The organism is Aeromonas sp. s9 (genome assembly GCF_040907765.1).
GTDB lineage: Bacteria > Pseudomonadota > Gammaproteobacteria > Enterobacterales > Aeromonadaceae > Aeromonas > Aeromonas caviae.
Genome location: NZ_JBFOCK010000069.1, coordinates 1 through 112,183, shown reverse-complemented (window position 1 = coordinate 112,183; position 112,183 = coordinate 1). Strand labels below are relative to the sequence as shown.

The following is a 112,183-nucleotide window of genomic DNA, read 5'->3' as shown; positions in this document are numbered from 1 at the left end:
TTTCTTCGGTAACGAAAACCGGAACGTGCTGACGACCATTATGGACAGCGATGGTCAAACCGATCATGTTCGGGATGATCATTGAACGACGGGACCAGGTCTTAACCGGCTTTTTATCCCCGCTTTCCACCGCTTTCTCTACCTTCTTCAGCAAGTGCAGGTCGATAAATGGACCCTTCTTGAGAGAACGTGGCATGGTGATTCCTCTATGTTAACAATTACTTGTTACGACGACGTACGATGTACTTGTCGGTACGCTTGTTCTTACGGGTCTTGAAGCCCTTAGCCTTCTGGCCCCATGGGGACACAGGCTGCATGCCCTTGTTACGACCCTCACCACCACCGTGCGGGTGATCAACCGGGTTCATCGCCATACCGCGAACGGTCGGACGAATACCACGCCAGCGGTTAGCACCGGCTTTACCCAGTTGACGCAGCATGTGCTCGGAGTTACCCACTTCACCGATGGTAGCGCGGCACTCGGCCAGAACTTTACGTACTTCGCCGGAACGCAGACGCAGAGTTACATAGTTACCTTCACGAGCCAGGATCTGGATGAAAGTACCAGCGGAACGAGCCAGCTGGGCACCTTTACCAGGCTTCATCTCAACGGCGTGAACGGTAGAACCGACCGGGATGTTGCGCATCGGCAGGGTGTTACCTACCTTGATGGCAGCATCAGCACCAGAGGCGATTGCATCACCAGCTTTCAGGCCTTTCGGAGCCAGGATGTAACGACGCTCACCGTCTGCATACAGCACCAGGGCGATGTTTGCGGTACGGTTAGGATCGTATTCCAGACGCTCAACTTTGGCCGGAATGCCGTCTTTATCGCGCTTGAAGTCGATCAGACGGTAGTGTTGCTTGTGACCACCACCGATATGACGAGTGGTGATACGACCGTTGTTGTTACGGCCACCGGACTTGCTTTTGCTGTCCAGCAGAGCGGCGAAGGGCTTGCCCTTGTACAGCTCTTGGTTGACGATCTTGACGACGTGGCGGCGGCCCGGAGAAGTAGGCTTGCACTTAACGATTGCCATTTTTCAGAACTCCTCTTACTCGGCTGCGCCCATGAAGTCGATGTCCTGACCAGCTTTCAGGGTCACATAAGCCTTTTTCCAATCGGAACGACGGCCTACGCGTGCACCTGCGCGCTTGGTCTTACCCTTCATGTTCAGGGTACGGACGGTCTCAACTTCGACCTCGAACAGTTTCGCAACTGCAGCTTTGACTTCCGCCTTGGTGGCATCAACAGCAACTTTGAACACGATAGTGTTCTGCTTTTCTGCGACCATGGTGCTCTTTTCAGAGATGTGCGGAGCCTTCAGAACTTTCAGCAGACGCTCTTCACGGATCATGCCAGCATCTCCTCGATTTGCTTAACTGCGTCAGCAGTCATCAGAACCTTGTCGAAAGCGATCAGGCTGACCGGGTCGATACCGGCAACGTCACGCACGTCAACTTTGTACAGGTTACGAGCAGCCAGGAACAGGTTCTCATCGACTTCAGCAGTCACGATCAGAACGTCAGTCAGTTCCATTTCTTTCAGCTTGGCGATCAGTTCTTTGGTCTTCGGCGCTTCGATGCCGAACTTCTCAACAACGATCAGGCGCTCTTGACGTACCAGCTCGGACAGGATGCTACGGATAGCGCCGCGGTACATCTTCTTGTTTACTTTCTGGCTGTGATCTTGCGGCTTAGCAGCAAAGGTCACACCACCGGAACGCCAGATGGGCGAACGGATGGAGCCAGCACGGGCACGACCAGTACCCTTCTGACGCCACGGCTTTTTGCCGCCACCAGACACTTCAGAGCGAGTCAGCTGCGCACGAGTACCCTGACGGGCACCAGCGGCATATGCAACGACAACCTGGTGAACCAGAGCTTCGTTGAATTCGCGCCCGAAGGTAGTCTCGGAAACTTCAAGAGCGCTCTTGGCGTCTTTCATTACCAATTCCATTACTATCTCCTCAGACGTTACGCTTTGACGGCAGGTTTGACGATCACGTTGCCGTTGGTTGCACCCGGTACTGCGCCTTTGATGAGCAGCAGGTTGCGTTCAGCGTCAACACGAACCAGTTCCAGGTTCTGAGTCGTTACACGCTCAGCACCCATGTGACCAGCCATCTTCTTGCCCTTGAATACACGGCCCGGGGTCTGGTTTTGACCGATGGAGCCAGGTACACGGTGGGACAGGGAGTTACCGTGGGTCATATCCTGGGTACGGAAGTTCCAGCGCTTAACAGTACCGGCAAAACCTTTACCCTTGGATGTGCCGGTAACGTCTACCAGCTTAACGTCAGCGAGAAGATCTACTTTCAGCTCGCTACCAACAGTGAAAGTTTCACCGTTGTTCAGGCGGAATTCCCACAGACCGCGACCGGCTTCTACACCAGCTTTGGCGAAGTGGCCAGCTTCCGGCTTGGTTACGCGGCTGGCTTTCTTGGCGCCAGTGGTAACCTGAATAGCGTTGTAGCCGTCGGTTTCTACAGATTTGACCTGAGTTACACGGTTAGCTTCAACTTCGATAACAGTCACCGGGATAGAAACGCCATCTTCAGTGAAGATGCGAGTCATACCCACTTTGCGACCTACAAGACCGATTGTCATTGTTATCAACCTCTTTCCGTAATTAACCCAGGCTGATCTGGACGTCTACACCAGCTGCCAGATCCAGACGCATCAGAGCGTCAACGGTCTTGTCAGTCGGTTCAACGATGTCTACCAGACGCTTGTGAGTGCGGATCTCGTACTGATCACGCGCGTCTTTGTTGACGTGCGGGGAGATCAGAACGGTGAAACGCTCTTTGCGAGTCGGCAGCGGGATAGGACCGCGAACCTGCGCGCCAGTGCGCTTAGCAGTTTCAACGATTTCCGCAGTGGATTGATCGATCAGGCGATGATCAAAAGCCTTCAGGCGGATACGGATTCTTTGGTTCTGCATTGACAGAGCTCCAATAGATAAAAGAACATAAATCAACACCGCCCGACCGAGATTACTCCCGCCAGAGGTGTGATTTTTCACGTTTCCTCCCATATCGGGAGGACTGTATGGCTGGCAACTCGTAAACGGGAAGCTCAGCAAGCAGACATATCGTCTGGCTGCCTCATGGGCAAGCGGAGGGGATTATACGGATTTTTTCCACTCACGCAAGTGAAGGCGGACAGATTGTGCGCAATTTTGTGTGGCGGATGGATCTCCCTGCGATCGGCCCATCGCCCTCGGCAAGATGGTAACGACAATGTTGCAAACAGGCTGATAGACTGCGCCCTCGCCCCTGTCTGCGGAACGCATCCCATGCTCAAGAATCAGAAGAAAGCCTACCAGTACGGGCTCTGTGCCGTCGCCCTCTGGTCCACGGTGGCCAGCGCCTTCAAGATCTCCCTCGCCTACTTTGAACCGGTACAGCTGCTGCTGGTCGCGGCCTGCACCTCGACCCTGACGCTGGGGTGCATCGTGGCCTGTCAGGGCAAACTGCCGCTACTGCTCGACTACATCAAGAGTCGCCCCCTCTACTACCTCGCTCTCGGGGTCCTGAACCCCTTTCTCTATTACCTGCTGCTGTTCAAGGCATATGATCTGCTGCCCGCCCAGCAGGCGCAGACTCTCAACTACACCTGGGCCATCACCCTCAGCCTGCTGGCCGTTCCCTTCCTCGGTCAAAAGCTGCGCCGCCGCGATGGCGTCGCCATCGTGCTCGGCTATTTCGGCGCCCTGGTGATCGCCACCAGGGGGGACGTGTTCGGTCTGCAGTTCGACAGTCCGCTCGGCGTCACGCTGGCGCTGGTGTCGACCCTGATCTGGGCCGGTTACTGGATCCTCAACACCCGCAATCAGGGGGATCCCGTCGTCAGCCTGCTGCTCGGCTTCCTCATCAGCCTGCCCTTCATCATCGTGGCGACCTGGTTGCTCTCGGACTTTGCCATGACCGCCTGGCAGGGATGGGCCGGCGCCATCTATGTGGGGCTGTTCGAGATGGGTTTCGGTTTCGTGCTCTGGCTGATGGCCCTGCGCCACGCCACCAACACGGCCCCCATCAGCAACCTCATCTTCATCTCGCCGTTTGCCTCTCTGGTGCTGCTCAACCTGTTGATCGGCGAAACCATTCACCCGGCAACCCCCATCGGGCTGATTCTCATCGTCGCCGCCCTGCTTATCCAGCAACTCAAATATGGCAAGCGCTACCGCAAGGTGAGCGACCCCCACCCCTGACAGACAAAGGGCGTATCCCTCGATACGCCCTGCTTTCAATCCATCCACTCCAGCGGCTGGTTCTTGGGTAGCCGGATCTCCACCTGCAAGCCCCCTAGTTCGGAGCGCCCCAACCTGATGGTGCCGTGATGCTGGGAGACTATCTTGGCAACGATGGCCAGCCCCAGCCCACTCCCGCCACCGGTGCGCGCCACATTACCCTGGGTGAAGGGCTTGAGCACCCGGGAGTAGTCCTCTTCTGCAATCCCCGGGCCATTGTCGGAGAGTCGCAGCCGCACCCAGTGGCCATCATCCCTGAGCTCGGCCTGCAACCGAGTCGCACCATAGCGCAGGGAGTTGCCCGACAGATTGTTGAGGATACGGCGAATGCTGATGGGATGGCAGGCCACACGCACCGCCTCCTCCGGCAGGAGCAGCTCCACTTCCAGTCCCTGATCGGTCTGCATCAGCAACGCATCGTGAATGAGCTGGGTCAGGTCGACGGGCCGGGCATCGAGCCCCTCGTTCGGGCGAATGTAGTCGATGAACTGATCAATGATGCCGTTCGACTCATCGATGTCCGCATTGATGCTCTCCTTGAGGTACTCATCCCCCGAGGACATCATCTCGGTTGCGAGACGAATGCGGGTGAGAGGGGTGCGCAAATCGTGGGATACCCCGGCCATCATCAGGTTGCGCTCCTCGATCAGCCCCTTGATGGAGCTCGACATGTGGTTGAAGGTGCGGGTCAGGCGGCGCACCTCCCGCGAGCCCTGCTCCCCCAGGGCATCGGGAAAGTTGCCGCGCGCCACCGCCACGGCCCCCGCTTCCAGATCCTCCAGCGGCCGCACCAGCTGACGAGCAAAACGCCAGGCCGCAAACAGGGTCACCACCAGCAAGACGCTCATATAGAGGATGAGCGGTTCGATGTCGTCATCTTCAATTTCCGTCAGGGGAATGCGCACCCACATCTGGCTGGCCTGGGGAGGCTGGATCCAGATGATGTAGTGATCCTGGATTTCAACTCTGACCCTGGTATCCCCTTTCAATTCGCGGCTGATGCTCTGCTCCAGATAGGGGTAGGGCTTGGAATCATTCAGCCCGTGCTGCTCCGCCTCGCTCTGGGTATAGATGTCGCTTCCGGTCGCCACATAGACCAGCGCCTCGGCATCTTCACTGAGCGCCAGCTGGTTGTTGTCCACCGGGAAGATGAGTTTGACCTGGTTTGCCAGCAGGTGGCTGATCTGCTTGACGGTCGGCGCCAGCAGGTAGTTGTAGAAGGTAACGTAGGAGACGACTTGATAGACCACCAGCACGGCAGCCAGAAACCAGAGCATGCGGGAGAACATGCTGCCCACTTTCTTCATGCGTTCTCACCGTCCGGTACGAACACATACCCCAGACCCCAGACGGTCTGCAGATAGCGGGGCTGGGCCGGGTCCTGTTCCAGCAGGCGGCGCAGGCGGGAGACCTGCACATCGATGCTGCGCTCGGTGGCCGTGTACTCGCGACCACGGGCCAGGTTCATCAGCTTGTCACGGGAGAGCGGTTCGCGAGGATGACTCACCAGCACCTTGAGCACGGCGAACTCCCCGCTGGTCAGGGCAACCGGTTCGCCATCACGACTCAGTTCACGGGTCGCCAGATTGAGCTGGTAGGCCCCGAAACTCACCATCTTCTCCGCCGCGGAAGGGGCGCCGGGCAGCTCCACGGTATGGCGGCGCAGCACGGCGCGGATCCGGGCCAGCAGCTCACGGGGGTTGAACGGCTTGGGCAGATAATCGTCGGCCCCCATCTCCAGACCGACGATGCGATCCACTTCGTCCCCCTTGGCGGTGAGCATCAAGACAGGGATCTGGTTGCCGGCCTCGCGCAGGCGGCGGCAGATGGAGAGGCCGTCTTCCCCCGGCAGCATCAGATCAAGCACCATCAGGCTGAAGTTTTCACGCGTCAGCAGGCGATCGGCCTGCTCCCCGTTGGCGACACCCCGCACTACAAACCCCTGCTCGGTGAGGTAGCGCTCCAACAAGGAACGCAGTTTCAGATCGTCGTCCACCACCAGGACCTTGTATTGCTGACTCATTGCCACCTCTCTTTTCTGTCTCCCCTCATACTAGAGCCGCCCCCTGCAACCACAAAGCATAAATATGTTACCGGTTATTGCCCTCATTCGGCCCCGGAGCCGGGAGGGATGGATGGCCAGCTCTGCTTTTTGCTCGACAGCGCGGCGACAATGACTAAGATCCCGAGCAACCGGATGCAATTGGCGAGGGAGTGATAACCCCATGAAAACCAAACTCATTACCCGTGAAGGCTACACCAGGCTCCGGCAGGAGCACGACATGCTCTGGCGGGAGGAGAGGCCCGATGTCACCAAAAAAGTGGCCTGGGCGGCGAGCCTGGGTGATCGCAGCGAGAATGCCGATTACCAGTACAACAAGAAACGCCTGCGGGAGATCGACCGCCGGGTTCGCTACCTGCGCAAGTGCCTGGAAGAGCTGACCATAGTCGACTACTCCCCCTCCCAGGAGGGCAAGGTCTTCTTCGGCGCCTGGGTCGAGGTGGAAAACGACGAGGGTGAGACCAAGCGCTTTCGCATTGTCGGCTATGACGAGATCTTCGGCCGCAAGGATTACATCTCCATCGACTCCCCCATGGCCCGCGCCCTGCTCAAGAAAGAGGTGGGCGATGAAGCCTTGGTGCAAACGCCAGTGGGTGACGCCTGCTGGTACGTCAATGAGATCAGCTATCCCAAATAAGCCAGCACCGACCCTGACTGCCAAATCGGCTGACAAGGCCAGGAGAGACCGAGCATGTCCGCCCACCGGGTATGAGAAACGTCATTTCTGCCGGGGTGGCATCCCGCTGCCCGACCCCATATAGTGCTCACACCCGGCGCCTTGCGGCGCGAACCGGCCCGCGCGGCAGTGGCCTGGCAGGTATCTAAACTATCGCCAGGACAGACCCCCTGTTCGGCGACATAACCCCACGCTGGCCAGTTAGACAGGACCCGACCAAGAGACCCTCGATGCAAAGCCACGTAATAGAACATCAGATCGCCGGTGAGCTGAATGCCCGCCCGGAACAGGTGCAGGCAGCCGTTCGCCTGCTGGACGAAGGCGCCACCGTTCCCTTCATCGCCCGTTACCGCAAAGAGGTGACCGGCGGTCTGGACGACAGCCAGCTGCGTACCCTGGAGAGCCGCCTCGGCTACCTGCGTGAACTGGCGGATCGCCGCCAGGTGATCCTGCGCTCCATCGAAGAGCAGGGCAAACTGACCCCCGAGCTGGCCCGCGAGCTGAACGACGCCGACAGCAAGACCCGTCTGGAAGACCTCTACCTCCCCTACAAGCCCAAGCGCCGCACCAAGGGACAGATGGCCATCGAGGCGGGGCTGGAGCCACTGGCGGATTTGCTGCTGGGTGACCCCATGAAGGATCCCGAACAGGAGGCGGTTCGCTTCCTCAATGCCGAGCAGGGGATCACCGACGGCAAGGCCGCCCTCGACGGTGCCCGTTACATCCTGATGGAGCGCTTCGCCGAGCAGGCCGATCTCCTTGAGAAGCTGCGGGACTACCTGTGGCAGAACGCCACCCTGCGCGCCCGCGTGGTGGCCGGCAAGGAGCAGGAAGGGGCCAAGTTCAAGGACTACTTCGAACACGACGAACCCCTGCACAAGGCCCCCTCCCACCGGGTGCTGGCCATGTTGCGCGGCCGCAACGAGGGGATCCTCAACCTGGCGCTGGTCACCGGCGAGGATGAGGGTACCAGCCCCTGCGAAGGGATCATCGCACATCACCTCAGACTCAACCTGCAAAGTCGCCCGGCCGACAAGTGGCTGCAGGGGGTGGTGAGCTGGACCTGGAAGATCAAGCTCTCCCTGCAGATGGAAACCGAGCTGATCGGCCGCATCCGCGAGTCAGCAGAGGAGGAAGCGATCAAGGTGTTCGCCATGAACCTCAAGGATCTGCTGATGGCGGCACCGGCTGGCATGCGCTGCACCATGGGGCTGGATCCCGGCATCCGCACCGGGGTCAAGGTGGCGGTGGTGGATGCCACCGGCAAGCTGGTCGATCACGCGACCATCTATCCGTTCGAACCCAAGCGCCAGGTTGACCAGAGTCTCAAGACCCTGAGCGAGCTGTGCCAGAAGCACAAGGTCGAGCTCATCAGCATCGGCAACGGCACCGCATCCCGGGAAACCGACCGCCTGGTGAGCGATCTGTTCGAGCGCTACCCGGCCGCCAAGGCGCAGAAGATCGTGGTCAGTGAAGCGGGGGCATCGGTCTACTCCGCCTCCGAGCTCGCCTCCCAGGAATTCCCGGATCTCGACGTCTCCATTCGCGGCGCCGTCTCCATCGCCCGCCGTCTCCAGGATCCCCTGGCAGAGCTGGTCAAGATCGATCCCAAGAGCATAGGTGTGGGCCAGTACCAGCACGACGTCGGCCAGAGCCAGCTGGCCCGCCGCCTCGACGCGGTGGTCGAGGATTGCGTGAACGCGGTGGGGGTGGATGTGAATACCGCCTCGGTCGCCCTGCTCAACCGGGTTTCCGGCCTCTCCCAGACCCTGGCCCAGAACATCGTCGCCTACCGCGACGAGAACGGCGCCTTCAAGAGTCGTCAGCAGTTGCTGAAAGTAAGCCGGCTCGGGCCCAAGGCATTCGAGCAGTGCGCCGGCTTCCTGCGCATTCGGGGCGGCAGCAATCCGCTGGACGGCTCGGCGGTGCACCCGGAATCCTACCCGGTGGTGGAGCGGATCCTCGCCAAGCTGGAGCAGACCGTGGACAGCCTGCTCGGCAACAGCAGCCTGCTGCGCACCCTCAAGCCCACCGACTACACCGACGAGCAGTTCGGGGTGCCTACCGTCACCGACATCATCGGCGAGCTGGACAAGCCAGGCCGCGACCCGCGTCCCGAGTTCAAGACCGCCACCTTCAAGGAAGGGGTGGAAAAAATCAGCGATCTGGTGCCCGAGATGGTGCTGGAGGGTGTGGTCACCAACGTCACCAACTTCGGCGCCTTCGTCGACATCGGCGTCCATCAGGATGGGCTGGTGCACATTTCTTCCCTCACCGATCGCTTCGTCAAGGATCCCCGCGAGGTGGTCAAGGCCGGTGACATCGTCCGGGTCAAGGTGCTGGAAGTCGACGTACCGCGCAAACGCATCAGTCTGACCATGCGTCTGGATGAAAAAGCCGGCCAGCCTGCACGCAAACCGGCCGAGCCGCGTCACACCGGCAACGCCCGACCGAAACAGGCGCCCCGTCAGAGCGCTCCGACCGAGGGTGCCATGGGCAACGCCTTCGCGGCTGCCCTGTCGAAACTGAAGAAATAAGTCCCCAGAATGCAAAAAGCCCCGAAAGGGGCTTTTTCATGCCTGCACGGAGCGGGATCAAACGTCCTGACTCAGGCTATGCGGGGAGGCTGGCCTCACCGCTTGCTGATAGTGCCTGGCAATCACCTGGTTTCGATTGTCCATATAAGCACCGAGCGGCCCTGTGGTTTCCTGCCTGAGGGTCATCAGATCCTTGCGGGCCTGTGCCTCCTTGCCAGAGGCGGCACGGGCCACGCTCAGGTCCTGTGACGATGGCTGTTCCGGGGCGAGCGCGGCGGCTCGCACCTGCTGCATCTTGGCGATGGTCGCTGCCGGATCCCCCGGTATGGCGCCGATGTCGATGGCCACCTCTCCTCCGGTGGCGTAACGCTTGCCGTCCGGCCCACGGGAAAACTGGTAGGTAGGGCTCCCCGCATGCTCGCCGCCGGCTACCTGGTGCGCCTGCTCGTGCTTGCGAACTTCGAGATCCCGTTCGACCAGCGCAGCCACCTGACGCTGCTGCTTTTGCTGCTCCTGCTGTTCACCCTCCTGACGTTGTCGACGCTCCCTCTCCTCCCCCGTTGCCTCGACAAAACGGTGCGCCACCATCACGGGGCCGGTCTGGCCGTTCTCTTTCGTGGACGAGGATGGGGTGGCGGGATTGGCCTGGGCGGCCCGGGATCTCTCTTTCTGGGAACCGACGCCGGACTCGGCGTTGGACGCTTCGATCTGGCGGCTGGGGGGCACCAGTTCTGCACGGCGGTTGTCAGTCTGTGCCGATTCCGTCTGCGGCTGCAGTTGATTCGGAATGATGGTCGGCAGACTGACGTTGATGTTCATGTCACACCCGGATATCGATCAGGGTGCCCAGCATGTCGCTGGCCGTCTGGATCACCTTGGCGGATGCCCCGGCATGCAGCTCGGCCACCTTGAGATTCACCAGTTCATCCGGCAACTGCACCTGATCACCCGCTGGCGTATTGAGACGGGCAATCTGGCTGGACGCCTGGCCCGCCAACTGCTCGGCCCGTTGGAACCCCTGCACGCCCGCCGTCATGGCTGATTCGATACGCATTGGCACACTCCTCTGTAGGGTTGGCTAATTATCCACCAACCTGACGAGTTATTGAAGCCTGCCGCTCAAATCTCAGTCAATGAACTGCCGCAGGAGGGTGATGAACTGCTCTGGATGGGAGATGAAGGGAGCATGGGATGCCTTCTCCAGCACCAGACTGTGGCTGACAGGATAACGCGCATCCAGCAAGGGAATGGCGGCCTTCGGCACAAGGGTATCCAGCCTGCCGTAAAGACGCAGCCAGGGCAGATCCAGGCCGATCAGTTCATCCCGCAGATCGACCTCGGCCAGCAGGCCCAGACCCGCCTCCAGGGCCGCAAGCCGGGGAGCGGGTCGCTCCGCCAGCCAGTGACGCAACTGGCGAATGTCGTTTCTGGCGTGCTCGCTGCCCATGGCCTGGATCGCGAGGAAGCGCTCTATGGTCTGCATGAAGTCGCCGGCCAGCATCTGGTTGAACCCCGCCAGCACCTTGGGGGCAATCCCGGGCCACTCGTCGCGGGCCATGAAGCAGGGAGAGCTGGCTACGGTAATGAGAGAATGAAGGCGCTCAGGCATGGTCAGCGCCAACTGGCTCGCCACCAGACCACCGAGGGACCAGCCGAGCAGATGGCATTTTTCAGGCAATATGGCCGCCACCTGCTCTGCCAGCCAGGGCAGGGTGTAGTCTGTCCCTGCTTGCAGGGGGCTGTTGCCAAAGCCGGGCAGGTCCACCAGATGCAGCCGATAGTGGGCAGCCAGTTCTTGGGCAATACCGTGCCAGACGGCCCCGTTCATGCCCCAGCCATGCAACAACACCAGGTCCGGGCCCTGGCCAAACTGCTCAACCGATACGCTCATCTAGACTCAAGATCCCTGTTTATCTGCTTGGAGCCTGCATGTTAAAGCGGCTGCTCGCCAAAGCAAGTCCGATCCTTGGCACCCAGTCCGACTGGCTCGGTCTGTGCCTGCTCTGTCGCCAGCCCTGTGACGAGACGCCTTTGTTGTGCTCCTGGTGCCGCCACGCCCAGCGCCAACACGACAGACGATGCCTGATGTGTGCAGCACCGCTGCCGGAGCAACATCGCGAGAGCGAACTGCTGTGCGGACGATGCCAGCGCAGACCCGCCCCCTGGGAGCGTTTGCAGGTGATCGGCGATTATCAGGCACCTTATGCCCAGCTCATCCCCCGGCTGAAGTATTCCGGTCAGATCCTGCTAGCGCCGCTGCTTGCCCGCCTGCTGGCAGACCATCTGGACCTCGCCAATCCGCCGCAGGTCATCATTCCGGTTCCCCTACACTGGTGGCGCCAGTGGTGGCGCGGCTTCAATCAGGCAGAAGAAATCGGCCATGCCCTGAGCGCACTCACCGGCATTCCTTGCGACACCCGCGTACTGCGCCGGACAAGGTCGACCCCGCAACAGACCCGGCTCAGTGCCGGCCAGCGGCGACGCAATCTGCGTGGCGCCTTCGAAATAGAACCTCACCACTACCGGCATGTGGCACTGCTCGACGATGTGGTCACCACGGGCGCCACCGCAGGTCAACTCACCCGGTTGTTCCATCAGCACGGCGTCACCACGGTAGAGGTGTGGGCCATCTGCCGTACCCTCCGACACCTGAAATAACCGGGCAGGGATCCGGCCCGGGAGGCCGCTGGCGGCATGATTCCGATACGCCCGGGCTCACAGGCTCGCCATCGGCACGCTACCCAAGCCCCGCCAAGCGAGTTATCATGAATACCCTAGTCGTACACTCAGGTTTATGAGGATAGTGATGATCAGCATTTCCGACACCGCCCAGGCCCACTTCCGCAAGTTGCTGGAGAAGCAGCCTGATGGCACCAACATCCGGGTGTTTGTGGTCAATCCGGGAACCCAGAATGCCGAGTGCGGCGTATCCTATTGCCCACCCGACGCGGTCGATCCGGAAGATCAGCACCTGCCGTTCAGCGGCTTCGACTGCCTGGTCGATCCCCTGAGCGCCCCCTTCCTGGTGGATGCCACCATCGACTTCGTCACCGATCAGATGGGCTCTCAGCTCACCCTGAAAGCCCCCAACGCCAAGATGCGCAAGGTGGCCGACGACGCCCCGCTGATCGACCGTATCGAGTACGTGTTGATGTCCGAGGTGAACCCCATGCTGGCCGGTCACGGCGGCAAGGTCACCCTGGTCGAGCTGACCGACGACAAACTGGCCATCCTGCAGTTTGGCGGCGGTTGCAACGGTTGCTCCATGGTCGACTACACCCTGAAAGAGGGGATCGAGAAGCAGTTGCTGGAGAAATTCCCGGGCGAGCTCAACGGCGTCAAGGATGCCACCGAGCACCAGCGCGGCGACCACTCCTACTACTGATTTGCCCCCTTGCGGCAAAGAAAAGGCCCCGCCAGCTGGCGGGGCCTTTTGCATTCTGCGGCTGGCAGATCACTCGTCCTTCTTGTCTCGCGACAGCAGGGCGATGGCCGCCTCTTTCGGATTCTTGCCTTCGTACAGCACTTTGAAGATCTGTTCGCAGATGGGCATCTCGACGCCACAGCGGGCCGCCAGCAGATGCACCTCCTTGGTGTTGCGATAGCCTTCCACCACCTGGCCTATCTCGGCCATGGCGGTGTCAACCGACTTGCCCGCTCCCAGCGCCAGACCGAAACGGCGGTTGCGCGACTGGTTGTCGGTACAGGTCAGCACCAGATCCCCGAGCCCCGCCATCCCCATGAAGGTCTTGGCATCGGCCCCGAGGGCGGCGCCGAGGCGCTGCATCTCCACCAGACCCCGAGTGATGAGCGCAGTTCTGGCATTGGCGCCAAAGCCGAGTCCGTCAGAGAGACCGGCACCGATGGCGATGACGTTCTTGACCGCCCCGCCCAGCTGCAGACCGATGAAGTCCGGATTGGTATAGACCCGGAACGAGCGGCCGCAGTGTAGCAGGTGGGAGAGATCGTCGGCAAAGTCGTCGTGGGTCGAGGCCACCGAGATGGCGGTCGGCAGACCGGCGGCCAGCTCGCGGGCGAAGGTCGGGCCCGAGATGACCGCCAGTGGAATGGCATCCCCCAGCACCTCCCGCGCCACCTCTTGCAGCAGACGGCCGCTGTCCGGCTCCAGCCCCTTGGTGGCCCAGGCAATCCGGGTATCCGGGCGCAGGAAGGGTTTGACCCGGGCCAGTACCTGGCCGAACACATGGCTCGGCACCACCAGCAGCAGCACGGGAGCGGCTTGCACCGCCGCCTGCAGATCCGACGTCAGTTGCAGATCGGCCGGGAAGGGGACATCCGGCAAGAATGCCTTGTTGCAGCGATCCTGTTCCAGCTCGGCGACATGGGCAGGGTCGTGACCCCACAGCAGGGTCGGATGACCATTGCGCGCCAGAGAAATGGCAAGGGCGGAGCCATAAGACCCCGCCCCCAGGACCGAGATTGCGATCTGGTCGGCCATTATCAGGCTTCCGCAGTCGCCTGCTGGGCCTGTACCTGCGCCATGTGCTGGGCGAACAGGGCGTCGAAGTTGACCGGTGCCAGGTTCAGCTGCGGGAAGGAACCCTTGCTCACCAGGTTGGACACCGCTTCGCGGGCATACGGGAACAGGATATTCGGGCAGAAGGCCGCCAGGCAGTGGGCCAGTTGCGGCTCAGGCAGGTTGCCGATGGTGAAGATGCCGGCTTGCTGCACTTCGCACAGGAAGGCGGTCTCGGTTTCCAGCTTGCAGGTGACAGTCAGGGTCAGCACCACTTCATAGACGCTGTCGGCCAGGACATTGGTCTTGGTGTCCATGTCCAGCTTGACGTCCGGCTGCCACTCTTTCTGGAAGATGTGCGGGGTATTCGGGGCTTCGAAGGAGACATCCTTGGTGTAGACACGCTGGATGTGGAATTCCGGTTGCACTTCCTGGTTGTTGATTTCGTCAGCCATTTCGTTTGATTCCTTTTTAAGATAATGAGTGGGCGCAGGCCCTTAAATCAGCGTTTTTTGGTCACCGGCAGATTGTCTGCACGCCATTGGGCCATGCCACCGCTGAGCACATACACCTGCTTGAAACCGGCCTTGCTCAGTTGGCGACCCGCGCCACCAGCGGTCATCCCCGACTCGCACACCACTATGATGGGGGCATCCTTGTGCTTTTCAACCGGGCCCAGATTATTCGCCTGGATCTGGGCGAGCGGCAGGTGATGGGCCCCGGCCAGATGGCCCTTGGCAAATTCATCCTGACTGCGAATGTCCACGACGGTGGCATTTTCACGGTTGATAAGCAGGGTAGCGGCGTGGTTGTTGACCGCCTTCACCGGAGAAAAACGAGCACGCACAGTGGTATACACCAGAGTGCCTGCCAGGCCCAACCAGGCTGCGGTCAGCAGCGGATTGCGGGCCGCGAAATCCAAATACTCTTGCATCTTCTACTATCCAGGGACCAAGACAAGGGCCCGAGTATACATGGGGCCCTGCATAAGATCAGCCATCTTGGCGGCAAAGCGAGAGCAAGCTCCCATCAGGGATGGCTGCCGATTCTTCCTCCTCCAACCGGGCCGAACGAGAGGATGCGCCATGCCGAAAAGAGGGGGGAAACAGCGGAAACCCCGCCGCGGCAGACAAGCCGGCAACATGCCTAAAACAGCGGGATAACAGTTAAAAAGCGAGGCTGGAGAGGGACTTGGCTATCAGGTGACTATTTCGGCAGATGTAGTAATATTACGCTAGTTTCACTTCCCGCAATTCATTCCTATCCGAGAGGACATAGCCTTATGTCAACAGCTAAGAAACCGCTGGTTCTGGTCATCATGGACGGTTGGGGCTACAGCACCAAGCAAGAGTACAACGCCGTTGCTGCTGCCAAGACCCCCAATCTGGATCGCCTGGCCCGTGACTACACCAGCACCCTGATCTCCGGCTCCGGCCTGGACGTGGGTCTGCCGGACGGCCAGATGGGCAACTCCGAAGTGGGCCACACCAACATCGGTGCCGGTCGCGTCGTCTATCAGGAGCTGACCCGCATCTCCAAGGACATCCAGGACGGCGACTTCTTCCAGAACGTCGAGCTGGCCAAGGCTGTCGACGCTGCCGTGACCAAGGGCAAGGCCGTGCACATCATGGGGCTGATGTCCCCGGGTGGCGTACACAGCCACGAAGAGCACATCATGGGCATGATCGAGATGGCCGCCAAGCGTGGCGCCGAGCAGATCTACTTCCACGCCTTCCTGGATGGCCGCGACGTCCCGCCGCGCAGTGCCCAGTCCTCCATCGAGCTGTTCGACGCCCTGTTTGCCCGACTGGGCAAGGGTCGTTTCGCCTCCATGATCGGTCGTTACTACGCCATGGACCGCGACAACCGCTGGGATCGCGTGCAGCAGGCCTATGACCTGATGACCCAGGGCAAGGGCGAATTCACCGCTGACAACGCCACCGACGCGCTGGCCGCCGCCTATGCCCGCGACGAGAACGACGAGTTCGTCAAAGCCACCCGCATCGGCGACGCTGTACCGATGATCGACGGCGATGCGCTGATCTTCATGAACTTCCGCGCCGACCGCGCCCGCGAAATCACCCGCGCCTTCGTCGATACCGACTTCACCGGCTTCGCCCGCACCGCCACCCCGGCGCTGCACTTCGTGATGCTGACCGAATACGCGGCCGACATCAAAACCGCCTGCGCCTATCCGCCCACCGCCCTGGTCAATACCCTGGGTGAGTGGCTGGCCAAGCAGGGCAAGACCCAGCTGCGCATCTCCGAGACCGAGAAGTACGCCCACGTCACCTTCTTCTTCAACGGTGGCGAAGAGGCCTGCTTCAGCGGCGAAGATCGCGAAATCGTGGCGAGCCCGAAAGTGGCTACCTATGACCTGCAGCCGGAGATGAGCTCCGAAGAGCTGACCGACAAGCTGGTTGCGGCCATCAAGAGCGGCAAGTACGACGTCATCATCTGCAACTACCCGAACGGCGACATGGTCGGCCACACCGGCGTGTTCGATGCGGCCGTCAAAGCCTGTGAAGCGGTCGACCACTGCATCGGTCGCGTCACCGACGCCCTGGCGGAAGTGGGTGGCGAGTGCCTCATCACCGCCGACCATGGCAACGCCGAGAAGATGATGGACGAAGAGACTGGTCAGGCCCACACCGCCCACACCAATCTGCCGGTTCCCCTCATCTACTTCGGTCGTAAAGCCGAGGTCGCCGAAGGTGGCAAACTGTCCGATCTGGCCCCCACCATGCTGACCCTGATGGGTCTGCCGGTGCCGCCGGAAATGACTGGCAAGCCCCTGATGATTCTGAAATAATCCTGCCCCATGCGGGGATGCGAAATTATTTCACAGAAAACCAGTCGCGTCGGCCTGTTGGCCGGCGCGCTGTTTTTTTGCCTGATCGGCGGTACCGGCACAGCCCAGGCTGCGAACCAGCAGCTGGGGGCCATGCAGTCCCAGATCAAGGAACAGCAACAGACCCTCAAGCTCAGCAAGCAGGAGCTTGCCAAGCTCAACACCCAGCTCAAGGCTGACGAGCAGGCCATTTCGGCTGCCGCCGCCAAACTCGAGCAGACCAGACAGCAACTCCGGCAGAACCAGCAGAAGCTGGCGTCCCTGCAGCAGGACAAGCTGGCACTGGAGCAACAAGCCAAACACCAGAAGCAGTTGCTGGCCAAGCAGGCGGAAAGCGCCTTCCAGGCGGGCAACCACGATTACCTCAAACTGCTGCTCAACCAGCAGGATCCGGCCAAGCTGAGCCGCGCCCTCGACTATTTCGACTACCTCAACAAGGCCCGTATCGAGGCCATTGAAGCCCTGCGCGCCACCCGTGACAAGCTGGCCAAGAACCAGCAGGCCACCAGGGAGACCGAGAGCCGCCTCCAGACCCTGCTCGGCGAGCAGCAGGAGCATCACCAGAGCCTGCTGGCCAGCCAGCAGAGCCGTGCCAAGGTGCGCAACCAGTTGCAGCAGTCGGTGCAGGCCGACGAGCAGAAGCTCGACAAGCTGGTCAAGGCGGAGAAGGCGCTCAAGGCGCGGCTGGAAGAGCTGCGTCGTCAGCAGGAAGAAAAGGAACGCCGCGAACGGGCCGAGCGGGAGCGCCTCGCCAAGATCAAGGCCGAGCAGGAGCGCCAGCGCCGTCTGGAGGCCCAGCGCCTGGCAGCCGAGCAGAAGCGCATCGAGGAGCAGCAGCGGATCGCGGCCCAGCAGCGCCAGGTCGGCGAACAGCAGCGGCTGGCGGCCCAGCAGCAACGCGTCGCTGAACAGCAGGCCAAGGTGGCGCAGCAGCAAGCGGCCGCCCGCAACAGCGCCAAGGCAAGCAGCAACGGCTACGGCGGTCTGAGCACGGGTGGCAACCTGCGCTGGCCGGTGCAGGGCCCCATCCTCATCTCCTACGGCTCGCCACGTACCGCCGAGCTGAAGTGGAAGGGCACCCTGATCGGCGCCAGCGAAGGGACCCAGGTCAAGGCGGTGGCACCGGGCCAGGTGGTCTACGCCGACTGGCTCGACGGCTTCGGCATGCTGCTGGTCATCGACCATGGCAAGGGCTACATGAGCCTCTACGGCCACAACCAGTCGCTGCTGCGCCAGGTGGGACAAAAGGTGGAGCAGGGTGAGCCCGTGGCCCTGGTCGGCGACAGCGGCGGACAGGAGCGCTCCGGCCTCTACTTCGAGATCCGCTATCAGGGCGAGGCCATCAACCCGACCAAGTGGCTGGCCAGACGCTAAGCCCGCCTTGGCGGTGCCCGAGTGGAGTCCGCTACCTCATCCCCAGCCCTTCTCCCGCGAGGGGAGCAGGGAGCAAAAGACAGCAACACCGCGTCGTTTAGCACTTCACCTGACAAAAAGTCTGCATCGCGCAGGCTTTTTGCTTGGCAGGGGAGGCACCACACCGCCCGCCCCGATGATGAAAACTTACCTCTTTTCCACCCCGCTCAGGGGAAGACCACCAGCCCGATCTGCTCCAGCAGCCCCTGCTGCTGATCTTCATTGATCTGCACCCCGGCGAGGTTGACCCGGCGCAGATCCAGGCCGGGCAGATCGCACTGGCGCAGATCGCACCCTTGCAGGTTGAAGCTGGTCCAGTCGATTTGCCCGAACTCGGAGCCGCTGAGATCCGAGCCTGCCAGGGAGGCGCCCAGCAGGTTGGCCCCCTGCCAGCGGTTTCCGGCAAGCTCGCACCGCTCCAGCAGGCAGCTTTCGAAGTTGGCGTAGCTGAAGTTGTTGCCGGTGAGGTGGGCCTCGCAGAAATAGCTTTTGGCAGTGATCCGGTTGGCGAAGCTGGCATGGGCGAAGTTGATCCCCATGGCCTGGCAGTCGCGCATCTCCAGCCCAAGACACTGGCTGCGGCCGAAGTCCGCCAGGGTGAGATCGCAGCGCAGGAAGCTCGCCTCCCTCAGATCGCAGCCCTGAAACAGGCATCCCAGCTCCCGTTCCCTGTCATAGAAGCTGCAGTCGACGAAGCGGCTCTCCCCGAGATCGAGCCAGGAGAAGTGACAGCCGATGAAGCGGCACCCCTGGAACTGCTCCCCCTCCACCTCCTGCTGCTCGAAGTGGACCCCCTCGAAACACCTGCCCTTGATCATCCCCTGCCCCCTGTTGATGGCGTCATATGCTGACATTGCCGTGCAAAAACGGTAATGTTACGTGTAACATTTTTTGCCGGATCCCCAGATGAACGACACCCGCAAGCGCCGCCCTACCCTGCAGGACATTGCCGACCTGACCGGTGTCACCAAGATGACCGTCAGCCGCTACCTGCGCGACCCGTCCGCCGTGGCCGAAGGGACCCGCGAGCGCATCGCCGCCGCGGTGGAGGAGCTCGGCTACATCCCGAACCGGGCGCCGGACATGCTGTCGAACGCCACCAGCAAGGCGATCGGCATCCTGATCCCCTCCCTCTCCAACCAGGTCTTCTCGGCGGTGATCCACGGCATCGAGGCGGTGACCCGGCCCGCCGGCTACCAGACCCTGCTCGCCCACTACGGCTACAGCCCGGAGCGGGAGGAGGAGCAGGTCGCCTCCCTCCTCTCCTACAACGTGGACGGGCTCATCCTCTCGGACACCCAGCACACCGAGCGCACCCGCAAGATGATCGCCACCGCCGGCATCCCGGTGGTGGAGACCATGGATCTGCCCCTCTCCCCCATCGACATGGTGGTGGGCATGGATCACCGGGCCGCCGCCCGGGCCATGGTAACAGAGATGCTGCGCCGGGGACGGCGCAAGGTGATCTACCTCGGCGCCCGGCTCGACGTGCGCACCCAGCTGCGAATGGAAGGCTACTACCAGGCGATGGCCGATTTCGGTCTGACCGGCCAGCACCTGCTGACGGAGCAATCCTCCAGCTTCACCCTGGGGGGAGAGCTGCTGGCCCAGGCCATGGCGCGCTTCCCCGATCTCGACGGCCTGTTCTGCACCAACGACGACCTGGCGGTGGGGGCCCTGCTGCAATGCCAGGCCAGGTGGATCCCGGTACCCCAGCAGGTGGCCATCGCCGGCAGCAACGCCCTCGACATCGGCCACGCCATGACCCCCAAGCTCGCCAGCATCGTCACCCCCCGCGAGACCATAGGTCGCGAAGCCGCCATCATGCTGCTGGCCCGCCTCGGCGGCCAGCCGCTGGCGACCAGGTGCAAGGACATCGGCTTCTCCCTCTATGAGGGGGAAAGCCTCGGCTGATCCCCGGCCATCATGGCGCGTTCGACCGCCATGATGGCGCCTTCTCCCCTCTCCCCTCGCCGCCCCCTGGCCTATGCTGGCTCCTCCATCCAACCTGTCAGGAGCAGACCATGCACCACACCGAACGATTGAAAGCCTGCCTGCAGCGCGTCATCTGCGATCCCGCCTTCCCCCTGGCGGAGCTCGACGCCTGGTTCACCCCCGACTACTGCCAGGAGGTGAACGGCGAGCGGCTCGACTACCCGGCGTTTCACCAGCACATCGCCACACTGCGCCGCCATCTGGCCGGGGCGAGCATCGAGTTTGTCGCCACCCTGGCGCAGGGGGAGCGGGTACACTCGACCCATGTGGTACGGGCCACCCGCCAGGACGGCGGCACCCTGGTCTGCAAGGTGAGCGGCCTCTTCACCTTTCGCGGCGATCGGATCTGCCACACCGACGAGGTGACCTGTCTGTTGGCAGGCAGCAAGGAGGATGCGGATATCGGCTCGCGGCGCTGACTGCCGGCAACCCGCAGACACCTCCATGGCGGGCAGGAAGGCAGACGACGGGCCCTCAGGCCGCCGGTTCGCGTCGGGCAAGGCGCTGGAGGGCGCGGGACAAGGCGCCGGGATCCTCGTAGCCGAGCCGATCGGCGATCTGGGCCAGCGTGAGCCCCCGGTGCTGCAACTGGCGCGCCCGTCCCAGCACCACCTGCTCCCGCCACTGGCGAAAGCTGCACCCCAGCTGCTGGAGGAAGAGTCGGTTGAGGGTACGCACCGAGGCGCCGCAATCTGCCGCCAGCGCCGTCAGCGTCAGATGGATGGCGGGTGCCTGGCACACCCTGTCCAGCACCCGCAGCAGGCGCGGGTCCAGCGCCCCGGCGAGGGGAATGCGCGCCGCGAGCGGGTCGGCGCGCTCCAGCTCCTGGCCAAGCACCGTCAGATAGGCCCCTTTCACCTCCTCCTCGGCCAGCTCGGACAGGCGGGCGAAGAGGCCCGCCAGCAGTGGGCTGGCCTGCAAGGGGCCGAAGGCGGTACGGGCCGACGTCGGCACATAGAGGAGGGAGAGTCGGGAGCGGCGCAGCACGCGAAACTCGTGCTCCCACCCCGCCGGAATAAAGCAGATCTGGCCCGCCACCAGCAGTTCTCCCTCCCCTCGCCCCGTGATGATGCCGCCCCCGTCGTGCAGATAGCAGTATTGGGCATGGGGGTGGCAGTGCAGCGCGGTGAAGTGCCCTTGCGGGTAGGATGGATGCAGACAGGACATGAAGGCTCCAGGGGAGAGGGGCGGCCCCCGACCTTAAGCCAGGGCGAGGCCGGAAGCAAACGGCCCACCCCCTCCCGGGGCGGAAAAACAGCAGGCCACCCGGGGGTGGCCTGTTTAATTTTTCTAAACGATATTTGCTTAGCGTTTAACCAATTCAACCGCTTCCCGGGAGAGGCGGGTCACCTCCTCCCAGTTGCCGCTCTTGACGGCGTCTGCCGGCAGCATCCAGGAGCCGCCGACGGTGGCCACACATTTCAGCGCCAGGTAGTCGGCCACGTTTTTCGGGCCGATGCCGCCGGTGGGGCAGAATTTCACCTGGGGCAGGGGCGCCGCGATGGCGGAGAGTGCCTTGGTGCCGCCGTTCGCCTCGGCCGGGAAGAATTTGAGGTGGTCGTAGCCTGCTTCCAGCGCCTGCATCACCTCGGACGGGGTGGCCACCCCCGGGATCAGCGGCGCCGTGCTCTTGGCCGCGTGGGCCAGCAGGGCCGGGGTCATGCCCGGGGAGATGACGAAGCGGGCACCGGCAGCGACGGCGGCATCAAACTGCGCGCAGTTGAGCACGGTACCGGCACCGACCATGGCATCCGGCATCGCCTTGGCGATGAGGGCAATCGCGTCCAGCGCCACCGGGGTGCGCAGGGTGATCTCGAACACCGAGATGCCGCCATCCAGCAGGGCCTTGGCCATGGGCAGGGCCTGCTCCAGGTCGTTGATGACCATCACGGGTACCAGGGGGGAGGCGGCAAACACCTCGGCAGGGGTCACTTTCCAGTTCTGCATAGCTCTTCCTTAGTCAAAGATGGTGGCGCCGCACTCGGCGCTCGATACCGCGCGACGCATCACGCTGAACAGTTCACGGCCCCACCCCTCTTGTTCCAGGGTGAGGTCGATCTCGGCCTGGGTACGGCCACTCAAATCGGTCAGGCAGTCGAGGCGGCCGGACTCGGCATCCACCCGCAGCAGGTCGCCATCGGCGAGCAGGCCGATGGCCCCGCCGTGCAGCGCTTCCGGGGTGACGTGGATGGCGGCCGGGATCTTGCCGGAGGCGCCGGAGAGGCGGCCGTCGGTGACCAGGGCCACCTTGTGACCCGCCTTCTGCAGGTTGCCAAGCACCGGCATCAGCTTGTGCAGCTCCGGCATGCCGTTGGCGGCTGGGCCGTTGTGGCGCACCACGATGACGGCGTCCTGGTTCAACTCACCGGCCTTGTAGGCCGCCTCCACCGCATGCTGGGAGGAGAAGACCCGGGCCGGGGCCTCGATGACCCGATACTCGGGCGCGACGGCGGAAACCTTGACCACGGCGCGGCCCAGGTTGCCCGCCAGCAGCTTGGTGCCGCCGGTGGCCTGGAACTCGCTGCCAGAGGGAGAGAGCACGCTCGGATCCCCGCTCTCGCCCACCGGTTGCCACACCAGCTTGCCATCCACCAGTGCCGGACGGCTGAGGTAATCCTGCATCTCGCCGAAGACCGGGGTGGCATCCAGGTGGATCAGCCCCTCTTCGGCCAGACGACGCATCAGGCCGGGCACGCCCCCCGCCTGTTCGAAGGCGTTGACGTCCGCCGGGCCGTTCGGGTACATGCGCACCAGGAGCGGCACCACGTCGGAGAGATCGCTCAGGTCGTCCCAGGTCAGCTCAAGCCCGGCGGCGCGGGCCAGCGCCACCATGTGAATGCTGTGGTTGGTGCTGCCGCCGGAGGCGAGCAGGGCCACCAGGCCGTTGACCAGGGCGCGCTCGTCGATCACCGCACTCAGGGGGCGATAGGCCGGGGAGCCCGGGATCATTGCGCTGATGCGGCGGGCCGCTTCCTCGGTGAGGGCGTGGCGCAGCTCGCTGTGCGGATGCACGAAGGCGGAGCCCGGCAGCATCAGACCCATGGCTTCGAACACCAGCTGGTTGGTGTTGGCGGTGCCGTAGAAGGTGCAGGTGCCCGCCGCGTGGTAGGCGCCGCACTCCATCTTGAGCAGGGCGTCGCGGCCCACTTCACCGGCAGCGTACTGCTGGCGCACCTTTACCTTCTCGTCGTTGCTGATGCCGCTCGCCATGGGGCCGGCAGGCACGAAGGCGGTGGGCAGGTGGGCGTGGGAAAGCGCCCCCATGATCTGGCCCGGGGCAATCTTGTCGCAGATGCCGAGCAGCAGGGTGGCGTCGAAGGTGTTGTGGGAGAGGGAGACCGCGGTGGCCTGGGCGATGAGATCCCGGGAGAAGAGGGACATGTCCATCCCCGGCTGGCCCTGGGTCACGCCGTCGCACATGGCGGGCACGCCGCCGGCGACCTGGGCGCTGTGGCCGAGCTCCGCCAGGGCGCCCTTGATGATGTCCGGGTAGCCCTGATAGGGCTGATGGGCACTCAGCATGTCGTTGTAGGCGGTGACGATGGCCACGTTGGCGCGGGTCATGTCGAGGATGCGCCCCTTCTCGTCACAGCTCGAGGCGGCCACGGCGTGGGCCAGGTTGCCACAGGAGAGGGAGGCGCGGGTCTTGCCCTGATCGGCCTGGCGCTGGATGCGGGCCAGGAAGCGGGCACGGCGGGCGGTGCTGCGCTCGCGGATGCGGTTGGTCACCTGGGTGATCACGGGATGGGTCATAGCTTTCTCTCCAACTCTATATACGGGCGCGGTCGGCTGCAGCCGGGCGCGCGACATGGCTCATTGCGCCTGCGTCAGCGCGGTGACGGCACGGTCGACCACCTGTTCGAAGGTCCCGTCGATATCGATGCGAAACACGCCGGGCTCGCCATCCGGTCGCTCCAGGGTATCAAACTGGCTTTGTACCATGGCTTCGCGCATGAAGTGGCCCTGCCGTGCCCGCATCCGTTCGAGAATGAGGGACTGGCTGCCGTCCAGAAACAGGAAACTCACCGAGTCGTTGCCCTCGCGGATCTGGTCGCGGTACTGCTTCTTGAGGGCCGAGCAGACGATGACGCCGAGCTCGTTCTTGCGCTCCAGGCTGTAGGCCGCATCGCGGATCCGCTCAAGCCAGGGGGCCCTGTCTTCGTCGTTGAGCGGGTTGCCCGCCGCCATCTTCTGGATGTTCGCGCGAGGGTGCAGATCATCGCCGTCGATGAACTTGGCCCCCAGAGCATTGGCCACCTTGAGGCCGATGCTGGACTTGCCGCTGCCACACACACCCATCACGATAATGCACTTGCCCGCCATTATTTGACCTCTCTCTCACTTTTCAAAAAACGTTCGCCTGATGGGTTCTAAGCTACCACGTTACCGGTAACATGTTACCGGTAACGTTTCGCAATGTGAAGTGCAGCACAGAAATGTGCAGAACAACAACTAGAACCATTTGAGGACAATTTTATGGACGGAGCAATGAACACACCCGATGTCGCCTATCTGCTCTCGGTAGCGGGCGGAGCCATTGTCATGTTGCTGGTGCTGATCATGCGATTCAAGGTACATGCCTTCGTGGCATTGACCCTGGTCAGCATGCTGACGGCCCTGGCCACCGGGGTCACCTATGACCAGGTGATCCCCACCATGCTGACCGGTTTCGGCGGCACCCTGGCCTCGGTCGCGCTGCTGGTCGGCCTCGGCGCCATGATAGGCAGGATCCTGGAGATGACGGGGGGTGCCAAGGTACTGGCCGATACCCTGATCAACCGCTTCGGCTCCCACCGCGCCCCCTTCGCGCTGGGTGTGGCCTCCCTGCTGTTCGGCTTCCCGATCTTCTTTGACGCCGGCCTCATCGTCATGCTGCCCATCATCTTCAGCGTGGCGAAGCAGTTCGGCGGCTCCGTCCTCAAGTATGCCCTGCCCTCCGCCGGTGCCTTTGCGGTGATGCACGCCTTCCTGCCGCCCCACCCGGGCCCGGTGGCCGCCAGCGAGCTGCTGGGTGCCAACATCGGTCTGCTCACCATCGTGGGCCTGCTGGTCGCGCTGCCCACCTGGTATCTGGGTGCTTACCTGTTCGGGCTCTGGTCCGGCAAGAAGTTTGAGCTGCCCCTGCCCCCGAGCTTCACTGCCAGTGCCGAGCAGCTCTCCGACAAGGCGCCGAGCTTCGGCCAGGTGATCTCCATCCTGCTGCTGCCGCTGGTGCTCATCTTCATGGATACCGGCCTCAATACCCTGAGCGTCATGGGCGTCATCGACAAGGGTGCGGACTGGGTCAACGTGCTGCGCATGGTCGGCAAGACCCCGGTCGCCCTGCTCATCACTGTGCTGTACGCCCTCTGGATGTTCCGCCAGAGCCAGGGCAAGGTGCAGCTCGAGAAGTTCTGCAACGACGCCCTGGCCCCGGTCTGCGCCGTCATCCTGGTCACCGGTGCCGGCGGCATGTTCGGCGGCGTATTGCGGGCGAGCGGCATCGGCACCGCGCTGGCCGACGTCCTCTCCGATACCGGCATGCCGGTGATCCTCGCAGCCTTCCTGGTGTCCGCCGCGCTGCGGGTCGCCCAGGGTTCCGCCACCGTGGCCCTGACCACTACCGCCGCCCTGATGGCGCCGACCGTGGCCGCCACCACCGGCCTGAGCGAGCTGGACCTGACCTTCATCGTCATCGCCATCGCCGGGGGTGCCACCGTGCTCTCCCACTTCAATGACTCCGGCTTCTGGCTGGTCAGCCGCTTCCTCAACATGGACGAGAAGACCACCCTCAAGACCTGGACCGTGATGGAGACCCTGCTCGGTACCATCGCCTTCCTCATCGTGGCCACGGCCAGCGCCATCCTCTGACGGAAACACATCGGGGCCGCATCCGTCGGCCCCGATGTGATATTGCACCGACTTTTTACGGATTCTTGCTTGGGCCCATCGCCACAGATTGCTAGAATTGCCTATTCTTCGCCCCGAGTGGAACGCTTCATCCCGTGATTTCAGGCTTCTCTATGCATTCATCGGCACATTATCGACAGTTGCTGACCCGCTTACCCCAGATCGCGGTTGCCGCGGATCAGTTCCAGATACTCAGCAGCGCCAAAGACTTCAAGAGCCGGATCCTGTCGCTCATCGCCCATGCGACCCAGCGCATCTATCTGATCGCGCTCTATCTGCAGGATGACGAGGCGGGACGGGAGATCCTCTCCGCCCTCTATGCCGCCAAGCAGCGCAATCCCTCTCTCGACATCAAGGTGTTCGTCGACTTCCACCGCGCCCAGCGCGGCCTGATCGGCAAGGGCAAGCAGGGGGGCAACCACCTGATGTACCAGGCCATGGCCGCCAGCCACCAACACCAGATCGAGATCTACGGCGTGCCGGTCAAGGGCCGCGAGCTGCTCGGGGTGCTGCACCTCAAGGGCTTCATCTTCGACGACACCCTGCTTTACTCCGGCGCCAGCCTCAACGACATCTACCTGCACCAGCAGGAGCGCTACCGCTTCGATCGCTATCACCAGATCCACAGCCCGGCACTGACCCGCAGCATGGTCAACTACGTGGATGACGTCTTCCTCGGCAGCGAGGCCGTCCAGCGGCTGGATCGCACCGGCATTCCCGGCGCCAAGCAGCTCAAGGGACCGATCCGCCGCTTCAAGCAGCGTCTGCGCCTCTGCCAGTACCGCTTCGAGAGCATCCAGCCCAACGATCGGGAGCTCGCCGTGACCCCCATGGTGGGCCTGGGCAAGCGGGGCAACCAGCTCAACCGGATGATCCGCAACCTGGTGCGAGCCACCGAGCGGGAGATCTTCATCTGCACCCCCTACTTCAACCCCCCCAAGGAGTTGAACAAGGACGTGGAGGCGCTGCTCAAACGCGGCTGCAAGGTGACCATCGTCGTGGGCGACAAGACCGCCAACGACTTCTTCATCCCCCCGGAGGAGAAGTTCTCCACCATCGGCGGTCTGCCCTATCTCTACGAGACCAACCTGCGCAAGTTTGCCGAGCGCAACCAGCACCACATCGACAACGGCCGGCTCAACCTCATGCTCTGGTGCTGCGAGAAGAACTCCTATCACCTCAAGGGGATCTTCGTGGATGAGGAGTGGGCCCTGCTCACCGGCAACAACCTCAATCCCCGAGCCTGGGCGCTGGATCTGGAGAACGGCCTGCTGGTACACGACCAGCACCATCACCTGCGCGAGCAGTTCAGTGCGGAGCGGGAGAACATCCTGGCCCACACCCGCCGCATCAGTCACTTCGACCAGATAGAGCAGATCAAGGATTACCCGGATCAGGTGCGCAAGCTGCTGGCCCGGATCCACAGGGTCAAGGCTCACCTCCTGCTCAAGCGCATCATCTGACCGCCAGGGCGCCCCGTCAGTGAAAAGGCCTGCCGTTTCCGGCAGGCCTTTTTCATGGATGACCCTCCCCCCGCTCCCTTGCCCACCAGCCCGGAACGGCACAACGCGGCTTGCATCGAGGCCGCAACAACCCCTATCATCTGGACATATTTACAGTGTTTTCGGGCATCTAATTGATGAAATTGGATAAAATCTCCCTCGACAGCCTCAAGGGTGTCGGCAGCAAGATGCTGGAGAAACTCGAGCGGCTGGGGCTGGCCACGGTACAGGACCTGCTGTTCCACCTCCCCCTGCGCTACGAGGACCGCACCCAGGTGTGGCCCATCGGCGATCTGCCGCCCGGCCTGCACGGTGCCGTCGAGGGCGAGATCCAGGACACCCAGCTGGTAATGGGGCGCCGCCGCATGCTGGTGTGCCGTATCAGCGACGGCACCGGCAGCCTGACCCTGCGCTTCTTCAATTTCACCGCTGCCCAGAAAAACAGCCTGGCCCAGGGCCGCCTTATCCGCTGCTTCGGCGAGACACGTCCCGGCAAGTACGGCCTGGAGATGGCCCACCCCGAGTACAAGCTGCTCGGCGAGGAGCAGGCCGGCCAGACCGAAGAGGCCCTCACCCCCGTCTACCCCACCACAGAGGGGCTGCGCCAGCTCACCCTGCGCAGCCTCACGGATCAGGCCCTGGCCCAGCTCGACCTCTACGGGGTCGAGGAGCTGCTGCCTGCCGGCCTCTATCCCCAGCAGATCGATCTTGCCGCCGCCCTGAAGCTGCTGCACCGCCCGCCTCCCTCGGTGGCGCTGGCCCTGCTCGAGAGCGGCCAGCACCCGGCACAGCAGCGGCTGGTACTGGAAGAGCTGCTGGCCCACAACCTCTCGGTCTTGAAGGTGCGCGCCCAGGCACAGACCCAGCTGGCCCGCGCCCTCAAACCCGCTCCCGAGCTGGTCCGGCAACTGCTCGGCGCCCTGCCGTTCACCCCCACCGGCGCCCAGAGCCGGGTGGTGGCGGAGATAGCCAGGGATCTGCAGCAGAGCCACCCCATGATGCGGCTGGTGCAGGGGGACGTGGGCTCAGGTAAAACGCTGGTCGCGGCGCTGGCCGCCCTGCAGGCCATCGGCAACGGCTGCCAGGTGGGGCTGATGGCCCCGACCGAGCTGCTGGCCGAACAGCACGCCATCAACTTCGCCAGGTGGCTGGAGCCGCTCGGCATCAAGGTGGGCTGGCTGGCGGGCAAGCAGAAGGGCAAGGCGCGGGAAGAGGCGCTGGCCGCCATCGCGGACGGCAGCGTCAAGATGGTGGTGGGCACCCACGCCATCTTCCAGGAGCAGGTGGTATTCCAGCGCCTCGCCCTGGTCATCATCGATGAACAGCACAGGTTCGGCGTGCATCAGCGCCTCGCCCTGCGAGAAAAAGGAGAGCGGGAAGGGGTGCATCCCCACCAGCTCATCATGACCGCCACCCCCATCCCCCGCACCCTGGCGATGACCGCCTATGCGGACCTCGACACCTCCATCATCGACGAGCTGCCGCCGGGCCGCACTCCCATCACCACAGTCGCCCTGCCGGACAGTCGCCGCCAGGATGTGATCGAGCGGGTGAGGCTCGCCTGCGAGGAGGGCAAGCAGGCCTACTGGGTCTGCACCCTGATCGAGGAGTCGGAGGTGCTGGAGTGCCAGGCCGCCGAAGACACCGCCGCCGAGCTGCAAACCCTGCTGCCCGGCCTGCACATCGGCCTGGTACACGGCCGGATGCGCCCCGTCGAGAAACAGCGGGTGATGGAGGAGTTCAAGGCGGGCATACTGCAACTGCTGGTCGCCACCACCGTCATCGAGGTGGGGGTGGATGTGCCCAATGCCAGCCTGATGATCATCGAAAACCCCGAGCGACTGGGGCTGGCCCAGTTGCACCAGCTCCGCGGCCGGGTCGGGCGGGGGTCGGTGGCCTCTCACTGCGTGCTGCTCTATCATGCCCCCTTGTCCAAGACCGCCCAGAGCCGCCTCGGGGTACTGCGGGAGACCAACGACGGCTTTCTCATCGCCCAGCGGGATCTGGAGCTGCGTGGCCCAGGCGAGCTGCTCGGTACCCGCCAGACCGGCCTGGCCGATCTCAAGATCGCCGATCTGGTGCGCGACCAGCCGCTCATCCCTCAGGTGCAGAAGATGGCGCGCTTCCTGATGGACAAACACCCGGCTCATGTCGAGCCCCTGATCCGCCGCTGGCTGGGCCTGCGAGACCACTACTCCAATGCTTGACCAAGGCAGATGCAGAAGAGGGTCACCTTGCCTGATGGACAAACACCCGGCTCATGTCGAGCCCCTGATCCGCCGCTGGCTGGGCCTGCGGGACCACTACTCCAATGCTTGACCAAGGCAGATGCAGAAGAGGGTCACCTTGCCTGATGGATAAACACCCGAGCCATGTCGAACCCTTGATACGATGCTGGCTCGGTCTACGGGATCACTACTCGAATGCCTGACCAAGCAACAGAAACAGGAGGAAAGCACTGATGAATTCCTGGCTCCGCGGCCTGCTCTACACCCTCGCCTTCCTGCTGCTCTTTGTCTGGGTCGGTCTCGGCCTGTTCGATGCCGAGCGCGCCAAAGGCCCCATCGCCAACTGGCTCAGCCAGCAGACCGGGGTGCCCGTCACCATAGGCCGGCTGGTGTTCAATCCGCTGCACCCCTACACCCTGCTGGCGGAACAGGTGCGCTATGGGGATGCGGTACAGCTGGAAAAACTCTATCTGGAGATCGAGCACATCGACTGGTTGAACCGGGATGTGCGCATCGCCCACCTGGACCTCATCCGTCCCGTCATCAAGCTGCCGCTCCCCAACCAGTTGCCAAGCCTGCCGGTTCACTCCCTCACCATCAGCGACAGCACCATCGACAACCTGAGCCTGCAGAGCGAGGCCCTGACCCTGCGCGGCCTCAGTGCGTCCCTGAGTGACTGGGAACTGATCGACCCGAGACGCCAGCCCCAGGCCAACCTCACCCTGGGCATCAACCAGCTGGAGACCCCCATGTTCACCCTGGCCCGTCTCAGCCTCAAGGGGCGGCTGGAGGGGCAGGTGCTCAGCACCGACAGACTGACCACCAACCTGTTCGACGGCCTGCTCGAGACCGGCATGGTGCTGAACTGGCCAGAGCGCAGCCTGCAACTGCACGATCTCAAGGCCCGCGCCATGCGCCTCGAGCTTGGTGACATCCCCCCTGGCGAGTTCCCCCTGCGCCGCATCACCCTGGACAGGGGTCAGCTTGCCCAGGTGAGCATCAATGCCATCGATCAGGAGCTCTCCCTCAACAACTTCAACGGCCAGCTCACCGCCTTCGACTGGCAGGCGGGCAGCCAGCCCAGCGGCTATCTGGCGGGCACCCTAGGCGACATGGGCCGCGGCTTGTTCCAGCTTGAGGCCGTCGAGGGCAAGCTCGCCTTCTCCTCCCGGCAGCTGGATGCCGAGCTGCGGGGCAAAGCATACGAAGGGGAGTTCAACGTCGAGCTGGCCCTCGACACCCAGCAGCAGAAGCTCACCCTGAAGGATCTGGCCCTGAGCGGCATGGACATCAGTTTGCCCCAGGGGTGGTGGCAGGATTGGCAGGGCTGGCGCCCGCAACAGATCGACATCCGCAAACTGGCCTTCGACAAGCTCAAGGTGCTCTCTTTCGACGACACCCTGCCCCTCTCCCTGACCGGCTGGCAACTCTACCTGAACGATCTCGCCCTGCGGGGCAACCAGCCAGGCCCCCTGCTGGGGCGCGCCCGCATCGAGAGCAAGTGGTTCGAGCTGGTGTGGGACGGTCTCAGTGCTCGCAACGGCACCCTGGATGGCGAGCTGACCCCCAGCTCCTGGCAGCTCAACACCTTCACCACCTCCCTGCCCGACGAGGGCTCCCTCAACCTGAGCGGCCAGTGGGGCAGGACGCCCGGGCAGGAGAGCCGCCTGCAGTTGCAGGGCAAGCAGCTGGATCTGGAGCAGTGGGGCAAGTTGCTGCACTCCCCCGTCTCCTTCGCGGGCAAGGTGGATCTGGCGGCAGATCTGCAGGCCGACCTCAACGGGCAGCCCGGCGAGCAGACGGCCAACTGGCGCCGGACCCTTCAGGGCAGCCTGAGCCTGGAGAGCAAGGATCCCTTCTGGGACAAGGTCGGCATCGACCCCTTGCTGGATGACTGGTTCAGGGAGCAGACCCCCCCCGATCTGACACCGCAGATGCTGTGGCAGGCGATGCAACGCGGAGACACCCCCTTCTATCAGATCAGGCTGGATGCCAGGGCGGAGCAGGGCAAGGTGCGGATCGAGCAAGGTGGTGCCTCCACCATCACCCACCTGCTGGCACTGCAAGGGGGTGTCGACCTGGCCGCAGACCAGTGGCAGCTCGACCTCGGGGTCCTGAACAAGGGGCGCTGCGCCGAGCTGCTCGCCCGCTGGCGCGGCCCCCTCAATGCGCCCGACCTGGGCTGGAGTTTCCCCACGGGACAGGACGCCTGTGGCTGGGAGGCGGGTGTGCGCTACCCCGCCCAGGGACGAAGCGGCCCGCTCTGGCGCCCACGGCCACCGGCCGCCCAATAACGAACAAGGCCTCGCGAAGAGGCCTTGTTGCTGTGAACATCAGGGATCAGCGTGCGCCGCGCTTGATGGGCAGTACCACGTACTGACCGACAAACTCCACCGCCAGCTTGCGGCCGCTGAACAGCTGCACCCGCAGGCTGAATTTGGCGGACTCTCCGCCCCTCAGCGGCTCGAGCACGGCGGGCATGCCCTCCCGGGCCACCCGCGCCTCCGGTTCTTCGCTCACCGGCCGGTAATACTTGATGTTGCCCTCGGCCAGCACGGTATCCCCTCCCAGCCCTGCCTCCTTGAGCTGCAACCAGATGAGACCCCAGCCCGCCAGCACGCACTGGCTGTAGATGCTGCCGGCGAACATGGTGTCGTGGACGTTGAGATTGGCCGCCAGGTTGGCCTTGAGGTGGAAGGTCTGGCCATCGTAGTGGGTGATGTGCACCCCCATCTTCTCGCTGATGGGAATGCCCCGCGACCAGCGGGTGGTGAGATCCTGGCACCACTCCGGACGGTACTGGATGGTCTGCATGGGACTCAGGGACTTGATCATCTGGCGGTGAGGGATGCGGCCGAAGGAGACGGGGCCTTCCCCTACCTCGAGGAAGCCGCAGCGGCGATAGAACTCCACCGCCTCCTGGCGGGCGTTCATCACCAGCCGTTTCACCTTCTCGTCGCGGGCAAGCTGCTCGAGATCCTCCACCATGCGGGCGCCCAGCCCCTGGCCGCGAAATTCGGGTCGCAGCGCCATAAAGCGGATTTGGGCTTCATCGCCGCCCACAAAGAGGCGACCCACGGCGATGGGCGTTCCGTCGGGTGAGAGCATCAGCCGGTGAATGGCGACGCTATCGTACTCGTCACGCTCGGAGCCAAGGGGCAGATTGAAGGGTTTGCGCAGTAGTTCCCAGCGCAACTGATAGTAAGCATCCAGCTCCGCTGGTGTTTCTGGGGTGACTACCCGGTACATAAAGCGATCCTTGAGTGTGCGCCGACTGGCAGATGGAAGGACTGACGCAACCATTTCTCCCGGCGCAGCCTGTAGTAGGTATCCAGCTCGGCTGCCGTTTGGGGGATGACCACCCGGTACATAACAACATCCTTGAGTTACACTGGTCGAAAGCCATCTTGCCGTGCAAATTCATGGACTTCAATCTGCAAGCGTACCAAGCCGATCACTTATTGCACCTCAGTGCCAAACCCGAACGCCGCGTTTCGGTGCTTGAAAATGCCCGTCATCGCTGGCTGGAAATGGATGGCGTGGTGCAATCCGCCATGAGCCTCCACCAACCGGCCCGCCTCTGTCTGCCTCATCAACGGAGCATCGCGGAGCAGTTGCCAAAGCAGGCAAGCCGGATCCTGGAGCTGGGGCTGGGCGGAGGGGATCTCACCCGTCACCTGGCGGCACGCTGGCCCGATGCCCACCACGACTGCGTGGATCTGGATGCCGAGATCCTCACCCTGTTCCAGCAGTTCTTCCTCCCCTCGTCAGGGGGCTCGCCTCGGCTGCATCACGCCGATGCGCTGCACTTCCTGCACCAGAGCCAGGAGAGCTACGATCTGGTGCTGCTGGATTTGTTCAGCCAGGACGGCAACCCCCTGCTGCTGTTCCAGGCCCCGCTCTATCAGGCGCTGGCCAGCCGCCTGAGCGGCACCCTCATCATCAATCTGCTGCCCCGCACCCGGCTCGAACAGGCACAGGCTCTGCGATTGGCAGAGGAGTGGATAGGCCCGACCCGCGTCCACGACGTGCCCGGCTACCGCAACGTCATCCTGCACGCGACCCGTCAGCATGGCCAGGGCGGGCGAGCACCGGCAGGGTGAAGAACCTACGAAGTGTGCAGGCATCGCGTCCTGCCCTCCGGTGAGGCCCGCTCTGCCTGCCACCCTTATACCTGCAGCCAGAAGGTAACGGGGCCATCGTTGAGCAGCCTGACCTTCATGTCGGCGGCGAAGCGGCCGGTTTCGGTCGGCACACCGCTCTCCCTGGCGCGAGCCACGAAGTACTCATAGAGTCGCTCGGCATCTGCGGGATGGGCGCCACCGGAGAAGCTGGGTCTCATCCCCTTGCCGGTATCCGCCGCCAGGGTGAACTGGGAGACCACCAGCAAGCTGCCACCCACCTGGCTCACGTTGAGGTTCATCTTGCCGTTCTCGTCAGAGAAGATGCGATAGCCGCTCACCTTGTGCAGCAGCTTGTCCGCCTTGGCCTCGTCATCCCCCTGCTCCACCCCGAGCAGCACCAGCAACCCCTGGCCGATGGCCCCGGTCACCTCTCCCTCTACCGTTACGCTGGCCTCGCTGACCCGCTGAATCAGTGCAATCACATCCCTCTCCTCTCAAAACAGCACGACCGCCCATCCTGCGGGATGAGCGGTCGTCGATGCTACCAATAAATGCCCTGCCCGGGCCAACGCCTTTGTGGCGGGATCCGGTGTGATGGCCGGCCGGCGTCAGGCCAGCTCCTCTGCACCGGGCTTCTCGTACTCCCCGAGGCAGGCGGTGGTCTCGGCCCCCAGCAACACCACCAGCCAGCTCAGATACACCCAGACGAACAGGATGGGAATGGTCGCCAGGGCGCCATAGATGGCCTGGTAGGAGGGGAAGTTGGTGATGTAGATGGCAAAGCCGCGCTTGGCCAGCTCGAACAGGGTGGCCGCCACCAGGGCACCTATGAAGGCGTGGGTCAGCCGCACGCGGCAGTTGGGCACCACGGTATAGATCAGCAGGAAGGTGAGCACGGAGAAGAGGAACGGCAGGCTGCGCAGCAGCAGATAGCCGATACCGAACAGGCTGTCAGCCGCGAACAACCTGAGCGAGAGAATGTAGGAGGAGATGGCGATGCTGGCCCCGATGAGCACGGGGCCCAGGGTCAGGATCATCCAGTACATGGCGAATGCCTGGGCCAAGGGCCGGCTTCGGGTGGATCGCCAGATGTAGTTGAGGTTCTTGTCGATGGCCGAGATGAGCATCAGGGCCACCACGATCAGGGCACCGATACCGACGGCCGTGGTGTTGGTGGCGTTGGCCACGAAGCCGTCGATGTACTCCTTGAGCATCTCGCCGGCGGTGGGGACGAAGTTGTGATAGACGAACTGCTCCATCGCCTGCTTCAGGCTCTGGAACACCGGAAAGGCCGACATCATGCCGAACACCACGGCGATCATGGGCACCAGGGAGAGCAGGGTGACATAGGCCAGGTAACCGGCGGTCACCGTCAATCTGTCCTGCTGGAAGCGGCCCCAGACAAACTGGGCGAAGTGGGCACCATCGTGGCGCAAGAAGGAGAGTGCATGGGCCAGACGGCCGCGGATCTGCTGCTGCATCTTGTTTCTCGTAAGCGTGATCATGCAGACATTGTGTCAGATAGGGTGGTCATTTGGCCACCCGCAGACCGGCCGGATGCGCCTCCATCGGGCTCAGGCACCATGCGCCCTCATGTCGAGCCCATAAAAAAAGAGGCCATAAGGCCTCTCTTTGGTCTGTCGATGAACAGCTATCGATCAAGCACGACCAGCGCGCTTGCGATCCATCTCAGTCAGCAGTTTCTTGCGGATACGGATGGCTTTCGGGGTGATCTCGACCAGCTCGTCGTTGTCGATGAACTCGAGAGCCTGCTCCAGGGTCATGCGGATCGGCGGAGTCAGCACCTGGGCTTCGTCGGTACCGGAGGCACGCATGTTGGTCAGCTGCTTGCCTTTCAGGCAGTTGACGGTCAGGTCGTTGGAGCGGGAGTGGATACCGATCACCTGGCCTTCGTACACTTCGGTCGCGTGACCAATGAACAGACGACCACGGTCTTGCAGACCGAACAGGGCGAAGGTCAGGGCCTTGCCGGTGGCGTTGGAGATCAGCACGCCGTTCTGACGCTCACCGATGCTGCCACCCTTGTGCGGACCGTAGTGGTCGAAGGTGTGATACAGCAGACCGGTACCAGAGGTCATGGTCAGGAACTCGGTCTGGAAGCCGATCAGGCCACGGCTCGGGATGATGAAGTCCAGACGGACGCGACCCTTGCCATCCGGGGTCATGTTGGTCATCTCGCCTTTACGCAGGCCGAGCTGCTCCATCACGGATCCCTGATGCGCTTCTTCCACGTCCACAGTAACGGTTTCGAACGGTTCTTGCAGTTCGCCATCCACGGTACGCAGGATAACTTCCGGACGGGATACCGCCAGTTCGTAACCTTCGCGACGCATGTTTTCGATCAGGATGGAGAGGTGCAGTTCACCACGGCCGGAGACGCGGAACTTGTCCGGATCTTCGGTCTCTTCCACGCGCAGGGCCACGTTGTGAACCAGCTCCTGGTTCAGACGCTCCAGAATGTTGCGGGAGGTGACGAACTTGCCTTCTTTACCGGCGAACGGCGAGGTGTTGACCTGGAAGGTCATGTTCACGGTCGGCTCGTCAACGGAGAGCGGCGGCAGGGCTTCGACGGCACTGTTGTCACAGATGGTGTCAGAGATCTTCAGCTCGCCCAGACCGGTGATGGCGATGATGTCGCCCGCTTGCGCGTCGGTCACTTCGGTACGGGACAGGCCCAGGTAGCCCAGCACCTGACCGACCTTGCCGGTACGCGGTTTGCCGTTGGCACTGACGATGGTGACCTGCTGGTTGGTCTTGACGCGACCACGAGTGATGCGGCCGATACCGATGACGCCCACGTAGGAGTTGTAGTCCAGCTGGGAGATTTGCATCTGGAAGGCACCGTCAACGTCGCCCTTCGGGGCTTCCACGTTGTCGACGATGGCCTGGAACAGGGGTTCCATGTTCTCGGACGGGACGTCCTGATCCAGGGTGGCCCAACCGTTCAGTGCAGAGGCGTAAACAACCTTGAAGTCCAGTTGCTCATCGGTGGCACCCAGGTTGTCGAACAGATCAAAGACCTGATCCATTACCCAGTCAGGACGAGCACCCGGACGGTCGATCTTGTTGATGACCACGATGGGCTTCAGACCCTGGGCGAACGCCTTCTGGGTCACGAAACGGGTCTGCGGCATCGGGCCGTCAACGGCGTCGACCAGCAGCAGCACGGAGTCAACCATGGAGAGCACGCGCTCAACTTCACCACCGAAGTCGGCGTGACCCGGGGTATCCACGATGTTGATGCGGTAGTCGTTCCAGCGGATCGCAGTGTTCTTGGCGAGAATGGTGATGCCACGTTCCCGTTCCAGATCATTGGAGTCCATGATCCGTTCCTGACCTTCGCTGGTGCGATCCAGAGTGCCGGATTGCTGCAGCAGCTTATCAACCAGAGTCGTTTTGCCGTGGTCAACGTGCGCAATAATCGCAATATTGCGTAAATTCTCTAACATTCTCGCCTCAAATCACCGGGTAAAATTGGGCGCTAATTGTACTCTCGCCTTTGTGATCTGCCTAGCAGAATTGCAACACATTCACACACAACAAAGGATCAGGATCATGGACCCCGCAGCAAAAGGCTGCTTAGATGGCCTGGATACGCTGGCGCACCATCTCGGCGCACCAAAACGATCCAAGGTTGCACCACTTTAATGCAGCAACCGGCATGAGAACGGGTTTCTCGACAGCCTGAAACGGTGCAAGTGCCCTGAAATCAAGCTGTCACAAACTTGGCACGATACTGGCTTATGTGAATGTGACGACGCATTCACCCAAAGAGTTTTAACACCGGAGGTTACTTAGCATGTCAGCCCAGAACGTTTTGGCCCTGATCCAGGAACACGAAGTCAAGTTTGTTGATCTGCGTTTTACCGACACCAAGGGTAAAGAGCAGCACGTATCCATCCCTTCCCACCAGGTTGACGAAGACTTCTTCGAAGACGGCAAGATGTTCGATGGTTCCTCCATCGGCGGCTGGAAGGGCATCAACGAGTCTGACATGGTGCTGATGCCGGACCCGGCTTCCGCCAAACTGGACCCGTTCACCGAAGAGACCACTCTGAACATCGTCTGTGACGTGCTGGAACCCGCCACCATGCAAGGCTATGACCGCGATCCGCGCTCCATCGCCAAGCGTGCCGAAGATTTCCTGAAGTCCAGCGGCATCGCTGACACCGTGCTGTTCGGGCCGGAGCCGGAATTCTTCATGTTCGACAACATCACCTTCTCCAACACCATGGGCCACAGCTTCGTGAAGATCGAATCCGAAGAAGCTGCCTGGAACTCCGGTACCGACTACGAGCACGGCAACAAGGGTCACCGTCCGTTCGTCAAGGGTGGTTACTTCCCGGTTGCCCCGGTTGACTCCTCCCAGGACATCCGTGCCGCCATGTGCCTGGTGCTGGAAGAGATGGGCCAGGTCGTCGAAGCTCACCACCACGAAGTGGCGACTGCCGGTCAGAACGAGATCGCAACCCGCTTCAACACCCTCACCCTGAAGGCTGACGAAGTGCAGGTCCTGAAGTACGTGATCCACAACGTGGCCCACGCCTACAACAAGACCGTCACCTTCATGCCGAAACCCATGTTTGGCGACAACGGCTCCGGCATGCACTGCCACCAGTCCCTGGCCAAAGACGGCGTCAACCTGTTCGCAGGCGACCTGTATGGCGGTCTGTCCGAGATGGCACTGCACTACATCGGCGGCATCATCAAACACGCCAAGGCCATCAACGCCTTCGCCAACCCGACCACCAACTCCTACAAGCGTCTGGTGCCGGGCTATGAAGCACCGGTCATGCTGGCCTACTCCGCCCGCAACCGCTCTGCCTCCATCCGTATCCCGGTCGTGCCGAGCCCGAAAGCCCGCCGCATCGAAGTACGCTTCCCGGATCCGGCTGCCAACCCGTACCTGGCCTTCGCTGCCCAGCTGATGGCCGGTCTGGACGGTATCATCAACAAGATCCATCCGGGCGATGCCATGGACAAGAACCTGTACGATCTGCCGCCGGAAGAAGCCGCCGAAGTGCCGACCGTTGCCGGTTCCCTGGACGAAGCGCTGTCCGCACTGGATGCAGACCGTGAGTTCCTGACCCGTGGTGGCGTGTTCAGCGATGACTTCATCAACTCCTACCTGGAACTGAAACAGCAGGATGTTGACCGCGTGCGCATGACTCCGCACCCGCTGGAGTTCGAGCTGTACTACTCCGTCTAATCCGCTTTCCCATGACAAACCCGCCATCTGGCGGGTTTTTTTCATTCTGGCAACGGAAATACCGCCAAACGGGCACGATCGTACAGAAAGATGATCCCGTTCACGGAGCCGTACCACCCTCGGCTGCTCACGCCCCGACCCCGTGGTTTTTCTCTGATAGGATTAAGGTGAACCCCGTCAAGGAGAGATGGATGAACACTGTACCCTGGCTGCTGAGCCTCCTGCTGATGGCCTCCTGTTCTGCACAGGCCGCACGCGTCTACTCCTGGGTCGATCCCCAGGGGGTGACCCACTACACCGATGCCCCCCCTCCCGGCAAGAGCGCAAAAGAGGTGGACCTGCGGGTCTCGCCGCTCATCGGCACAGCCCCCCACTCGGTCCAGGTGGACAACTTCAACAGCCTGACCGGTGTCGATGCCAGGAAAGCCCTGGAAGCGGCTCCCCTGGAGATCGACCTCATCTCTCCGGAACCGGGCAGCACATTGCGCGACAATACCGGCAACATCGTCTTCCAGGGCGAGATCTCTCCCCAGGTCCCGGTGCAATACGATGTTCGCCTGATCCTGAACGGCAAGGCGGTGCCCCTGGTTCACAACAGCCTGGCCATACGGGTGGAAAACCTCGATAGGGGCGCTTACGAGGCACGGCTCGAGTTGCTCGCCAAAGACGGTACGATCCTTGCTAAATCTAAGCCAACCACCTTTTACCTGCACAGGGCGTCGGTGAATCAGGCTCCCAGAGCCGCCCCCAAGGCCAATTAGGGGTGATGTGACGCACCGATGCGGGTAAACTTGATGCACTATATTGGTGCATTCTAGGTGTACAGCACCGTTTTAGGGAGAAACCTGTGCCAACCCGCTCGGACAACGCCAAGACACTCTTGGACAATCTGCTGACCGCCGTCATTCTCATGGATGAACGTCTCTGCATTCAATTCGTCAACCCGGCGGCAGAGCAGCTGCTTTCCCTCAGCGAACGACGACTGATCGGCATCGAACTGCCCCACCTGCTGGAGCACATCTCTCTCGATCTGCAGCGTTTCAAACAGTGCCTCATTTCGGGGCAGGGCTTCACCGACAGCGAAGTCACCCTGGTGGTGGAGGGGGAGCCCAGGCTGGTAGAGATCAGCGTCAGCCCCATGGCCGATAATGAACAGCGACTGATGGTGGTAGAACTGCGCAAGATCGATCAGCAGAAGAAGATCAGCCAGGAGCTGCAGCAACACGCCCAGCAGCAGGCCGCCAAGGAGCTGGTGCGCGGCCTGGCGCACGAGATCAAGAACCCCCTGGGGGGATTGCGCGGCGCGGCCCAACTGCTGCAAAAGGAGTTGCCCGACCCGGCCTTGCGTGAATACACCGGCATCATCATCGAGCAGGCCGATCGCCTGCGGGTGCTGGTCGACAGGTTGCTCGGTCCCCAGCGTCCCGGCCGTCACCAGATGCACAACGTTCACTCCGTGCTGGAGCAGGTGCGCCGTCTGGTGGACCTGGAGCTGCCGCCGCAGATCCGCATCGAGCGGGACTACGACCCCAGCATCCCCGAATTCGAGATGGAATCGGACCAGCTGCAACAGGCGTTCCTGAACATAGTGCGCAACGCCGCCGAGGCCCTTGGGGATCAGGACGGCCTCATCCGCATCAAGACGCGCACCGCCTTCCAGATCACCATCCATGGCCAGCGCTATCGCCTGGCGGCCGAAATCAAGATCATCGACAACGGCCCCGGCATTCCCGACGCCATTCGCGACACCCTCTTCTATCCCATGATCACCGGCAAGGATGGGGGAACAGGCCTGGGCCTCTCCATCGCCCAGAACCTGATCGATCAGCACAAGGGGCGCATCGACTGCATCAGCTGGCCGGGCCACACCGAATTCACCATTTATTTACCACTTCGCAAGTAAGGGAACCTCATGACAGCAAAAGTGTGGATCGTCGATGACGACAGCTCCATCCGGTGGGTTCTGGAGCGCACCCTTGGCAGCGAAGGCTTCGAATGCGAAAGTTTCGCCGACGGCGAAGCCCTGCTGAGTTCACTGGAGATGCGCTCACCGGACGTGATCCTCTCGGATATTCGCATGCCGGGCATCGACGGCCTGAGCCTGCTGGAGCAGATCCATCGCCGCCAGGCCGATCTGCCCATCATCATCATGACGGCCCACTCGGACCTCGACTCCGCAGTCAACGCCTACCAGCGAGGTGCCTTCGAATACCTGCCCAAGCCGTTCGACATCGACGAAGCGGTCACCCTGGTACGCCGGGCCGAGAACCACCTCAAGGAGCAGCGGACCAAGCGCAAGGCTCGCCAACAGGAAGCCACCACCACCCCGGAGATCATCGGCGAAGCCCCTGCCATGCAGGAGGTGTTCCGCGCCATCGGCCGGCTGTCGCGCTCCAGCATCTCGGTGCTCATCAACGGCCAGAGCGGTACCGGCAAGGAGCTGGTTGCCCATGCCCTGCACAAGCACAGCCCCCGGGCCCACAAGAACTTCATCGCCCTCAACATGGCGGCCATCCCGAAAGATCTCATCGAATCCGAGCTGTTCGGTCATGAGAAGGGAGCCTTCACCGGCGCCAACAACATTCGTCACGGCCGCTTCGAACAGGCCGATGGTGGCACCCTGTTTCTCGACGAAATAGGCGACATGCCGCTGGACGTGCAGACCCGGTTGCTGCGGGTACTGGCGGACGGGCAGTTCTACCGGGTTGGCGGCCACCAACCGGTGCAGGTGGATGTGCGGATCATTGCCGCCACCCACCAGAATCTGGAGAAGCGGGTCGCCGACGGCGAGTTTCGGGAAGACCTGTTCCACCGCCTCAACGTCATCCGCATCCATATTCCGGCCCTCAAGGAGCGCCGGGAGGACATCCCCCAGCTGGCCCAGCACTTCCTGCTGCGAGCCGCCAAGGAGCTGAACGTGGAGGCCAAGAGCCTGCACCCGGATACCCAGACCTACATCAGCCGCCTCCCCTGGCCGGGCAACGTGCGCCAGCTGGAGAACGTCTGCCGCTGGCTGACGGTGATGGCCTCGGGCCAGGAGGTGCTGGTAGGCGATCTGCCCACCGAGCTGCTGACTCCCATCACCAGCACCGCCGAGCCGGGCCAGCCCGCCCTGACCGGTGGCTGGCAGCAGCAGTTGCAGGACTGGGTGGCCGCCAAGCTGGCGCTGGGGGAGACCGATATCCTGGCGGATGCCATGCCCCAGTTCGAACGGATCATGCTGGAGACAGCACTGGATCACACCCACGGTCACAAGCAGGAGGCTGCCCGCCTGCTCGGCTGGGGCCGCAATACCCTGACCCGCAAGCTCAAGGAGCTCGACATTCCCTGAGCCTGCGGGAAAAACGATTCCCATCACGCCTTGAGGGAAAGCCTGACCAATCACACCCCGTTTGCTTGCAAACGGGGTATCTTTTTCAGGCGTCCCGCCTAGAATGGCAGGCTTTCCAACCCGACTCGCAGAAGGTGCCCCATGATTGACAGATCCCTCCCCCTGACCGACCTGCATCGCCATCTGGATGGCAACATCCGCCCGCAGACCATTCTCGAGCTGGGACGTCAGCACAACATCCGACTGCCGGCCGATGAGCTGGAAGCCCTGCGCCCGCACGTGCAGATCGTCGAGAACGAGCCGAGTCTGGTGGCCTTCCTGAAGAAACTGGACTGGGGCGTTGCCGTGCTGGCCGACTACGATGCCTGCCGCCGGGTCGCCTACGAAAACGTGGAAGATCTGCTGCGTGCCGGGATCGACTATGCCGAGCTGCGCTTCAGCCCGGCCTACATGGCGATGACCCACAAACTGCACCCGCAGGGCGTGGTCGAAGCCATCATCGACGGCGTGGCCGCAGGCAGCCGTGACTTTGGCATCAAGACCAATCTCATCGGCATCATGAGCCGTACCTTCGGCACCGAGCAGTGCAAGCAGGAGCTGGATGCCTGTCTGGCTCATCGCGATCGCCTGGTCGCCATCGATCTGGCCGGCGACGAACTGGGCTTCCCGGGCGATCTCTTCACCGACCACTTCCGCCGGGTGCGGGATGCAGGAATGCGGGTCACCGTGCACGCCGGTGAAGCCGCCGGCCCCGAGAGCATGTGGCAGGCCATTCGCGAGCTGGGAGCCGAGCGCATCGGCCACGGGGTCAAGGCCATCCAGGATCCGGCCCTGATGGCCTATCTGGCCGAACACCGCATCGGCATCGAGTCCTGCCTCACCTCCAACCTCCAGACCACCACAGTGGCGAGTCTGGCCGATCACCCGATCCGCCAGTTCCTGGCCGCCGGCGTGCTGGCCTGCCTCAATACCGACGATCCGGCGGTGGAGGGGATCGACCTGCCCCATGAATACGAGGTGGCGGCCTCGGCTGCCGGCATGACGGTGAGCGAGATCCGCACCGCCCAGCAGAACGGCCTGACCCTGGCCTTCCTGAGCGAAGCCGAGAAGGCCGAGCTGAGTGCCCGTGCGGCTCAACGCTGAGCAGGGGTAAAACCCAATAAAAAAACCGCCGAAAGGCGGTTTTTTTATTGTCCCACGACATTGCCCGGCCTAGATCACCCGGGAGAACTGCTGCTGGCGCGCCTTGTTGCGCAGGTAGACATCGAAGCACATGCAGATGTTGCGGATCAGCAGCTGACCGGTGGAGACCACCTCCAGCCCCTCTTCGGTCATGCGCACCAGACCGTCATCGATGAAGGTCTGCAACAGCTTGAGATCCTCGGCAAAATACTCCTTGAACACCAGGCCGTGGGCCTGCTCCACAGCGGCGAAGTTCAGGGAAAAATCGCAGATGAGGCGCTTGATCACCTCACGACGGATCAGATCGTCCCGATTGAGGGAGCACCCCTTCCACTGGGCATGGCCCAGTGACTCGACCTGGGCGTAGTAGGTTTTGAGATCCTTCTGGTTCTGGGAATAGGCATCCCCCATCATGCTGATGGAAGAGACCCCCAGCCCCAGCAGATCGCAATCCCCCTGGGTGGTATAGCCCTGGAAGTTGCGATGCAGCTTGCCCTCACGCTGGGCGACGGCCAGCTCGTCATCGGGCTTGGCAAAGTGGTCCATGCCGATGAACTGATAACCCTGGCCGGTCAGGAAGGCAATGGTGTCCTGCAGCATGGCCAGCTTCTCCTGCGGTGCCGGCATGTCCGCTTCTTTCAGCTTGTGCTGGGCGGCAAAACGGCTCGGCAGGTGGGCATAGTTGAAGATGGAGAGGCGGGCCGGGTCGGTCTTGAGCACCTCTTCCAGGGTGTGATGGAAGCTCTCCCGGTTCTGGTGCGGCAGACCGTAGATGAGATCCAGATTGGTGGAGCGGAACCCCAGCTCGCGGGCACGAACCAGCATGGCACGGATGAAGTCGTTGTCCTGCTCCCGATTGACCGCGACCTGGACCGCCTTGTTGAAGTCCTGAACGCCAAGGCTGATGCGGTTGAAACCGAGCTCCCGCAGCACATCCAGCATGGACAATTCGATCTCGCGGGGATCCACCTCGATGCTGATCTCCCCCTCCTCGGCGAAGTGGAAGTGCTCCCGCAACATGGCCATCAGACGACGAGTCTGGGGTTCGCTCAGATAGGTGGGTGTGCCGCCACCCCAGTGCAGCTGGGTGACCAGTCTCTCCTTGAACAGGGGGGCCTGGGCCTTGATCTCCTGTTCGAGGTAGTCGAGGTATTGATCTGCCTTGTGCTGGTGCCGGGTAATGACCTTGTTGCAGCCGCAGTAGTAGCAGAGCTTGTGACAGAAGGGGATATGCACGTAGAGCGACAGATTGCGTGCAGGATACTGGCCCGCTGCCTGGACAAAGTCCGGATAGCCGAACCCCTCGTTGAACTCCAGCGCAGTGGGATAGGAGGTGTAACGCGGACCACTGTAGTTGTATTTTTCGATCAGGGCCTGATCCCACACAATCTGTTCTGCTTGCACGCTTGCTTCCTCTGTCTTTGTCATGGGCTCACCGGCTTAACTGAAAATCCTTCAGTCTGGCGACATCCTCAAGGATCTGCGCCTCCAGCTCGGCCTCGTAGCCGCTGCGTTCGAGATCCATCTTCATCACTTCATTGCGCTTGAGTGCCCGCCTCGCCTCATGGGTCGGCATTTCCTTCACCTTCTCATAGAGGCCGTAGAGCCCCGGGAACTCGGTGGCAAAGGCGCGGCCCCCCTTTATTTGCAAGGCATCCAGCAGATTGGTCAGCCGGATGGCGCCTTCTGAGTAGTCGCACTGACCATCTCGTACCGCGTGGGCGATCACCCTGACACTCTCCAGGATCCGCTCGTTGCGGGCCGCAATGGCGTGCTGCTGCATCTCTTGCTGGCGTTTGAGGCGCGCCATCAGGGCGCCGGCATAGACGGCAAGCCCCAGCAAAATCAGGCCACCCAACAGGGCGGCCAGCATCCATCCACTCATCACTTTTTCTTCGGCTCGGGTTTGGCTTCAGGCTGGTAGTCCGCCTGAGAGAAACGCTCCCACAACTCCTCTTCGGAGGCAGGCTGACTCGGCTCATCAAAATCGGCATCATCAAAATCCATGTCGCCATCTTCGTCATCGTCGTTGTCGATGATACCGAGCTCGTCCATCAGCTCCTGATAACGGTCAACCCGCTGATCGACCCATGCCTGCTCTGCGGCCTCCAGGGTTTCACCGGCATCCAGACGATCCAGCAAGGCATTGAGGCGATCATCATTCTCGATGGACGCCAGCTCCTGCTCGGGGGTCATCACCACCCGCTTCTCTTTCGCAGGCTTGGTCGCCACCGGCTTGCTGCCCTTCTCGTCGGCAATCAGCGCGATGGGCTTGCGAGAGCCGATGCGTGGATCCTTGGCCTGCTTGGAGCCGCTCTTTTTGCCCGCCTGCTCGACCTGTTGGCGGGAGCCCGCCTTCAGGCCCTTGCGCTTGGCGGCGCGCTTGCGCTCACGACCTTCCTGGGCACTGGCATCTGATTCTTTGCGCTTGCCGGTAGGCTTGCGGTTGGGTTGTTTGGCCGACATGAATGACTCCGACAAATAACTGAATGGAAACCCCCGGAGCGTGTCGTCCGGGGAGGATGCTGAAGCGGGGAACAGTAAATATGGAACAAGAGTGAGATCCCGCACCAATTCGACCACTTTGGGCCGCTGAACACCGCAGGATCGGCATCCTCTGGGCATGTTGCTGGTATTTTGACACAGAATGTCTTGGCGGGTTAATGACCCAATAGAAAAAAGGCAGCCGAAGCTGCCTTTTTCCATCATGCGAGTGCCATTCCCTGGTAGCCAATCGCCTTATCCCTGGGCGAACCACGGCGCATCATTTCGTTGGATCATCCTGATCCTTATTGACCAGTCCTGAGTGTGCGTGTGTTTGTTTGTCTAACCCAAACCGGCGACATCCTGCCTCCCATCGGGGTGGTTGCCTCCCGCAGCCCCGTTCATCCCTGGCGGTCACCATCCTGGCTTTTTGCATCTATTGCTCATCGCATGCTCCGAGCAGACATCCTGTCAAACCGAAGACGGGTCTTGCTCCCTCTCTCCGGCCAATCCTGATTGCCTACTGTAACTTCTTCGCTGGATGACTCAATCAACCAAAGCACATTTCGAACTGGTACAAAGTGATGTTATATTTCTTAATTCATTGAAAAACAAAACATAAAAAAATATATGTGAGCAATCTTTCAGACACGACCAGCCCCGTATATAGAAGATCTCTTACAGCAAAGCAGGCTGTTTACGGGCGATCGCTACAACCTCAAAAAAGAACAGGGAACACAATGGTTCCCTGTTCTTTTCAACAAGATAACTAACAGGCTATATCAGTGAAGCCCCGCCACATACTTGGAGAGCGCCTCGATGTCCTGATCCGTCAGCTTCTTGGCCACATCCCGCATCATGCCATTGGGATCGTTGTCGCGGGTCGCCGAACGAAAAGCGGTGAGCTGGGCCTTGATATAGGCGGGATGCTGCCCTGACAGGCTGGGATACTTCGCTTGCTCGACGCCGGAACCCCGTGGGCCATGACAGGCGGTACAGGCGGCCAGGCCTCGCTCCATGTCTCCCCCCATATAAAGCGCCTTGCCTGCGGCAACCACATCATCGGGCACGGCAACCGGCGTCACCTTCTGGCTGGAGAAATAGGCGGCAAGATCGTCCATATCCTGCTCGGACAACGGCAACGCCATGGGTCCCATGACGGGCGCAATCCGACCAGTTTGGCCAGAAGCTGCAGCCTTCAGTTCAACTAATTGTTTTTTGATATATGATGCGTGCTGACCAGCAATCTTGGGATACATGTCGACTGGGCTGTTGCCGTCCGGTCCATGACAGGCCGCACAGACGGCAGCCTTGGTTTGTCCCGCAGCGGCATCGCCCTTGGCTTGTGCCATCCCAGTTACGCCAACCATCAGAGCAAGTGTAATGACTAGGTTCTTCATGGCGTTCCAACTTTCTCGTTATTAGGCTTCCAGATCCCATGCCGCTGAAGGCATGTTAAAATAAACGCGTTCAAGCGACGCCATTTTACACTATTTCACAAAAAAGTAACTCTATAACCCTCTATCTCTATGGGGAATTTACGTTGGATACACAAACTCTGAATTTCAATAAGGTGCATTTTGTGACCAGCGCACCCGACATCCGCCACCTGCCAAATGATGGGGGTGTCGAGATTGCGTTTGCCGGTCGTTCCAACGCTGGCAAATCGTCTGCATTGAATACCTTGACCAAGCACAAGAACCTGGCACGTACCAGTAAGACCCCTGGCCGTACTCAGCTGATCAACCTGTTTGAGCTGGAACCGGGCAAACGCCTGGTCGACTTGCCCGGCTATGGATATGCCCAGGTTCCGCTGGAAATGAAGCTCAAGTGGCAAAAGTCACTGGCTGAATACCTGCAACGACGGGAGTCCCTGAAAGGGCTGGTGATCCTGATGGACATCCGCCATCCGCTCAAGGAAACCGACATGAACATGCTGGAATGGAGTTCACACCGTGAACTGCCGGTGATGCTGTTGCTGACCAAGGCGGACAAGTTAAGCCCGGGGCCCCGCAACAACCAGGTGATCAAGGTTCGTCAGGCGGTGGCAGAACTGGGCCCGCAGATCCAGGTTGAAGCATTCTCTTCTCTGACCAATATCGGCGTCGAGAAGCTGGCCCAGACCCTGAGCGGCTGGTACCTGTCCGAAGCAGACAACGCCCAGGTAGACGACGAAGATAATCAGAACGAGGAGTAAACGACTCCTCTCCCTGGCTGCAATTGGCGGAGTTGGACCTCCGCTGATTGAAAGGCTTTCATGATCCCCCCATCTCCGAGCCCTCCCTCCCCGCCTTCGCCACCTCTGAAGAAAAACCTCAAAAAATATATTTAAATCATACTGATAGCATGTTTAGACGCGAAAAGAATTAACTAATCATCAGCCTGATACCGTTTTCATGGATATCGAGTAAAAAATCAGAATTGAAGGCTGTAACAAACGAAACTGAAATTTAATTACACGGTGAGGCAATATAGGGATAAAAATGAGGCCGGTCTTGCCATTGCAAACCGGCCTGAAGAAATGAGTTCAAAAATTTGGGAAAAAGCGAGTTCTCGAGAACAAAGACGATTGGTTTTCCTCAAGAAACGCCTTCATTCTAACAAGGAACGGCAACAATTAAAGCATTTACTCTAAACGTTACTCATAAAAAAACGCCCCGACGATGACTCATCGGGGCTGCTATTCAGCCACATTCAATTACGTGAAATAAAAGGTCTGAAAGATAGAACATCTTACCTCTGTACCCTACGCCGACAACTGTACAGCAAAGCAGCAGAAAGTGAAAGTAATTTATGTAATTTAGTTTCAAGGGTAGGAAAAAGAAAAAATATTCATAATTTTCATGCAGATAAAAAAATCCCCAGTACGAATACCGGGGAGTTATAAAGGTGACTAGCTAGCACTTCCTCAACTATCCAGTTAGTCAGCAGTCCGTTACAGAAGTTCCGCTGCTTTGAGAAAAAACTCAAAAAAATTCTGCGAGTGATGGCAAAGTAAAAGTAACTTATTGTTACGCAATGGTTTTATAAAAATGGCACCTGTTCTGCCACACACCCACCGCAGAACGACCGTTTCACATCACACGTGCCGTGCCGCATCACGAGGGAGCCCTTATCCAGCGATGCAAAATCTCTACATCAGATCTGCCGACCGCCCAATAGAGCGCACTAGTTGGTTCACACGACGCCCAGATTGCGCTGCAACTCTCTCAATACCTGCTTGGTGCCGGGCCGGATCCCTCGCCATACGGTAAAGGCCTCAGCAGCCTGCTCGACCAGCATGCCCAATCCATCCATGGTATGGCGCGCACCATGTTGCTTGGCCCAGCCGATGAAGGCTGTATCCGTTGCGCCATACATCATGTCGTAGATCGCGATGTCCGGGTGGATGAGGGTTGGAGCCAAAGGTGGCAACTCACCTTGCAGACTGGCTGAGGTGGAATTGATGATGAGATCGAACGGCCCCACCAGCGGTTCATAGGATTGAGCAGTGATGCTGCCCAGATCCCTGAACTCCACAGCCAGCTGTTCCGCCTTGGCATGGGTACGGTTGACCACGACGATCTCGCCCGGCGCTTCCGCCAGCAGAGGGGCCAGGGCGCCACGAGCTGCGCCACCGGCCCCCAGAAGCAGGATCCTGCTACCGGCAAGGTTCACTCCGTGAGCCTTGAGATCGGCGACCAGCCCGGCGCCGTCGGTATTGTCACCCAGCAGCACACCATCATCAGTCAGTTTGATGGTGTTGACCGCTCCCGCCCGCTTGGCCCTGGGGCTCAGCCGCTCCACCAGCCCGAAGGCTTGCTCCTTGAAAGGTACGGTCACGTTGCACCCCTTCCCTCCTTCGGCGAAGAAGTGGTTCAGAGCGCTGGCAAACTCATCGACGGCCGGTTCTGCCAGACCATACTCCAGCTCTTGCTGGGTCTGCCTGGCAAACAGGGTATGAATGAAGGGAGATTTGCTGTGGCGCACGGGGTGGCCAAAAACCAGATAACGATCCATCAAGGCGTTCCTTTTGAGGGCAATATCCCGATTTAACGGGTTTTCTCATGAAGGAACAAGCCGAATATCGGCCAATAAGAAGAGGCCATCATGGCCCCTCTGGTCACAACCACTCGCGCGGTTTGAGGTAGTCGCTGTAGAGCAATGCCTCCGGGCTGCCAGCCTCCGGCTGCCAGTCGTACTCCCAGCGCGCCAGCGGCGGCATCGACATCAGGATGGATTCGGTACGCCCCCCCGTCTGCAGTCCGAACAGGGTCCCGCGGTCGTAGACCAGATTGAACTCCACGTAGCGGCCACGGCGATAAAGCTGGAATACCCGTTCCCGCTCCCCATAAGCAAGCTCCTTACGTCGCTCGACAATCGGCAAGTAGGCCGCCAGGTAACCCTCACCCACTGCACGCATGAAGGCAAAGCAGTCGGCAAAGGGCCAGCGGTTCAGGTCATCGAAGAAAAGACCACCCACCCCGCGCGTCTCGCCCCGATGCTTGAGGAAGAAGTAACGATCGCACCAGGATTTGAACTCGGGATAAATGTCGGTGCCGAACGGCTGACAGAGCTCATGGGAGACCTGGTGCCAATGCCTCACGTCCTCTTCGAACGGATAGAAGGGCGTCAGGTCGAAGCCGCCACCAAACCACCAGATCGGCTCCTCCCCCTCTTTCTCGGCGATGAAGAACCGCACATTCGCATGGCTGGTCGGTACATAGGGATTATGCGGGTGGATCACCAGCGATACCCCCATGGCCTCAAACCTGCGGCCAGCCAGTTCAGGACGATGTGCGGTCGCGGATGCCGGCATGGCATCGCCATAGACATGGGAGAAGTTGACCCCACCTTGCTCGATCACCGCCCCCTGACGCAGCACCCGTGTTCTACCGCCACCACCACCTTCGCGACTCCAGGCATCTTCCACAAAGCGCCCGCATCCATCGGCCTGCTCCAGGCCACGGCAGATATCATCCTGCAATTGCAGCAGGAAGGCTTTTACCTGGGCCACATCCGGTTTGCTCATTTTATCTCCTGTCAGACAGGCATCATGCATGCACTGCCTGCACTTCTCGTATTGTCATGACCTCATCGCACAACCTGCATGAAACAGGGCCGTGCCCAACTCAGGATGGGCGAATGATGGCCCCGGTGCGGGCGTCCTTGATTTCGGACGGGTTGGCTTGCCCCCCGACTTCGCCGGGCAGAATGTAAGCCAGCTGGCTTGCCAGCAGATCGCCAATATCAGCCACCCGGCGAGCGGGTTCCTCACCGGTTAGATTGGCACTGGTGGACACCAGCGGTTTGCCAAATGCCCGGCAAAGCCCTTGCACCTGGGGGTGGCCTGTGACCCGCACCGCCAGGGTCTCGAACTGACCGGTCAACCAGGACGGCGTCGTCGCGCGAGCGGGCATGATCCAGGTGAAGGGACCAGGCCAGCTCGCCTGCACGCGAGCAAGCTGCTCATCGCTGAGCTGGCTCAGGTCGATGTAGTCCTGCAATTGCGCCAGATCTGCCGCGATCAGGATCAATCCCTTCTCCACCGGCCGCTGCTTGATGGCCAGCAGCCGCTGCACGGCGGCTTCGGAATCAGGATCACACCCCAGACCAAACACGGCTTCGGTGGCATAGGCGATAACCCCTTCTCCTTGAAGGGCGGCAACCGCTTGTTCAAATTCATTTGGCATAAGCACATGCGACAGCCACGCTGCCGCCTCTCATCACTGGATTGTATGTTGAACCGACATGACGGCATCGGGGCCATCACTGCTGCGATATGGGCTATATCCCTGCTCCTCTTCAGTCATGCATTTCGGCTCAGACGCTTGCGTGCATCAGTGAACCGAGCAACCGCAGGGAGCTGGAGATGGCGATCATGATCAGGGCGACTTGGGCGATGCGCATCGGCTCACAACCTCACGCTGACCAGCAATCCGCCTGCCTGATCATGGGCGGCGAGATTATACCCGCTCAATCTGGTGGGAGCATTTCTTTTGCGGGCAGACCCAGCGCAGGTTTCCCCGCACCTTCTTTTCGATCATGATGCCCCAGCCACACTCGGGACAGGGCATGGGAACCGGCTTGTCATTCACCACATACTTACAGTGAGGATAGGCGTCACACGAGTAGAACTGTTTGCCATAACGGGACGTGCGGCTCACCAGATGACCTTTGCCACACTCCGGGCAGAGGATTTGGGTATCGTCACTCTCCTGAAGGGATTCGATATGCTGACAGGCCGGGTACTGGGTACATCCCACAAACAGACCGTAACGACCCTTCTTGATGGCCAGTGGATGGCCACAATCCGGACAGGACGACCCCTCGAGCACTTTCTCTATATCGCGGCCAGAGGGGGTGAGGGAGCGAATGTAATCGCAAGCGGGATAGGCTGAACAACCAAGGAAGGGACCGTGCTTGCCCTGGCGGATCACCAGTTCAGCACCACACTGCGGGCACGGCTCGCGCTCGAAGGCATGTTCGTGGGCAGAGAAGAGATGGTGATCGATCTTTGACATGGGCCGCGCCTTGAAATCCAGATGGCCTGAATTCTACCAGCGCGGCACCGGGCTGTCAGTGGATGACGCCGTCCGACTCGTCAAACACCAGCTCTTCCATCTGCTGGTAGGCGTTTTCACTGCCTGGCACATTGAACAGCACCATCATGACGACCCACTTCAGATCGTCCAGCTCGATGTCCGGCTTGTCCAGCTCGAGCAACCGTTCGATGCAGATTTCACGGGTTTCGGCATTCAACACTTGCGCCTGCTCCAGGAACAGCAGAAAACCGCGACATTCAGTACTGAGGCGAACAAGCTCCTGCGGCGCATAGATCCGCATAGAGCCCTGCTGGCTTGCGGTGACATAGACTTCCCGCTCGCTGTCGTGCAGGTTGGCCAGTCGCTCCAGCCAGTTGAGCGCTTTCTCGATCTCGTCCTTGTCGAAACCGGCCCGGCTCAGTTCGTCGGTGAGTTCATCCTGCTCGACCATCACATCTGCATCGCTGTGGATGTAGGTCTCGAAAAGGTACATCAATACATCAAACATGATTCGCCCTCCTCGCTCTGACGTATCCACCGGCTACCGCCATCACTGCACCAACCAGCTCCAGCTCTACCAACCTGCCCAGTACGACATCGACAGGAAGCCGGGCCCGTTCGGCAACGGTATCCACGCTCGTGGTCTCATAATCTACGTTATCCAACAAATCGGCATAAGGCAATTCGCTATTATGCTGCGCCTCGGAAGAACCGTTGACTGGTCCGGGGGGCAAGACCAGCCTTGGAAACTCTTCCAGGATATCGGCGGCATTCAAGACCAGCTTGGCACCCTGTTGAAGCAGACGGTTGCACCCTGCTGCCTGTGCATTTTGCGGAGCGCCGGGAACGGCAAAGACCTCGCGGCCCTGCTCCAGCGCATAACGGGCCGTGATGAGCGAACCACTCTGTTCTGCCGCTTCCACCACCAGTGTCCCCAGCGACAGGCCACTGATGATACGGTTGCGGCGAGGAAAGTGTTCAGCCAGGGGGCCTTGCTGGGGCGCCAACTCGGAGACAAGCAGACCTTCCTGCTCGAGGATCTGCATCGCCAACCCCTGATGACGCTTGGGGTAGAGACAATCCAGACCGGATCCCAGCACCGCCAGGGTGATTCCGCCCGATGCCAGCGCCTGCTGATGGCAGACGCCATCGATGCCCAACGCGAGGCCGGAGGTGATCGCCAGACCACAGCCCACCAACTCGGCACACAAGCGTGTCGCATTGTCTTTGCCGGCATAGGTGGGGTGGCGGGTACCCACCATCGCCAACTGTGGCAGGGAGAGGGATGAGACGTTCCCGCGGCAGTAGAGCAAGAGCGGTGCGCCGGGGATCTCTTTGAGCAGGGCAGGATATGCGGGGTCATCGGGACAGAGGAGGTGATTGCCGGGCTCGGCGGCCCAGCTCAATCCCTGCTCCACGACAGGAAGAGGCCATCTCATCTGCTGAATCTGGGCACTCTGCAGACCAAGAACTCGCAGGGCGCCATCGTCTGAGTCAAACAGAGTTGTGATGTCACCACCCACATGAGCCAGCAGGCGAGCGGCGGTGACCGGGCCTATGCCTGTAACGGCATCCAGCGTCAGCCATAGCGACAACCGCTCCAGTGGCAAGGACACGTTAGAAATTACTGACCTGATAACCAGAGCCGACCAGATCCTGACTCTGCAGGATAAGACCGTAACTCAATTTGTCGTAGACCTTGAACAACATGACTCTGGCAACGGCCTCGGCAGGCAGCGATGACTTGCCGGCAGAATAGAACGCCTTATCATAGACGGATGAATATTCCCGGTATGACACCTTGCCATTCTTGTCCACCATCTCGGCTCCTGGGCGCAGGATCTCGAGCACATCGCCCGGGGCCACCTGATCACGCTCCCCCTTGTTGATGAGTACCACATCAAATTTGCCCCCACCATGTGCCTTGCTCGGCAGCTCGATCACATAGCCGGGGGAAATGGAGGGTGCCGCCTTTGGCATGAACACGGCAGAGATGCTCTCCTGCGACGGCAGCGGCATCACCTTGTCGCCCTGATACACCTCACGCCGGTTATGGGTCAGCGTCACTTTGGTGGTGTCGTGGGCAAGGTACTCCTCTGCCCGCACCGTGCCGACAAAAATCGCCTCCTGACCAAGCGACTCGCCAGTATGCTTGTCCTTGTATGCCACCCCCGGGCGATAGAGGCCATAACTCTGACCCGGGTTCAAGGCTCCTTTCACATAGAGAATGTCGCCCTCCAGCATCCCGACATGCTTGTCATTGTTGCCGAGCACATAGGGCAGGTCCTTGCTCTGCTGGCTATTGGCCAGAATGTGGTCGGTCTGCAGGAAGGGCGCTATCTCACTCAGAGGCAGGGTCGGTATGGGATTGGCCTTGTTTTCATAGCGGTTCTTGGGCGAAAGACGGATGACCTGCTTGCCCCCCTGACTGGCTTTGCCGAGCCGAGGCTCACCATTGACCCAGCTCAGGTGCAGCACGTCACCGGGATAGATCCAGTGGGGATTGGCGATCTGCGGATTGATGTTCCAGAGGCGTGGCCAGAGCCAGGGTTCGGCCAGATACTGGCCCGAGATGTCCCAGAGGGTGTCCCCTTTTTGCACCACATAAGTCTCGGGGTAACCGGATTTGAGCGTCAACTGCTGTGCCATGGCGCCACCGGCCAGGGCTGTCGCCAGGCAGGCGACGACGATTTGCTTCAGATACATAACACTCCCTGTTACTTCTGCACGCAAAGTGTTGCTGTTTTTTGTCGGCGTAAATGACTAGAATTACGTCAATATTGACTGCGTTTATATGAAACTAAAGAAAAAATTATGGCCATTCTAGATGTATTGCGTTTCCCCGATGAGCGTCTGCGCACAGTCGCGGCCCCTGTCGAAGCCTTTACACCCGAGTTACAACACATTGTAGATGATATGTTCGAAACCATGTACGCGGAGGAAGGCATCGGCCTGGCCGCGACCCAGGTCGACATTCATCAGCGCATCATCGTCATCGATGTCTCCGAGAACCGCGAAGAACAGCTGGTGTTGATCAACCCGGAGATCCTGGAGCAGTCCGGCAGCACCGGCATCGAAGAGGGCTGCCTCTCCGTGCCCGGCAACCGTGCTCTGGTTCCGCGCGCCGAGTGGGTCAAGGTCAGGGCGCAAGATCGCCACGGCAACACCTTCGAGCTGGAAGCGGACGATCTGCTCGCCATCTGCATACAACATGAGATGGATCATCTGGTCGGCAAGCTGTTTGTGGATTACTTGTCCCCGCTCAAGCGCCAGCGTATTCGTCAGAAGCTGGAAAAGATGGCCCGTGAAGATCGCAAAGCCCTCTGAGGATCCGCTCCATTGAACAAGCTGAAACTGATTTTTGCCGGTACCCCCGACTTCGCCGCCCGTCATCTGGCGGCGTTGTTGTCTTCCGGCCACGAGGTCGTCGCCGTTTATACCCAGCCGGACAAGCCCGCCGGTCGCGGCCAGAAGCTCACCGCCAGCCCGGTCAAGGAGCTGGCGCTGGCCCACGATCTGCCGGTCTATCAACCTGCCTCCCTGCGCAATGAAGCGGCGCAGGCCGAATTGGCCGCTCTGGGTGCCGACCTGATGGTCGTCGTGGCTTATGGCCTCATCCTCCCCAAAGCGGTGCTCGATACGCCGCGTCTGGGCTGCATCAACGTGCACGGCTCCCTGCTGCCACGCTGGCGTGGTGCCGCCCCGATTCAACGCTCCATCTGGGCGGGGGATGCCGAAACCGGCGTCACCATCATGCAGATGGATGTGGGGCTGGATACCGGCGCCATGATCCGCAAGGTAACCTGCCCCATCGCCAGTGATGAGACCTCTGCCAGCCTCTATGACAAGCTGGCCGGTCTGGGCCCGCAGGCACTGGTCGATACCCTGGACGCCATGGCTGCCGGCGACACCGCTGCCGAACCCCAGGACGATGCGCTGGCCAACTACGCCGAGAAGCTCTCCAAGGAAGAGGCCCGCATCGACTGGTCGATGGACGCCGTTGCCATCGAACGCTGCATCCGAGCCTTCAACCCCTGGCCCATCAGCTGGTTCGACGTCGCCGGACAGACCGTCAAGGTGTGGCAGGCCGAGGTCGTCGCACAGGATCACGGCCAGGCAGCCGGCACCCTGCTCAAGGCCGACAAGCAGGGGATCGAGGTTGCCACCGGTCAGGGCGTGCTGCGCCTGCTCACCCTGCAACCTCCCGGCAAGAAGGCCATGTCCGTTTCGGATTTGCTCAACTCTCGCCGCGACTGGTTTGAACCTGGCACGCAACTGATTTGATCTGGATTGAATTGACACAAGCGGGGCCCTGGCCCCGACTTGTGCATCTAAGGTAACGCTATGAAAACACGCGCACAGGCTGCTCTCGTCATTCAACAGGTGCTGGATCAGGGTCAATCTCTCTCCGCCGTTCTGCCTGCTGCCCAGGAGAAGGTCGCCCCTCGCGATCGCGCCCTCCTGCAAGAACTCTGCTACGGCACCCTGCGCTGGCTGCCCCGCCTCGATGCGGCGGTCAGCGAGATGATGGACAAGCCGCTCAAGAACAAGAGCCGCATCTTCCACTACCTCATCCTGGTCGGCCTCTACCAGCTCATCTATACCCGCATTCCGGCTCACGCCGCCGTGGCCGAGACCGTCAACGCCGTCAAGCTGCTCAAGGGTTCTTCCCTGCGCGGCCTCATCAACGGCGTACTGCGCAACTTCCAGCGCAGCGCCGAAGTGATCCTGCTGCGCATCGACCGCGTCCCCAGCGTCCGCCTCGGCCACCCCGAATGGCTCACCAAGCGCCTGCGTCAGGCCTATCCCGATGACTGGGAGTTCATCATGGAGGCCAACAACCAGCGCCCGCCCATGTGGATCCGCAACAACAGCCAGCGCCAGAGCCGCGAGGCCATGCTGGCCCGCATGAGCGAGGCGGGCATCCCGGCCATGGCCGGTGTGGAAGGGGAAGATTGCATCCTGCTGGAGCGCCCCTGCGACGTGACCAAGCTGCCCGGCTTCGAGCAGGGTGACTGCTCGGTGCAGGACGGTGCCGCCCAGCAGGCCGCCGCCCTGCTCGATCCCCAGCCGGGCGAGTGGGTGCTGGACGCCTGCGCCGCCCCCGGCGGCAAAACCGCCCACCTGCTGGAACGCCAGCCGGCCCTTGCCGGCGTGGTTGCCGTCGACGCCGATGACAACCGCCTCAAGCGGGTGCAGGAGAACCTGGATCGCATCGGCCTTCAGGCCCAAGTGATCCACGGTGATGCCAGCACGCCGGAGCTGTGGTGGCCACAGGGGCAGTTCGACCGCATCCTGCTGGATGCCCCCTGCTCCGCCACCGGCGTCATCCGTCGTCACCCCGACATCAAGTGGTTGCGCCGGGATCAGGACATCCGCGAGCTGGCCGAGCTGCAACGCCGCATTCTCGACGCCCTCTGGGGCAAGCTGAAGCAGGGCGGCACCCTGCTCTACGCCACCTGCTCCGTGTTGCCGGAAGAGAACCGGGAGCAAATCCGCGCCTTCCTGGCCGATACCCCGGATGCCCGCTTGGTGCCGTTGCATGCAGAAGACACCCCGGCCTGTCCGGGTCGCCAGTTCCTGCCCGGCGAGGCGGAGATGGACGGCTTCTACTATGCCAAGCTCATCAAGCTGTAGGCCGAACCGGCGGATGGCAGGCCTGGTGACGGGCCGCCTCATTACGAAGCAACAACCTTGAGTAAGATGGCCTTATGAAAATCATCATTCTGGGCGCAGGTCAGGTGGGTGGCACCCTGGCCGAAAATCTCGCCGGCGAGAACAACGACATCACCATCGTCGACACCGACAGCGAGCGCCTGCGCGAACTGCAGGACAAATTCGACCTGCGGGTGGTGAACGGCCACGGCGCCCATCCCAGGGTGCTGCGCGAAGCCGGCGCCCAGGATGCCGACATGCTGGTCGCCGTCACCAACAGTGACGAGACCAACATGGTCGCCTGCCAGGTCGCCTACTCCCTGTTCAACACCCCGAACAAGGTGGCGCGCATTCGGTCTCCCGCCTATCTGGTGGAGCGGGATCGCCTGTTCCTGCCCGAATCCGTCCCCGTGGATCACCTGATCGCCCCCGAGCAGTTGGTGACTGACTACGTGCGTCGCCTGATCGAGTATCCGGGGGCGTTGCAGGTGGTGGATTTTGCCGACGGCAAGGTGGGCCTGGTGGCAGTCAAAGCCTATTACGGCGGCCCCCTGGTGGGCAATGCGCTCTCCACTCTGCGGGAACACATGCCCAACATCGAAACCCGGGTCGCCGCCATCTTCCGCCAGGGACGCTCCATCCGCCCCCAGGGCACCACCATCATCGAAGCCGATGACGAGGTGTTCTTCGTGGCCGCGGCGGGCCATATCCGCGCAGTGATGTCGGAGCTGCAACGCCTCGAGAGCCCCTATCGGCGCATCATGATCGTCGGCGGCGGCAACATCGGCGCCGGTCTCGCCCGCCAGCTAGAGAAGCGCTACAGCGTCAAGCTCATCGAGCGCAACCAGAAGCGGGCGGAGCAGCTCTCCGAGCATCTGGAACACACCATCGTCTTCTGCGGCGATGCGGCGGATCAGGAGCTGCTGGCGGAGGAGCACATCGACCAGATCGACGTCTTCATCGCGGTGACCAACGAGGATGAGGCCAACATCATGTCGGCCCTGCTCGCCAAGAAGATGGGGGCCAAGAAGACCATGGTCCTGATCCAGCGCGGCGCCTACGTGGACCTGGTACAGGGCGGCTCCATCGACATCGCCATTTCCCCCCAGCAGGCCACCATCTCGGCCCTGCTGACCCATGTGCGCCGTGCCGACATCGCCAACGTCTACAGCCTGCGCCGCGGGGCGGCCGAAGCCATCGAGGCGATCGCCCACGGGGACGAGAACACCTCCAAGGTGGTGGGCAAGACGGTGGGCGAGCTCAAGCTGCCCCCGGGCACCACCATAGGCGCAGTGGTGCGCGGTGACGAGGTGCTGATCGCCCACGATCGCACCCAGATACAGCAGGATGACCACGTGGTGATGTTCCTGGTGGACAAGAAGTACATCCCGGAAGTGGAGCGTCTGTTCCAGCCCAGTCCCTTCTTCCTGTAAGCCGGCCATGTCTCTGGCAACGGTATCCGGACCCGGCCCCTTTTCTCAGGAAAGGTCCGGGTCTTTTTTCAATCAACGACCAGGTTTTCTTGCATGATCAAGCTGCATCCCATCGTCTTCACGCTCGGGCTGGTGCTCTCCAAGCTGGCGCTCTTCATGTGGCTGCCCACCCTGCTGGCCCTGCTGACCGGTTCGGAAGGTTTCGTCGAATTTCTCAAGTCGGTCTTGATCACCCATGGTGCCGCCCTGCTCTGCCTCCATTACGGTCGCAAGGCAGAGTTTCACCTCGGCGTGCGGGAGATGTTCCTGCTCACCACCTCGGTCTGGGTGGTCGCCTGCGTCTTCGGGGCCCTGCCCTTCGTCTTCATCACCCATATCGACTTTGCCGACGCCTACTTCGAGACCATGTCGGGGGTCACCACCACGGGATCCACCGTGCTGTCGGGGCTCGACGGCATGGCCCACAGCATCCTGCTGTGGCGATCCATCCTGCAGTGGCTGGGCGGAGTCGGCTTCATCGTGATGGCGGTGGCGGTGCTGCCCTACCTCAACGTCGGAGGCATGAAGCTGTTCCAGACCGAGAGCTCAGATTGGTCCGACAAGAGCGCCCCCCGCGCCAAAACGGTGGCCAACAACATAGTGCTGGTCTATCTGGTACTCTCCATGCTCTGCTTCCTCGCCTACTGGGTGAGTGGCATGAACCTGTTCGAAGCGGTCAACCACGCCATGACGACCCTCAGCACCGGCGGCTACTCCACCTCCGATCAATCCATGTCCCACTTCTCCCACGCGGCGCACTGGATAGGCACCCTCTTCATGTTCCTCGGTGGCCTGCCCTTCCTGCTCTATGTGCAGGCTCTCTCCCGCCGTGACAACAGCCTGTTCAAGGATGCCCAGGTGCAGGGCTTCTTCTGGCTGATCGTCTGGGTGACCCTGGTCGTCACCTTCTATCTCTGGGTGAGAGACATCTACGGCTTCATGGATGCCTTGCGCATCAGCAGCTTCAATATCGTCTCCGTGCTCACCACCACGGGTTTCGGACTCGGCGACTTCGGCACCTGGGGCCCGCTCACCACCATTATCTTCATCATCCTGCTGGCACTCGGCGCCTGCTCCGGTTCCACCTCGGGCGGGCTAAAGATCTTTCGGGTCCAGGTGGCCTTCGCCCTGTTCAAGAAACAGATGCGCCAGCTGATGCACCCCTCCGCCGTGTTTCCCCAGAAGTACAACGGCCGTCCGGTCAACGACGCCATCATCCGCTCCCTGATCTCCTTCGTGCTGGTCTACTTCGCCATCATCCTGCTCATCGCCGCCCTGCTCGCCGCCATCGGGCTGGACCCCCTGACCGCCATCTCGGGCTCCATCACCGCCGTCGCCAACGTGGGCCCGGGCATGGGGCCTGTCATCGGTCCCAGCACCAACTTCGCCAGTCTGCCGGATGCGGCCAAGTGGATACTGTCGTTCGGCATGCTGCTGGGACGCCTCGAGATCCTGACGGTGGCGGTGCTCTTCTTCCCCTCCTTCTGGAAGCAATAAGCAGCCGTACAGGCTGTTGCATGAAACGAAAAGGGCAGCCAATGGCTGCCCTTTTCGTTGTCCCGGCGAATGACGACTCCCCTCAGTCCGCCGACTCCTCCCGCTCCAGCGCCCTGTCCACCAGCGCGTCCGGCAAGGGCTTGGTCACCTCGACCCCCAGCTCGCGAAAGCGCTCGGCCTGGGCGATCAGGTTGCCACGACCGTTGACCAGCCGGCCCATCGCCTTGTCGTAGCTCTCCTGCGCCTTGTGCAAGCTGCCCCCCATCTGCTGCATCTCCTCCACGAACAGCCGCAGCTTCTCGTAGAGGCGGCCGGCCCGCTCCGCTATCTGGCGCGAGTTCTGGTTCTGCCGCTCGTAGCGCCACAGGTTCTCTATGGTGCGCAGCGCCACCATCAGGTTGGTGGGGCTCACCAGCAGGATGTTGTGTTCCAGCCCGTAGCGCACCAGGGAAGGGTCCGCTTCAAGGGCTGCGAGGAAGGCAGGCTCCACCGCCACGAACATCAACACATAGTCCAGGGTGCGCACCCCGGGCAACTGCTGGTAATCCTTGCGGCCCAGCTCGCGGATATGGTTGCGCACCGAGGCGACGTGCTCCTTGAGCGCCACCGCCTTCTCCAGATCGTCAGCGGCGTTGTACCAGCGCTCATAGGCGGTCAGCGACACCTTGGCGTCGATGATGATGTCCTTCTCCTGGGGCAGGTGGACGATGACGTCGGGCTGGTAGCGCTTGCCCTTGTCCACCTCGATGTTGACCTGGGTGTGGTACTCATGCCCCTCGCGCAGGCCGCACTCGGAGAGGATCCGCGCCAGCACCACCTCCCCCCAGTTGCCCTGCTGCTTGCTGTCGCCCTTGAGGGCCCGGGTCAGCGCCGCCGCCTCTTCGGTCATGCGGGCGTTGAGCTCAGCAAGGCGCTCCAGCTCGAACTTGAGGTTGTGGCGCTGGGCCGTCTCCTGGGCGTGGGTCTCTCCCACCTGGCGGCGAAAGCCCTCCAACTGCTCCTTGAGTGGAGTCAGCAGGAGATCCATGCTGTTCTGATTCAGTTCGCGGAAGTTGCCGGCATTTTGTTCAAAGATACGATTGGCGAGGTTCTCGAACTGTTGGCTGAGGCGCTGTTCAGCCTCTTGTTGCAGTTGCAGCTTCTCGGCGCTGGCGATGCGTTCGCTGCGCAGGGTCGCCTCGGCTTCCTTGAGACGGGCGGTGAGCTTGAGCAATAGGGTCTGCTGCTGATCCAGCTTCTGCTGAGCCAGCATCTTCTCGTCCTGCAGCGCGTCCCAGCGATCCTGCAACCCCTGATAACGCTCCTCCAGCAGCAGCGCCTCTTCACGGCCGCTGCGCCGCCCCCACCACCAGCCGAACAGCAGCGCCAGCCCGCCAGCCAGCATGGCAGGCCACCAGGTCAGCAGTGGGGTCATCGGCGCCCCCGCTGGCGCAGGAAGAGTTCGAGATAGCGGTTGAGCAGCAACCAGATCAGCACATAGAGCAGATAGGCCGCCAGCACCACCCACTTGTGGCTGTTGACCCCGGTATCCAGTTCACTGAACTCGATACCCTTGAGATGGCAGTAGGCCCACATCAGCAGGGGGAAGACATAGAGCAGAGAAGCACGCCACAGAAATAGCCACATGAGTTCATTCAATCCCGCAAAAAGACCCGCCTAGCTTACACAAGGGCAACCCGGCTTGCGATCCTGCCCGCCGCTATTCTCTGGCTTGCCGGCCTAAAACTGGATAAAATTAACCCCTAATAGGTATAGAGGTGGGCATGACGCATTTTTTTTGTCGCTGGCTGGCACACGCATGGGGGAGTCCCCGCAGACCCGAGGTGGTCTGCCATGAGGCACGCCCGCCCTGGGCCATCGACGAGTCCCAGTTCCTCACCCTCTGCACCCGTTGTGGCGACTGCTTCAAGGCGTGTCCCAACGGCCTCATCAAGCCCGCCGATCGCCCCGAATATGACGGCAGCCCCATCGCCGGTACCCCAGTGCTGGATCTCACCTGTGGCCAGTGCAGCTATTGCGGCAGCTGCGCCAGAGCCTGCCCCACGGGCGCACTGGATCTCTGCCTCGGCCGTCAGGTGCAGACCCGGGTCAGGATAGAGGCGAGCTGCCAGGCCCGTCAGGGCTACTACTGCCTGCTGTGTGAAGATGCCTGCCCCCAGCAGGCGATCAAGGTCGGCAGCGAGGGAGTGACCGTCAACATGGCCGCCTGCGATGGCTGCGGCGCCTGCGGCCTTGCCTGTCTGCACGGAGCCATCACCCTTGTGCCCCAGCTCTGACCGCCAGCAATGACAGAGGGGCCCGCAGGCCCCTCTGTCATTCACCGTGGCATCATGCCATGGTCAGAATATTATCCTGCTCTATGCCGAGAAGGTGGCACAGACGAGTGGGATCTCGCACCGCATCCGCCAAAGTGTACTCCCCCAGCACCTCCAGGAAGGCGTGCATGGCGCGGCGCAGAATGCCCTGGATGCGGCAGCCCCCGGAGAGACGGCAGTTTTCGCGCTTGCAGTCCACCGGGCAGAGCACGTGCTCCATGTCCATCACCACATCGCGCAGGTTGATGGAGACGGCGGCACGGCCGAGGCGGATGCCCCCATGCTTGCCACGCACCGTCTCGATGTAACCCTTGATGCCGAGCTGATGCACTATCTTGACCACGTGATTGCGGGAGATGGCGAAGGTGTCGGCCACTTCCGTGATGGTCGACAGGCGATCACCGGGCTGGATGGCCAGGAAGGTCAGGGTACGCAGGGCGTAGTCGGTAAATCGTGTCAGTTGCATGGTCGCACTTGCCTCTTACTACAAGCCAGAAATCAGGACGACAGCCGGTGGCCAAAGAGGGGGTCTGCACATGCGTGCGCACGGGATGGGCTTCTTCGACCGAGTCGTGAAGTCACAAGGGTAAGAGCAGCCTGGGCGGGTGTCGACGAAGATGTACATAAATCGACACTTTCTTTGATTGATCGCAAACTTGCCGCCTCAGCGAGGGGTTTTGGCGGTTTCCGTCGACAACCCCCCACCTCCTCTGCCATCGCCGGAGCCGTTGTCCGGCGAGTTCAGTGGGGCTGCTTCAGCCAGTTGCGCAGCGCCTGGGAGGGGATGGAGCTCTCGGAGGCCACCGCGAAGGCGCCCCAGTCCACGGCGCACTGCAGCGCATCGGCCATGGCCATGCCCCGCGCAAGACCGTGGATGAGGCCGCCCGCGAAGGCATCCCCCGCCCCCGTGGTATCCACCACGGAGACCGGTCGCGCCGCCACCCTGACCTGCTCCTCCCCGTGAATGGCCACGGCGCCCGCCTTGCCCTCGGTCAGCACCAGCCATTCGAGCTGCTCCCCCGCGAGCTGGCGGGCATGCTGCCAGGGATCGCTCACCTCGCCGAGATCGGAGCGGGAGGCCACCAGCACGTGGCAGGGGCGGCGGGCCTGCCCCCCCTTGGGATACTGGGCCACCACGAAACTCTTGGCGAGCATCTGGCGCATGTAGCCCACGATGGCGGTGCCCGGATAGTTCACATAGAGGCAGTCCACCCCTTCGGTCGGCAGATCCCCCGGCAGATCCGGACGACGTGGGCGCCTGAGGATGGTGCGCTCACCGGTGGCGTCCACCAGCACCAGCAGCTCGCCGGTCTCGCCGCCAAAGCGTTCCACATGGCTGCAATCCAGGCCGTAGGAGGCCGCCTGCTCCAGCAGCCAGTCACCGGTGTCGTCCAGCCCGACCCGGGAGGCGATGATCACCTCGTGCCCCGCCCACACCAGTCCGATGCCGGTATTGGCGGCGCCGCCGCCGAGCCTGCGCCCCTGATCCACGTATTGCAGCCGCGCCCCCGCCACCAGGGGTTCGGCCAGGGAGAGCACATGATCACAGTTGAGATTGGCGAGCAGCAGGATGCGGGACATGGAAACCTCGGCGGGAGGAGGCCGACACCCCGGGGTGCCGGCACAGAAACGGAAGCGGGATCAGTAGACGGGCAGCTCCACCCCTGACAGCAGCTCGTCGATGCGCGCCTGGGTCGGCTGCTGCATCACGTTCTGGATCATCTCCTTGGTGAGATGGGGGGAGAAGGAGCTGATGAAGTCATACATGTAGTTCTGCAAGAGGATGCTCTTGCTGAAGCAGATCTGGGCCGGGCAGGGCTCGAACAGGTGCTCCAGATTGATGGCCACGAGGCCGGGGGCATCGCTATCGTTGGCTACCAGGGAGGAGATGATGCCGATGCCAAAGCCCAACTCCACGTAGCGCTTGATGACGCCGGCATCCATCACCGTCATGTAGTAGTTGGGGGTGAGGCCGGCCGCCTGGAACACCTTGTCCTGCACTTGACGCCCGGTGGCGCCGCTCTCGTAGCTCAGGATGGGATACTGGCAGAGCTGCTCCAGGGTCGGCTTCTTCACCTTGGCCAGGGGGTGCTCCTGGGGCACCACCAGGGAGAGGGTCCAGAGGTAGGCGGGCAGCGCGATCAGCTCCTTGTCGAAGCCTATCTCGTGGGCCACGATGGAAAAATCCGAGTATCCCTTGCTGATCTGCTCCTTGGTGGCGGACATCACAGGATGCAGGTGGAACGAGATCTTGGGGTACTTTTTGGTGAAGTAGGTGACGCTTTTCGGCAGCAGGTAGCGGGCGATGGTGTGGGTGGTGTGGATGTTGAGGGTGCCCACGGTCGGATCCAGGTACTCCCGGGAGATGGCCTTGATCTTGCTCTCGATATTGAGCATGGCCTCGGCACACTTGATGATCTCCTCCCCCACCGGGGTGATCCGGTGCAGGTGCTTGCCGCGGCGCTCGAAGATGCGCACCCCCAGCTCGCTCTCCAGCAAGCCGATCTGCTTGCTCACCCCAGGCTGGCTGGTATAGAGCGCATCGGAGGCAACGGAGACGTTGAGATTGTGGTCCCGCACCGCGATCAGATACTTCAACTGCTGTAGTTTCAAGGTTGCCCCCTCACAGACTGACGCGGCGCTCGTCGATGGACTAGGCCGCCAAAAATGGCGGCCAGTGTATCATCCGGACTGGGCATATCGCCGCTTGATCCTTCATTTTGCTACAAAATCTAGCATCAGCGCGGTGGATATGACAAACGGGGTTCAGCGCGCGTCGGCCCCGATCGGCAGGATGCCGAGGAACTGCAGCAGCCACTGCATCATGGTGGCGGAATCCACCTCCCCTTCCAGGGAAGAGAGACTGCTCTGGTAATGTGCATCGGGCAGCCTGTCCCGTCGCCGCTCGATCAGGGCCCGGTTGTACGCCACCGAGAATTCCGGGTGCCCCTGGATGGCGACGATGTGATCCCCCTGCAGGAACATGAAGTTGGGGCAGAAGTCGTTGCCCGCGAGCAGGGTCGCCCCCGGCGGAAGCTGCTCCACCTGATCCTGGTGGCTTGCCAGGATGCGGATGGTGTCCAGACCCGGCGCCATCCAGGGTTTTGTCGTCTGCATGGCATGGACCGACACCCCCAGACCCCACCCCTTGGTGGACTTCATCACCTCCCCTCCCAGCGCCTGGGCGATCACCTGATGGCCGAAGCAGACCCCGGCCAGCTTGACGTTGGCATCGTGGGCCCGGCGGATCCAGTCGCGCAGCGCCAGGATCCAGGGGATGTCGCTGTAGGCATCGTGACGCGAGCCGGTAATGAGCCAGGCATCACATTCGGTCAGATCCAGGGGCAGATCGCCGTCGAGGGCGGACCAGACCCGAAATTCCAGCTCGGGGGCCAACGCCCGGAAACCCTTGATAAACATCTCGGAGTAAACGGGACCAAAATCCCCCACCAAATCGGGGTCCAGCCGGTCACAATCGAGAATACCCAGTCGCATCTGTTACTCCTTGACAGAAGCGCCCCCGCAGACCGGCGGCCTGCGGGGGCAAGAGATTAAAGCCATGGCAGCGAGCCAGCGGCTCACTTCATGGTCGGCATGGAGAACTCGGCGCCGGCGCGCAGGCTCTGGGGCCAGCGGGCGGTCACCGTCTTCATCCGGGTGTAGAAGCGCACCCCATCCGGCCCGTGCATGTTGAGCGGCCCGAAGATGGACCGTTTCCAGCCACCAAAGCTGTGAAACGCCATGGGCACCGGAATGGGAACGTTCACCCCTACCATACCGACCTGAACCCGCGTGGTGAAGTCCCTTGCGGTATCTCCGTCACCGGTGAAGATGGCGGTGCCGTTGCCGTACTCGTGTTCGTTGATGAGGCGCAGGGCCGTCTCGTAGTCCGGGGCCCGCACGATGGCGAGTACGGGGCCGAAGATCTCCTCCCGGTAGATGCGCATCTCGGGGCCGACCCGATCGAACAGGCTGCCCCCGATGAAGTAGCCCTCGCCATGGCTCAGGCCCCGGCCATCCACCACCAGCTCGGCCCCCTCGGCCACCCCCTGATCCACGTAGCCGCGCACCTTGGCCAGGTGTTCCCGGCTGATGAGGGGCCCCATCTCGTTCTCCGGACTCTGACCGAGACCGGGGCCGACCCGCAGGGCCGCCACCAGGGGCGAGAGCTTCGCCACCAGGGCATCGGCGGTCTCGTCACCCACCACCACGGCCACCGAGATCGCCATGCAACGCTCGCCCGCCGCGCCATAGGCGGCCCCCATCAGGGCGGAAACCGCCTGATCCAGATTGGCATCCGGCATGACCACCATGTGGTTCTTGGCGCCGCCCAGGGCCTGCACCCGCTTGCCGTGGGCCGAGGCGGTGGCATAGATGTACTGGGCGATGGGGGTGGAGCCGACAAACGACACGGCACCGACCCGCGGGTCGGTCAGCAGCACGTCCACCACCTCCTTGTCGCCGTTGACCACGTTGAGCACCCCGTCCGGCAGGCCCGCCTGCTTGAGCAGTTCGGCCATGCGCAGGGAGAGGGACGGATCCTTCTCCGAGGGCTTGAGGATAAAGGTGTTGCCGCAGGCCAGGGCCACCGGGAACATCCAGAGCGGCACCATGGCAGGGAAGTTGAACGGGGTGATGCCGGCGCAGACCCCCACCGGCTGCATCATGGAGTGACTGTCCACCCCGCGGCCCACGTTGAGGGAGTGCTCCCCCTTGAGCAGATGGGGAATGCCGCAGGCAAACTCCACCACCTCCAGCCCCCGGGTCAGCTCCCCCTGGGCGTCGGAGAAGACCTTGCCGTGCTCACGGCTGATGAGCTGGGCCAGCTCGTCCCTGTGCTGCTCCATCAGCTCCTTGAAGCGAAACAGCACCCGGGCCCGCACCAGCGGCGGGGTCTGGGCCCACTCCCCAAAGGCGCGCTCGGCGCAGGTAATCGCCTCGGCACACTCGTCGGCCGTGCTGAGAACGACGGAGCCCTGCTGCTGGCCGGTGGCCGGATTGAAGATGGCACCGAAACGCTCGCTGCGACTCTCGGTCGTCTCGCCGTCAATGAAGTTGTCGATCCTGTAACTCATAAATCCTCCGTGATGGGTCATCCGTCCTCCCCTCGCCGCGCCGGGGCAGCACAGGGGGATGACGCCCGGGACGAGCGCCATCCTGTGTGATGTGGGGGTCAGTCCTGGGCCTGCAGGGCGTCCTGCAGCAGGGTGAAGAGATCGTCGATCTGGCTGCGCTCGATGATGAGGGGAGGCGACAGGGCGATGATGTCGCCGGTCACCCGGATAAGCGCCCCCTTCTCGAAACAGCGCACGAACACCTCGTAGGCCCGCTTGCCCGGTGCATCCGGCATGGATTCGAGTTCGATGCCCGCCACCAGGCCGTAGTTGCGCACGTCTTTCACGTGCTTGCAGCCCTTGAGGGAATGGGCCGCCTCCTCCCAGTAGCCCGCCAGATCGGCCGCCCGGGTCAGCAGATTTTCGTTACGGTAGATCTCGAGGGTCGCCAGACCCGCCGCCGCCGCCACCGGGTGGCCGGAGTAGGTGTAGCCGTGGAACAGCTCGATGGCCCCCTTGCCCGCCGCCATCATGTCGTCATAGATATGGTTCTGCACCAGCACGGCCCCCATGGGGATGGCGCCGTTGGTGAGCCCCTTGGCGCAGGTGATCATGTCGGGGATGACGTCGAACTCTTGGGCGGCGAAGGGGGAACCGAGGCGGCCGAAACCGGTGATCACCTCGTCAAAAATCAGCAGGATGCCGTGTTTGGTACAGATCTCCCGCAGCCGCTTGAGATAGCCCTTGGGGGGCATGATGACCCCGGTGCTGCCGGCGATGGGCTCGACGATGACCGCCGCGATGTTGCTGGCGTCGTGCAGGAAGACAATCTTCTCCAGTTCATCGGCCAGGGTGAGGTCTTCTGCTGGCAATCCCTTGGTGAACGCATTTTTCCCTATATTGAGGGTGTGGGGCAGATGATCCACCCCGGTCAGCAGGGAGCCGAACCACTTGCGGTTGCCGGGAATGCCCCCCACCGAGATGCCGCCAAAACCCACCCCGTGGTAGCCGCGCTCGCGGCCGATGAGCCGGGTACGGGTCCCCTGGCCGCGAGCCCGCTGCCAGGCCAGCGCAATCTTGAGCGCGGTGTCCACGGACTCCGATCCGGAGTTGGTATAGAAGACGTGACCGAATCCCTTGGGGGCGATCTCCACCAGCCGGTTGGCCAGCTCGAACGGCAGGGGGTGGCCCATCTGGAAGGTGGGGGCAAAATCGAGGTGGGAGATCTGCTGGGAGACCGCCTCGGCGATCTCGCGCCGACCATGGCCTGCGTTGCAACACCAGAGTCCGGCAGTGCCATCCAGTATCTTGCGGCCATCCTCTGAGTGATAATACATCCCCTCTGCCGACTTCAGGATGCGCGGCGCCGCCTTGAATTGCTGGTTGGCGGTGAACGGCATCCAGAATGCGGACATGTCGGGGGTATTGATGTCGCTGACAGGTTTCATGGTCACCTCATCCTTAAGGCGTTTAGTAACACCCGGCTCATGCCTATTAAATTAAACACCTGAATCCATAAAAAAGGGCTTTTATCGCCCGGCTTGGTGTCACCCCTCAGGGGTGGTATAAGATATTTAACACAATTTTAATAATAGTAAACAGTCAAGGAGTGTCTATCGATGGATATCGGTCACCGCCTCAAAACGGTTCGCACCAAGGCGGCCCTCTCCCAGCGCGAGCTGGCAAAACGCTCCGGTGTGACCAACGGCTTTATCTCCCAGATCGAGAAAAATCAGGTGAGCCCCTCGGTGGCCTCCCTGCGCAAGGTGCTGGAAGGCATCCCCATGTCATTGGCCAGCTTCTTCACCGACGAGACGGAGATGGATTCCGAGGTGATCTTCCGTGCGGACGACATGCCGGATCTCGGCACCCACCCCATCAGCTACCGTCTGGTGGGTCACAGCCGCGCCAACCGCGCCATCGGCATGATGCAGGAGATACTGCCCCCGGGCGCCGACACCGGTGATGACATGCTGAGTCACGAAGGGGAAGAGTGCGGCATCGTCATCCGGGGTCAGGTGGAAGTCACGGTAGGCGAGCAGGTTCACCTGCTGGCACCGGGGGATGGCTACTACTTCGACAGCCGCACTCCCCACCGTTTTCGCAACGTGGGGGATCAGGAGTGCGTGCTGATCTCGGCCAACACGCCCGCCAGCTTCTGACGGGCCTTCTCTCGGAACAGCCCGCCGGGCTCCCCCCGGCCCGGGGATCAGGCCCGCGACACGGGCTCCCGCCCCGCCGCGCGACCCCCGACACCACAGGCCAGGGCGCCCGGTTTGCCCCGCCGTTAGCCCGGGTTGTTCGGGGTCAGTGTTTAATGAATTGTTACAAGATGGATTTACAAGCGGCAGGATGTTTAGCATATTGATACGCGGAGACTGACTTTCTGCCGGTTCAAGGAGTGAACATGAGTGACCTGACCCTGGCCCAGTGGCAACACAAGGCCGCCCATCTGACCCTGCCCTCGCAAGCCTTTATCGACGGCACCTACCGGGATGCCGTCAACGGCGCCACCTTCGATTGCATCAACCCGGCCAACGGCCAACTGTTGACCAAGGTCGCCTCCTGCGACGCCGCCGATGCCGAGCTGGCGGTCAAGGCGGCCCGTGCTGCCTTCGACGACAAGCGCTGGTGCGGCCTCTCTCCCAAGCAGCGCAAGCTCATCATGCAGCGCTTCGCCGAGCTGATGCGCCTGAACCTGGTGGAGCTGGCACTGCTGGAGTCGCTGGACATGGGCAAGCCCATCGGCGACGCCATGGGGTATGACGCCCCCGCCGCCGCGAACTGCATCGCCTGGAACGCCGAGGCGATAGACAAGATCTACGATCAGGTCGCCCCGGTGGAAGAGTCCGCCCTGGCCCTGGTGACCCGCGAGCCCCTCGGTGTCGTGGCTGCCATCGTGCCCTGGAACTTCCCCCTGGTGATGGCCTGCTGGAAGCTGGGCCCGGCGCTCGCCACCGGCAACTCGGTGATCCTCAAACCCTCCGAGAAATCCCCCCTCACCGCCCTGCGCATCGCGGGTCTGGCGAAGGAGGCGGGCATCCCCGACGGCGTGTTCAACGTGCTGCCAGGCTTCGGCCATACCGTGGGCGAGGCGCTGGCCATGCACATGGACGTCGACTGCATCACCTTCACCGGCTCCACCAAAATCGGCAAGCACCTGGTGCAGTGCTCCGGCAAGTCCAACCTCAAGCGCGCCTTCATGGAGTGCGGCGGCAAGAGCCCCAACATCGTGCTGGCGGATGCACCGGATCTGGACGCCGCCGCCAGAAGCGCCGTCGGCGCCATCTTCTACAACCAGGGGGAAGTGTGCACCGCCGCCTCCCGCCTGCTGGTGCAAAACAGCATCAAGCCCCAGTTCATGGAGCGGCTGCTGGCCCATGCCCGCGAGTGGATCTCGGCCAACCCGCTCGACCCCACCACCCGCATCGGTGCCATGGTGGACCACATCCAGATGGAGCAGGTGCTCAACTACATCGCCATCGGCCAGCAGGAGGGCGCCAAGCTGCTGCTGGGAGGCAAGCGTACCCAGCCCGAGGAGGGCGGCTACTACATCGAACCCACCATCTTTGACGACGTGACCCCGACGATGCGCATCTTCCGCGAGGAGATATTCGGCCCCGTGCTGGCGGTGACCGGCTTCGACACCCTGGAAGAGGCCATCGCCCTTGGCAACGACACCGACTACGGCCTGGCCGCGGCGATCTGGACGGCGGATCTCAACCAGGCGGTGAAAGGGTCGCGCGCCCTGCGCGCCGGCACCGTCTTCGTCAACAACTGGGATGGCGGCGACATGACCATGCCGTTTGGCGGCTTCAAGCAGTCCGGCAACGGGCGCGACAAGTCCCTGCACGCCCTGGAGAAGTACACCGAGCTGAAAAGCACCTGGATCCAGCTCGAATAACGTCATAAATGACGCTTATCAACAAAACAGGGGGAGAAATCCCCCTTTCTCATTTTTACTCTTTTATCCCCTCGCTCAATCGATATAATCGTCAAATAGCAAGCCATTAAATTTAAAGATAAAAATGCTGTTTTTTCTGGGAAGTGTACTGTTTCTGGTGGTGGGACTGCCGCTGTTGTTCTTCGTGCTGGGTCAGGGGGAAGCCTATGTCACCTGGGGCCCCTGGATCTCCGCCATCGCCCTCATGCTGTGGCTGCTGATGGACGTGGAGAAGATCCGCCGCGGGGGCGGTCGCTGAAGTTGCTCCTGCTGTTAAAATCCCGTCAGACCCATTTATTGTCTTCTTTCCCTGCAAAAGGATCGCTACACTGACTTTTTGCGATGTTTCCCGACATCCGCACTCCAGTGAAGGTTATCCGCATGCAACAACAGATCCAGCGCCAGGGCGTCCTCTATGCCCTCGGCGCCTACACCCTTTGGGGCCTGGCACCCATCTACTTCAAGTCCCTCTCCGCCGTGCCGGCCGCCGAGATCCTGACCCACCGCATGATCTGGTCCTGCGCCCTGCTGATGGTGCTGGTGCTGCTCGGACGCCAGTGGCACAAGGTGCAGGCGGTGCTGCGCCAGCCCAAGGTGCTGCTCACCCTGGCCTTTACCTCCGTCACCGTCGGCGGCAACTGGCTGCTGTTCATCTGGGCCATCAACAACGGCCACATGCTGGATGCGAGCCTGGGCTACTACATCAACCCCCTGTTCAACGTGCTGCTCGGCATGGTGTTTCTGAGCGAGAAGCTGCGCCGCCTGCAGTGGTGGGCGGTGGGGCTCGCCTTTGTCGGTGTCGCCGTCCAGCTCATCGCCTTCGGCTCCCTGCCCTGGATAGCCTTGGTGCTGGCCTCGAGCTTCGCCATCTACGGCCTCATTCGCAAGAAACTGGCCCTGGACGCCCTCACCGGCCTGCTCATCGAGACCCTGATCATGCTGCCGCCAGCCGCCTTCTATCTGTGGGGCATCGCCGACAGCCCCACCAGCCACCTCACCCAGAATGACTGGCACCTGAACCTGCTGCTCATCGCCGCAGGCGCCGTCACCACGGCCCCCCTGCTCTGCTTCACCGCAGCGGCCACCCGGCTCAAGCTCTCCACCCTGGGCTTCTTCCAGTACATAGGCCCCAGCCTGATGTTCATCCTGGCGGTGACCCTGTATGGCGAGGCGCTGGCGCTGGACAAGATGATCACCTTCGGCTGCATCTGGAGCGCCCTGGTGCTGTTCAGCCTGGATGGCCTGCGCAGCGGCAAGCGGCGCCAGGAGGCCGGCTGAGGCGCCAGCGCAATAATCTACAAGCCAAGGGGCCGCTTTCGGGGTATCAATAGGGGATGAACGCACCCCAATCCCGCATCCACTACTGGCAATCCCGGCTGCTGCCGGGGGTTGAACTCTCCCACTCCCACCACAGGGAGTTCAGCTATGGCCGTCACGTGCATCTGGACTACCACATCGGTCTGGTGCAGCGGGGCGGCCAGAAGTTCATCCACAAGGGGAACAGCCACAACCTGGTGCGCGGCGAACTCTCCACCGTCAACCCGGACGAGATGCACGACGGCCTCAGCCTGCTGCCGGAAGGGTACGAGGTGCGGGTCTTCTCCATCGCCCCCGAGCAGCTGGCCCGCTGGCTGCCGGAGCACCCCGAGCCCTTTTTCCACCAGGGATTGCAGAGCCGCCCCGACCTCTATCAGGGCTTTGCCCGCCTGCACATGCACCTGGACGGCCCCGCCCCCGACGACCTGCTGGCGGAGAGCCAGTTGCTGGCCCTGCTGGGTGAACTGTTCCGGCTCGCCCCCGAGCGCCACGCCCTGGCGGATCCCCAGCTCAGGTTCCTGCGCGACCATCTGCTGGCCCGGCTGGACGAGCGCCACACCCTGGAGGATCTGGCCGCCCTGTTCGGGCTGGATCGCTTCGCCTTCCTGCGTCAGTTCAAGAAGAAGACCGGCATGACCCCCTATGCCTGGCTCAAGCGGCTGCGCCTCGAACAGGGCAAGCGCCTGCTCGGCAGCGGTCTGCCGGTGAGCGAGGTGGCACTGGCGGTGGGCTTCTTCGATCAGAGCCACTTCCACCACGGTTTTCGTCAGGCCTTCGGGCTCACCCCGGCGGAGTATCGCCAGCAGATGCTGCCCGCCTGAATCGTCGCTGCTGCAATCTTTTACAATCTCCCGTCCCCCGTCCTGCCCCATGCTGTCACCTCCATACCGCTGTCGGAGGTCTTTTATGTTCACCAGCCTGTTTCTGACCCTGGGTCTCGTCCACCTCGTCGCCCTGGCGAGCCCGGGCCCGGATTTCGCACTCATCCTGCGCACCAGCCTGCACAGGCCCACCGCCCTCGGAGCGGCCCTTGGCATCGCCCTCGCCATCCTGCTCCACGCCACCCTCAGTCTCACCGGCATCAGCCTGCTGATCGCAAGCCAGCCCTGGCTCTTTCTCGCCGTGAAACTGGTGGGTGCCCTCTATCTGGGCTGGCTGGGCTGGGGGGCGCTGAAAGCGGCCTGGCAGGGAAGCGGGGATCTGGCGCTGCGCGCCGGGGGCGAGCGGCCGGGCTGGCGCAAGGGGGTGAAGAGCGGGCTGGCCACCAATCTGCTCAACCCCAAGGCGATGCTGTTCTTCATGGGACTGCTGGCCGCCATGGTGACGCCCCAGGTGGATGGCCTGACCCGGGGATTGCTGATCCTGGAGCTGTTCCTGCTCTCCCTCGTCTGGTTCAGCGCCCTGGCCTGGAGCCTCTCCACTCCCCGCGCCCAGCACCTGCTCGGCCGCATCCAGCGCCCGCTCAACCTGATGACAGGCCTGCTGTTTGGCGCGGTCAGCCTCTCCATCCTGGTGGATCTGCAAGGGAACTGGCCAGCAGCCTGATCGGCACGTCCTTGTTGGCGGCAAGCAGGGAGGGGCCTTGACGGACCGCGCGACTACTCCCCGCGCCGCATCCCCTTGCGCAGGTAGACGTAGCCCTCCCCCGGGCTGCCCCAGCGCTGATGGGCGCCGTTGTCATAGGCCCTGTCCAGCAGCCGGACACTGTCCGGGCCGATCCAGAGGTACTGCACCAGGGTGGTGGCACCGCCAAAATCGGTGGCGCAATGCCCGACCCGGGTCTGCCCCTTGTACTCCCCGCCCGGCTGGCGGGTCAGCCAGATTTCGCACCCTTCGCGCAGGGAGAGTTGCTGCGGGGTGAGGGAGTCAAGCAGCTCGGGCCGACGCCAGGCGCCGGCAAAATCCGTGGCCCTCGGCATGGTCAGTTCGGCCATCAGGATGCGGCCATCGGGCAGGGAGGAGAAGCGGTAGATGCGCTGGCGAAACGGTCGCTGCGCCCGCTCGGTCAGAAACTGCTCCGCATAGACCCAGCGAAAGGGGCCTTCCCCGGGCCAGATCTCCACCAGCCGCAGCTCGGCGCTGGTGAAGCGGGCATCGAAGGTGGCCTGCTCCTGGCTGGAAAACTCCCCCGAGAACCAGGAGAGCAGGGGCTCCAGCCTCCCCTGCGTGGCATGGGGGCCGGGGGCCGTCACGAAGGGGACGGGCGCCGCCCAGATCAGGCTGGCGTAAAACAGCCCCAGCAGGGCCGCCATCAGCTGTGTCATCGAATCCTTCCGAGTCGCTTGCATGGCGGCGATTATATGAGCGAACGGTGACAATAACCTCTATCTTGATCAACTCCTTGAAGAGAAAACGAAAAATCCTCTCTGCAGGCGAAAGGAGGCGACGCACCCCCGCAGGCCACGGGGATGACGGCTATCCTTGCTGCGACCCGTCCCTGTTGCCGCCAAGAGGAGTCCCCCATGAACACAGTCACCCTGCACCGCGTACTCAAGGCCCCGCCACAGCGGGTATACCAGGCCTTTATCGAGCCGGACGCCCTGGCCAAATGGCTGCCGCCCCATGGCTTCACCTGCAAGGTGGCGGCGCTGGATGCCAGGGTCGGCGGCCAGTTCAGGATGTCGTTCACCCACTTCGCCAGCGGCCACACCCACGCCTTCGGCGGCGAGTATCTCGCGCTGGAGCCGGGCAAGCGCATCCGCTACACCGACCGCTTCGACGACCCCAACCTGCCGGGGGAGATGCAGGTCACCATCACCCTCACCCAGGTGCTGTGCGGCACCGATCTCGCCATCGAACAGGCGGGTATTCCGGCGGTCATCCCGGTGGAGATGTGCTACCTCGGCTGGCAGGAGTCCCTGATGCAGCTCGCCACCCTGGTGGAGCCCGAGATCCCCGCCGAGTGACCCGACACGGGGGCTCCCCCGGTGGCCCCCACATAGATACCCCTTGTGAGAGAGGGGCCTGATCAGGTATCTCTGTGGGCAGGGCGGGCTGCGCTCTTGCAGCGACCATCCACCGCCAGGAGCCCCCATGAAACGAGTCTTGATGATGACCATGGCCGCCGCCCTGCTGGGCGGGTGCGCCGTGAAGAACCAGGTCACCCACAGCCTGCAGGCGATCCCGCTCACGGCCTTCCAGCAAAGCGAGAGCAACCCCAACCAGCGCATCTACAAGGAGCCCGGCGTGGATCTGCGCCAGTACCATCAGGTGCTGCTCGACCCCTTGCAATTCATCCGCCAGGAGAACGGCCAGTGGTATCTGCTGACCGCCAACGAGCAGAACGAGATCGGCCGCTACTACCACGCCACCTTCCAGCGGGAGCTGATGAAGCAGGGCGTCAAGATGGCTACCGAACCCGGTCCCGGCGTGATGCGGGTGCAGGCGGCCATCACCAACTTCGACCTGACCCGGCCCGACCCCAAGCTGCGGGATCTGCTGCCCGCCAAGATCGCCATCAACGTCACCCGCGAGGTAATAGGCAAGGAGCCCTATCTGCTCAAGGTGGGCAGCATGGCACAGTTGCTCGACGCCCAGAGCGGCAAGCTGCTGGTGCGGGTGATGGACGCCCGCGAGAGCCCGGACACCACCCACAAGGATTCCCCCATCACCGCCCTGGAGATGGAGAAAATGATCGATCAGTGGGCCGCAAGTCGCGCCAAACAACTGGCCGACAACCTGGGGCGCTGAGCCGGGCCGAAAACGACAAAGCCTGCCAGGGGGCAGGCTTTGTCGTCGCTGAAGCACGGCTTATTGCAGGTTCAGACCGCCCAGGTAATCCCGCTTGCCCAGATCCACCCCGGCCTGGCGCAGCAGGGCATAGGTCATGGTGAGGTGGAAGTAGAAGTTCGGGATGCCGTACTCATGCACGCAGCTATGGCCGTCCATCCCCTTGCCACCGGCCCAGTAGGGGTAGTAGTGGCCGCTCGCATACTGGCTGAAATCGGCGTCCAGCTTGCCTTGCAGGTAGGCGATGGTCTTGGCCACGTGGGCGCGCAGATCCGCCATGGTCTTGGGATCATCCCCCAGCACCGGCGGCTCGCTCAGGCTGGCGGTGGCCACCACGGCGCGGGCGCTGTCACAGCAGATCAGCACCTGCTTGCTCAGGGGCAGCATGTCGACGATGAGGCGCTCATTGAAGAAGTTCTCCACGTTGAACTTCTTCGCCTCGGCGTGGGCCTCGGCCTTGGCCAGGCACTGGTCCAGATTGGTCAGCATCTTGATGAACTGGGCGGCAATTTCACGATTCATAATGCACTCTCGGTTGGTTGAAGGCAGTAAAACGAGCGGCTCCACTATAGCGCATCCCCCTTGCAGTTCGAGCCCGAGGGGATGAAAAGCGGGGGCGCCCTCCTTGCCCTGCGACAGGCAGTGGCGATCACCGGCGAGCTGCGAGGCCAGAGCGCCATACCCCGTCGCCGCCCCGAGTCCCTCTTTCCCCTTTTTTTGATCTGTGACAGACATCTCGTTTTTCGAGGGGCGTAGTCTGGAGCCCGTTGCCCCGGCACGGGCCGGGGCACCCATCCCACAAGGAGAATGCCATGAAGATCTACGATCGAAACCGCAATGTGCTGACCCTGGGCCAACGGGTGATGATTGCCGCCACCGGCGCAGTCGACACCCTCAAGGAGGCGCACACCGACAACCTGACCCCCTATGAGGCGGAACATGAGAAGTGCGTGCTGCTGACAAACAGCCAGGAACGCTACGCCCCCATCGAGTTGATTAGACTAGGCTGATCCCGTTTTCCGTCACCCTACTCTTTACAATTCACCCGGCCGCGCTGCCCTTCGCTGGCCGGGTTTCTCTCTCCGCTCTCTATTCCTTCTCCGAGCCGCTGCACCTTATGAGGGCGAGGCGATGCAGCTTGCCGGTATCCAGCCTGAGCCCCCCGCTTCGTTGTGAACCCAGAGCCAGCCTGCCATCTCCCGATCCACTCGAACCCGCTCCCCCACCGCCACGTCCAGCTCGCGGGCGGTATAGTCCTGGCGCGCCTGCGCCTCCCCGGCGCTGATCGGGGTCAGCAGGGACAGGGGCGCCCACCCCTCGTTGCCGTCTGCGGTAAAGGTGCGCACCCAGCCCGGGAACTCGTCGTCCTCGTGGCCGATGCGCACCCGCTCACCGGCCCGAAAGGCGATGGGATTGGGGTAACAGGTGTGGTGCGCCGTGGTGATCAACGCCAGCATTGTCTCGTCCTCCGACAGGTTATGTTTGATGACGCCCCGAGTCATACCACAAGCCGGGCCCCGTTGCGTCAGCCGGGCTCACACCCTCTGGCAGAGGGCGATCTCCCCCGGGGCGGGCCGACGACCCTGACCCCCACGATTCATTACTTTCAGTGAATTTTCATATCATCCGAGTGTCATTTCAGTGAACACATCGCCGCCCTAGACTGCTTCTCGAACCTTAACGAGGAGTCTTGTATGAAACTCACCCCTATCCCGTTGCTGGCCGGCACCCTCGCCTCGGCCTTCTCTTTCAACACCTTCGCCGGTGACATCGTCTCGGTGCAGTTCAGCGATGGCCGCCCCGCCGTGACCGGCATCGAAGCGGTCAACAAGGCGCTCAACCCCATCGGCGTCAACGTGGTTACCGTCGACATTCCCGACGCCGCCAGGCCGCTGCTTGAAGCCTCTCACCGCCGCGCGTTGACCAAAGCGGAGCACGGCGCCCTGATCTCGGCCTTCAATCTGAGTCAGGGGGAGCTGCTGGAGCAGGCCAGGCTCGCAGGGCGCGCGCCCGCGGTGCAAGGAGGCGGCGTCGCCACCGAGGAGACCGGCGTCGGCCCCTACCCCAAGGTCTATGACCTGATGGCGCTGGACGAGCGCACCCGCAGCGCCGTGCTCGGCAAATATGGCCGCATGCACGTCAACTCCGCCGAGGACGGCACCGACATCGACGAGGTGATGACGGTGGTCAGCGGCGGCCCCTTCCGCTGGGGCTTTACCCTCAAAGACGGCAGCATCGCCCGCTTCCAGATAGACAAGGTGGGCCTGGAGGACAAGGCCGTGCGGATCAGCTATCACGGGCTCGGCATGCACGCCGGGTTGATGGACGCAAAACAGGGGCTGCTGGTGGCCTTCGCCCACGGCCCCAAAGCATTCACCATGCGCTACCAGGCCGACGTGCCCCACGCCCACCTGCTCGGCACCAACCCCTGGGCCGATGTCGGCATCACCCTGCCCCCCGCCCCCGGCAAGGTGCAGTAAGCCGGTGCGTGCCATCTGGCGGCGGGGCCCGGGCCCTGCCGCCTGCTTTTATGCCTGCTATGCCTGCCGCCTCGGGGCCGAGGTGCCCTGGGCCCATCGCCTCTCTTTCGTCTGCGTCTCTGCCGGGCCCGCCACGCCCCGGAGGGCCATGATCCGGGCCGCTCTACCACCGGCAACTCTCTGTCTGGCGGGGGATGGGGGGTGGACACCCCGGGGATCCGCACTATTGTGATAAAAGTGCGCAATGATGGCGCCATCATTTACCATTAGTGAATTAACGGGGGCAGGATGAACAAGATCACGGCGCTGAATGTCTTTCGCCGGGTGGTGGAAATGGGCACCTTCAGGGCGGCGGCGGACGACCTGCGCCTCTCCCAGGCGGCGGTCAGCAAGAACATCAACGAGCTGGAGGCCTATCTCGGCATCGCCCTCATCAACCGCACCACCCGGCGGCTGAGCGTCACCGAATCCGGCATGGCCTATTACGGCCAGATATGCGCCGTGCTGGACAGCCTGGAGGCAGCCGACCAGTCCATCATGGCCGCCTCCTTCACCCCCAGGGGCAGGCTGAGGATCGGCATGCCCATGTCCTACGGGCTGATCCGCCTCAATCCCCTTGTCTGCGAATTCCAACGCCGCTATCCGGAAATCGGCATCGAGGTGATCCTGAGCGACGCCTACATGGATCTGGTGGATCAGGGGCTGGACGTGGTGATCCGGGGGGCTGGCACCCTGGAGGACTCTACCCTGCGCGCCAAACCCCTGTGCGAGGTGCAGCGGGTGCTCTGCGCCGCCCCCGATTACCTGAAGGAGGCGGGCCAACCCGCCCACCCTGCAGATCTCAAGGCCCACAACTGCCTGCGCTACAGCCTCTCCTCCTCCCCCAACAAGTGGTTCTTCACCCGGGACGCGGAGAGCGTGGCGGTGGAGCTGCCCCCCGCCAGCTTCTGCGCCAACAACGGCATCGCCCTGAAACAGGCGGCGGTGCAGGGGCTCGGGGTGATCCTGGTACCGGATGAATTCGTGTCGAACGACCTGTCGGACGGCACCCTGGTCAGACTGATCCCCGACTGGCAACCCGACCCCCACGCCCTCTTCGCCGTCTACCCCTTCCACAAGGAGCAGTCCCGCAACGTGCGGCTCTTTATCGAATTTCTCGTCAAGGCGTTTCAGTTGCGGTGAGCCCGACAGGCGGGAGTGTGAGGCATTCACCTGTTGCAACCCGCCTGCATGTAGGTTCGATTAGCGAAGCGTAATCGGACGATCGCGTAAGACGATCGCGTAATCGGACGTTCACGTCATCGGACAATCGGACAATCGAACGATCGCGTCACCGGTCCATCCCATCATCTGACAACCGCGCGACGGGGCCCACGAACGGATCGCCGGGCGGCAAGGCTATGCTTGGCTTTTCTGCCGAAGATAGGGGAAATGCATGGCCAACTGGCGGCGGGCATGGTGGCCCGGCGGAACCTGGTTCTTTACCGTCAACCTGCTGGAGCGGCGCAACAACCGATTGCTGGTGGAGCAGATCGACCTGCTGCGCCACAGCGTTGCCAAGGTGCAGCAGGCTCACCCCTTCGCCATCCACGCTTGGGTGGTGTTGCCCGACCATCTCCACTGCATTCTCTCTCTGCCGGAAGGGGACACCGATTTCCCCCTGCGGTGGCGGCTCATTAAAAGCCATTTCTCCCGCGCCTTGCCGGTCAACGAGCGCCGCAGCCAGACCCGGCTACGCCACGGGGAGCGGGGCATCTGGCAACGCCATTATTGGGAACACCTGATCCGGGATGAGCGGGATTACCGCCACCATATGGATTATGTCCATATCAACCCCCTCAAACATGGTCATGTCACCCGGGTGGCCGATTGGCCCTACTCCACCTTCCATCGTTACGTGGCGAGCCGCGTCTATCCGCCGGATTGGTGCGGGTCGGTGGATGGGGCGTTGGGGGGATTGGAGTAAACCCATAAAAGGGTTGTTCCGTTGTAAGCGTCCGATTACGCGAATGTCTTACGCGATCGTCCGATTACGCTTCGCTAATCGAACCTACGGCCCTGCTGGCAAACTCCGGGGAGCGCTACGCCCCCATCGAGTTGATTAGACTAGGCTAATCCCTTTCCCTGTCACCCTACTCTTTACAGTTCACCCGGCCGCCGCGCCTGACGGCTGGGTTTTTGATTCTCTCTATTTACCGAAATGTAATGATTACCGAATAGTTGATTATTTTCATATTCTTTCTTTCACAAGTTCATTAAATGAACCATCAAGAGCGAATATAGCTTCTTCACTCTCTAATTGAGGATATAAAAGAGCAACATTGTCTCTGATTCTCTTTGCTGAAGAGGCTGAGCGGCCTACCACAATAATTTCTTTGTCAGTATGCCTAGAATCAATGAAATTCTTTAAAAGAAACCTTATCGTGTGATCTTCAGTAGGAAGTGAGTAGCCAATAAAAACAAGTAAATTCGCATCTCGTAGCTTGCTAGCTGATTTCAAAAATACACTCTTGAAATATTTGCTATCATAGTTTTGTTCCTGTGATGGAAGAATGATATTAGATTTAGAATTAGCAAATGAATAGTTGATATTAATTGAGTCATTGCATCCATCAATCTCAAAACCGCCATTTATTTTGAATAAACTGACTCTGTTTTTTGTCCATCTCTTTGCAGAGAAATCGATAAGATTTATTAACCCTCGATTGAGACATATGTCATCTCTGTTTTTTGAATCGAGGATTTTCTCAATGACAAAATCATAGTTTGTTGTTACAAAACTAACTTCTTTATCTTCACTAATAAATGAATTAAAGAACTCAATAAGATTTTTAGCTTGCTCACTGAGCTCGTTATCTGCTGGACGATCTGGTGTTAATTCTGACTCACCGACAAAACTAGAAAATCGTGCTTTAATAAAATCAATTATCTCTCTTTCGAGAGCAAAGATTGTTGTTCTATCTAAAAAAGATGCCATTAGACTAGGGTATCTATTATAAATATCCAAGTGAAACTTTATGTTTTTAAAAAATTCATAGCATGCTTTAGAAAAAGCATAGTCATCGTCAAAGTTTTCTCGCTCGGGAAATAATATCCCCATTTCTTTAGCAAAATAAAAAAAGTTATAATTACGATCACTTACATCAGCAATGCTAAATAGCTCAAATCCCGCTGGGTAGGATTCACTCCACGCCTTAGAAAATCCAGCGCCAGTAAAAAAAACCACCTTATTGGTTGATTTTATTTTATCCCTTAATTTTCCTATCGAATATAGAGATTGGCGTGGACTTTCCGAGTTGTCAAAAGAACCAACCAAATCGATCAAATTAGGCATTTTATGCGACAACTCCTTACCTTCAAGATCCACTAAGTAATTTTGGAAGTGCTCCAAATTCAGAGCTTAAATATTTGTTAGATATTTTGGCGTCTTTCCTGATAGGAAAGTCTGATAGTCTACTTATGTGACTTGAAAAGTCATCACTCTTCTCCACGAAGAATATTGAATCGCGCCTAAAACCACTATCCAATAGCAATATATCGTGAGTGGCAATAATTGTCTGGCGTATTTTACTGCTAGCCTTAAATAATAAAGACATCATCTCTAATGAAAGCTTATGATGAAGAGAACCATCATACTCATCGACAATAAAAGTAATGTCTTCATCCGGTAAATCTGTAATCAAAAAGAAGATCACCATGATTATTATGGCAAAGCTTCCTTTAGAGAAAAAATCGGATGCATCATCAATTGATAGATCATATGGTTTTCCGTCATTTCTCTTATGGCTAATGAATAATTTCGCTTTACCTTCATGATCTCTTTTAACAGATAGCTTGTTAACGGGAATGGATAGTGAAGCGAGCATTGATGATGCTTTAGTTAGCTGTCTATTCCAAAACTTTGCATAGCTGACACTTGTATCACCAGTGCTACTATCCAAGATTTCCTCAATACCTTTCAATGAGTTTTTATGATATAGACTTGGTCTGAACATGCACAAATTTTTTGCCCAATTATAGAGATGGCTCAGCACATCATTTTTTAGTGATTGGGCGTAGTTGGCAATTAATCCTGATTGACTCAGAGTTCCAGACAGTAAAGTCTCAAGAGATTTATATCTTGCAGTAAATTTAATAGAGCCGTCTTCTCTAACAAAAATTTTTTGGCTTTTAGATGACTTCTTATTATTTCTAGAAAATAAGAATTCATTTATTACATTACCCCTGAATATGGAGAAGCCGTAGTTAATAAACCGATTGTTTGTGGTATCAAAGAGTAACACTTCATATTCTGTCGGTTTTTCAAAACTAGATGAATCCAACATAAATGGTGCATGTGCATCGCCGACTTTTTCTGGGCTTTTAATTGCTGTTGTAAATGTATGTAAGGCTTCGAGTAGGTGAGTTTTGCCTGAACCATTAGGGCCTACAAGGCATGCACATTTATTAATTTTTAATGCGCTGTCAGTTTCATATACATGTTCTAAAGATTCACTCCCTGAAGTAGCGACAAGATTAAATTCTTGTTTATCTCGAAAGCCTTTGTAGTTTGTTATTGCAAATGTCAATAACATGCCAATCTCCCTCTCCAATATTCTTATACGTGCATCGCTGCGAAGTCAGTATGTTGATACAAGCACAATTAGGCACAACAAAGAAGGTTTTTTGCTTATTTTTTTCAGGAAAACGTTTTCTTATGTGTTTGATGACATGTCAACTAGAGCTGTTGTGAACCTTGAAGCCCATTCAGGCGACTGCATCACTAAAGCGATAGATAAAACCAACCCGGCCTAAAGCCGGGTTGGTCACATCAAAAAGCGGAAGAAATCAGAGAGCCTCAAGGCGGGCATACGCCGTCACCAGCCACTTGGCGCCGACCTCGTCGAACTGGATCTGCACCCGGCTCTGCTGGCCGACCCCCTCGAAGTTGAGCACGATCCCTTCGCCGAATTTCGGATGGAGCACCCGCTGACCGAGCTTGATGCCGCTGGCGTCGAAGCTCTGCTGCACCTCGTTCTGGCTGAAGCGGCCGTACTGGGTGGGGCGGCTCACCTGAGTGCGCAGCCGGATCTCTTCCAGACACTCGGCGGGCATCTCGCGGATAAAGCGGCTCGGCTTGTGGAACATCTCGCGGCCATAGATGCGGCGGCTCTCCGCATAACAGATGTAGAGCTTCTCCATGGCGCGGGTCATGCCGACGTAACAGAGGCGCCGCTCCTCCTCCAGCCGGCCCGACTCCTCGGTGGATTGCTGGCTGGGGAACATGCCCTCTTCGACGCCGACCAGCAGCACCAGCGGGAACTCCAAGCCCTTGGCGCTGTGCAATGTCATCAGCTGCACCGCGTCGGCATATTCGTCCGCCTGATTCTCCCCGGATTCCAGCGCCGCATGGGCGAGGAAGGCGGAGAGATCGCTCATGTCCTCCAGCTCGTCCGGGCGCTGGTACTGGCGGCAGGCGGTGACCAGTTCGTCCAGGTTCTCTACCCGCGCCTGTGATTTCTCGCCTTTTTCCGCCAGATACATCGCCTTGAGGCCAGAGTGCTGGATGGCGATATCCGCTTGCTGGTGCAGGGGCAGCAGGGAGACCTGCTCCTCCAGCGCGTCGATCAGCTCGACAAAGCCGCGCACCGCGTTGCCGGCGCGACCGGTCAGCACCTTGTCGCCCAGCAGGGTCTTGGCCGATTGCCACAGGTTCTGGCCCTGATCCCGGGCGTTATTGCGCAATATCTCGAGGGTGCGATCGCCGATGCCGCGGGTCGGCGTATTGACCACCCGCTCGAAGCTGGCGTCGTCGCCCCGGTTGTTGATAAGGCGCAGGTAAGCCATGGCGTCCTTGATTTCCTGCCGCTCGAAGAAGCGCAAGCCGCCGTAGATGCGATAGGGCATGGCGTCCTGCATCAGCGCCTCTTCCAGCACCCGCGACTGGGCGTTGGAGCGATAGAGGATGGCGCAGTCGGCCAGCAAACCGCCTTTCTCTTTCCAATCCTTGAGGCGGCCGACCACGAAGCGGGCCTCGTCCACCTCGTTGAAGGCGGCGTAGAGCGAAATCGGCTCCCCCTCGGCTCCCTCGGTCCACAGCTCCTTGCCAAGGCGCTCGGCGTTGTTGGCGATGACGCTGTTGGCGGCTTTGAGGATATTGGCGGTGGAGCGGTAGTTCTGCTCCAGGCGGATGGTTTCGGCCCCCTGATAGTCGGTCAGGAAGCGCTGGATGTTCTCGATCTTGGCGCCGCGCCAGCCGTAGATGGACTGGTCATCGTCGCCGACGATCATCACCTTGCCGGAATCACCTGCCAGCATGCGAAGCCAGGCGTACTGGATGCCGTTGGTATCCTGGAACTCGTCCACCAGGATGTTCTGGAAGCGATCCCGGTAGTGCTCGAGGATGTGGGGCTTGTTGAGCCACAGCTCGTGGGCGCGCAGCAGCAGCTCGGCAAAATCCACCAGCCCGGAGCGATCGCAGGTCTCCTGGTAGGTCTTGTAGATCTGCTGATAGGTGCGGGTGACGGGGTCGCCGTAAAGGTCGATGTCGCCGGGGCGCAAGCCCTCGTCCTTCTTGCCGTTGATGTAGCCCATCACGGCGCGGGGAGCCCAGTGCTTCTCGTCGAGGTTGAGCGCCTTGAGCACCCGGCGAATGAGGCGGTACTGGTCGTCGGAGTCGAGGATCTGGAAATCCTGCGGCAGCCCCGCATCCAGATGGTGGGCCCGCAGCAAGCGGTGGGCGATGCCGTGGAAGGTGCCGATCCACATGCCGCGCACGCCGTCACCGATCACCTTCTCGACCCGGCCGCGCATCTCGGCCGCCGCCTTGTTGGTAAAGGTGACCGCGATGATGGAGAAGGGTGAACAGCGTTCCACCTGCATCAGCCAGGCGATACGGTGCACCAGCACCCGGGTCTTGCCCGAGCCGGCACCGGCCAGCACCAGCAGGTTGCTGCGGGGCGCCGCAACGGCATCTCTTTGCTTGTCGTTGAGCCCGTCGAGCAGGGTTGAAACGTCCATCACCACTCCTGTTTATTTATACAGGCGGGGATTATACGGCCTGAGCCGCCAGAGACCAACCGGCAGGATCAACGAAGGGGGCGGTGATAGTTCCGGTATTGGCCCAGTACCTCACCGGAAAAGCTGAGCAACCGGGCGCGGGGGGCATCCAGCACCTGCTGGACGGGATCAAATCGAAGTGAAGCGGCCAGCATGCGGCCCTCAGGCAGGGTCACTTCCGTGTTCCCCATCACCAGCATGCCGTCCTGATAATGCCCATGCTCGAAGCGCACGATGACGTCATTCACCATCAAGGTGCCCTGCTTGAGCTGCAGTGATGCTCGTTGCATCTCTCGCAACGCAAACAGACTGGACAATGACGGACGCCCGCTGGGCATCCGCTGCAAGTATTCGTGGGTGGTCAATTGATATTGCAACTGACCCTGACGATCGAAGACACGCTCCCGATAATCGGTGTAGCGCGTCAGCATGCCGGCAGCCTGTGCCACCGGCATCCACAACAGGAGCGCCCCCGTCAGGAGCGCTCCCACTGGTTTACAGCTGATCGGCACAGCTGACCTTGTTGTCATCCAGGTCGGTACAGGAGACGAATACCTTGTCAAAGGTCGACCCGGCCACCGGCGTCATCTGGGTTGACCAGTCATAACCCACCCCCTTGGCATAGATGGCGGTGTGGCTCTCCTGATCTTCCTGCATCCAGCCGATGTACTTCAGTGCGCCGCGATCGCTCTGGGCAAGTGCCTTGAACTCGTCGCTCGTGATGAGACACATGGGCTCTCCCATGGCCTTGGACAGCTCGGCATCCCGCGCCCCCACGGCGCCATCACAGCCGCCGGTCACCTTGATGGTCATGTCACTGCGATCCAGCATCTCATCGAAGAACGGCAGCACATTGATGTTGTACTTCACCCCCACCTCTTGAGGCTGCCAGCCCATGCCGGTATTGACGTATCGGGTCTCGACGCTTTCCCACTGGATAGTGGGCACAGTGCCTGCAAAGTGGTTCGCCAGCTCCTTGAGGGTCGCGGTATTGGCCTCGATCTCATCCTGGGTCAACGACTCGTCCAGCTTGCTCTGATCGATGGTCAGAGCGAGGCTCACCGCATCCTTCAACTGCGACTTGGCCTTGGCCAACCGTGCTTTGGCATCGTCGGTCAAACGGAAGAAATCGGCGTGCGCCACCAGCGCATCCGGCTCGATTTCCTGCTGACTGAACTGGGTCTCGAAGGTGCTGCTGCTCTCTTCATAGGTGGTAGTCGGCTGCATGCCCCAGGTGTCCTTGATGTGCATACGCGGCAAGGTCACTTCTTCCTGCTGGGTGACATAGGCGCTGTCCGGACCGTACTGGTAGGAGGCGGCGATGTTGAGGGCCGATGCCATCGCCATCGCCGACGCCCGCAGGGCCTTGGCACCGTCGAGGTTGAGGGTGACGGTATCGTCATCGCCATAGGTGGCGCTGTAATCCGGATCCTGGATATCGGCCAGGGCAGCCGCGACGTTTTCCAGGCTGTCGGCATAGGCGCCCATCAGCTTGGCCACGTCACGGGTATATCCCTTGCCACCTTTGAGCGCCACGGAGGCGGTGCCGGGGGTATGGATGATGACATCCATCACCTTGGCCAGGCTGGTGCTGTAACCACTGCCAATGGCGGACGAGGTGAAGGCCAGGCGTTCAGCCACCACGGGGTTGTTGGTCACCTCCAGCATGGTCAGCATGGCCAGCACGATCTGGCGATCGGCCTTGCCGCTCTCACCGGTCTCGGCCTGCAGGGTCTCCTTGTACTCCTTGAACTTGCTCTCGACGTCCAGGTTTTTCAGATCGGTCAGTCCCTGCAGATCGCTCAGCACCTTGTCGACCGCCACGGAGCGGCCATTGACGCCAGCCAGGGTGGCGGAGAGGTGGGCTTTCGCCGCAGCCAGAGAGACGACGGCCTTGGTGAGGCCCGCTGTTTTCAGCGCCTCGACCAGGGAGGTGTTGAAGGCGTCATCGCTACCCAGTTCGACGATCCCCAGTTGCGCGACCTGCGCCTTGTCGAGGGTGATGCCGTTCTCCGGATTGCTGTCGCTGTCGAGCGTCTGCAGCAATGCCGCAATGCGGATCGCTTTCTCCTTGTCGTCACCCGCCAGGGTGTAAGGGGTCACCAGCGAGTTGCCCGCCTTGAGGGTCACCGCCCCCAGGCGTTGGTTGCCCAATGCGAATTCGCAGGTGTCGCCATCATCAAACAGGAATTCACCCTTGGCATTGGTGACACCGGTGTAATCGTTGCACCGATAGTCGAGGCCACCCACGACGGAATCCAGGAAGACGGCAGTGTGAAGAGGCTTGCTGCCGGTGTCGGTGCCACCGCCATTGTTGCCACCATTGCTGCCGCCACCGTTATCGTCACCACCACCCCCGCAAGCGGTCAACATGACACCGGACAACACACAAGCCACTGCCATACTCAGCACGTTTTTTTTCATTTTTATCACCCGAACAAATGTAAAAAATACGGCCCCATCCCGGGGGCCAAGTTAATCCGGGTATAACCTAGCGTATCCATATGACAAACACCAATGCATTTCCATATGAGTGTGCTTGCCATCACGCAGGCCCCGAGCGAGCAGGAAAAACGGCCACAGACGACGACCCTGGGAGGGGAAAAAGCCATCCATCTTGGGCTGTCACACCTCGGGCGGACCTCCTGGCGCTCAGCCAGCCCGCCCGCCAACATGGCGTCGATGAGGCCGCAGGGCTGGTGCCGATGGAAGCCAGTTTTTTCATCAGGGGAGGAAAACGGTTGCGCCTAACGTCATGAATTCAAACACAAATGTCGATCGAGCCCTATTAATCCCGGAATTTAATTCTGCAAAAACACCATAAAACAAATACTTATAAGGCAATTTGCTTATATTTCAAACCGTTAACGCAAACGTTTTTCCTCTATGATCCCCTTGACCAACGGGCTGGCTCACTTACAGTTAGCCAGCGTGCTTTATGACCTGCCAAGACAGGTTGTGGACCCTCACATAACAATCAAGGATACGATCGTGACTAAAGTGCTCAAGCTGGCCACCGTGGCCGCCCTCACCCTCGCTGCCCTGTCCGCCCAGGCAGCCTCCGAGCCCGCCGTCATCTATGACACCGCAGGCAAATTCGACAAGTCCTTCAACGAAGCCGTGTTCCGCAACGGCGTCGAAGTCTACAACAAGGACAAAGGCGTCAAGGTCAAGGAGTTCGAACCCCAGAACGAAGCTCAGCGCGAGCAGGGCCTGCGTCGTCTGGCCAGCCGTGGCAACGGCCCCATCGTCGCCGTCGGCTTCAACATGGGTTCCGCGGTAGAGAAGGTCGCCACCGAGTTCCCGGACACCCAGTTCACCATCATCGACATGGTGGTCGACAAGCCGAACGTCCAGTCCCTCATCTTCAAGGAGCATGAAGGTTCCTTCCTGGTGGGTGCCCTGGCGGCCATCGCCTCCAAGACCGGCAAGGTCGGCTTCGTGGGCGGCATGGACATCCCGCTGATCCGCAAGTTCCAGTGCGGCTATGAGCAAGGCGCCAAGTACATCAATCCGAAGATCGACGTCTATCAGAACATGACCGGCTCCACCCCGGCAGCCTTCGCCGACCCGGCCAAGGGTGCAGAACTGGCCAAGTCCCAGTTCGCCAAGGGCGCCGATGTGGTCTATGCCGCCGCCGGTGGCACCGGTATCGGTGTCTATCAGGCTGCCAAGGACGAAGGCAAGCTGGCCATCGGTGTGGATTCCAACCAGAACCACCTGCAACCGGGCACCATGCTGACCTCCATGGTCAAGTCCGTGGGTCTGGCCGCGTACAAGAGCTGGGATGACGCCGCCAAGGGCAGCTGGAAGCCGGGCATCCAGTCCCTGGGTCTGGCCGAAGGCGGGGTTGACTGGGCGCTGGACGAGAACAACGCCAAGCTGATCACCCCGGAGATGAAAGCCAAGGTCGAAAGCATCAAGGCCGATATCATCGCCGGCAAGATCAAGGTGCACGACTACATGAGCGACAACTCCTGTAAGTACTGAGTCCCTGCTACGACTCTCAACCAGTGATGACCGGCCCGCACGGGCCGGTTTTTAGTCTCTACTTCATGACCCGCAAGGACTGCATCATGGACCAGACAGATCGCTATGCCATCGAATTAAGAGGTATCGATAAGCGCTTTGGCGAGGTTTACGCCAACAAGCAGATCGACCTTCAGGTTCGTAAAGGCAGCATTCACGGCATCGTCGGCGAAAATGGCGCCGGCAAGTCGACCCTGATGAGCATCATTTACGGCTTCTACCACGCCGACAGAGGCGAGATGCTGATCGACGGGAATCCGTTCAAACCCCATGGCTCCCAAGATGCGATTGCCGCCGGGGTGGGCATGGTGCACCAGCACTTCATGCTGGTGAACAACTTTACCGTATTGGAAAACGTCATCCTGGGGGCCGAGAACGGCTGGCGCCTGGGCAAGAGCCTGGCGGCCGCCGAGAAGCTGCTGGGCGAGCTGGCACGGGACTATGGTCTCGAGGTGCCGCTGCACGAGAAGGTCGAGGATCTGCCGGTGGGCCTGCAACAGCGGGTCGAGATCCTCAAGGCGCTCTATCGCGGTGCCCGCATCCTGATCCTCGACGAGCCCACCGGGGTACTGACCCCGCAAGAGGCGGATCACCTGTTCGAGGTGCTGAAAAAGCTGCGGGATCAGGGGGCGACCGTCATCCTCATCACCCACAAGCTGCGGGAGATCCTGGCCATCACGGATCAGGTCTCCATCATGCGCCGGGGTGAGATGGTGGCCCATGTCGCCACCAAAGACACCGACAAGGAGCAGCTCGCTGAGCTGATGGTGGGCCGCAAGGTGCGCCTCAAGGTCGACAAGGGCACCGCCCAGCCGGGCGAGGCCAAGCTCAAGGTCGAGGGCCTCTCTTACGTCGATGACGCCGGGGTGGAACGGGTCAAATCCGTCAGCTTCGAAGTGCGGGCGGGGGAAGTGGTCGGCATCGCCGGGGTCTCCGGCAACGGCCAGTCCGAGCTGCTCAGCATGCTCGGCGGCATCCTCAAGCCCAGCAAGGGCGGCTTCACCATCGCCGGGGCGCAGCGCCACGAGGTGAGCCAGAGCCACCCGGCCGATCCGGAACAGGTGCGCAACTTCGGCCTCGGCCACATCCCGGAAGACAGGCACAAGATGGGGCTCATCAACCGCTTCGAGGCGAAAGAGGCCTTCATCCTCGGCTATCACCGCCGTGCCCAGTACAACAAGGGCTGGCTGCAGGACAAGGAGGCGATCCGCCAGGATTGCCAGGCCAAGATGGACAAGTGGGACGTGCGCCCGCCGAGCCCGGAGCACAAGACCGCCAATTTCTCCGGCGGCAACCAGCAGAAGTTGGTGATCGCCCGGGAAGTGGAGCAGGACCCGGATGTGCTGCTGGTCGGCCAGCCGACCCGGGGCGTCGACATCGGCGCCATCGAGTACATCCACCAGCAGATCATCGCCATGCGCGACAAGGGCAAGGCGGTGCTGCTGGTGTCGGTGGAGCTGGACGAGATCATGAGCCTCTCCGACCGCATTCTGGTCATCGCCGATGGCCGCATCGTCGGCGAGCTGGACGGTGCCAGGGCGGATGAACGCACCATCGGCCTGATGATGGCGAACATAGTTCCTGACGACGTGGCGGCAAGCCAATCACAAGGAGCCACATCATGAAGGTCACAACCACTTGTAACGGATTCGGCCTGATGATGGTCAACACACCAGTCCCCGACGATATCAAGGAGGCCCATTCATGAGCCAAGCACGTGTTCCTGCCTGGATATCCGTGGGCGTGCTGCCCGCAGTCAATATCCTGCTGGCCTTCCTGGTGTCGGCCATCCTGTTCTATTACCTCGACATCAGCCCCATCGAGGCAGCCGAAATCATGTGGTACGGCGCCTTCGGCACCGGCGAGGGGATAGGCTTCACCCTCTACTACGCCACCGGTTTCATCTTCACCGGTCTGGCGGTGGCGGTGGCCTTCCACGCCGGCCTGTTCAACATCGGCGGTGAGGGGCAGGCCTATATCGGCGGCCTCGGGGTCGGTCTGGTCTGTCTGCTGCTCGGGGACGTGCTGCCGTTCGCCCTGCTGCTGCCGCTCGCCATCATCGCCGGCGGCCTGTTCGGCGCGGCCTGGGCCTTCATCCCGGCCTGGCTGCAAGCCAAGCGGGGCAGCCACATCGTCATCACCACCATCATGTTCAACTTCATCGCCGCCTCCCTGATGGCCTACCTGCTGGTAGACGTCTTCAAGCCGCCAGGATCCATGGCCACCGAGAGCAAGGTGTTCGCCGTGGCGAGCTGGCTGCCGAAGATGAGCGAGCTGGCGGCCGGTTTCGGCATCGCCATGCCCAACAGCCCCCTCAACATCAGCTTCTTCTGGGCGCTGATCTGTGCGGCCCTGGTGTGGGTCTTCATCTGGCATACCCGCTGGGGCTACGAGATCCGCTCCGTGGGCGCAAGCCAGAGTGCCTCCGCCTATGCGGGTATCTCCTACCCCAAGGTGGTGATCCTGGCCATGGTGATCTCCGGCATGCTGGCGGGCTTCTTCGCCCTCAACGTGCTGCAGGGTGAGCTGCACCAGATCAAGCTCAACTTCGTGGAAGGCTTCGGCTTCACCGGCATCGCGGTGGCCCTGATGGGCCGCAACCACCCGGTCGGCGTCATCATCGCCAGCCTGCTGTTCGGCTTCCTCTACCAGGGCGGCGCCGAGCTCAGCTTCGAGTTCGGGGTGGACCGCAACATCGTCGTGGTGCTGCAGGGTCTGGTGATCCTGTTCTGCGGCGCCCTGGAGCACATGCTGCGCCCGCGCATCGAGCAGGCCTATCTGGCCTTTGCCAACCGCCCGGCCGCCCAAGTGAAAGGAGCCTGATCATGTTCGAAATGCTGATCCTGATGCTGGATGCCACCATCCGCACCGCACCGCCACTGATCCTGGCGGCCATGGATGACGGGGATGTTTTGCGAGCCGAAGGGAGTCCAAGCCATGTTTGAAATGCTGATCCTGATGCTGGACGCGACCATTCGTACCGCGCCTCCGCTCATCCTGGCGGCCATGGCCGGGATGTTCTGTGAACGCTCCGGGGTGGTCAACATCGCCCTGGAGGGCAAGCTGCTGGCCTCCGCCTTCGCCAGTGCGGCGGCGGCCGCCGTCACCGGTTCCGCCTGGATTGGGCTGGGGGTCGGGGTGGGGATCTCCATCCTGTTCGCACTGCTGCACGGCTTCGCCACCATCACCCACCGGGGTGATCAGGTGGTGAGCGGCATGGCCATTAACATCCTGGCGGCCGGTCTCACCGTGACCCTGGGGCGCTACTGGTTCGATCAGGGGGGCCAGACCCCGGCGCTCTCCGGTGCGGCGCGCTTCGCCCCCATCGACCTGCCCTATGCCAAGGAGCTCTATGACGTACCCGTCATCGGCCAGCTCTACAGCGAGCTCTTGAGCGGTCACTCCCTGCTGGAGTACGTGGCCTTCGCCGCCGTGCCCCTGGCCTGGTGGGTGCTGTTCCGCACCCGCTTCGGCCTGCGGCTGCGGGCGGTGGGCGAAGCCCCGGCGGCGGTCGACACCGCTGGTATCTCCGTGGTGCGGATGCGCTACACCGCTCTCATCATCGGCGGCCTGCTGGCGGGGATCGGGGGCACCTATCTGGCGGTGGCCCAGACCGCCCAGTTCATCCCCAACATGAGCGCGGGCAAGGGCTTCATGGCGCTGGCGGCCCTGGTGTTCGGCAAGTGGCGCCCCTGGAACGCCATGGCGGCCTGTCTGCTGTTCGGCTTCCTCGACGCGGTCGCCATCCGGCTGCAAGGGGTCAGCATCGGCGATTTCCCGATCCCGGTGCAGGCCATCGAGGCGCTGCCCTACATCCTGACGGTCTTCCTGCTGGCCGGTTTCATCGGCAAGGCGGTAGCCCCCAAGGCCCTCGGCACCCCCTACGTCAAGGAGCGGGAATAGCCCCGTCCTTCATGCCATGCAAAAAGGCCCGCTTGTGCGGGCCTTTTATTTTTGAACGCTCAGCCGACCGGCCGCACCAGGGCGGGCTGATGGGGATCGCTGAGGCGCTCGGCCAGGTAGTCCACCAGCAGCCGCACCTTGGGGGAGAGGTGGCGGTTGTGAGGATAGAGGGCCCAGATCCCCTCCGCCGGCGCCCGCAGCTCCGGCAGCAACTCAATAAGCTCCCCCCGGGCGAGGTGGTCGCTGACGTAGTAGTCCGGCAGCTGGATGATGCCGATCCCCTTGAGGGCCGCATCCAGCAGGGCGTGACCGCTGTTGCACTGAAGCAGACCGCGTACCCGCACGCTGTGGGGCTTGTCGTTCAGGGTGAAGTGCCACTCGTCGCTGTTGCCCACCAGACAGGTGTGACGGGCAAGTTCGGAGAGGCTGTTGGGCATGCCATGGCGGGCGGTGTAGGCCGGGGAGGCGCACACATAGGGCACCCGCTGCGCCAGCTTGCGCGCCACCAGGCTGGAGTCCTTGAGGTGGCCGAGGCGGATCGCCAGATCGAACCCCTCGTGCACCAGATCCAGCAGCTGATTGGTGAGGTTGAGGGTCACCTCCAGCTGGGGGAAACGCACCATAAAGTCGTTCACCAGGGGGGCGATGCGGCTCTCGCCGTAGGAGACGGGGGCCGTGATGCGCAAGGCCCCTTGCGGCACCGCCTGATGGCGCCCCACCGCCAGCTCCGCCTCGTAGAGGTTGTCGAGCAGCTGGCGGCAGTGGCGAAAATAGATCTCCCCGAGCTCGGTGAGCCGCACCTGGCGGGTGGTGCGCAGCAGCAGCTTGGCCTGCAGTCGGTCTTCCAGCTGCGCCACCTGACGGCTCACCTGGGCCACCGAGACCCCGAGCTTGCGCGCGGCCGGGGTAAAGCCCCCCTGCTCCGCCACGCTGACAAATTCACAGACCCCTTCCCAGCCGAACATTATTACCCATGTGTAAAAGTGATTTGAGATTTCACCTTATTATCACCAAATCGGCGGGAAACTACACTGGATCTCCGAACTCATTTCCGTTCATCCAACCACTACGAGGACGTCATTCATGGCACAGGTTCAAAGCATCAAGTGTAAGGCCGCCATCGCCTGGGGACCGGGCCAGCCCCTCTCCATCGAAGAGGTCGAGGTCATGCCGCCCCAGGCCGGTGAAGTGCGGGTGCGGATCGTCGCGACCGGCGTCTGCCACACCGATGCCTTCACCCTGTCCGGCGAAGATCCGGAAGGGGTCTTCCCCTGCATCCTGGGCCACGAGGGTGGCGGTATCGTCGAATCCGTCGGCGAGGGTGTCACCAGCGTCAAGGTGGGCGATCACGTGATCCCGCTCTACACCCCCGAGTGCGGCGAGTGCAAGTTCTGCAAGTCCGGCAAGACCAACCTGTGCCAGAAGATCCGCGCCACCCAGGGCAAGGGGCTGATGCCGGACGGCACCACCCGCTTCTCCAAGGATGGCCAGCCCATCTACCACTACATGGGCACCTCCACCTTCAGCGAATACACGGTACTGCCCGAGATCTCCATCGCCAAGGTGGACCCGGCCGCCCCCCTGGAAGAGGTCTGCCTGCTGGGCTGTGGCGTCACCACCGGCATCGGCGCCGTGATGAACACCGCCAAGGTGAAAGAGGGTGAGAGCGTCGCCATCTTCGGGCTGGGGGGCATCGGCCTCTCCGCCATCATAGGCGCGCGCCTGGCCAAGGCCGGCCGCATCATCGCCATCGACATCAACGAGAGCAAGTTCGAGCTGGCCCGCAAGCTGGGCGCCACCGACTGCATCAACCCGAACACGTTCGACAAGCCTATCCAGGAGGTGATCGTCGAGATGACCGACGGCGGCGTCGACTTCTCCTTCGAGTGCATCGGCAACGTCAAGGTGATGCGCGCGGCGCTGGAGTGCTGCCACAAGGGCTGGGGCGAATCCGTCATCATCGGCGTGGCCGGTGCGGGCCAGGAGATCAGCACCCGTCCATTCCAGCTGGTCACCGGCCGGGTGTGGCGCGGCAGCGCCTTCGGCGGCGTGCGCGGTCGCAGCGAGCTGCCGAGCTACGTGCAGCGCTACATGCAGGGTGAGTTCAAACTGGACGACTTCATCACCCACACCATGCCGCTCGAGCAGATCAACGAGGCGTTCGATCTGATGCACGAAGGCAAGAGCATCCGCACCGTCATCCACTACTGATCCCATGAGAGCCCCGCCCATCGATACATGGGCGGGGCAAGGAGTCCTTCGATGAATCTGGACATCATCAGCAGCAACAAGAGCTTCGACGGCTGGCACAAGCAGTATCGCCACCGCTCCACCGTGCTCGATTGCGAGATGCGCTTCGCCATCTATCTGCCACCCCGAGCCCTCACCGGCCAGAAGGTGCCCGTGCTCTACTGGCTCTCCGGCCTCACCTGCACCGACGAGAACTTCATGCAGAAGGCCGGGGCCCAGCGCATCGCCGCCGAGCTCGGCATCGCCCTGGTGGCACCGGACACCAGCCCCCGCGGCGAGGGAGTGGCGGACGATCCCGGCTATGACCTCGGCATGGGGGCGGGTTTCTACGTCAACGCCACCCAGACCCCCTGGCGGGATCACTACCAGATGTACGATTACGTCACCCGGGAGCTGCCCGAGCTCATCGAGACCCACTTCCCGGTCTCGACGAAGCGCGCCATCAGCGGCCACTCCATGGGAGGCCACGGCGCCCTCATCGCCGCCCTGCGCGAGCCGGGTCGCTACCGCTCGGTGTCGGCCTTCAGCCCCATCAGCCACCCGAGCCGCTGCCCCTGGGGCCAGAAGGCCCTCGGCGCCTACCTCGGCAACAATCCCCTGCTGTGGCAGGAGTGGGATGCCTGCCAACTGCTGCGCCACCACGACAGTCCGCCCCTGCCGACCCTGGTGGACGTAGGGCTGGACGACCCCTTCCTGGCGGAGCAGCTCGGCATCGACACCCTGGCCGAAGTGGCCGCCACCCGGGCGTGGCCCCTGACGCTCAACCGCCATGCCGGCTACGACCACAGCTATTACTTCGTGGCGAGCTTCATCGAGGCGCACCTGCGCTTTCACGCCAACCACCTGGGCGAACCGGCCTGAGGCTGACCCGCTCGTGGCCGCCCCGTCAGCGGGCGGCCATTCACCCGTAAACAGGAGACAAGGATGCCTCTCTTCACCACATTGCTGACCATGCCGGACCAGTTCGAGCGACTGCTGGCACAGGTCCCCACCGGCCATCTGGACTGGGAACCCGCCAACTGGGCCGGGATCCCCTCCGAGCGTTTCAGTGCCAGGGGGCACCTCTGCCACCTGCTGGACATCGAGGTGCTGGGCTATCAGGTGCGGTTTCGTCGCACCCTGGCGGAGAGCCTGCCGGAGCTCGCCTCCCTCGATGGCTATCAGCTGGCGCTGGACCATGATTACCCCCGGCAGGATACCGCCACGCAGCTCGACCGCTTTCGTACCGCCCGCCTGCAGACCGTCGAATGGCTGAAGACGGTGCCGTCCGACGCCTGGCAGCGCCGCGCCCGCTATGGCGGCAATGGGGAGGTGACCCTGGACGGGCTGGTGCGCCTGCTCGTCAGCCATGACCACCAGCACCTCGCCGGCATGCAGTGGCTGCTGATGCGCCTGAACGCCGATCTGGGCCTCGCACTCCCCCTCGAGTGAGGTGTCGTCCCACAGTGTCGCATCATGCAAAAAGGCCCCGAGGGGCCTTTTTCATTGTTGCGGTGATGGGATCAGCTCCCCAACCGGCTCACCTGACCCGAGCCCGCGATCTCGCTGGTCAGCGCTGGGCTGCCCCAGTAGTTGACCGCACCGGCACCGGCGATCTCTACCTTGAGCCGCGACTGGGCCCGCACCTCGACCTCGCCACTGCCGGCGATGCTCACCTCGACCTCCTCGCTGGCGAGCCCGGCCCCCTTGACGCCACCGGCGCCGGCGATGTTCAGCGCCATCACCCGGGCGGAGCCCTGCCCCAGATCCAGGTTGCCCAGCCCGGCGATGTTGCCCTCCAACCGATCCAGCATCAGCCCGCTGGCGACGATGTCCCCCGTGCCCGCCAGAGAGAGCACCAGATCATCCCCCTTGAAGTCGCGCAAGGCGCCGTTGCCAACCCCCGCCAGTGCCAACTCGTGCAGCGTCGGCAGGGTGATGGTGATCTCCAGCGGCCGGGTGGGGTCGAGCCGGTAGCCATCCTTGACCTCGATCTCCAGCTTCTCCCCCTGCTCGGTGAGCACCAGATAGGGCAGCAGGTTGGCCTCCCCCTTGACCCTGAGGGTGTGGCTCTCTCCCGCCACCAGGTACAGGTTGGCGGGCACGCCCGCCAGCACCCGGGTCACCTCATGCCCCAGGGGATGCTGCTGCTCCACCACGGCCCCCTCCCCGCGCACCTTGACGTCATCCTGCCAGCTACATCCGGTCAGTCCCAGGGCCAGCACCACTCCCAGCATCCATTTCATCCCGCTACTCCTCGTTTCCTCTTTGCCGCACGGCGCGGCAGGTGAGTGGCAATCAGCAAACCCTGTGCCATATGGTTAACATCATGATTTATCTATCCATTTCAATATTTCGAGGCTCGAATGGCACACAACAAAGAGTCATTCAGACCACAATCTGGTCAATCTGACCACACCCGAAGGGGGGCGTTGACCCATTTTTTTGGTTGCCGCCCCGGTTCGTTGAGCCAATAGTGATACCTGGTGCGTATAGAGCACTCCATCGCTGCTTCACCCGCCAGAATCAACAAGGAGTCAGAGCGTGACCCAAGCCAGCCACTCATTCGTTCATCCGGGCCTGCCTGCCCCCACCCGCACCCCGCTGCTGACCGGCGACGATCCCGACCACAAGCGCCGCGAGCTCCTCGCCTACTTCTGCCAGACCTTCGATCTCTACGACTCGCTGTTCGACTGCCTGGCCGACGAGCGGGCCTGGTTCAACAAGGCGATCCCCCTGCGCCACCCGCTCATCTTCTACTACGGCCATACCGCCGCCTTCTTCGTCAACAAGCTGCTGGCGGCCCGTCTCATCGAGAGTCGGCTCGACCCCCGCATCGAGGCCCTGGTCGCCATCGGGGTGGACGAGATGAGCTGGGACGATCTGGACGAAACCCACTACGACTGGCCCACTGTGGCCGAGCTGCGTGACTACCGCGGCCGGGTGCGCGCCCTGGTGTGTGATTTCATCGAGCGGATGCCGATCGAGCTGCCCATCCATTGGCAGAGCCCGGCCTGGGTCATCCTGATGGGCATAGAGCACGAGCGCATCCACCTCGAGACCTCCAGCGTGCTGATCCGCCAGCTGCCCCTGGCCTGGGTGCGCAGCCAGCCCCAGTGGCCGGTCTGCCCCGAGGCGCGCCACGATCTCGCCGCCGTCCCCGTCAACACCCTGCTGCCGGTGGCCGGCGGCCAGGTGCGCCTCGGCAAGCAGGACGCCACCTACGGCTGGGACAACGAATACGGCGAGCGCCACATCGAGCTGGCCCCCTTCCAGGCCAGCCGCATGCTGGTGAGCAACGCCGAATACCTGGCCTTCGTGCAGGCGGGCGGCTACGAGACCCGTGACTGGTGGGATGACGAAGGCTGGGGCTGGCGCCAGTATGCCAAGGCCCGCATGCCCACCTTCTGGGTCGGCGACCCCCTCGAACCCGAACAATTGCATCTGCGGCTGATGACCGAGCAGGTCCCCATGCCCTGGGACTGGCCGGTGGAGGTGAACCAGCTGGAGGCCGCCGCCTTCTGCCGCTGGAAGGCGGATCAGACCGGCCTGCCCGTCCAGCTACCGAGCGAGGGGGAGTGGATGCTGCTACGGGAACAACTGGCCGGCGATCAGCCGGACTGGATGGAGGCCCCCGGCAACATCAACCTGGCCCGCTTCGCCTCCTCCTGCCCGGTGGATGCCTGCCCCCAGGGCAGCTTCTTCGATCTGGTGGGCAACGTCTGGCAGTGGACCAGCACCGCCATCGACGGCTTCGAGGGGTTCAAGGTGCACCCCCTCTACGACGACTTCTCCACCCCCACCTTCGACGGCAAGCACACCCTCATCAAGGGCGGGAGCTGGATCAGCACCGGCAACGAGGCGCTCAAATCCTCCCGCTACGCCTTCCGTCGCCACTTCTTCCAGCACGCGGGCTTCCGCTACCTGGTCTCACGCCATCAGGAGCCCGTCATCGTGAACCCTTATGAAACCGACACCCTGGTCGCCCAGTATCTCGACTTCCAGTACGGTCCGAGCCACTTCGGGGTCGCCAACTACGCCGAGGCTCTGGCCGGTCTTGCCAGCGAGCTCTGCGGCCGCCATGAGCGGGCGCTCGACATCGGCTGCGCCACCGGCCGGGCCAGCTTCGAACTGGCTCGCCGCTTCGCCCACGTGGACGGGGTGGACTACTCGGCCCGCTTCATCGACGTGGCCCTGACCCTGGCAAGACAGGACAGCTTCCGCTATGCGGTGCCGGTGGAAGGGGATCTGGTGGAATATTGCGAGGCGCGCCTCTCCCGCCACGAGCTCGGTCGCGAGCAGAGCGAGCGGGTCCACTTCAGCCAGGGGGATGCCTGCAACCTCAAGCCCAAGTACGGCGACTACGACCTGGTGCTCGCCTCCAACCTCATCGACCGGCTGCGGGAGCCCGCCCGCTTCCTGCGGGACATTGCTCCGCGCCTTCGCAGCGGCGGCCTGCTGGTGCTCACCAGCCCCTACACCTGGCTGACCGACTACACCCCCAAGGCCAACTGGCTCGGCGGCATCCGGGAAAACGGCGAGGCCCTCGGCACCTATCAGGCGCTGCAACGGCTGCTGGCGGAGGAGTTCGAGGAGCACATGCCCCCGAGGGACGTCCCCTTCGTCATCCGCGAGACCGCCCGCAAGTACCAGCACACGGTGGCCCAGCTCACCGTCTGGCGCAAACGCTGACGACGCGGCAAACGAAAGAGGGAGGCCCATGGCCTCCCTCTTCTTTATCCGGACCGCTTACCCCTCCTGTACCTGGGGCACCGCCTCCTGCTCGCGGTAGCGGCGGGCCAGCACGGCGCACACCATCAGCTGGATCTGGTGGAAGATCATCAGGGGCAGCACCATGACCCCGACGCTGGCGGCGGGGAACATGACGTTGGCCATGGGCACCCCGTTGGCCAGGCTCTTTTTGGAGCCGCAGAAGACGATGGTGATCTCGTCCGCCCTGTTGAAACCGAGGCGGCGACTGATCCAGATGTTCCACCCCAGCACCAGTGCCAGCAGCACGCAACTCAGCAGCACGATGCTGGCGAGATCGTACCAGCCGACCTGGTGCCAGATCCCCTGCACCACCGCCTCGCTGAAGGCCACGTAGACCACCAGCAGGATGGAGCTTTGATCCAGCTTGCCAATGAGCGGCCGGTGGCTGTCAACCCAGCGACCGATGAGGGGGCGCGACAGGTGGCCCACCACGAACGGCAACATCAGCTGCACCATGATGGCCTGAATGGAGTGCCAGGTATCGACCCCCTCCCCCTGCACATTGATCATCAGCCCTACCAACACCGGCGAGAGGAAGATGCCGAGGATGCTGGAGGCCGAGGCGCTGCACACCGCCGCCGACACATTGCCCCCCGCCATGGAGGTGAAGGCGATGGCCGACTGCACGGTGGCGGGCAGGGCGCACAGATACAAGAAACCGAGATAGATGGCCGGGCTCAGCCACTGGGGCACCAGGGGCGTGAGCAGCAGCCCCAGCAGCGGGAAGAGCAGGAAGGTGCTCGCCATCACCACCAGGTGCAGCCGCCAGTGGCCGAGGCCCGCCAGCAGGTTCTGGCGCGACAGCTTGGCACCATGCATGAAGAACAAGAGCGCCACCGCCAGCTTGGTCAACAGACCGAACCAGACGGCCACCTGCCCCTCGCAGGGGAAGAAGGAGGCCAGCGCGACCACCACAATCAGCACAGAGGTAAAAGGATCCAGACGCACGGGGAGTCTCCAGAGAAAGCGCGTCCCGCACGGGATGGGGACGACAGGGCACGGGGAAGGCGTCATCAGACGGCGACCCCGGATACGAAGGGACAAGCTTACCCCGAACACCCTATGGTGCAAAGTTGAGCGGCAGCCTCATTTGTTTCATTTTGTTAAACGATAACGCACATTCTCACAGCAAAACTAAACGAGTTTGCCCCTCCGGTCCCGGATCCGGCCAACAAAAAACGGGCGACCAAGGCCGCCCGTCTCCTGTTTGCCACATGCCGATCAGCGCTGGCTGGCCAGGGTGCCGCTGCCCGCTTTTTTCTCGTTGCCACCTGACTTGCGGGCTTGGCGCTTCTCGAAGCGGGAGATCCACCAGTAGGCCAGCGCCGAGAAGACTGCGGTCATAAAGACGTTGATGAAGAAGGCGCGCACCAGATCCACCCCGGCCGGGAAGGCGGAGGCACTCATGCTCACCACGAAGATGGCGATCAGCACAGACACCACGCCCATCCCGAAGGTGCGCGACCCCATGCGGAACTCGCGGGGGGTGTCGTCATGTTTCCAGCGGAACACGAAGTAGGCCACCATGATGAAGATCGGCGGCAACATGGCGGTACCGGCGGTGAGGTTGATGGCGGTGTTCATCATCTGCTGTACCGACTCGGAGCCGAAGCCGTTCACCACCAGCATCGCGAACACGAAGACAAACTGCCACCAGGCGGCGCGCACCGGCACCCCGTGCTCGTTGAGCTGGGTGGTCTTCTCGCCGTAAACCCCCTGGGGGATCTCGGAGAAGTGGATCTTCACCGGCGCCGAGGTCCACATCATCATGGAGCCGAACATGGCGATGAACAGCACCACGCCGACAAAGCGGCCCACCAGCGCCTCGGAGAGACCGAAGTACTGCGCCATGCCGGTGAAGATCTCCACCATGCCGCCGGCATAGGTGAGGCTCTCGCGCGGTACGAACACGTTCACCAACAGGGAACCGACCGCATACATGGCACCGATGACGATACCCGCACTGATGATCACCTTGATGAAGGACTTCTGGCCGCCCTTCACGTCATTGAGGTAGGCCGCCGCTGTCTCGGCACCGCCCGCCGCCTGGAAGATCCAGCACATGATGCCGAGCGTCGCCCAGTTGACGGTGGGAGTCATCGCCTCCAGCGTGATGGGCTGGGCCGGCACATGATCCCCACTCAGGACCATCAGGGCCCCCAGCACATAGATGGCGAACAGGGCAAATACACCGTAGGCCACGATCTCCGCAATCTTGCCGAGCCAGCTCGCCCCCTTGGTGGAGATGTGGGTCGCCGCCGCGAACAGCACGATGGAGATGATCGAGGTGACCATGGGCGAGAAGCTGTACTCATAGCCCAGCATGGCGTAGGAGGCGTAGGCGATGACGTTGGGCAGCAGGGAGACGAACCAGAACAGGTTCACGAACCAGTAGAGAAACGAGCCCAGATAGGCCATCCGGGTGCCGAGCGGCTTCTTGAGCCAGTCGTACATCCCCGACTCGGAGTTTTTGTTGGCCGAGACGAACTCGGCGATGATGAAGACGAACGGGATGAAGTAGACGATGGTCGCCAGCAGGAAGATGGGGGCTGAGCTGAGCCCCAGCTCGATGTTGTTGTTGACGATGTTGCGCACGTTGAACACGGCGGCAAAGGTCATCGACAACAGGGCAAACTTGCCTATGGTGCCGCGTACGGATTCAGACATGGTGTCCTCCAGTGGACTCGCGCTCCCTGCGGGTAACGCTGTGACTCTGTGATGTGTTCGGCAAGGGTCAGTCGGCCCCGCCCGCTACTCTCTTGTTGTGATCGGGCCGCGTGGGCGGCCTCGTTGGTGAACCGGTGCAATCTCACCGCACCAGCTCGCAATACCATTCAGACGATCGGAGTGCCCGGCGCCATCGGCACCCGCGGTTGCAACAGCACGCTCTGGCTCTCGTCCGGGGTCTCGGCGCACAGCAACATGCACTCGGATCGCTCGCCGCGCATTCGGGTAGGCTTGAGGTTGGTCAGCACCACCACCTCGCTGCCCATCAGCTCCTCTTCGCTGTAGTAAGGCACCAGACTGGTGACGGTCTGCAGCGGCCGCTCGCCACCCACGTCGATCTGGACGATATAGAGTTTGTCGGCCCCGGGGTGACGCACCACCTCCAGCACCTTGCCCACCTTCATCTCGACCCGCTTGAATTCGGCAAACTCGATCGTCTCGCTCATGCACTTTTCCTTCTCTGATTCAACGGTTTGCGGGTGGCCAACGGCCACCCGGTTTGATGGGGGTCATGACGGCTGGATGACGACCTGCGCCGCTGGCTCGGCCTCTTTCGCGCGCGCCTCGGCGCTGAGGGAGGCCTCGTATCGGTTGTATTTCCACCAGGCGAAGCCGAGGAAAATCACGATCCCGCCGACGTTGTAGAAGACGATGGTCATGATGTCGGCGCCGGTCGGGAAGGTGGAGGCGAGGAAGCCCACCGAGAAGAGGACGATCAGCACCGACACCACGGCGATGCCGGTGGTGCGCGAACCCATCTTGAACTCCCGCGGCAGGTGGTCGAGCTTCAGCCGCAGATTGAGGTAGGCCAGCATGATGAACAGCGGCGGCAGCATGGAGGCGGCGGCGGTCATGTTGATGACGGTGTTCATCAGATCCTGCGCTGTGTTGGAGCCCAGGGTCGGGATCACCATCAACGGCAGCACGATGAGGTACTGGATCCAGGCTGCCCGGGCGGGTACGCCGTTCTCGTTCAGCTCGACGGTTTTCTTGCCGAAGATGCCGGCCGGGATCTCGGAGAAGAAGATCTTCACCGGGGTCGCCGTCCACATCAGCAGGGAGCCGAACATGGCGGTGAAGGAGACCAGCCCGACGAAGCGGTTCATCAGGATCTCCGGCAGGCCGAAGTAGGCCGCCAGCCCTTCAAACACCTGCACCGAGCCGCCGGTATATTTCAGGGTACCGCTCGGCACGAACACGTTGATCAACAGCGAGGCGATGGAGTAGAGCACGCCGATAAAGATCCCGGCGACGATGATCACCTTCACGAAGGATTTGGATCCCCCTTTCACGTCATTGACGTAGACCGCCACCGACTCGGCGCCACCGGCTGCCATAAAGATCCAGGTAGTGATGCCAAGAAACGCCCAGCTGAAATCGGGAACCATGGCCTCTACCGTGATGGGGTCGGCCGGTTGCACGCCACCCACCAGTGCCGCACCTGCCAGCAGGATGTAGGAGAGGGTCAGCAGCAGCATCAGGGACGAGGTCACCGAAGTGATGGGGCCGAGCATCTTGGCGCCGTTGGTGGAGACATAGGTCGCCAGGGCGAACAGGATCATGCTTAAGCAAGTGGTGGTCAGCGGGGTGAGGATGTATTCGTAGCCCAGGAAAGCATAGGAGGCGTAGGCGATGACCCTCGGCAACAAGGAGGTGAAGAAGAACAGGTTCACGAACCAGTAGGTGTAGGCGGAAATGAAGGCCCAGCGCCCGCCGAGGGAGCTTTTCACCCAGGCATAAACCCCCGCTTCGGAATTTTTATTGAGGGAGACGAACTCCGCGATGATGAGGCAGAACGGAATAAAGTAAAAAATGGTGGCCAGAAAGAACATGGGGGCCGAGGCCAGGCCGATTTCGATGTTGTTGTTGATGACGTTGTTGAAGCTGAATACCGCCGCGAAGGTGAGCGACAGCAGACCGAACTTGCCTATCGTATTCCGTTTGGAATCAGACATGGTGCATCTCCAGACCTGTAGTTATCCACGAAAGGGCGGGGCATGGGTTGTAGGGTGGCCCCGCGCCTTCCGGTATGTGTCAGTAAAAAAACAGCGGCTTGTTATTTGTTTTTGAAGTAGCCGCCTTCGACGGTGACCTTGATGATCACCTTGCGCACCGACGCGTCGCCTGCGAAGCGATAGGCCTCATCGTTCTCGAAGATCACCACCTGGCCGTTGCCCACCTTCTGGCGCTCACGCACCTCGCCGGCCAGCCACTCGCGGTCTGTGGTGTCGTCGTAAGCCTGTTCGACCCGCAGATCCGACTTGGGGGCCCACTCCACCGTCTCTTCCCCTTCCAGGTAGTAGTGAACGTCGAAGTAGCGGCGCTGCCCCTCGAACAGTGAGGTGGCCGGGCTGGCCCCCTCCTGCAAGCGGTAGGTGAGGGAGTCACCGATGGAGTGGCAGATGCCGGGCTTGAGGTTTGGCAGGTTGTTGATGGCCTCCACGCAGCGGCCCCACTTCTTGCCCTCTCGGTAGATGTTTTTGAACAGGGTCAGGTTGTCCAGGGTGATCATGCGAGGTTCCTCCCGCCGTTGATGGTGAGATCGAGCCCGGCCAGCGCAGCCGGATTGAGGTTGCCGCGAGCGATGGGCAGCAGGGTCAGGCCGAAGCTGAACGGCTCGAAGCGCACCCGCCAGGAGTCCAGCACCTCGGAGCCCCAGGAGTTGGAGCCGAGCCCCAGTACCTTGTGATCCAGATTGAGGGTGAGATAACCACTCGGCTCCAGCTCGTTGATGTGTTGCGCCGCGTGGATATGCTCCCAGCTGTAGGGCCAGACGCTCAGGTTGATGGGGGCATCGGGCCGCACGTAGAGGCCGGCGCCGTGGCGGTTGGTCAGGGTCGCCCAGCGCACCTGCTGGCGGTTGCCGTTGTCCTGCGGGAAGGGGTAGTGCTCCCACATCTCGCTGACTGTGCTCTGGAAGCTGTCGATCCAGTTGCTCTGGCGACTGTCCTGATAGTTCTCGCCCGGCCCCATGCCGTAGTAGTGCACCCGGTCGAGATCCTGACGAATGCCCAGCTCGAAGCCGATCTTGGGAATGATGTCGTCATAGCCGCCATAGGGCTGACCGGACAGTGCCACATGCAGCTGACCATTCGGGCTCAGGGTGTAGACGTAGCGGCAACGCATGCCGAAGTCGAACACCGGCGGCGCGATCAGACTCTCGACCGTCACCTCGACCGCCTCGCCCAGCTGACGCCAGCTTAAGGTGCGGAAGTGCTCCTGCATGATCTGCAGGTGGTTGGGGTGCCACAGGCTCTCGTACTCCTGCTTGTGGTTGTCGATCATCGGCTTGAAGAAGGTGAGGCGCGGCGAACGCTCGATGAGCTCGATACCATCCTGCTGCCAGCTCACCAGCTTGCCGTCGAGGCGCGAGAAGCGCAGGGCAAAGCCGCTACCGCTCAAGGTCAGCGCGAGGCGCTCATCAGCGATATCCAACGGAGTAGCGTTGGGATTGGCAAAGGGCTGCAGCTGGCGAGTCGACTCTTTCAGCCGGAACTGGTACTGGCCCAGCTCGTGCTCCGCCGCGCTGTAACGGGTGGCAGTGGCCTTGATGACCCGCAGCTGGACGAAGGTTTCCCGCCCATCGAGGGATGGCAGCTCGAGTTGTAGCGCAGTGGTGGCACCGGGGGCCACCCCTTCCAACCGGATTTGCTGGCTGGCCAGCAGCTCGCCTTCGGCCTTCACCTCGACCAGCAGACGGATGTCGTCGAGAGTGGAGAACCAGTAGCGGTTTTCCAGCTCAAGCCGGCCGCTCGCCAGATCCAGGGCGCGAATCTTGACCGGACAGATCACCTGCTTGTATTCGCGCAGGCCCGGCCCCGGGGTCTGATCCGGATAGATGAGGCCATCCATGCAGAAGTTGTAGTTGTTGGGGTAGTCGCCGTAGTCGCCGCCGTACTTGTAGACCGGGCGGCCATGCTCGTCCTGATCCAGAATGCCGTGATCGCACCACTCCCAGATGTAGTGACCCTGAATGTGGGGATGGCGGTCAAACACCTGCTGGTATTCGCTCAGGCCACCCGGGCCGTTGCCCATGGCGTGGGCGTATTCGCAGAGGATGCGTGGCTTCGCCATCGGGAACTCGCCGAAGCAGTTCATCTGGGAGACGCGGGAATACATGGTGCTGACCACATCCACCACCTCGGCATCGCGATCCTCTTCGTAGTGCACCAGCCGGGTCGGGTCGATCCCCTTGCAGCGCTGGTACATGGCTCTGATGTTGCAACCGTAGCCGGACTCGTTGCCGAGCGACCAGATGATGATGGAGGGGTGGTTCTTCTGGGCGTGCACGTGGCGCTCGATGCGATCCACGAACACCGGCTCCCAGAAGGAGTCGTCGGTGATGCGGCTGAGATCGCCGACGTTGGCAAAGCCGTGGGTCTCCACGTCGGTCTCCGCCATCACGAACAGACCGTACTGGTCGCACAGCTCGTAGAAACGCGGGTCGTTCGGGTAGTGGGCGGTGCGCACCGAGTTGAGGTTGTGCTGCTTCATCAACACGATATCGCGCTCAACACGGTCCATGCCGACCGCACGGCTCTTGAGGTGGTCGTTGTCGTGACGGTTCACCCCGTGCAGCTTGAGGTAGTGGCCGTTGACGTAGAAGAGACCATCTTTGACCTTGATTTCACGCACCCCGACCCGCTGCGGGATCACTTCCAGCAGCTCGCCCTGACCGTTGTAGAGGGAGAGTTGCAGCTGGTAGAGGTAAGGATCTTCGGCGCTCCACAGATGGGGGTTGGCCAGATCCAGCGTGAAGCGGCAATCACACTTGCCGTCGATGGCGAGATGGTCGAGCGAGCCGCTGGCGATCTCGCTGCCCTGATCCAGCAGGGACCAGACCAGACGGAGATCACGGGCTGCTGCCCCCAGGTTCTCCAGCTGGATATCGCAGCTCAGGGTCGCGCTCCGGTTGTCGTCGGCCAGCGCGGTCTGGATGAAGAAGTCCTGCACATGGGCGGCCGGTTTGCCCACCAGATAGACGTCGCGGAAGATCCCCGCCATCCACCACATGTCCTGATCTTCGATATAGGTGGAGTCCGCCCACTGCATCACCCGTACCGACAGCAGGTTCTCGCCAATGTTGGCGTAGGCACTGATATCGAACTCGGCGGTGAGACGGCTCCCCTTGCTGAAGCCGACATAGTGGCCGTTCACATAGACCTCGAAGTAGGTCTCCACCCCGTCAAACTTGATGATCACCTGCTCGCCATCCCAGGCCGGGCCCAGCGTGAAGCTGCGCTGATAGGCGCTGGTGGGGTTGTTGGTCGGCACGAAGGGCACGTCTATGGGGAAGGGAAAACCTTCGTCGGTGTACTGGAGCTGACCATGTCCTTCCATCTGCCACATGTTGGGCACGGTGATCTGGCCCCACTCGCTCATGGGGCTGTGATAGAAGGCCTCCGGCACCTGCAGGGGGTGGTCGAAGTAGTGGAACTGCCATTGGCCGCTCAGCCCCAGAAAACGGCGGCTCAGCTCGCGCTGCATGGTGGCCGCCAGCACGTGGTCGGCATAAGAGAAGAAGTAGGCGCGCGGAGCCAGCCTGTTTTCACCAACGAATTGGACGTTTTCCCAGTTATTCACATGTCCTCCCGGAACAAGGCAACGTTAACTGGGTAAACTCTAGATAAACATTTACTAAATATCAGTTTTTAATAGGTAAAGTTTTAACCTAATCACAGTGAGCGGATGGTTTTGTGAGCGAGATCAGAAGCGGAAGATAAAAGGGAATAGGGCGGATGGGTGTGGCACGGATGTTGATGATAGCTGGCTGAATGGCAGTAAAATCAACTATAAAACATTGTGATGTGACGTCATTGGATGATATTGCAAAGCAGTTTGCTTGGGAGAGGAGTCGCACCACCATAAGATGGTGCAACTAAAATGCAGGTTGTTTTACTAAAATCAGCGCGTGGTGCCACGCAGGGTCAACTTGCTCGGTACCAGCACCCGCAGCGGGATATCCCGCTCGTCACGCAGCCGTTCAACCAGCAGGTTGACCCCCTGGGAGCCCATCAACTCGGAGTGGATCCGCACCGTGGAGAGCGGCGGGAAGGTGAACTTGGCGGTCGGGATATCGTTGACGCTGATAAGCTCGATCTGCTGGGGAATCGCCAGTCCCTTCTCGTGGATGGCACGCAGCACGCCGATGGCGATGGAGTCGGAGGCGACAAACAGTGCCCTGGGCCAGTCGCCGGCCAGCATCTCCTTCGCCAGCTTGTAGCCGGAAGCGCTGGAGAAGTCTCCGCGATAGAGGTCGCTCTCCTGCACCACGCCAAGCCGCTGGCCATAATCGCGAAAGGCGAGTTCCCGCAGATCCGGGCCATCATCCTGGCCACCGATATAGCCGATGCGCTGATGGCCCTCGGCGATGAAGAAGTCCACTACCTGCTGGCTGATGAGTGCCAAATCAACGTCAATCGAGTCAAAATCCCCCTGAGAGCGGCAATCCACGAACACCAGCTGTGCAGACAGGCCGCGTAGCACGGCCAGCCGTTCTTCCGGCAGATGGCCGATGACCAGGATGCCATCGACGGCAGAGAGCTCACGCCCCTCGGCACCGTTGTAGCAGTGGGCCAGCTCGATGTTGAGGCGGGTGCACTGGGTCTCGATGCCGTAGCGGATGGCGAGGTAATAGGGATCGTTGACCTCGGTGCTCTGGGGATAGGCGTAGACAGCCAGGAGCTGCAGCTTGCTCTTGTGCACCCCTTTGCGGGCGCTGCTGGTCTTGTACTCCAGCCGCTCGGCAATCTCGAAGATCTTCTGCCTGGTCTCGTCCTTGACGCTCAGGCTGGGATCCTCGTTCAGCACACGGGATACGGTAGCAAGCGATACCCCCGCCTCCTGTGCAATTTCCTTCAACGTAGCCATCAATACCTCGCAGGCAGCATCACGTGTTCATCGGGCAACGGCTAAAGAGTAACGAGCAATCCCTTGATAGCCCAGCATTTTTACTGAAATAGAAGCAGGGGATTGCGGCGGGAGGACAGAAATGCAAAAAGGCCTCCCGCATGGGAGGCCTCTTCTGAATAGGTGCCTGACAGTGTCCTACTCTCGCATGGCGAATGCCACACTACCATCGGCGCTACCGCGTTTCACTTCTGAGTTCGGCATGGGATCAGGTGGTTCCACGGCGCTATTGCCGTCAGGCAAAAGCTTGTACTGCTTGAAAATGGTGCTGATACCCAGAATCGAACTGGGGACCTCATCCTTACCAAGGATGCGCTCTACCGACTGAGCCATATCAGCACACTAACCGGTAAAGA

At 61.6% G+C, this 112,183-nt stretch carries 105 protein-coding genes, 1 tRNA gene and 1 rRNA gene (1 of these 107 cut by a window edge); 46 read left to right on the top strand and 61 right to left on the bottom strand.

From position 1 onward, the window contains the following. The 6 genes in view from rpsS to rpsJ are tightly spaced (at most 22 nt apart) and all read right to left on the bottom strand, a layout consistent with a single transcriptional unit that may run on beyond the window. A protein-coding gene (gene rpsS, locus AB5Y54_RS14350) for a 30S ribosomal protein S19 (RefSeq protein ID WP_005307960.1) crosses the window boundary here: on the bottom strand, window positions 1-196 show its 5' portion. Its footprint begins 83 nt before the window's first position; only the first 196 of its 279 coding nucleotides appear in the window; the start codon lies at window positions 194-196; its stop codon lies beyond the left edge, outside the window. A 22-nt stretch (window positions 197-218) separates the two neighbouring features. Next, the gene (gene rplB / locus AB5Y54_RS14345) at window positions 219-1,040 is read right to left on the bottom strand and encodes a 50S ribosomal protein L2 (RefSeq protein WP_010672560.1); all 822 of its coding nucleotides are present in this window, start codon (window positions 1,038-1,040) and stop codon (window positions 219-221) included. Between the two features lie 15 nt (window positions 1,041-1,055). Continuing rightward, complete coding sequence (rplW, locus tag AB5Y54_RS14340) at window positions 1,056-1,355, bottom strand: 50S ribosomal protein L23 (RefSeq protein WP_342690021.1); 300 nt, start codon at window positions 1,353-1,355, stop codon at window positions 1,056-1,058. Continuing rightward, window positions 1,355-1,960 carry a 50S ribosomal protein L4 gene (gene rplD / locus AB5Y54_RS14335; RefSeq protein ID WP_005340616.1) on the bottom strand — a complete coding sequence of 202 codons (606 nt, stop codon included), beginning with the start codon at window positions 1,958-1,960 and terminating at the stop codon, window positions 1,355-1,357. Before rplD ends, rplW begins: the two co-directional genes overlap by 1 nt. A gap of 17 nt (window positions 1,961-1,977) precedes the next feature. After that, window positions 1,978-2,610 (bottom strand): 50S ribosomal protein L3, encoded by a 633-nt coding sequence (gene rplC, locus AB5Y54_RS14330; protein ID WP_010672559.1) that lies wholly within the window; start codon window positions 2,608-2,610, stop codon window positions 1,978-1,980. Window positions 2,611-2,632: 22 nt separating this feature from the next. After that, window positions 2,633-2,944 (bottom strand): 30S ribosomal protein S10, encoded by a 312-nt coding sequence (gene rpsJ / locus AB5Y54_RS14325; RefSeq protein ID WP_005307944.1) that lies wholly within the window; start codon window positions 2,942-2,944, stop codon window positions 2,633-2,635. Window positions 2,945-3,298: 354 nt separating this feature from the next. Here rpsJ and AB5Y54_RS14320 point away from each other — a divergent pair, with 354 nt between their 5' ends. Beyond that, entirely contained in the window at window positions 3,299-4,213 is a 915-nt protein-coding gene (locus AB5Y54_RS14320; protein WP_134996704.1) for a DMT family transporter, read from the top strand. Window positions 4,214-4,248: 35 nt separating this feature from the next. On the opposite strand, the gene envZ is transcribed toward AB5Y54_RS14320, so the two are convergent. Continuing rightward, a complete protein-coding gene (envZ, locus tag AB5Y54_RS14315; RefSeq protein ID WP_164882882.1) occupies window positions 4,249-5,559 on the bottom strand; it encodes a two-component system sensor histidine kinase EnvZ in 1,311 nt (436 codons plus the stop codon). Continuing rightward, window positions 5,556-6,275: a two-component system response regulator OmpR gene (ompR, locus tag AB5Y54_RS14310; RefSeq protein WP_010672556.1), complete on the bottom strand. Its 720-nt coding sequence runs from the start codon at window positions 6,273-6,275 to the stop codon at window positions 5,556-5,558. The genes envZ and ompR overlap by 4 nt, the downstream gene beginning before the upstream one ends. Window positions 6,276-6,477: 202 nt before the next feature. On the opposite strand from ompR, the gene greB reads away from it, so the two are divergent. Beyond that, window positions 6,478-6,951 carry a transcription elongation factor GreB gene (gene greB, locus AB5Y54_RS14305; protein WP_045522388.1) on the top strand — a complete coding sequence of 158 codons (474 nt, stop codon included), beginning with the start codon at window positions 6,478-6,480 and terminating at the stop codon, window positions 6,949-6,951. A 269-nt stretch (window positions 6,952-7,220) separates the two neighbouring features. Then, window positions 7,221-9,527, top strand: a complete 2,307-nt coding sequence (locus tag AB5Y54_RS14300; protein ID WP_368153940.1) for a Tex family protein — start codon at window positions 7,221-7,223, stop codon at window positions 9,525-9,527. Between the two features lie 57 nt (window positions 9,528-9,584). On the opposite strand, the gene AB5Y54_RS14295 is transcribed toward AB5Y54_RS14300, so the two are convergent. From AB5Y54_RS14295 to bioH, 3 genes are all read right to left on the bottom strand, one after another. Continuing rightward, window positions 9,585-10,346, bottom strand: a complete 762-nt coding sequence (locus AB5Y54_RS14295; protein WP_368153939.1) for a putative metalloprotease CJM1_0395 family protein — start codon at window positions 10,344-10,346, stop codon at window positions 9,585-9,587. A gap of 1 nt (window position 10,347) precedes the next feature. Further along, entirely contained in the window at window positions 10,348-10,581 is a 234-nt protein-coding gene (locus AB5Y54_RS14290; RefSeq protein ID WP_010672552.1) for a hypothetical protein, read from the bottom strand. A 72-nt stretch (window positions 10,582-10,653) separates the two neighbouring features. Next, entirely contained in the window at window positions 10,654-11,418 is a 765-nt protein-coding gene (gene bioH, locus AB5Y54_RS14285; protein WP_368153938.1) for a pimeloyl-ACP methyl ester esterase BioH, read from the bottom strand. A 38-nt stretch (window positions 11,419-11,456) separates the two neighbouring features. Between bioH and AB5Y54_RS14280 the strand changes: the two genes are divergently transcribed. Together AB5Y54_RS14280 and nfuA are read left to right on the top strand one after the other, a co-directional pair. After that, window positions 11,457-12,185 carry a ComF family protein gene (locus tag AB5Y54_RS14280; protein ID WP_368153937.1) on the top strand — a complete coding sequence of 243 codons (729 nt, stop codon included), beginning with the start codon at window positions 11,457-11,459 and terminating at the stop codon, window positions 12,183-12,185. Between the two features lie 148 nt (window positions 12,186-12,333). Beyond that, window positions 12,334-12,912 carry a Fe-S biogenesis protein NfuA gene (gene nfuA, locus AB5Y54_RS14275; protein WP_010672549.1) on the top strand — a complete coding sequence of 193 codons (579 nt, stop codon included), beginning with the start codon at window positions 12,334-12,336 and terminating at the stop codon, window positions 12,910-12,912. A gap of 69 nt (window positions 12,913-12,981) precedes the next feature. Here the strand turns inward: nfuA and gpsA are convergent, their stop codons facing one another. From gpsA to AB5Y54_RS14260, 3 genes are read right to left on the bottom strand one after another with little or no spacing between them, the layout of a single operon-like run. Continuing rightward, complete coding sequence (gene gpsA / locus AB5Y54_RS14270; RefSeq protein ID WP_010672548.1) at window positions 12,982-13,986, bottom strand: NAD(P)H-dependent glycerol-3-phosphate dehydrogenase; 1,005 nt, start codon at window positions 13,984-13,986, stop codon at window positions 12,982-12,984. Between the two features lie 2 nt (window positions 13,987-13,988). After that, the gene (secB, locus tag AB5Y54_RS14265) at window positions 13,989-14,459 is read right to left on the bottom strand and encodes a protein-export chaperone SecB (protein ID WP_010672547.1); all 471 of its coding nucleotides are present in this window, start codon (window positions 14,457-14,459) and stop codon (window positions 13,989-13,991) included. A 47-nt stretch (window positions 14,460-14,506) separates the two neighbouring features. Beyond that, the gene (locus AB5Y54_RS14260) at window positions 14,507-14,938 is read right to left on the bottom strand and encodes a rhodanese-like domain-containing protein (RefSeq protein WP_010672546.1); all 432 of its coding nucleotides are present in this window, start codon (window positions 14,936-14,938) and stop codon (window positions 14,507-14,509) included. Window positions 14,939-15,286: 348 nt separating this feature from the next. Here AB5Y54_RS14260 and gpmM point away from each other — a divergent pair, with 348 nt between their 5' ends. Beyond that, window positions 15,287-16,816 (top strand): 2,3-bisphosphoglycerate-independent phosphoglycerate mutase, encoded by a 1,530-nt coding sequence (gene gpmM, locus AB5Y54_RS14255; protein WP_039039496.1) that lies wholly within the window; start codon window positions 15,287-15,289, stop codon window positions 16,814-16,816. A 9-nt stretch (window positions 16,817-16,825) separates the two neighbouring features. Beyond that, window positions 16,826-18,229: a peptidoglycan DD-metalloendopeptidase family protein gene (locus AB5Y54_RS14250; RefSeq protein WP_042864587.1), complete on the top strand. Its 1,404-nt coding sequence runs from the start codon at window positions 16,826-16,828 to the stop codon at window positions 18,227-18,229. Between the two features lie 206 nt (window positions 18,230-18,435). Here the strand turns inward: AB5Y54_RS14250 and AB5Y54_RS14245 are convergent, their stop codons facing one another. Continuing rightward, complete coding sequence (locus AB5Y54_RS14245) at window positions 18,436-19,086, bottom strand: Qnr family pentapeptide repeat protein (RefSeq protein ID WP_041212172.1); 651 nt, start codon at window positions 19,084-19,086, stop codon at window positions 18,436-18,438. A gap of 88 nt (window positions 19,087-19,174) precedes the next feature. Between AB5Y54_RS14245 and AB5Y54_RS14240 the strand changes: the two genes are divergently transcribed. Both AB5Y54_RS14240 and AB5Y54_RS14235 read left to right on the top strand, forming a co-directional pair. Continuing rightward, window positions 19,175-20,182: a substrate-binding domain-containing protein gene (locus AB5Y54_RS14240; protein WP_039039499.1), complete on the top strand. Its 1,008-nt coding sequence runs from the start codon at window positions 19,175-19,177 to the stop codon at window positions 20,180-20,182. Between the two features lie 110 nt (window positions 20,183-20,292). Continuing rightward, window positions 20,293-20,682, top strand: a complete 390-nt coding sequence (locus tag AB5Y54_RS14235) for a nuclear transport factor 2 family protein (protein ID WP_041214080.1) — start codon at window positions 20,293-20,295, stop codon at window positions 20,680-20,682. A 55-nt stretch (window positions 20,683-20,737) separates the two neighbouring features. Here AB5Y54_RS14235 and AB5Y54_RS14230 read toward each other — a convergent pair whose 3' ends face one another. The 4 genes from AB5Y54_RS14230 to AB5Y54_RS14215 all read right to left on the bottom strand — a co-directional run bounded on the left by AB5Y54_RS14230 (window position 20,738) and on the right by AB5Y54_RS14215 (window position 24,586). Next, on the bottom strand, window positions 20,738-21,430 hold the full coding sequence (locus AB5Y54_RS14230; RefSeq protein ID WP_151027772.1) for an AraC family transcriptional regulator: 693 nt from the start codon (window positions 21,428-21,430) through the stop codon (window positions 20,738-20,740). Window positions 21,431-21,568: 138 nt separating this feature from the next. After that, complete coding sequence (locus AB5Y54_RS14225; protein ID WP_039039502.1) at window positions 21,569-22,210, bottom strand: bifunctional 4-hydroxy-2-oxoglutarate aldolase/2-dehydro-3-deoxy-phosphogluconate aldolase; 642 nt, start codon at window positions 22,208-22,210, stop codon at window positions 21,569-21,571. A 9-nt stretch (window positions 22,211-22,219) separates the two neighbouring features. Beyond that, the gene (gene edd / locus AB5Y54_RS14220; protein WP_161646870.1) at window positions 22,220-24,016 is read right to left on the bottom strand and encodes a phosphogluconate dehydratase; all 1,797 of its coding nucleotides are present in this window, start codon (window positions 24,014-24,016) and stop codon (window positions 22,220-22,222) included. A 60-nt stretch (window positions 24,017-24,076) separates the two neighbouring features. Next, window positions 24,077-24,586: a gluconokinase gene (locus AB5Y54_RS14215; protein ID WP_039039504.1), complete on the bottom strand. Its 510-nt coding sequence runs from the start codon at window positions 24,584-24,586 to the stop codon at window positions 24,077-24,079. Window positions 24,587-24,751: 165 nt separating this feature from the next. Between AB5Y54_RS14215 and AB5Y54_RS14210 the strand changes: the two genes are divergently transcribed. From AB5Y54_RS14210 to AB5Y54_RS14195, 4 genes are all read left to right on the top strand, one after another. After that, window positions 24,752-26,113 carry a GntP family permease gene (locus tag AB5Y54_RS14210; protein ID WP_223918078.1) on the top strand — a complete coding sequence of 454 codons (1,362 nt, stop codon included), beginning with the start codon at window positions 24,752-24,754 and terminating at the stop codon, window positions 26,111-26,113. A gap of 152 nt (window positions 26,114-26,265) precedes the next feature. Then, window positions 26,266-27,615 carry a CDP-diacylglycerol--serine O-phosphatidyltransferase gene (pssA, locus tag AB5Y54_RS14205; RefSeq protein ID WP_161646872.1) on the top strand — a complete coding sequence of 450 codons (1,350 nt, stop codon included), beginning with the start codon at window positions 26,266-26,268 and terminating at the stop codon, window positions 27,613-27,615. A gap of 176 nt (window positions 27,616-27,791) precedes the next feature. Then, window positions 27,792-29,861 (top strand): ATP-dependent DNA helicase RecG, encoded by a 2,070-nt coding sequence (gene recG / locus AB5Y54_RS14200; RefSeq protein WP_010672534.1) that lies wholly within the window; start codon window positions 27,792-27,794, stop codon window positions 29,859-29,861. Between the two features lie 254 nt (window positions 29,862-30,115). Next, window positions 30,116-32,176, top strand: a complete 2,061-nt coding sequence (locus tag AB5Y54_RS14195) for an AsmA-like C-terminal region-containing protein (protein ID WP_053288827.1) — start codon at window positions 30,116-30,118, stop codon at window positions 32,174-32,176. 46 nt (window positions 32,177-32,222) lie between these two features. On the opposite strand, the gene AB5Y54_RS14190 is transcribed toward AB5Y54_RS14195, so the two are convergent. Continuing rightward, on the bottom strand, window positions 32,223-33,131 hold the full coding sequence (locus AB5Y54_RS14190; protein ID WP_201985677.1) for a bifunctional GNAT family N-acetyltransferase/hotdog fold thioesterase: 909 nt from the start codon (window positions 33,129-33,131) through the stop codon (window positions 32,223-32,225). Between the two features lie 173 nt (window positions 33,132-33,304). On the opposite strand from AB5Y54_RS14190, the gene AB5Y54_RS14185 reads away from it, so the two are divergent. After that, on the top strand, window positions 33,305-33,985 hold the full coding sequence (locus AB5Y54_RS14185; protein WP_042865392.1) for a methyltransferase domain-containing protein: 681 nt from the start codon (window positions 33,305-33,307) through the stop codon (window positions 33,983-33,985). A 65-nt stretch (window positions 33,986-34,050) separates the two neighbouring features. Here the strand turns inward: AB5Y54_RS14185 and dtd are convergent, their stop codons facing one another. The 3 genes from dtd to typA all read right to left on the bottom strand — a co-directional run bounded on the left by dtd (window position 34,051) and on the right by typA (window position 37,476). Continuing rightward, window positions 34,051-34,488 carry a D-aminoacyl-tRNA deacylase gene (gene dtd / locus AB5Y54_RS14180; protein ID WP_039039510.1) on the bottom strand — a complete coding sequence of 146 codons (438 nt, stop codon included), beginning with the start codon at window positions 34,486-34,488 and terminating at the stop codon, window positions 34,051-34,053. Window positions 34,489-34,614: 126 nt separating this feature from the next. After that, window positions 34,615-35,487, bottom strand: coding sequence for a virulence factor BrkB family protein (locus tag AB5Y54_RS14175; protein ID WP_039039511.1), 873 nt, complete (start codon window positions 35,485-35,487; stop codon window positions 34,615-34,617). Window positions 35,488-35,664: 177 nt separating this feature from the next. Continuing rightward, window positions 35,665-37,476 carry a translational GTPase TypA gene (gene typA / locus AB5Y54_RS14170; RefSeq protein WP_043153538.1) on the bottom strand — a complete coding sequence of 604 codons (1,812 nt, stop codon included), beginning with the start codon at window positions 37,474-37,476 and terminating at the stop codon, window positions 35,665-35,667. A gap of 350 nt (window positions 37,477-37,826) precedes the next feature. On the opposite strand from typA, the gene glnA reads away from it, so the two are divergent. The 5 genes from glnA to add all read left to right on the top strand — a co-directional run bounded on the left by glnA (window position 37,827) and on the right by add (window position 43,710). Beyond that, window positions 37,827-39,236: a glutamate--ammonia ligase gene (gene glnA / locus AB5Y54_RS14165; RefSeq protein ID WP_010672526.1), complete on the top strand. Its 1,410-nt coding sequence runs from the start codon at window positions 37,827-37,829 to the stop codon at window positions 39,234-39,236. A gap of 191 nt (window positions 39,237-39,427) precedes the next feature. After that, window positions 39,428-39,997 (top strand): DUF4124 domain-containing protein, encoded by a 570-nt coding sequence (locus AB5Y54_RS14160; protein ID WP_010672525.1) that lies wholly within the window; start codon window positions 39,428-39,430, stop codon window positions 39,995-39,997. A gap of 86 nt (window positions 39,998-40,083) precedes the next feature. After that, a complete protein-coding gene (glnL, locus tag AB5Y54_RS14155) occupies window positions 40,084-41,139 on the top strand; it encodes a nitrogen regulation protein NR(II) (protein WP_201997356.1) in 1,056 nt (351 codons plus the stop codon). Between the two features lie 9 nt (window positions 41,140-41,148). After that, window positions 41,149-42,567, top strand: a complete 1,419-nt coding sequence (gene glnG, locus AB5Y54_RS14150; protein WP_010672523.1) for a nitrogen regulation protein NR(I) — start codon at window positions 41,149-41,151, stop codon at window positions 42,565-42,567. Window positions 42,568-42,708: 141 nt separating this feature from the next. Further along, the gene (add, locus tag AB5Y54_RS14145) at window positions 42,709-43,710 is read left to right on the top strand and encodes an adenosine deaminase (protein WP_201927525.1); all 1,002 of its coding nucleotides are present in this window, start codon (window positions 42,709-42,711) and stop codon (window positions 43,708-43,710) included. A 69-nt stretch (window positions 43,711-43,779) separates the two neighbouring features. Here the strand turns inward: add and hemN are convergent, their stop codons facing one another. From hemN to AB5Y54_RS14125, 4 genes are all read right to left on the bottom strand, one after another. Beyond that, window positions 43,780-45,153: an oxygen-independent coproporphyrinogen III oxidase gene (gene hemN, locus AB5Y54_RS14140; protein WP_041212163.1), complete on the bottom strand. Its 1,374-nt coding sequence runs from the start codon at window positions 45,151-45,153 to the stop codon at window positions 43,780-43,782. A 28-nt stretch (window positions 45,154-45,181) separates the two neighbouring features. Then, a complete protein-coding gene (locus tag AB5Y54_RS14135; protein WP_053288829.1) occupies window positions 45,182-45,622 on the bottom strand; it encodes a DUF2489 domain-containing protein in 441 nt (146 codons plus the stop codon). Window positions 45,623-45,633: 11 nt separating this feature from the next. Beyond that, entirely contained in the window at window positions 45,634-46,215 is a 582-nt protein-coding gene (gene yihI, locus AB5Y54_RS14130; protein ID WP_039039515.1) for a Der GTPase-activating protein YihI, read from the bottom strand. Between the two features lie 800 nt (window positions 46,216-47,015). Next, complete coding sequence (locus AB5Y54_RS14125; protein ID WP_053288830.1) at window positions 47,016-47,633, bottom strand: cytochrome c; 618 nt, start codon at window positions 47,631-47,633, stop codon at window positions 47,016-47,018. Between the two features lie 143 nt (window positions 47,634-47,776). Between AB5Y54_RS14125 and yihA the strand changes: the two genes are divergently transcribed. After that, window positions 47,777-48,430, top strand: coding sequence for a ribosome biogenesis GTP-binding protein YihA/YsxC (yihA, locus tag AB5Y54_RS14120; protein WP_042015244.1), 654 nt, complete (start codon window positions 47,777-47,779; stop codon window positions 48,428-48,430). Between the two features lie 980 nt (window positions 48,431-49,410). Here yihA and aroE read toward each other — a convergent pair. The 7 genes from aroE to AB5Y54_RS14085 all read right to left on the bottom strand — a co-directional run bounded on the left by aroE (window position 49,411) and on the right by AB5Y54_RS14085 (window position 55,463). Beyond that, window positions 49,411-50,232: a shikimate dehydrogenase gene (gene aroE, locus AB5Y54_RS14115; protein WP_143238200.1), complete on the bottom strand. Its 822-nt coding sequence runs from the start codon at window positions 50,230-50,232 to the stop codon at window positions 49,411-49,413. A 103-nt stretch (window positions 50,233-50,335) separates the two neighbouring features. Next, the gene (hemF, locus tag AB5Y54_RS14110; RefSeq protein WP_201985673.1) at window positions 50,336-51,244 is read right to left on the bottom strand and encodes an oxygen-dependent coproporphyrinogen oxidase; all 909 of its coding nucleotides are present in this window, start codon (window positions 51,242-51,244) and stop codon (window positions 50,336-50,338) included. Between the two features lie 100 nt (window positions 51,245-51,344). After that, window positions 51,345-51,905 (bottom strand): Sua5/YciO/YrdC/YwlC family protein, encoded by a 561-nt coding sequence (locus AB5Y54_RS14105; RefSeq protein ID WP_039039520.1) that lies wholly within the window; start codon window positions 51,903-51,905, stop codon window positions 51,345-51,347. A gap of 273 nt (window positions 51,906-52,178) precedes the next feature. Next, window positions 52,179-52,736, bottom strand: coding sequence for a type I DNA topoisomerase (locus tag AB5Y54_RS14100; protein WP_042015238.1), 558 nt, complete (start codon window positions 52,734-52,736; stop codon window positions 52,179-52,181). Between the two features lie 55 nt (window positions 52,737-52,791). Then, window positions 52,792-53,265 carry a DUF494 family protein gene (locus AB5Y54_RS14095; protein WP_010672510.1) on the bottom strand — a complete coding sequence of 158 codons (474 nt, stop codon included), beginning with the start codon at window positions 53,263-53,265 and terminating at the stop codon, window positions 52,792-52,794. Continuing rightward, the gene (gene dprA / locus AB5Y54_RS14090; protein ID WP_128345209.1) at window positions 53,258-54,373 is read right to left on the bottom strand and encodes a DNA-processing protein DprA; all 1,116 of its coding nucleotides are present in this window, start codon (window positions 54,371-54,373) and stop codon (window positions 53,258-53,260) included. The genes AB5Y54_RS14095 and dprA overlap by 8 nt, the downstream gene beginning before the upstream one ends. 1 nt (window position 54,374) lies before the next feature. Further along, entirely contained in the window at window positions 54,375-55,463 is a 1,089-nt protein-coding gene (locus AB5Y54_RS14085) for a LysM peptidoglycan-binding domain-containing protein (RefSeq protein WP_128345206.1), read from the bottom strand. 108 nt (window positions 55,464-55,571) lie between these two features. Here AB5Y54_RS14085 and def point away from each other — a divergent pair, with 108 nt between their 5' ends. From def to AB5Y54_RS14060, 5 genes are all read left to right on the top strand, one after another. Then, window positions 55,572-56,084 (top strand): peptide deformylase, encoded by a 513-nt coding sequence (def, locus tag AB5Y54_RS14080; protein WP_201895194.1) that lies wholly within the window; start codon window positions 55,572-55,574, stop codon window positions 56,082-56,084. Window positions 56,085-56,096: 12 nt separating this feature from the next. After that, window positions 56,097-57,041: a methionyl-tRNA formyltransferase gene (gene fmt / locus AB5Y54_RS14075; RefSeq protein ID WP_042015233.1), complete on the top strand. Its 945-nt coding sequence runs from the start codon at window positions 56,097-56,099 to the stop codon at window positions 57,039-57,041. Between the two features lie 60 nt (window positions 57,042-57,101). Beyond that, window positions 57,102-58,394, top strand: coding sequence for a 16S rRNA (cytosine(967)-C(5))-methyltransferase RsmB (gene rsmB / locus AB5Y54_RS14070; RefSeq protein ID WP_042882245.1), 1,293 nt, complete (start codon window positions 57,102-57,104; stop codon window positions 58,392-58,394). A gap of 74 nt (window positions 58,395-58,468) precedes the next feature. Further along, window positions 58,469-59,845 (top strand): Trk system potassium transporter TrkA, encoded by a 1,377-nt coding sequence (trkA, locus tag AB5Y54_RS14065; RefSeq protein ID WP_010672504.1) that lies wholly within the window; start codon window positions 58,469-58,471, stop codon window positions 59,843-59,845. 93 nt (window positions 59,846-59,938) lie between these two features. Then, window positions 59,939-61,381, top strand: coding sequence for a TrkH family potassium uptake protein (locus AB5Y54_RS14060; RefSeq protein ID WP_010672503.1), 1,443 nt, complete (start codon window positions 59,939-59,941; stop codon window positions 61,379-61,381). An 82-nt stretch (window positions 61,382-61,463) separates the two neighbouring features. On the opposite strand, the gene rmuC is transcribed toward AB5Y54_RS14060, so the two are convergent. Together rmuC and AB5Y54_RS14050 are read right to left on the bottom strand one after the other, a co-directional pair. After that, window positions 61,464-62,795 (bottom strand): DNA recombination protein RmuC, encoded by a 1,332-nt coding sequence (rmuC, locus tag AB5Y54_RS14055; RefSeq protein ID WP_160837014.1) that lies wholly within the window; start codon window positions 62,793-62,795, stop codon window positions 61,464-61,466. Beyond that, on the bottom strand, window positions 62,792-63,007 hold the full coding sequence (locus tag AB5Y54_RS14050; RefSeq protein WP_010672501.1) for a hypothetical protein: 216 nt from the start codon (window positions 63,005-63,007) through the stop codon (window positions 62,792-62,794). The genes rmuC and AB5Y54_RS14050 overlap by 4 nt, the downstream gene beginning before the upstream one ends. A gap of 137 nt (window positions 63,008-63,144) precedes the next feature. Between AB5Y54_RS14050 and AB5Y54_RS14045 the strand changes: the two genes are divergently transcribed. After that, complete coding sequence (locus tag AB5Y54_RS14045; protein WP_201934791.1) at window positions 63,145-63,657, top strand: ferredoxin-type protein NapF; 513 nt, start codon at window positions 63,145-63,147, stop codon at window positions 63,655-63,657. Between the two features lie 52 nt (window positions 63,658-63,709). Here AB5Y54_RS14045 and AB5Y54_RS14040 read toward each other — a convergent pair whose 3' ends face one another. From AB5Y54_RS14040 to AB5Y54_RS14015, 6 genes are all read right to left on the bottom strand, one after another. Next, window positions 63,710-64,162: an Rrf2 family transcriptional regulator gene (locus AB5Y54_RS14040; protein WP_010672499.1), complete on the bottom strand. Its 453-nt coding sequence runs from the start codon at window positions 64,160-64,162 to the stop codon at window positions 63,710-63,712. 275 nt (window positions 64,163-64,437) lie between these two features. Then, window positions 64,438-65,277 carry a PfkB family carbohydrate kinase gene (locus AB5Y54_RS14035; RefSeq protein WP_041212154.1) on the bottom strand — a complete coding sequence of 280 codons (840 nt, stop codon included), beginning with the start codon at window positions 65,275-65,277 and terminating at the stop codon, window positions 64,438-64,440. A gap of 60 nt (window positions 65,278-65,337) precedes the next feature. Further along, the gene (locus tag AB5Y54_RS14030) at window positions 65,338-66,309 is read right to left on the bottom strand and encodes a LysR substrate-binding domain-containing protein (protein WP_029313477.1); all 972 of its coding nucleotides are present in this window, start codon (window positions 66,307-66,309) and stop codon (window positions 65,338-65,340) included. Window positions 66,310-66,462: 153 nt separating this feature from the next. Then, entirely contained in the window at window positions 66,463-67,191 is a 729-nt protein-coding gene (locus AB5Y54_RS14025) for a glutamine amidotransferase (protein WP_043153559.1), read from the bottom strand. An 83-nt stretch (window positions 67,192-67,274) separates the two neighbouring features. Then, window positions 67,275-68,771 carry a CoA-acylating methylmalonate-semialdehyde dehydrogenase gene (locus tag AB5Y54_RS14020; protein ID WP_201934795.1) on the bottom strand — a complete coding sequence of 499 codons (1,497 nt, stop codon included), beginning with the start codon at window positions 68,769-68,771 and terminating at the stop codon, window positions 67,275-67,277. Window positions 68,772-68,869: 98 nt separating this feature from the next. Next, window positions 68,870-70,198, bottom strand: a complete 1,329-nt coding sequence (locus AB5Y54_RS14015) for an aspartate aminotransferase family protein (RefSeq protein WP_042882236.1) — start codon at window positions 70,196-70,198, stop codon at window positions 68,870-68,872. A gap of 171 nt (window positions 70,199-70,369) precedes the next feature. Here AB5Y54_RS14015 and AB5Y54_RS14010 point away from each other — a divergent pair, with 171 nt between their 5' ends. The 6 genes from AB5Y54_RS14010 to AB5Y54_RS13985 all read left to right on the top strand — a co-directional run bounded on the left by AB5Y54_RS14010 (window position 70,370) and on the right by AB5Y54_RS13985 (window position 75,555). Next, window positions 70,370-70,912: a cupin domain-containing protein gene (locus AB5Y54_RS14010; protein WP_041212150.1), complete on the top strand. Its 543-nt coding sequence runs from the start codon at window positions 70,370-70,372 to the stop codon at window positions 70,910-70,912. A 245-nt stretch (window positions 70,913-71,157) separates the two neighbouring features. Continuing rightward, on the top strand, window positions 71,158-72,654 hold the full coding sequence (locus AB5Y54_RS14005; RefSeq protein WP_041212149.1) for an aldehyde dehydrogenase: 1,497 nt from the start codon (window positions 71,158-71,160) through the stop codon (window positions 72,652-72,654). 124 nt (window positions 72,655-72,778) lie between these two features. Beyond that, complete coding sequence (locus AB5Y54_RS14000; protein ID WP_010672491.1) at window positions 72,779-72,952, top strand: hypothetical protein; 174 nt, start codon at window positions 72,779-72,781, stop codon at window positions 72,950-72,952. A 122-nt stretch (window positions 72,953-73,074) separates the two neighbouring features. Then, window positions 73,075-73,971, top strand: coding sequence for an EamA family transporter RarD (gene rarD, locus AB5Y54_RS13995; protein ID WP_010672490.1), 897 nt, complete (start codon window positions 73,075-73,077; stop codon window positions 73,969-73,971). Between the two features lie 56 nt (window positions 73,972-74,027). Further along, complete coding sequence (locus tag AB5Y54_RS13990) at window positions 74,028-74,831, top strand: AraC family transcriptional regulator (protein ID WP_223931888.1); 804 nt, start codon at window positions 74,028-74,030, stop codon at window positions 74,829-74,831. A gap of 85 nt (window positions 74,832-74,916) precedes the next feature. Then, on the top strand, window positions 74,917-75,555 hold the full coding sequence (locus tag AB5Y54_RS13985; RefSeq protein ID WP_052814924.1) for a LysE family translocator: 639 nt from the start codon (window positions 74,917-74,919) through the stop codon (window positions 75,553-75,555). Between the two features lie 53 nt (window positions 75,556-75,608). On the opposite strand, the gene AB5Y54_RS13980 is transcribed toward AB5Y54_RS13985, so the two are convergent. Next, complete coding sequence (locus AB5Y54_RS13980; protein WP_041212148.1) at window positions 75,609-76,274, bottom strand: chromophore lyase CpcT/CpeT; 666 nt, start codon at window positions 76,272-76,274, stop codon at window positions 75,609-75,611. 198 nt (window positions 76,275-76,472) lie between these two features. Between AB5Y54_RS13980 and AB5Y54_RS13975 the strand changes: the two genes are divergently transcribed. Both AB5Y54_RS13975 and AB5Y54_RS13970 read left to right on the top strand, forming a co-directional pair. Beyond that, window positions 76,473-76,916, top strand: coding sequence for an SRPBCC family protein (locus AB5Y54_RS13975; RefSeq protein WP_042882233.1), 444 nt, complete (start codon window positions 76,473-76,475; stop codon window positions 76,914-76,916). Between the two features lie 127 nt (window positions 76,917-77,043). Continuing rightward, window positions 77,044-77,700 (top strand): DUF3313 domain-containing protein, encoded by a 657-nt coding sequence (locus tag AB5Y54_RS13970; protein ID WP_053288840.1) that lies wholly within the window; start codon window positions 77,044-77,046, stop codon window positions 77,698-77,700. Between the two features lie 60 nt (window positions 77,701-77,760). On the opposite strand, the gene AB5Y54_RS13965 is transcribed toward AB5Y54_RS13970, so the two are convergent. Then, window positions 77,761-78,261 (bottom strand): DUF1993 domain-containing protein, encoded by a 501-nt coding sequence (locus tag AB5Y54_RS13965; RefSeq protein ID WP_103244059.1) that lies wholly within the window; start codon window positions 78,259-78,261, stop codon window positions 77,761-77,763. Window positions 78,262-78,551: 290 nt separating this feature from the next. Here AB5Y54_RS13965 and ydfZ point away from each other — a divergent pair, with 290 nt between their 5' ends. Continuing rightward, entirely contained in the window at window positions 78,552-78,749 is a 198-nt protein-coding gene (gene ydfZ / locus AB5Y54_RS13960; protein ID WP_010672483.1) for a putative selenium delivery protein YdfZ, read from the top strand. Window positions 78,750-78,854: 105 nt separating this feature from the next. Here ydfZ and AB5Y54_RS13955 read toward each other — a convergent pair whose 3' ends face one another. Then, the gene (locus tag AB5Y54_RS13955; RefSeq protein ID WP_368153935.1) at window positions 78,855-79,196 is read right to left on the bottom strand and encodes an SH3 domain-containing protein; all 342 of its coding nucleotides are present in this window, start codon (window positions 79,194-79,196) and stop codon (window positions 78,855-78,857) included. Window positions 79,197-79,433: 237 nt separating this feature from the next. On the opposite strand from AB5Y54_RS13955, the gene AB5Y54_RS13950 reads away from it, so the two are divergent. The 3 genes from AB5Y54_RS13950 to AB5Y54_RS13940 all read left to right on the top strand — a co-directional run bounded on the left by AB5Y54_RS13950 (window position 79,434) and on the right by AB5Y54_RS13940 (window position 82,185). Next, the gene (locus AB5Y54_RS13950) at window positions 79,434-80,219 is read left to right on the top strand and encodes a hypothetical protein (protein WP_368153934.1); all 786 of its coding nucleotides are present in this window, start codon (window positions 79,434-79,436) and stop codon (window positions 80,217-80,219) included. A gap of 288 nt (window positions 80,220-80,507) precedes the next feature. Next, window positions 80,508-81,401 carry a LysR family transcriptional regulator gene (locus AB5Y54_RS13945; RefSeq protein ID WP_368153932.1) on the top strand — a complete coding sequence of 298 codons (894 nt, stop codon included), beginning with the start codon at window positions 80,508-80,510 and terminating at the stop codon, window positions 81,399-81,401. Window positions 81,402-81,654: 253 nt separating this feature from the next. Next, the gene (locus AB5Y54_RS13940) at window positions 81,655-82,185 is read left to right on the top strand and encodes a transposase (protein ID WP_368153931.1); all 531 of its coding nucleotides are present in this window, start codon (window positions 81,655-81,657) and stop codon (window positions 82,183-82,185) included. Window positions 82,186-82,449: 264 nt separating this feature from the next. Here the strand turns inward: AB5Y54_RS13940 and AB5Y54_RS13935 are convergent, their stop codons facing one another. From AB5Y54_RS13935 to AB5Y54_RS13915, 5 genes are all read right to left on the bottom strand, one after another. Continuing rightward, window positions 82,450-83,553, bottom strand: a complete 1,104-nt coding sequence (locus tag AB5Y54_RS13935) for an SIR2 family protein (RefSeq protein WP_209794840.1) — start codon at window positions 83,551-83,553, stop codon at window positions 82,450-82,452. A gap of 22 nt (window positions 83,554-83,575) precedes the next feature. Further along, on the bottom strand, window positions 83,576-84,793 hold the full coding sequence (locus AB5Y54_RS13930; protein ID WP_209794839.1) for an ATP/GTP-binding protein: 1,218 nt from the start codon (window positions 84,791-84,793) through the stop codon (window positions 83,576-83,578). Between the two features lie 253 nt (window positions 84,794-85,046). Next, on the bottom strand, window positions 85,047-87,218 hold the full coding sequence (gene uvrD / locus AB5Y54_RS13925) for a DNA helicase II (RefSeq protein ID WP_368153930.1): 2,172 nt from the start codon (window positions 87,216-87,218) through the stop codon (window positions 85,047-85,049). A 68-nt stretch (window positions 87,219-87,286) separates the two neighbouring features. Then, window positions 87,287-87,748 carry a hypothetical protein gene (locus tag AB5Y54_RS13920; RefSeq protein ID WP_155488294.1) on the bottom strand — a complete coding sequence of 154 codons (462 nt, stop codon included), beginning with the start codon at window positions 87,746-87,748 and terminating at the stop codon, window positions 87,287-87,289. A gap of 4 nt (window positions 87,749-87,752) precedes the next feature. Continuing rightward, on the bottom strand, window positions 87,753-89,660 hold the full coding sequence (locus tag AB5Y54_RS13915) for a hypothetical protein (protein WP_146042886.1): 1,908 nt from the start codon (window positions 89,658-89,660) through the stop codon (window positions 87,753-87,755). 588 nt (window positions 89,661-90,248) lie between these two features. Here AB5Y54_RS13915 and AB5Y54_RS13910 point away from each other — a divergent pair. From AB5Y54_RS13910 to AB5Y54_RS13895, 4 genes are all read left to right on the top strand, one after another. After that, entirely contained in the window at window positions 90,249-91,247 is a 999-nt protein-coding gene (locus AB5Y54_RS13910) for a BMP family protein (protein WP_223932286.1), read from the top strand. An 86-nt stretch (window positions 91,248-91,333) separates the two neighbouring features. Next, the gene (locus tag AB5Y54_RS13905) at window positions 91,334-92,911 is read left to right on the top strand and encodes an ABC transporter ATP-binding protein (protein WP_041215789.1); all 1,578 of its coding nucleotides are present in this window, start codon (window positions 91,334-91,336) and stop codon (window positions 92,909-92,911) included. 79 nt (window positions 92,912-92,990) lie between these two features. Continuing rightward, on the top strand, window positions 92,991-94,109 hold the full coding sequence (locus AB5Y54_RS13900) for an ABC transporter permease (protein ID WP_010672473.1): 1,119 nt from the start codon (window positions 92,991-92,993) through the stop codon (window positions 94,107-94,109). Between the two features lie 114 nt (window positions 94,110-94,223). Then, window positions 94,224-95,189 (top strand): ABC transporter permease, encoded by a 966-nt coding sequence (locus AB5Y54_RS13895; protein WP_010672471.1) that lies wholly within the window; start codon window positions 94,224-94,226, stop codon window positions 95,187-95,189. A 59-nt stretch (window positions 95,190-95,248) separates the two neighbouring features. Here the strand turns inward: AB5Y54_RS13895 and AB5Y54_RS13890 are convergent, their stop codons facing one another. Beyond that, the gene (locus AB5Y54_RS13890; protein WP_368153928.1) at window positions 95,249-96,154 is read right to left on the bottom strand and encodes a LysR substrate-binding domain-containing protein; all 906 of its coding nucleotides are present in this window, start codon (window positions 96,152-96,154) and stop codon (window positions 95,249-95,251) included. A 118-nt stretch (window positions 96,155-96,272) separates the two neighbouring features. Between AB5Y54_RS13890 and AB5Y54_RS13885 the strand changes: the two genes are divergently transcribed. From AB5Y54_RS13885 to AB5Y54_RS13875, 3 genes are all read left to right on the top strand, one after another. After that, window positions 96,273-97,400, top strand: a complete 1,128-nt coding sequence (locus tag AB5Y54_RS13885) for an S-(hydroxymethyl)glutathione dehydrogenase/class III alcohol dehydrogenase (RefSeq protein ID WP_010672469.1) — start codon at window positions 96,273-96,275, stop codon at window positions 97,398-97,400. Window positions 97,401-97,451: 51 nt separating this feature from the next. Continuing rightward, window positions 97,452-98,300, top strand: coding sequence for an S-formylglutathione hydrolase (gene fghA / locus AB5Y54_RS13880; protein ID WP_368153926.1), 849 nt, complete (start codon window positions 97,452-97,454; stop codon window positions 98,298-98,300). Window positions 98,301-98,363: 63 nt separating this feature from the next. Next, a complete protein-coding gene (locus AB5Y54_RS13875) occupies window positions 98,364-98,870 on the top strand; it encodes a DinB family protein (RefSeq protein WP_201985844.1) in 507 nt (168 codons plus the stop codon). Window positions 98,871-98,941: 71 nt separating this feature from the next. Here the strand turns inward: AB5Y54_RS13875 and AB5Y54_RS13870 are convergent, their stop codons facing one another. Further along, window positions 98,942-99,664 carry a DUF2807 domain-containing protein gene (locus AB5Y54_RS13870; protein ID WP_368153925.1) on the bottom strand — a complete coding sequence of 241 codons (723 nt, stop codon included), beginning with the start codon at window positions 99,662-99,664 and terminating at the stop codon, window positions 98,942-98,944. Between the two features lie 298 nt (window positions 99,665-99,962). On the opposite strand from AB5Y54_RS13870, the gene ovoA reads away from it, so the two are divergent. Beyond that, window positions 99,963-102,110: a 5-histidylcysteine sulfoxide synthase gene (gene ovoA, locus AB5Y54_RS13865; protein ID WP_201985847.1), complete on the top strand. Its 2,148-nt coding sequence runs from the start codon at window positions 99,963-99,965 to the stop codon at window positions 102,108-102,110. A 57-nt stretch (window positions 102,111-102,167) separates the two neighbouring features. Here the strand turns inward: ovoA and AB5Y54_RS13860 are convergent, their stop codons facing one another. From AB5Y54_RS13860 to AB5Y54_RS13820, 9 genes are all read right to left on the bottom strand, one after another. After that, window positions 102,168-103,139, bottom strand: coding sequence for a bile acid:sodium symporter family protein (locus tag AB5Y54_RS13860; protein ID WP_119197073.1), 972 nt, complete (start codon window positions 103,137-103,139; stop codon window positions 102,168-102,170). 273 nt (window positions 103,140-103,412) lie between these two features. Next, the gene (locus AB5Y54_RS13855) at window positions 103,413-104,858 is read right to left on the bottom strand and encodes an amino acid permease (protein WP_368153923.1); all 1,446 of its coding nucleotides are present in this window, start codon (window positions 104,856-104,858) and stop codon (window positions 103,413-103,415) included. A 167-nt stretch (window positions 104,859-105,025) separates the two neighbouring features. Next, on the bottom strand, window positions 105,026-105,364 hold the full coding sequence (locus AB5Y54_RS13850; protein ID WP_026080427.1) for a tRNA-binding protein: 339 nt from the start codon (window positions 105,362-105,364) through the stop codon (window positions 105,026-105,028). Between the two features lie 63 nt (window positions 105,365-105,427). Beyond that, entirely contained in the window at window positions 105,428-106,873 is a 1,446-nt protein-coding gene (locus tag AB5Y54_RS13845; RefSeq protein WP_201985849.1) for an amino acid permease, read from the bottom strand. Window positions 106,874-106,974: 101 nt separating this feature from the next. After that, entirely contained in the window at window positions 106,975-107,430 is a 456-nt protein-coding gene (locus AB5Y54_RS13840) for a beta-galactosidase subunit beta (RefSeq protein WP_201985851.1), read from the bottom strand. Continuing rightward, window positions 107,427-110,501 (bottom strand): beta-galactosidase subunit alpha, encoded by a 3,075-nt coding sequence (ebgA, locus tag AB5Y54_RS13835; RefSeq protein WP_368153922.1) that lies wholly within the window; start codon window positions 110,499-110,501, stop codon window positions 107,427-107,429. Before ebgA ends, AB5Y54_RS13840 begins: the two co-directional genes overlap by 4 nt. 321 nt (window positions 110,502-110,822) lie before the next feature. After that, window positions 110,823-111,788, bottom strand: coding sequence for a transcriptional regulator EbgR (gene ebgR / locus AB5Y54_RS13830; RefSeq protein ID WP_041214116.1), 966 nt, complete (start codon window positions 111,786-111,788; stop codon window positions 110,823-110,825). A 164-nt stretch (window positions 111,789-111,952) separates the two neighbouring features. Next, window positions 111,953-112,067: ribosomal RNA gene (gene rrf / locus AB5Y54_RS13825) — 5S ribosomal RNA — on the bottom strand. Between the two features lie 23 nt (window positions 112,068-112,090). Then, window positions 112,091-112,166, bottom strand: a tRNA-Thr gene (locus AB5Y54_RS13820). Window positions 112,167-112,183: the final 17 nt, after the last annotated feature.

What these genes read in the sequence shown, in the direction of transcription:
- rplB (WP_010672560.1), bottom strand. Translation starts at nt 1,040, where the DNA reads ATGGCAATCGTTAAGTGCAAGCCTACTTCTCCGGGCCGCCGCCACGTC.
- rplD (WP_005340616.1), bottom strand. Translation starts at nt 1,960, where the DNA reads ATGGAATTGGTAATGAAAGACGCCAAGAGCGCTCTTGAAGTTTCCGAG.
- rplC (WP_010672559.1), bottom strand. Translation starts at nt 2,610, where the DNA reads ATGACAATCGGTCTTGTAGGTCGCAAAGTGGGTATGACTCGCATCTTC.
- rpsJ (WP_005307944.1), bottom strand. Translation starts at nt 2,944, where the DNA reads ATGCAGAACCAAAGAATCCGTATCCGCCTGAAGGCTTTTGATCATCGC.
- AB5Y54_RS14320 (WP_134996704.1), top strand. Translation starts at nt 3,299, where the DNA reads ATGCTCAAGAATCAGAAGAAAGCCTACCAGTACGGGCTCTGTGCCGTC.
- envZ (WP_164882882.1), bottom strand. Translation starts at nt 5,559, where the DNA reads ATGAAGAAAGTGGGCAGCATGTTCTCCCGCATGCTCTGGTTTCTGGCT.
- ompR (WP_010672556.1), bottom strand. Translation starts at nt 6,275, where the DNA reads ATGAGTCAGCAATACAAGGTCCTGGTGGTGGACGACGATCTGAAACTG.
- greB (WP_045522388.1), top strand. Translation starts at nt 6,478, where the DNA reads ATGAAAACCAAACTCATTACCCGTGAAGGCTACACCAGGCTCCGGCAG.
- AB5Y54_RS14300 (WP_368153940.1), top strand. Translation starts at nt 7,221, where the DNA reads ATGCAAAGCCACGTAATAGAACATCAGATCGCCGGTGAGCTGAATGCC.
- AB5Y54_RS14295 (WP_368153939.1), bottom strand. Translation starts at nt 10,346, where the DNA reads ATGAACATCAACGTCAGTCTGCCGACCATCATTCCGAATCAACTGCAG.
- AB5Y54_RS14290 (WP_010672552.1), bottom strand. Translation starts at nt 10,581, where the DNA reads ATGCGTATCGAATCAGCCATGACGGCGGGCGTGCAGGGGTTCCAACGG.
- bioH (WP_368153938.1), bottom strand. Translation starts at nt 11,418, where the DNA reads ATGAGCGTATCGGTTGAGCAGTTTGGCCAGGGCCCGGACCTGGTGTTG.
- AB5Y54_RS14280 (WP_368153937.1), top strand. Translation starts at nt 11,457, where the DNA reads ATGTTAAAGCGGCTGCTCGCCAAAGCAAGTCCGATCCTTGGCACCCAG.
- nfuA (WP_010672549.1), top strand. Translation starts at nt 12,334, where the DNA reads ATGATCAGCATTTCCGACACCGCCCAGGCCCACTTCCGCAAGTTGCTG.
- gpsA (WP_010672548.1), bottom strand. Translation starts at nt 13,986, where the DNA reads ATGGCCGACCAGATCGCAATCTCGGTCCTGGGGGCGGGGTCTTATGGC.
- secB (WP_010672547.1), bottom strand. Translation starts at nt 14,459, where the DNA reads ATGGCTGACGAAATCAACAACCAGGAAGTGCAACCGGAATTCCACATC.
- AB5Y54_RS14260 (WP_010672546.1), bottom strand. Translation starts at nt 14,938, where the DNA reads ATGCAAGAGTATTTGGATTTCGCGGCCCGCAATCCGCTGCTGACCGCA.
- gpmM (WP_039039496.1), top strand. Translation starts at nt 15,287, where the DNA reads ATGTCAACAGCTAAGAAACCGCTGGTTCTGGTCATCATGGACGGTTGG.
- AB5Y54_RS14250 (WP_042864587.1), top strand. Translation starts at nt 16,826, where the DNA reads ATGCGGGGATGCGAAATTATTTCACAGAAAACCAGTCGCGTCGGCCTG.
- AB5Y54_RS14245 (WP_041212172.1), bottom strand. Translation starts at nt 19,086, where the DNA reads ATGATCAAGGGCAGGTGTTTCGAGGGGGTCCACTTCGAGCAGCAGGAG.
- AB5Y54_RS14240 (WP_039039499.1), top strand. Translation starts at nt 19,175, where the DNA reads ATGAACGACACCCGCAAGCGCCGCCCTACCCTGCAGGACATTGCCGAC.
- AB5Y54_RS14235 (WP_041214080.1), top strand. Translation starts at nt 20,293, where the DNA reads ATGCACCACACCGAACGATTGAAAGCCTGCCTGCAGCGCGTCATCTGC.
- AB5Y54_RS14230 (WP_151027772.1), bottom strand. Translation starts at nt 21,430, where the DNA reads ATGTCCTGTCTGCATCCATCCTACCCGCAAGGGCACTTCACCGCGCTG.
- AB5Y54_RS14225 (WP_039039502.1), bottom strand. Translation starts at nt 22,210, where the DNA reads ATGCAGAACTGGAAAGTGACCCCTGCCGAGGTGTTTGCCGCCTCCCCC.
- edd (WP_161646870.1), bottom strand. Translation starts at nt 24,016, where the DNA reads ATGACCCATCCCGTGATCACCCAGGTGACCAACCGCATCCGCGAGCGC.
- AB5Y54_RS14215 (WP_039039504.1), bottom strand. Translation starts at nt 24,586, where the DNA reads ATGGCGGGCAAGTGCATTATCGTGATGGGTGTGTGTGGCAGCGGCAAG.
- AB5Y54_RS14210 (WP_223918078.1), top strand. Translation starts at nt 24,752, where the DNA reads ATGAACACACCCGATGTCGCCTATCTGCTCTCGGTAGCGGGCGGAGCC.
- pssA (WP_161646872.1), top strand. Translation starts at nt 26,266, where the DNA reads ATGCATTCATCGGCACATTATCGACAGTTGCTGACCCGCTTACCCCAG.
- recG (WP_010672534.1), top strand. Translation starts at nt 27,792, where the DNA reads ATGAAATTGGATAAAATCTCCCTCGACAGCCTCAAGGGTGTCGGCAGC.
- AB5Y54_RS14195 (WP_053288827.1), top strand. Translation starts at nt 30,116, where the DNA reads ATGAATTCCTGGCTCCGCGGCCTGCTCTACACCCTCGCCTTCCTGCTG.
- AB5Y54_RS14190 (WP_201985677.1), bottom strand. Translation starts at nt 33,131, where the DNA reads ATGTACCGGGTAGTCACCCCAGAAACACCAGCGGAGCTGGATGCTTAC.
- AB5Y54_RS14185 (WP_042865392.1), top strand. Translation starts at nt 33,305, where the DNA reads ATGGACTTCAATCTGCAAGCGTACCAAGCCGATCACTTATTGCACCTC.
- AB5Y54_RS14175 (WP_039039511.1), bottom strand. Translation starts at nt 35,487, where the DNA reads ATGCAGCAGCAGATCCGCGGCCGTCTGGCCCATGCACTCTCCTTCTTG.
- typA (WP_043153538.1), bottom strand. Translation starts at nt 37,476, where the DNA reads ATGTTAGAGAATTTACGCAATATTGCGATTATTGCGCACGTTGACCAC.
- glnA (WP_010672526.1), top strand. Translation starts at nt 37,827, where the DNA reads ATGTCAGCCCAGAACGTTTTGGCCCTGATCCAGGAACACGAAGTCAAG.
- AB5Y54_RS14160 (WP_010672525.1), top strand. Translation starts at nt 39,428, where the DNA reads ATGAACACTGTACCCTGGCTGCTGAGCCTCCTGCTGATGGCCTCCTGT.
- glnG (WP_010672523.1), top strand. Translation starts at nt 41,149, where the DNA reads ATGACAGCAAAAGTGTGGATCGTCGATGACGACAGCTCCATCCGGTGG.
- add (WP_201927525.1), top strand. Translation starts at nt 42,709, where the DNA reads ATGATTGACAGATCCCTCCCCCTGACCGACCTGCATCGCCATCTGGAT.
- AB5Y54_RS14135 (WP_053288829.1), bottom strand. Translation starts at nt 45,622, where the DNA reads ATGCTGGCCGCCCTGTTGGGTGGCCTGATTTTGCTGGGGCTTGCCGTC.
- yihI (WP_039039515.1), bottom strand. Translation starts at nt 46,215, where the DNA reads ATGTCGGCCAAACAACCCAACCGCAAGCCTACCGGCAAGCGCAAAGAA.
- AB5Y54_RS14125 (WP_053288830.1), bottom strand. Translation starts at nt 47,633, where the DNA reads ATGAAGAACCTAGTCATTACACTTGCTCTGATGGTTGGCGTAACTGGG.
- aroE (WP_143238200.1), bottom strand. Translation starts at nt 50,232, where the DNA reads ATGGATCGTTATCTGGTTTTTGGCCACCCCGTGCGCCACAGCAAATCT.
- hemF (WP_201985673.1), bottom strand. Translation starts at nt 51,244, where the DNA reads ATGAGCAAACCGGATGTGGCCCAGGTAAAAGCCTTCCTGCTGCAATTG.
- AB5Y54_RS14105 (WP_039039520.1), bottom strand. Translation starts at nt 51,905, where the DNA reads ATGCCAAATGAATTTGAACAAGCGGTTGCCGCCCTTCAAGGAGAAGGG.
- AB5Y54_RS14100 (WP_042015238.1), bottom strand. Translation starts at nt 52,736, where the DNA reads ATGTCAAAGATCGATCACCATCTCTTCTCTGCCCACGAACATGCCTTC.
- AB5Y54_RS14095 (WP_010672510.1), bottom strand. Translation starts at nt 53,265, where the DNA reads ATGTTTGATGTATTGATGTACCTTTTCGAGACCTACATCCACAGCGAT.
- AB5Y54_RS14085 (WP_128345206.1), bottom strand. Translation starts at nt 55,463, where the DNA reads ATGTATCTGAAGCAAATCGTCGTCGCCTGCCTGGCGACAGCCCTGGCC.
- def (WP_201895194.1), top strand. Translation starts at nt 55,572, where the DNA reads ATGGCCATTCTAGATGTATTGCGTTTCCCCGATGAGCGTCTGCGCACA.
- rsmB (WP_042882245.1), top strand. Translation starts at nt 57,102, where the DNA reads ATGAAAACACGCGCACAGGCTGCTCTCGTCATTCAACAGGTGCTGGAT.
- trkA (WP_010672504.1), top strand. Translation starts at nt 58,469, where the DNA reads ATGAAAATCATCATTCTGGGCGCAGGTCAGGTGGGTGGCACCCTGGCC.
- AB5Y54_RS14060 (WP_010672503.1), top strand. Translation starts at nt 59,939, where the DNA reads ATGATCAAGCTGCATCCCATCGTCTTCACGCTCGGGCTGGTGCTCTCC.
- rmuC (WP_160837014.1), bottom strand. Translation starts at nt 62,795, where the DNA reads ATGACCCCACTGCTGACCTGGTGGCCTGCCATGCTGGCTGGCGGGCTG.
- AB5Y54_RS14050 (WP_010672501.1), bottom strand. Translation starts at nt 63,007, where the DNA reads ATGTGGCTATTTCTGTGGCGTGCTTCTCTGCTCTATGTCTTCCCCCTG.
- AB5Y54_RS14045 (WP_201934791.1), top strand. Translation starts at nt 63,145, where the DNA reads ATGACGCATTTTTTTTGTCGCTGGCTGGCACACGCATGGGGGAGTCCC.
- AB5Y54_RS14040 (WP_010672499.1), bottom strand. Translation starts at nt 64,162, where the DNA reads ATGCAACTGACACGATTTACCGACTACGCCCTGCGTACCCTGACCTTC.
- AB5Y54_RS14035 (WP_041212154.1), bottom strand. Translation starts at nt 65,277, where the DNA reads ATGTCCCGCATCCTGCTGCTCGCCAATCTCAACTGTGATCATGTGCTC.
- AB5Y54_RS14025 (WP_043153559.1), bottom strand. Translation starts at nt 67,191, where the DNA reads ATGCGACTGGGTATTCTCGATTGTGACCGGCTGGACCCCGATTTGGTG.
- AB5Y54_RS14020 (WP_201934795.1), bottom strand. Translation starts at nt 68,771, where the DNA reads ATGAGTTACAGGATCGACAACTTCATTGACGGCGAGACGACCGAGAGT.
- AB5Y54_RS14015 (WP_042882236.1), bottom strand. Translation starts at nt 70,198, where the DNA reads ATGAAACCTGTCAGCGACATCAATACCCCCGACATGTCCGCATTCTGG.
- AB5Y54_RS14010 (WP_041212150.1), top strand. Translation starts at nt 70,370, where the DNA reads ATGGATATCGGTCACCGCCTCAAAACGGTTCGCACCAAGGCGGCCCTC.
- AB5Y54_RS14005 (WP_041212149.1), top strand. Translation starts at nt 71,158, where the DNA reads ATGAGTGACCTGACCCTGGCCCAGTGGCAACACAAGGCCGCCCATCTG.
- AB5Y54_RS14000 (WP_010672491.1), top strand. Translation starts at nt 72,779, where the DNA reads ATGCTGTTTTTTCTGGGAAGTGTACTGTTTCTGGTGGTGGGACTGCCG.
- rarD (WP_010672490.1), top strand. Translation starts at nt 73,075, where the DNA reads ATGCAACAACAGATCCAGCGCCAGGGCGTCCTCTATGCCCTCGGCGCC.
- AB5Y54_RS13990 (WP_223931888.1), top strand. Translation starts at nt 74,028, where the DNA reads ATGAACGCACCCCAATCCCGCATCCACTACTGGCAATCCCGGCTGCTG.
- AB5Y54_RS13985 (WP_052814924.1), top strand. Translation starts at nt 74,917, where the DNA reads ATGTTCACCAGCCTGTTTCTGACCCTGGGTCTCGTCCACCTCGTCGCC.
- AB5Y54_RS13980 (WP_041212148.1), bottom strand. Translation starts at nt 76,274, where the DNA reads ATGACACAGCTGATGGCGGCCCTGCTGGGGCTGTTTTACGCCAGCCTG.
- AB5Y54_RS13975 (WP_042882233.1), top strand. Translation starts at nt 76,473, where the DNA reads ATGAACACAGTCACCCTGCACCGCGTACTCAAGGCCCCGCCACAGCGG.
- AB5Y54_RS13970 (WP_053288840.1), top strand. Translation starts at nt 77,044, where the DNA reads ATGAAACGAGTCTTGATGATGACCATGGCCGCCGCCCTGCTGGGCGGG.
- AB5Y54_RS13965 (WP_103244059.1), bottom strand. Translation starts at nt 78,261, where the DNA reads ATGAATCGTGAAATTGCCGCCCAGTTCATCAAGATGCTGACCAATCTG.
- ydfZ (WP_010672483.1), top strand. Translation starts at nt 78,552, where the DNA reads ATGAAGATCTACGATCGAAACCGCAATGTGCTGACCCTGGGCCAACGG.
- AB5Y54_RS13955 (WP_368153935.1), bottom strand. Translation starts at nt 79,196, where the DNA reads ATGCTGGCGTTGATCACCACGGCGCACCACACCTGTTACCCCAATCCC.
- AB5Y54_RS13950 (WP_368153934.1), top strand. Translation starts at nt 79,434, where the DNA reads ATGAAACTCACCCCTATCCCGTTGCTGGCCGGCACCCTCGCCTCGGCC.
- AB5Y54_RS13945 (WP_368153932.1), top strand. Translation starts at nt 80,508, where the DNA reads ATGAACAAGATCACGGCGCTGAATGTCTTTCGCCGGGTGGTGGAAATG.
- AB5Y54_RS13940 (WP_368153931.1), top strand. Translation starts at nt 81,655, where the DNA reads ATGGCCAACTGGCGGCGGGCATGGTGGCCCGGCGGAACCTGGTTCTTT.
- AB5Y54_RS13935 (WP_209794840.1), bottom strand. Translation starts at nt 83,553, where the DNA reads ATGCCTAATTTGATCGATTTGGTTGGTTCTTTTGACAACTCGGAAAGT.
- AB5Y54_RS13930 (WP_209794839.1), bottom strand. Translation starts at nt 84,793, where the DNA reads ATGTTATTGACATTTGCAATAACAAACTACAAAGGCTTTCGAGATAAA.
- uvrD (WP_368153930.1), bottom strand. Translation starts at nt 87,218, where the DNA reads ATGGACGTTTCAACCCTGCTCGACGGGCTCAACGACAAGCAAAGAGAT.
- AB5Y54_RS13915 (WP_146042886.1), bottom strand. Translation starts at nt 89,660, where the DNA reads ATGGCAGTGGCTTGTGTGTTGTCCGGTGTCATGTTGACCGCTTGCGGG.
- AB5Y54_RS13905 (WP_041215789.1), top strand. Translation starts at nt 91,334, where the DNA reads ATGGACCAGACAGATCGCTATGCCATCGAATTAAGAGGTATCGATAAG.
- AB5Y54_RS13900 (WP_010672473.1), top strand. Translation starts at nt 92,991, where the DNA reads ATGAGCCAAGCACGTGTTCCTGCCTGGATATCCGTGGGCGTGCTGCCC.
- AB5Y54_RS13895 (WP_010672471.1), top strand. Translation starts at nt 94,224, where the DNA reads ATGTTTGAAATGCTGATCCTGATGCTGGACGCGACCATTCGTACCGCG.
- AB5Y54_RS13890 (WP_368153928.1), bottom strand. Translation starts at nt 96,154, where the DNA reads ATGTTCGGCTGGGAAGGGGTCTGTGAATTTGTCAGCGTGGCGGAGCAG.
- AB5Y54_RS13885 (WP_010672469.1), top strand. Translation starts at nt 96,273, where the DNA reads ATGGCACAGGTTCAAAGCATCAAGTGTAAGGCCGCCATCGCCTGGGGA.
- fghA (WP_368153926.1), top strand. Translation starts at nt 97,452, where the DNA reads ATGAATCTGGACATCATCAGCAGCAACAAGAGCTTCGACGGCTGGCAC.
- AB5Y54_RS13875 (WP_201985844.1), top strand. Translation starts at nt 98,364, where the DNA reads ATGCCTCTCTTCACCACATTGCTGACCATGCCGGACCAGTTCGAGCGA.
- AB5Y54_RS13870 (WP_368153925.1), bottom strand. Translation starts at nt 99,664, where the DNA reads ATGAAATGGATGCTGGGAGTGGTGCTGGCCCTGGGACTGACCGGATGT.
- AB5Y54_RS13855 (WP_368153923.1), bottom strand. Translation starts at nt 104,858, where the DNA reads ATGTCTGAATCCGTACGCGGCACCATAGGCAAGTTTGCCCTGTTGTCG.
- AB5Y54_RS13850 (WP_026080427.1), bottom strand. Translation starts at nt 105,364, where the DNA reads ATGAGCGAGACGATCGAGTTTGCCGAATTCAAGCGGGTCGAGATGAAG.
- AB5Y54_RS13845 (WP_201985849.1), bottom strand. Translation starts at nt 106,873, where the DNA reads ATGTCTGATTCCAAACGGAATACGATAGGCAAGTTCGGTCTGCTGTCG.
- AB5Y54_RS13840 (WP_201985851.1), bottom strand. Translation starts at nt 107,430, where the DNA reads ATGATCACCCTGGACAACCTGACCCTGTTCAAAAACATCTACCGAGAG.
- ebgR (WP_041214116.1), bottom strand. Translation starts at nt 111,788, where the DNA reads ATGGCTACGTTGAAGGAAATTGCACAGGAGGCGGGGGTATCGCTTGCT.